Source organism: Streptomyces sp. NPDC090025 (assembly GCF_044748125.1).
Classification (GTDB): domain Bacteria; phylum Actinomycetota; class Actinomycetes; order Streptomycetales; family Streptomycetaceae; genus Streptomyces.
In genome coordinates, this window is the sequence record NZ_JBIVFL010000001.1 from 531993 (window position 1) to 626521 (window position 94529).

The following is a 94529-nucleotide window of genomic DNA, read 5'->3' on the forward strand; positions in this document are numbered from 1 at the left end:
CTCACGTGTTTTTTGGGGGGGGGGGGGTTTGGGGGGGGGGGGGGTGGCGGGGGGGGGGGGGGGGGGGGGGGGGCGGGCGCCCCCCCCCCCCCAGGGGGGTGGATCAGACGGTCGCGGAGTACTGGTCGTCCTTCATCAGGAAGGACGCCAGCGGCTTGCCGTCACCGTTCGACATCGCCGAGAAGGTGATGCCGAGCTGGGACGCCGCCTTGCGGTTGAGCTTGATGTCGTCCGTGGCGGTCACCTGGCCGCGCGGGATGATGAAGCGGTAGGTGACGGCGGTGGTGCCACCGGCCTTGACGTCGGTGAACTCCAGGCCGAGGGCGCGGACGTCCGCGAACGGGCGCTCCGCGATCTCGTACTTGTAGGTGCCCGTCGCCGGAGCGGCGTCGGCCTCGACCTTGCCGCCACCCATGAAGAACGGCAGCGTGTCCTCGTTGAACTGGAGCATCGAGAACTTCAGCGACAGGTCACGGGCCGAGTAGATGTAGTGGACCGGGGAGACCGACTGCCACGAGTCGATGGCCTCCAGCTTGTCCTTCTTCGAGAAGGTGACACCGTCGCCGGTGGTGAAGCCGAGGTTCGTCCAGGACGCCCAGTCGGTGGCCGCGTCGGCACCGAAGCCCGGGGCGGCGGTGCCGACCTTGGCGACGTAGAGCTTGCCACTGCCGGCGACGCGGATCTCGGCGGAGTTGTTTCCAGCCATGGTGGTGTTTCTCCTTGGATACAGAGGGGGTGGGGGCGCCGCCCCGGCGACCGGGGGAATCCGGTTCCGGGTACGGCAAAGGCCCCGCTGGAGGGTCCGGCGGGGCCTGGTCTGTGGGGAGCGGCCTCGGGGGCGCGCTCGGGGGCGGAAGTCCGGGGGACCGGTGCGGTCCTAGAGGACGTCCAGGGCGAGGCGGATCACGCAGAGGTAGCGGTTCGCGCCCCGGTAGAGGTAGTCGGGCATCCAGCGCGGCCCGTCCTGCTCCTCCACGTCGCTGACGTAGGTCGAGCCGAGCTGCTTGCCGATCGTGGCGAGCAGCGCCCGGCGGGCCGCGTTGGCGGTGACGTGGGCGACCGTCTTGTCCGGGCCGTACACCTCGAACTCGATGAGCGGCTTGTCGACGTGCAGGTCGCCGATCCAGGCACCGCCGCGGCGGTTGACCAGGACGGCCTTCTGCGTGCCGTCGAAACCGGCGGGCGCCTGGGCGGCGATGGTGACACCGGCGAGCGCCGGGTCGGCCTTGAGGACGTCGACGACCAGCTTCTCGACGTCCGGGAACGCACTCGGGGGAGTGGTCATGACGGTTTCTCCTCGGAGGGGAAGGGGTGGGTTGGAGCGGTGGAGCGGTGGTGCGCGGGGGGCCGCCCGGGGCGCTCGACGCGGGGAAGGGGGCGGGGGCGCGGAGCGCTCCCGGACGGCGAACGGCGGAGGCTGCTGCCCGTTCTGCGGGCGCAGCTCCGCCGCTGCACCAACTGTGACAGAGAGCGTGCGCGCACGCAACTAGTTCGGTGATCGATTCTGGATCGCCCCCGAAAGACACGGCCTAGATTGGGCGGACGGCTGCGGCCGCGACCGCGACGACAAGGGAGGGGACGGACCATGAGCTGGTACGTCTTGATGGAGACGACGGTGACCGCGAGCGGCGACGACCGCTGGGAACTCGTCGACAAGGTCGCCGTCGACGGCGGCAAGGAAGCGGCCGTGGCCAGGGCCGTGGAGACGACCCGCACCTATGCGGCCGGCGGGTCCACCGAGTACGGCCGGCAGGTCTTCCGGACGTCCCCGACCAGCTGGATCGTCGAGCTGAGCCGGTCGTACTGGGACGACGGCCGGGAGCGCACCAGCACCCGCCACCTGCACATCACCGTCGCCGAGCTGGAATTCGCCCAGGAGGCGCCGCCCGCGGAGCGCCCCAAGCGCCGCTGGTCGCGCGGCTGACCCGGGCGGTGGGCCGGATCCCCGGCCCCGCCGGTAACTTGGCGGCACCCGACCCCGCAGGAGCCCCCGTGAGCGCCGCCCGCCCCGCCCGCCCCTCCCTCCTCCACGTCACCGACCTCGCCTATCCCGCCCGCGGCCGCCGCTACTGCGACGAGGACATCGCCCTCACCGCCCGCCTCCGCGAGGACTTCGACCTGGCGCTCTGCCACCCGCGGGACGCCGCCGCCCTGATGGACGGCTTCGACGCCGTCGTCGTCCGCAACAGCGGGCCCGTCCTGCACTACCAGGACGCCTACGACGACTTCCGGGCCGCCGCCCTCGCCCGCGGCACCCGGGTCTACAACCCGCTGCACGGACGCGGCGACATGGCGGGCAAGCAGTACCTGCTCGACCTCACCGCCGCCGGGCTCCCCGTCATCCCCACCGTCGACCGCGCCGCCGACCTCGAACGGCTGCCCGCCGCCGGGAGCTACGCGGTCAAGCCCAAGGCCGGCGCGGACTCCATAGGACTGCGCTTCCTGCCGTACGAGGAACTCGCCGGACTCCCGTACGGCGAAGGGCTCCTGGTCCAGCCCCGGATCGAGTTCCGCTACGAGGTGTCCTTCTACTTCGTCGACGACCGCTTCCAGTACGCCCTGTACGCCCCCGACCCGGAGCGCCGCTGGGTCCTCGAGCCGTACGACGCCACCGACGAGGACCTCCGCTTCGCCCGCGCCTTCGTCGACTGGAACACCCTCGACCACGGCATCCAGCGCGTCGACGCCTGCCGCACCCCCGAGGGCGGGCTGCTCCTGGTCGAGCTGGAGGACCTCAACCCGTACCTCTCCCTCGACCTGGTGCCGGACCAGGTGAGGGAACGATTCGTCACGGCGTTGAAGGAGTCGCTCACCGACTTCCTGCGCCGGGCCTGACGAACGCCGGGCCTGACGAACGCCGGGCATGACGAAGCGCCCCCGTCCCGGACCGGGACGGGGGCGCTTCTCGTACACGAAGACATCAGGCGTCAGGCCGTACGCGGCCTCCGCCGCGTCGCCCGCTCCGCCGCGAACACGTCCTCCAGGCGGAACAGCTGCGCGCGGCCCGCCTTTCCGGCCGCCCGCAGGTGGCCCAGCTGGACCCACTTGCGGATGGTCGCCGGGGCCACCCCGGCCTCCTCGGCGGCCAGCGGGCCCGGGATCAGGGCCGGCAGGGACAGCGGCAGTGCGGTCGAGCTCAGCATGAGGTCTCCTTCGTGTCGTCCATCGCCGCTTCGATCTCGTCGGTACGGGCCCCCGACGCGTCCGCCAGTTCCGCCCACTCCGCCTCCGGCCACAGGTGCCGGTAGGCCGGGTCGTCCTGGCAGCCGCACGCCTGGTCCGTGCAGACGCAGGCCGGGTTGACGCAGAGCACCGCGCGCCGGTCGGGGAAGGCCCGCAGCGACACCGAGTCGCACCACGGGCAGCGGCCCGCGACCCGCACCACCGTCTCCGCGTCGCCCAGCGTGCGGGCGCAGCGGCGGGCCATCCGGCGGATCTCGTCGCGGACGTGCCGGGCCAGCACCGGGTGGCCCGCGATCACGTCGAGCAGGCCCACCACCCGGCGCAGCCGCTCGACCACCCCGGCCCGGCGCGGGCGCGGCAGGCCGAGCCGGGCGCAGACCGCCTCCTCCAGCTCCACCACGCCGTCGGTGATGTCGCGGATGGCGTCCGAGATGTGCAGCCGGATCGGCGCGGCGCCGTGGCCGGGGACGGCGAGGCCGTGCCGCTGTTCGTTGAGCAGCGCCTCGCGCCGCTCGGTGCGGATGAGTTCGTCACGTCCGGCGTGCGCGGCGCGCGGGGCGGTGCCCGCGGGGGCCCGGCGGCCGGGGGCCAGCTCCTCGGCGAGCTCGGGGAACTGCCGTACGAGCGAGGCGGCCCAGAGCACCACGTCACGCAGCACCCGCTCGTCGGCGCCGCCGGCCGGCGCCGGATCGGCCGGTGTCACGCCGGTCTGCGACCGGTCGGCCGACGTCACTTCGGTCTGCTGCTCGGGCTCAGTCACGGGAACCTCCGGCGGCGATCAGGGCCGGGGCGGGAGCGGGCGCGGCGGTGAGGGCGAGCGCGGCGGCGTCAAGCGCCGCGGCGTCCGACGGGGCCTGCCCGGCCGCCTGGCCCGGGCGGCGGCGCGGCTTCACCGGGCGGCCGTTGCGCCACAGGCGCCCGGCGCAGACGCCGTCGAACCAGTTCTCGGCGGGGGCGACCGCGGCCTCGCACTCGCTGCGCACCGGGCAGACGGCGCAGGCCCGCAGGGCCGGGGCCGCCTCCTTGCCGCGGCGGGAGAAGACGACGGACGGGGAGAGGCCGGCGCATGCGGCGGCGGCCTGCCAGGGGGTGGGTTCGGGCGTGTGCAAGGAAGTTCTCCACGGTCCGGGCATCAGGGACCCACGGGACCGATGGGGCCCGTGGGACTCGTGAGGCCGACGAGTGCGGCGCGATGGACCATAGACATGTTGCGTGCGAGCTCGCAACTATCTTCATGGGGAGCCCTTGAAGTCCCCTTCACCGATTCGACACGGTTGCGTGCCCGAAAGCACGTAATTCCGTGCGCGCAAGCACGCTAAGGTGTGTGGACCGAAAGGTGGGGGAGTAAAAGGGAGCGGTACAACATGAGCACTCAAGGGCTCGACGAGTTCGCCGGCTGGGTCGAGGGTCTGATGCGCGCGCGCGGCTACGACATCGACAGTCCCCGCGGCGGGGGCAAGTCCCGGATCGCGGACGAGGCGGGCGTGCACCGCGCGGCCGTCACCCGGCTGCTGCAGCGGCAGAGCATGCCCGATCTGGAGACCATGCGGAGGATCGCCCCGCTCCTCGGGGTCTCCGTCCGCGACATGCTGATCAGGTCCGGCCGGGTCACCCCGGAGGAGCTGCCGATCGCGGCGGATCTGCTGCCGCCCAACGACTGGCAGCCGACCATGGAGGACTTCGCGCGCTGGCTGGGGGTCCCGGACGAACGGATGGACGTCTTCGTGAAGGTCGTCCACCAGTTCCTGGACCCCGAGGCCGAGGGCGGTGAGTCCCGTCCCGCCGCCGAATCCCGGCGGGCCGCCCAGGACTGACGTCCGGGACCGACACCCCGGACCGACACCCGGGACCGATACCCGGGACCGGCATCCGGGACCGACGTCCGGATCGGCGTGGCCCTTCGTGGGTCCGCGCGGATCCGTGCGGCGCCGTCCGGGACCTCGCGCCAGGCTCCCCGTGCCCCGCGCGCTGTCACACGGCGTCACTCGGCGTCATGCGGTGTCACCGACCGCTGCCGGTTCAGGTCCGGCAACGGGTCCACCCCCGCGTTCCGGCCGTCCGGCGGCCTCGGCGCGGCCGTGTTCCGGCCGTCCCGAGGTCGCCGGGCGGCCTGCGCGTGGGCATTTGTTTTGACCGGAGTCCATGCGATAGGTACGCTCATGCCTTGTGCCTGGGGTGTGCCCGGAGCCGTGTGCGTGTCCTCAACCGCACGTCGGATCCAGCATCGGCCACCGTAATCCGCGCCTCTTTCCGTCTTCGGCTGAGGACCGCGCGATTCGACACACCCGACCGCGTGGGTCGGTGAACGTTCCAGGTTAGTTTGACGAACGGCACACAGAAACCGGAGAAGTAGTGCCTACGATCCAGCAGCTGGTCCGTAAGGGCCGGCAGGACAAGGTCGAGAAGAACAAGACGCCCGCGCTCGAGGGTTCCCCTCAGCGCCGCGGCGTCTGCACGCGTGTGTTCACGACCACCCCGAAGAAGCCGAACTCGGCCCTCCGTAAGGTCGCGCGTGTGCGTCTGACCAGCGGCATCGAGGTCACGGCCTACATTCCGGGTGAGGGACACAACCTGCAGGAGCACTCCATCGTGCTCGTGCGTGGTGGCCGTGTGAAGGACCTGCCGGGTGTTCGCTACAAGATCATCCGCGGTTCGCTTGACACCCAGGGTGTCAAGAACCGCAAGCAGGCTCGCAGCCGCTACGGCGCCAAGAAGGAGAAGTAAGAATGCCTCGTAAGGGCCCCGCCCCGAAGCGCCCGGTCATCATCGACCCGGTCTACAACTCTCCTCTGGTCACCTCGCTGATCAACAAGATCCTGCTGGACGGCAAGCGCTCCACCGCCGAGCGCATCGTCTACGGCGCCATGGAGGGCCTCCGCGAGAAGACCGGTGCTGACCCGGTCGTCACGCTGAAGCGCGCGCTGGAGAACGTCAAGCCGTCTCTCGAGGTCAAGTCCCGCCGTGTCGGTGGCGCCACCTACCAGGTGCCGATCGAGGTCAAGCCCGGTCGTGCCTCCACCCTCGCGCTGCGCTGGCTGGTCGGGTACTCCCGCGCCCGCCGCGAGAAGACCATGACCGAGCGCCTCATGAACGAGCTCCTCGACGCCTCGAACGGCCTCGGTGCTTCGGTCAAGAAGCGCGAGGACACGCACAAGATGGCCGAGTCCAACAAGGCCTTCGCGCACTACCGCTGGTAGTCGCAACCCACATCGAGACCGAGAGAAGACTGAAGCCTTATGGCTACCACTTCGCTTGACCTGGCCAAGGTGCGCAACATCGGCATCATGGCCCACATCGACGCGGGCAAGACGACCACCACCGAGCGGATCCTGTTCTACACCGGCGTCTCGTACAAGATCGGTGAGGTCCACGACGGCGCTGCCACGATGGACTGGATGGAGCAGGAGCAGGAGCGCGGCATCACGATCACGTCTGCCGCGACGACCTGCCACTGGCCGCTCGAGAACGTCGACCACACCATCAACATCATCGACACCCCGGGTCACGTGGACTTCACGGTCGAGGTGGAGCGTTCGCTCCGCGTCCTCGACGGTGCCGTCACCGTGTTCGACGGTGTGGCGGGTGTGGAGCCGCAGTCCGAGACGGTCTGGCGCCAGGCCGACCGTTACGGCGTGCCCCGTATCTGCTTCGTGAACAAGCTCGACCGCACGGGCGCCGAGTTCCACCGTTGCGTGGACATGATCAAGGACCGCCTGGGCGCGGTTCCGATCGTGATGCAGCTCCCCATCGGTGCCGAGGCCGACTTCCAGGGTGTCGTCGACCTCGTCACGATGAAGGCGTTCGTCTGGTCCGCCGAGGCGACCAAGGGCGAGATGTACGACATCGTCGACATCCCGGCCACCCACGCCGAGGCCGCTGAAGAGTGGCGCGGCAAGCTCCTCGAGGCCGTCGCGGAGAACGACGACGAGATCATGGAGCTGTACCTGGGCGGCGAAGAGCCGACCGTGGAGCAGCTGCACGCCGCCGTCCGTCGCATCATCCTGCAGTCGGGCAAGGGTGGCGGCACGACCGTCACCGCGGTGTTCTGTGGCACGGCGTTCAAGAACAAGGGCGTTCAGCCCCTGCTCGACGCCGTCGTCCGCTACCTCCCCTCGCCCCTGGACATCGAGGCCATCGAGGGCCACGACGTCAAGGACGCCGAGGTCGTCGTGAAGCGCAAGCCGTCCGACGAGGAGCCCCTCGCGGCGCTGGCGTTCAAGATCATGAGCGACCCGCACCTCGGCAAGCTCACCTTCGTCCGGGTCTACTCGGGCCGCCTGGAGGCCGGCACCTCGGTGCTGAACTCCGTCAAGGGCAAGAAGGAGCGCATCGGCAAGATCTACCGTATGCACGCGAACAAGCGTGAGGAGATCGACTCGGTGGGCGCCGGCGACATCGTCGCCGTCATGGGCCTGAAGCAGACCACCACCGGTGAGACGCTGTGCGACGAGAAGAGCCCGGTCATCCTGGAGTCCATGGACTTCCCGGCCCCGGTCATCCAGGTCGCCATCGAGCCCAAGTCCAAGGGTGACCAGGAGAAGCTGGGTGTCGCCATCCAGCGTCTCGCGGAGGAGGACCCCTCCTTCCACGTTCACTCGGACGAGGAGACCGGCCAGACCATCCTCGGCGGTATGGGCGAGCTGCACCTCGAGGTGCTGGTCGACCGTATGAAGCGCGAGTTCAAGGTCGAGGCCAACGTCGGCAAGCCGCAGGTCGCGTACCGCGAGACGATCCGCAAGGCCGTCGAGCGCATCGACTTCACCCACAAGAAGCAGACCGGTGGTACCGGTCAGTTCGCCAAGGTGCAGATCGCGATCGAGCCCATCACGGACGCCGACGGTCCGTCGTACGAGTTCGTGAACAAGGTCACCGGTGGCCGCATCCCGAAGGAGTACATCCCTTCGGTCGACGCGGGTGCGCAGGAGGCCATGCAGTTCGGCATCCTGGCGGGCTACGAGATGACCGGCGTCCGCGTCATCCTGCTCGACGGTGGCTACCACGAGGTCGACTCCTCCGAGCTCGCCTTCAAGATCGCCGGTTCGCAGGCGTTCAAGGAGGGTGCGCGCAAGGCCAGCCCCGTGCTGCTCGAGCCGATGATGGCCGTCGAGGTCACCACGCCCGAGGACTACATGGGCGAGGTCATCGGAGACATCAACTCCCGCCGTGGCCAGATCCAGGCCATGGAGGAGCGTCACGGCGCTCGCGTCGTGAAGGGCCTCGTGCCGCTTTCGGAGATGTTCGGCTACGTCGGAGACCTCCGCAGCAAGACCTCGGGTCGCGCAAGCTACTCGATGCAGTTCGACTCCTACGCCGAGGTTCCGCGGAACGTCGCCGAGGAGATCATCGCGAAGGCCAAGGGCGAGTAACCCACCGCGTTTAACGCATGGCGTTCACACGCTTTAGGCTTGACACCGACCGCGGGGGGTCGACCCGCAAGGGAAGACCCCCGGCGGACGGCACCCCAGCAAAGATCACCTGGCGCCGATGAGTAAGGCGTACCAGAACCACTCTCAGGAGGACCCCAGTGGCGAAGGCGAAGTTCGAGCGGACTAAGCCGCACGTCAACATCGGCACCATCGGTCACATCGACCACGGTAAGACGACCCTCACGGCCGCCATTACCAAGGTGCTGCACGACGCGTACCCGGACCTGAACGAGGCCTCGGCCTTCGACCAGATCGACAAGGCTCCTGAGGAGCGCCAGCGCGGTATCACCATCTCGATCGCGCACGTCGAGTACCAGACTGAGCAGCGTCACTACGCTCACGTCGACTGCCCCGGTCACGCTGACTACATCAAGAACATGATCACCGGTGCGGCGCAGATGGACGGCGCCATCCTCGTGGTCGCCGCCACCGACGGCCCGATGCCGCAGACCAAGGAGCACGTCCTCCTTGCTCGCCAGGTCGGCGTTCCGTACATCGTCGTCGCCCTGAACAAGGCCGACATGGTGGACGACGAGGAGATCCTGGAGCTCGTCGAGCTCGAGGTCCGTGAGCTCCTCTCCGAGTACGAGTTCCCGGGCGACGACCTTCCGGTCGTCCGCGTCTCCGCGCTCAAGGCCCTCGAGGGCGACGCCGAGTGGGGTGCCAAGCTCCTCGACCTGATGAAGGCCGTGGACGAGTCCATCCCGCAGCCCGAGCGTGACGTCGACAAGCCGTTCCTGATGCCGATCGAGGACGTCTTCACGATCACCGGTCGTGGCACCGTCGTCACCGGTCGTATCGAGCGTGGTGTCCTCAAGGTCAACGAGACCGTCGACATCATCGGCATCAAGACCGAGAAGACCACCACCACGGTCACCGGCATCGAGATGTTCCGCAAGCTGCTCGACGAGGGCCAGGCCGGTGAGAACGTCGGTCTGCTCCTCCGTGGCATCAAGCGCGAGGACGTCGAGCGCGGCCAGGTCATCATCAAGCCGGGTTCGGTCACGCCGCACACCGACTTCGAGGCCCAGGCCTACATCCTGTCGAAGGACGAGGGTGGCCGTCACACCCCGTTCTTCAACAACTACCGCCCGCAGTTCTACTTCCGTACCACGGACGTGACCGGCGTCGTGACCCTCCCCGAGGGCACCGAGATGGTCATGCCGGGCGACAACACCTCCATGACCGTTGAGCTGATCCAGCCCATCGCCATGGAGGAGGGCCTCAAGTTCGCCATCCGTGAGGGTGGCCGGACCGTCGGCGCCGGCCAGGTCGTCAAGATCACCAAGTAAGTTCCCCGGAACTTCGGTGGTTTGACCTGGTAGCTCCTGGAGCTGCTGTGAGGGCCCCGCACCACTTCGGTGGTGCGGGGCCCTCCGCTTTTCCCACCCCTGCGCCGGCCCGCTCGGAACGATCACGTAGCATGCGGCCGGTCAGCCGTGTCATGACCAACCAGGGGTGGAGACAACTTGAAATCGGGACGTCGAGCACGTCACGCGCCGGCGCGGCGCATAGGCCGTACGGCACTGGGCGCGGCGCTCGCCGCGGCGGCGGTGCTGGGAGTGCAGGCGACGGCCAACGGCGCCTCGCCCGGGGCGGAGGCCGTCGCGGGGGCGGCCGGGACCGACCCGTCCGGCCCGTACGGCGCGGACAGCGGCCGGGGACCGGCCGGGCCGAGCGAGATCCACAAGCTGGGTCTCACCGACCAGGGCAAGGGCGAGGCGGTCCTCACCCGGCGCGACACCCAGCCGTTCGGGCTGCTCGGTGTCTCCTGGACGGACCCCAAGGCGGAGATCAAGGGCCGGATCGAGGCCCGCACCCGCAGCATCGCGACCGGTGAGTGGTCCGCCTGGATCGAGCTGGAAGCGCACCCGGTCGGCATGGACGGCGTCCGCCCCGGCGCGCCCGGCTCCACCGAGCCGGTCTGGGTCGGCGCCTCCGACGGCGCCGAGGTCCGGATCAGCGACGGCTCGGCCACGAGCACCCTCCCGGCGGGCCTGAAGCTCAACATGGTCGACCCGGGCAGCAGCGGCGCCGAGGCGAAGAAGAGCGGCGAGCTGAACGCCGCGCCCGCCGCCTTCGTCGCCGCGGACCCGCCGACCACCCCGCCGACCACGCCGGGACCGTCGTCGAGCGCACCGCGCCCGACCGTCGTCCCGCGCGCCCAGTGGGGCGGCCAGGCGATCGAGGACAAGACGCCCGAGCCGCCGCAGTACCTCCCGGGCGGTGCCATCAAGGCCGCGTTCATCCACCACACGACCAGCGCGGACTACTCCTGCGCCCAGTCGGCCAGCGTGGTCCGCGGCATCCTCGACTACCACGTGGACGTCGAGAAGTGGCGGGACATCGGCTACAACTTCCTCGTCGACAAGTGCGGCACGGTCTTCGAGGGCCGCAAGGGCGGTGTCGACCAGCCCGTCTACGGCGCCCACACCTACGGCTGGAACGCCGAGTCGACGAGCGTCGCGATCCTCGGCGACTTCACCAAGCAGGCCGCGCCGGACGCCGCGCTCGCCGCGGCCGGCCAGGTCGCCGCGTACAAGCTCGGCCAGTACGGCGTCTCGCCGACCGGCAAGGCGACGCTGACCGCCGGTGCCACCCAGAAGAACTTCTTCGGGGACTCCTTCACGGTCGGCCAGACCTACGCGTTCGACGCCATCTCCGGACACCGCAACGGCTTCAACACCGAGTGCCCGGGCACCATGCTCTTCCCGCAGCTGCCGAAGATCCGGACGTACGCCACCGGCGCCCTCTCCGGCCTGAAGATCCAGTCCCTCGGCGGCGGCGCGGTGAGCAGCGGCAGCGGGTACGAGACCTCCGGCCCGGCCACCGTGAACTGGTCCACCAGCACGGCGAGCGCGCTCATCGACCGGTTCGACGTGCTCGTCGACGGCACCCCCGCCGCCACGGCGGCCGGGACCGCCCGGAGCGCCGCGGTCGACGTGGCCGGGGTGGGCGACCACAAGGTCGTCGTCCGCGCCACGTACAAGACCGGCAGCACCACGCTGTCCGCGCCGGTCACCGTCACCGTGCCGGGCCCGAAGACCTTCAAGCCCCTCACGCCCACCCGCCTGATGGACACCCGGGCCGGGCTCGGCGTCGCGAAGGCGAAGGTCGGCCCCGGCGGCGAGGTCGTGCTCCAGGTCGCGGGCAAGGGCGGGGTCCCGGAGACGGGCGTCGGCGCCGTCGTCCTGAACGTGACGGCGACCAACCCGACCGCGGCGAGCTTCGTCTCGGTCTACCCGAACGGCACCGTCCGCACCAGCGCGTCGAACCTGAACTTCACGGCCGGGAAGACCATTCCGAACCTGGTCACCGTGCCCGTCGTCGACGGCAAGGTGCGCTTCTACAACCTCGCCGGGACCGTCGACCTGATCGCCGACGTCACCGGCTACTACGTCAAGGACACCAGCGGCTCCACGTACACCGCGCTGGCGCCGAAGCGGCTGATGGACACCCGGGCCGGGCTCGGGGTCGCGAAGGCGAAGGTCGGCGCGGGCGTCACCGTCGACCTGCAGGTCGCGGGCGGCGCGGACGTGCCCGCAGGGGCCACCGCGGTCGTGTTCAACGTGACGGCCACCGGCCCGACCGCGGGCGGTTTCGTCTCGGTCCACCCGACCGGCACGGCCCGCACCAGCGCGTCGAACCTGAACTTCGTCCCGGGCCAGACCATCCCCAACCTGGTGATCGTGCCGATCGGCAAGGACGGCAAGGTCAGCTTCTACAACAAGTCCGGCAACGTGGACCTGATCGCCGACGCCATGGGCTACTTCTCCGCCGACCCGGCGGGCGCCTCGCACGTCAACATCGGCCCGAAGCGCCTCATGGACACCCGCGCCGGACTCGGCGTCCCGAAGGCGAAGGTCGGCAAGGGCGGCGTCGTCTCGCTCGCCGTGGCGGGCACCCAGGGCGTCCCCGCGGGCGCGACGGCCGTCGTCCTCAACGTGACGGCCACCGGTCCGACCTCGGGCGGCTTCGTCTCGGTCTACCCGGGCGGAACCGTGCGCTCCAGCGCGTCGAACCTGAACTTCACCGCCGGGCTCACCATCCCGAACCTGGTGATCGTGCCGGTCGGCAAGGACGGCAAGGTGAACTTCTACAACCACCTCGGCTCCGTCGACCTCCTCGCCGACATCACCGGCTACTTCGTGAAGTAGCGGCGGTCGCGGTACGCGAAGGGCCCGCCACCCCCTCCCGGGGCGGCGGGCCCTTCGCCGTACCGGTCACGTACCGGCCGCGCCGCTCGGCGCCGCTCAGCGCACCGGGCGCCACACCCACGGGCGGGCGTCCGCGCCCATGCCGACCACCGTCGTCGCCCCGTGCAGCGTCGCCGCCGGGCCCGCCGGGACCGTGCCGCGGTCGCGGGTCAGCAGCCGGCCTCCGCTCAGCAGCTGGATCCGGTGGCGGGCGTCGCGGCCCATCAGGACCGGGCCGCGCGGGCCCTCGGCGGCGGCCAGCAGGCCGTAGCCCTCGAAGCGGGGTGCGTCGCCCCGGGTGGAGCGCAGCTCGCCGTCGGCGGGCGCGCGGTAGAAGACCTCCACGCCCACCGGCCCGGGGCCCGGGACCGCGGCCACCGGGTCGCCGGAGATCGGGAGCGGCTCGGCGGGGGAGCCGTCCACCCAGTGCCGTACGTGATCGCGGCCCGGCGCGAGCAGATGCACCCGGCCGGAGTCGCCGAGCAGCGTGGTCAGACCGTCCTGGATCTCGTCGTGGGACCCGTCGCCGGGCAGCGTCCGCCACGGGCCCCAGGCGCCGCCGACGGCCCGTACCCGGGTGGCGACGCCCTTGCCCGCGTCGCGGACGAACAGATGGACCCGGCCGTCGGGCGCGGCCACCGCCACCGGGGCGCCGATCCGGCGGCCGCGGTCGTCGGTGTGCTCCGGGTTGCCGAGGCCCCGCCAGGCCAGGAACGGGCCGCCGGGGGAGCGCTGCTCCAGGAGCACCAGCTCGCGCCGGTTGGGGCCGCCGCGTCCGGCGAGGGCGGCGAACCGCACACCGAACAGCAGCACCCGGCCGTCCGCGAGCGTCACCGAGGACAGCGCGGGGGCCAGCGGGCCGCCGCCGAGGTCCTCGGGCGCCTCGAAGACCCCGGTGCCCTCCTCGCGCTCGCGCCAGCGCACCGCGCGCAGCCCGAGCACCCCGTACGCGACGAGCCGGCCGCCGGACTCCTCGGTGACGGCGGGGCCCGGCGCGGGCCAGCGGTAGTGGGTGGAGCGCACCCAGCCCTTCCAGTTGGTCAGCGGACGGTCGCCGCTGACGCCGTAGTCGCCGCAGCCGGAGGGGTTGCCGCAGTCCCACTCCGGGTCGCCGCCGTACGGGACGAGGTGGGCGGCCTTCTCGGCGAGCACGGCGGGCGGGAGGTTCTTCGGCCAGTGCTTGTTGTAGTAGCCGCGGAAGGAGTTGGTGGTGAACGCGGGCACCGGGCCGCCCGCGGCGGTCGCGTCGGCGACCCGGCGCAGGAGCCCGGCCCAGGTGAAGCAGGCGACGGCGGTGTGGTCGCCGTGGTCCGAGTACCCCGGCTGCTCGCTGGCCCGGGCGCTCTGCGCGGCGCTGCCCTCCTGGATGTCCGGGTCCGGGTCGAGGGTGTGCACGACGGTCGGCCGGTAGGTGGCGAGCAGTCCGGCGATCACCTCGATCAGCCCGGCGTGGTCGTACGTGTCGGCGCGCGGCACCGGCGAGTCGGCGGCCAGCACGGTGGTCAGCCGCAGCTCGCGGCTCTCCCACAGCGCGGGCACGGCCATGTAGTGGCGCGGGTGGTGCATGGGGAGGTTGAGGAAGACCAGCTCGACCCGGCGGCCCTCGTGGACCAGGGTGTCGACCTCGGCCCTGCGCCCCCCGGCGAGGGTGGCGACCCGCTTCTGCCACGGCGTGAACTTGTCGGCGCCGAGCAGCACCGCGTACGCCTGGCGCAGGCCCTGGTGGCGGGCGGCCGAGTAGGCGGGCTTGTCGGGCTTGCGCTCGGGCATGCCCTTGATGGTGTTCTTGCCGTTGTGCTCGCCCGCCGTGACGTACACGGAGACCAGCGGGACCCCGGCGTCCAGCATCCGCTGGGTGTCCGGGTTCATGAAGTACAGGTCGTCGTCGGGGTGCGCGGCGAACTGCATGAGCAGCGCCCGCTCGCCGGTCGACACCGGCCGCCCGGGGGCCGGGTCGGCGGAGTGGGTGGGGCCGGGCGGCTCGGGCACGGAGCAGCCCGCGACGCCCGTGACGCCCGCGGCGAGCGCGACGCCCGCCGCGCCCGCGAGGACGGAACGCCGTCCCACTGTTCTGTATGCGTCCACCGGTGGTGCCGTCCCCCGTGCGTGTGTGCCGCCGTGCCGTGTCCGGCCGTGCACCTGGTCCGGTGCGCCTGGCTAGACGGGATTTCGTACCGGTCGGTTCATCACGAACCGATCAAGGCTGCCTGACCTGCCTTCTGCGCAGGTCGGACGGTATGAGAACGTCCGCATCGCACGATGCGACACCAGGGGTGGGGAATGGACAAGGAATCGGTCTCGGACGAGGAGTGGGCGGCGTTCGTCGCCGCGGCGCAGGAGCAGGGGCTCGGCACCGAGGCGCAGAACCGGGAGCTGCGGAAGGCGAAGGCGCCCAGGGCCCCGAAGCCCCCGAAGGCGCCCAAGCCGCCCAGGCCGTCGAAGCGGCAGGAGCCCGAGGGCTGGCGCACCGGTCCGGCCTGGCGGGAGATGAACGGGCGCGCCGCCCGTGGCCGCAAGGTCAAGGCGACGGTCGGCATCGTCCTGGTGGCGGCGCTCGCGCTGGTCGCCGTCCGTCCGCAGCTGGTGATCGACCGGCTGCCGGACGGGCTCGCGTCGGCGTTCCCCGACAGCTGGAGCGACCGGCCGCAGGACACCACGCCGCTGGCCGCCGAGACCGCGGCCCCGACGGCCGCGCCGGATGAGGTGGACCCGGACCGGCCGACCCTGGCCGAGCCGTTCCGCGGCTCCCCGGCGCTGCGCTGGGCGGACGGGGCGGCGGGGATCGAGCCGCCGGCGGCGAAGGCGATCGGCTGGATGTCGAAGGAGCAGGTCGCCGGGGCCCTGAAGCTGTCGAAGGACTTCCTGGTCGCCGCCAACCTGGACCCGGCGGTGCTCGCGGGCGGCAGCCCGGACAAGGTGCTGAAGCTGATCGACCCGAAGCAGCCGGGGATGCGGCGGGACCTGGAGCAGGCGCTGGCGAAGCCCTCCGAGAAGGACGACCCGACGAACCTCGTCAGCCGCTTCGACCCCAAGGAGGTCCGGGGGGCGGGTCCCGTGGTGAAGGTGCGCGGCCGGATGAGCGTCGAGAAGGGCACCGGCGAGCGGCGCGGCGCGGTCCTGGTGCACACCGACTACACCTTCGTGTTCCCGCTGGTGAAGGCCCGCGCGGGGGCCGAGGAGGTGGCCCGGACGATCGTGCGCCGGGACGTGACCTTCGTCTTCTACGAGCCGGGCCGCTTCGAGGTCACCCGGGGCAAGGTGGGCCTGGACCGCTACAACCGTGAGGCGGGCAACAGCGACTGCCGCCGGAACGACGGCTTCTTCCACCCGCAGTTCGACGAGGACCTGCGCGCCGGCGCCGGTGCCGGGGGCGACACCTCGGAGGGGCCCGCGAGCGACCCGTACGACCGGAGCAAGCCGCTCGACGCCACCCCGCAGGGGCGGCCCGGCGAGTGCGGCACGGCCACCCGGACCTGATGCCTTGCGCCTCGGGGGCGCGTCGCCATCGGCGGCGCGCCCCTGTGTGTGGCTCCACGTGACGTGGGGTACAGTCTTCGACCCCGATTGGCGGCCGGAAGGTCCTGTATGGCAGACTGTCGGGGTTGCTCGGTTGAGTACCGATGCTGCGCGCCTCCCGCCGGGAGGACCGGAAGCGAGTCCCACAGTACTCGTCGCTCCTCTGGGGCGGACGTACGGGAATCTTCCGGGAAGCGCCAGTACGGAACTCGGCCACGCACCTGGTGGTGTTCTGCACCCGCCACGCGGCTCGGCCCGCACCCCCTTGGTTGGGACCTCCTCCGGGAGATCTTCGTAGAGGGAGCGCGACACGCCCGACCGCGTGGGTCGGAGACAGAGCGCTGGACCACCAGGTTCCAGAGCGTACGAGAGACAGGACTACTGAGTAGCCATGGCGGGACAGAAGATCCGCATCCGGCTCAAGGCCTACGACCACGAGGTCATCGACTCCTCGGCGAAGAAGATCGTCGAGACGGTGACCCGCACTGGTGCGTCGGTCGCGGGCCCGGTGCCGCTGCCCACTGAGAAGAACGTGTACTGCGTCATCAAGTCGCCGCACAAGTACAAGGACTCGCGCGAGCACTTCGAGATGCGCACGCACAAGCGCCTCATCGACATCCTCGACCCCACGCCGAAGACGGTCGACTCGCTCATGCGTCTCGACCTGCCGGCCGGCGTCGACATCGAGATCAAGCTCTGAGGTGACGCGCGAGATGGCTAAGAACATCAAGGGCATCCTGGGCGAGAAGCTCGGCATGACGCAGGTCTGGGACGAGAACAACCGGGTCGTCCCGGTGACCGTCGTCAAGGCCGGCCCGAATGTCGTGACCCAGGTGCGTACGAACGACAACGACGGCTACGAGTCGGTCCAGATCGCCTTCGGCGAGATCGACCCGCGCAAGGTGAACAAGCCCCTCAAGGGCCACTTCGCCAAGGCCGACGTCACCCCGCGCCGCCACCTGGTGGAGCTCCGCACCGCTGACGCCTCCGAGTACACGCTCGGCCAGGAGATCACCGCCGAGGTCTTCGAGGCCGGCGTGAAGGTCGACGTCACCGGCAAGAGCAAGGGCAAGGGCTTCGCCGGTGCCATGAAGCGCCACAACTTCCGTGGTGGCAAGGCTTCGCACGGTGCCCACCGCGTGCACCGCAAGCCGGGTTCGATCGGTGGCTGCGCCACCCCGGGCCGCGTCTTCAAGGGCATGCGCATGGCCGGCCGTATGGGCAACGAGCGCGTGACCACCCAGAACCTGACCGTTCACGCCGTTGACGCGGAGAAGGGCCTGCTCCTGATCAAGGGTGCGGTTCCTGGTCCGAACGGCGGCCTCGTCCTGGTCCGCACCGCGGCCAAGGGGGCCTGAGGATATGAGCACCATTGACATTCTGTCGCCCTCCGGCGACAAGACCGGGACCGTCGAGCTCCCGGCCGAGATCTTCGAGGCCAAGATCAGCATCCCGCTGATCCACCAGGTCGTCGTCGCGCAGCTGGCCGCCGCCCGTCAGGGCACGCACAAGGTCAAGACGCGTGGCGAGGTCCGTGGTGGTGGCAAGAAGCCCTACCGCCAGAAGGGCACCGGCCGCGCCCGTCAGGGTTCGACCCGCGCCCCGCAGTTCGCCGGTGGTGGCGTCGTGCACGGTCCCGTGCCGCGTGACTACTCCCAGCGGACCCCGAAGAAGATGAAGGCCGCCGCCCTCCGCGGTGCCCTCTCCGACCGGGCGGTCCACTCCCGCATCCACGTCGTCTCCGGCGTGGTCGAGGGTGGCATCTCCACCAAGGCCGCCAAGACGCTGTTCGGCAAGATCTCGGAGCGCAAGAACCTGCTCCTGGTCGTCGAGCGTGCCGACGAGGCCGCGTGGCTGTCCGCCCGCAACCTGCCCCAGGTGCACATCCTGGAGCCGGGCCAGCTGAACACGTACGACGTGATGCGATCCGACGACGTGGTCTTCACCCAGGCCGCTCTCGAGTCCTTCGTGTCCGGCGCTGCGAAGTCGTCGGCTGCCGACACCGAAGGGAGCGAGGCCTGATGTCCGAGGCCACGATCACCAGCAAGACCTTCACGGACCCGCGCGACATCCTCGTCAAGCCGGTTGTCTCCGAGAAGAGCTACGCGCTGCTGGACGAGAACAAGTACACGTTCATCGTCGCGCCCGGCGCCAACAAGACCCAGATCAAGCAGGCCGTCGAGGCGGTCTTCTCGGTCAAGGTCACCGGGGTCAACACGATCAACCGCCAGGGCAAGCGCAAGCGCACCCGCACCGGTTTCGGCAAGCGCGCCAACACCAAGCGCGCCATCGTGACCCTTGCCGAGGGCAACCGCATCGACATCTTCGGCGGCCCGACCGCCTGACGGCGGTCGGAGACGTCCAGAAGTCGGATATCTTCCGAGGACTGAGAAATGGGAATCCGCAAGTACAAGCCGACTACGCCGGGCCGTCGTGGCTCCTCCGTAGCCGACTTCGTCGAGATCACGCGGTCCACGCCGGAGAAGTCGCTGGTCCGTCCCCTGCACAGCAAGGGCGGCCGTAACAACACCGGTCGGATCACCGTCCGCCACCAGGGTGGCGGCCACAAGCGCGCCTACCGCGTGATCGACTTCCGTCGTCACGACAAGGACGGCGTGCCGGCGAAGGTCGCTCACATCGAGTACGACCCGAACCGCACCGCTCGCATCGCGCTGCTGCACTACGCGGACGGCGAGAAGCGCTACATCATCGCCCCGCGCGGTCTCTCGCAGGGCGACCGGGTTGAGAACGGCCCCACGGCCGACATCAAGCCCGGCAACAACCTGGCTCTCCGCAACATCCCGGTCGGTACCACGATCCACGCGATCGAGCTCCGTCCCGGTGGTGGCGCCAAGTTCGCCCGCTCCGCCGGTGCCTCCGTGCAGCTGCTGGCGAAGGAGGGCACGATGGCCCACCTTCGTATGCCGTCCGGTGAGATCCGTCTCGTCGACGCGCGCTGCCGCGCCACGATCGGCGAGGTCGGCAACGCCGAGCAGTCGAACATCAACTGGGGCAAGGCCGGCCGTAAGCGCTGGCTGGGCGTTCGCCCGACCGTCCGCGGTGTGGCGATGAACCCGGTTGACCACCCGCACGGTGGTGGTGAGGGCAAGACCTCCGGTGGTCGCCACCCGGTCTCCCCGTGGGGTCAGAAGGAGGGTCGTACTCGTTCGCCGAAGAAGGCTTCGAACAAGTACATCGTCCGCCGCCGCAAGACGAACAAGAAGCGCTAGGAGCGGGTTTAGATGCCGCGCAGTCTCAAGAAGGGACCCTTCGTCGACGACCACCTCATCAAGAAGGTGGACGCCCAGAACGAAGCCGGTACCAAGAACGTCATCAAGACCTGGTCCCGTCGCTCCATGATCGTGCCGGCCATGCTCGGCCACACGCTCGCGGTGCACAACGGCAAGACCCACATCCCGGTGTTCGTCACCGAGTCGATGGTCGGTCACAAGCTCGGCGAGTTCTCGCCGACTCGCACCTTCCGGGGTCACGTCAAGGATGACCGGAAGTCGAAGCGCCGCTAGTAGCGGATCGCATTCAGACACGTAAGTAACTGAGAGGGACAACCATGGAAGCCAGGGCCCAGGCGCGGTACATCCGCGTCACGCCCATGAAGGCCCGCCGCGTGGTGGACCTGATCCGTGGCATGGACGCCACGGAGGCTCAGGCTGTTCTGCGATTCGCTCCGCAGGCAGCCTCCGTGCCGGTCGGCAAGGTGCTCGACAGCGCCATTGCCAACGCCGCGCACAACTACGACCACTCGGACGCCTCTTCGCTGTTCATCAGCGAGGCGTTCGTCGACGAGGGTCCGACCCTGAAGCGGTTCCGTCCGCGTGCCCAGGGCCGTGCCTACCGGATCCGCAAGCGGACCAGCCACATCACCGTGGTCGTCAGCAGCAAGGAAGGAACCCGGTAATGGGCCAGAAGGTAAACCCGCACGGGTTCCGGCTCGGCATCACCACCGACTTCAAGTCGCGTTGGTACGCCGACAAGCTGTACAAGGACTACGTCAAGGAAGACGTCGCCATCCGACGGATGCTGACGTCCGGCATGGAGCGCGCCGGCATCTCGAAGGTTGAGATCGAGCGCACCCGTGACCGTGTCCGCGTGGACATCCACACCGCTCGCCCGGGCATTGTCATCGGTCGCCGTGGCGCCGAGGCCGACAAGATCCGCGGCCAGCTGGAGAAGCTGACCGGCAAGCAGGTCCAGCTGAACATCCTCGAGGTCAAGAACCCCGAGGTCGACGCTCAGCTGGTGGCCCAGGCCGTCGCCGAGCAGCTGTCCTCCCGCGTCTCCTTCCGTCGGGCCATGCGCAAGAGCATGCAGTCCGCCATGAAGGCCGGCGCCAAGGGCATCAAGATCCAGTGCGGTGGCCGTCTCGGCGGCGCCGAGATGTCCCGCTCGGAGTTCTACCGCGAGGGTCGTGTGCCGCTGCACACGCTGCGCGCGAACGTCGAGTACGGCTTCTTCGAGGCCAAGACCACCTTCGGCCGCATCGGCGTGAAGGTCTGGATCTACAAGGGCGACGTCAAGAACATCGCCGAGGTCCGCGCCGAGAACGCTGCTGCCCGTGCGGGCAACCGCCCGGCCCGTGGCGGCGCTGACCGCCCGGCCGGCCGCGGTGGCCGCGGTGGCGGCGAGCGTGGCGGTCGCGGTCGCAAGCCGCAGCAGGCTCAGGCTGCCGAGGCCCCCAAGGCCGACGCTCCCGCCGCCGCTCCGGCTGCTGAGAGCACCGGAACGGAGGCCTGACCGAAATGCTGATCCCCCGTAGGGTCAAGCACCGCAAGCAGCACCACCCGAAGCGCAGCGGTATGTCCAAGGGTGGCACGCAGGTTGCGTTCGGCGAGTACGGCATTCAGGCCCTCACCCCGGCCTACGTGACCAACCGCCAGATCGAGGCCGCGCGTATCGCGATGACCCGCCACATCAAGCGTGGCGGCAAGGTCTGGATCAACATTTACCCGGACCGCCCGCTGACGAAGAAGCCCGCCGAGACCCGCATGGGTTCCGGTAAGGGTTCGCCGGAGTGGTGGATCGCGAACGTCAAGCCCGGTCGGGTGATGTTCGAGCTGTCCTACCCGAACGAGAAGATCGCGCGTGAGGCTCTGACTCGTGCGGCTCACAAGCTGCCGATGAAGTGCAAGATCGTTAAGCGCGAGGCAGGTGAGCTGTGATGTCGGCCGGTACCAAGGCGTCCGAGCTGCGCGAGCTGGGCAACGAGGAGCTTGTTGGCAAGCTCCGCGAGGCCAAGGAAGAGCTGTTCAACCTCCGCTTCCAGGCGGCGACGGGCCAGCTCGAGAACCACGGCCGTCTCAAGGCGGTCCGTAAGGACATCGCCCGGATCTACACCCTCATGCGTGAGCGTGAGCTCGGCATTGAGACGGTGGAGAACGCCTGATGAGCGAGAACAACGTGACTGAGCAGAAGACCGAGCGCAACGCTCGCAAGGTCCGCGAGGGCCTCGTCGTCAGCGACAAGATGGACAAGACCGTCGTCGTCGCCGTCGAGGACCGCGTCAAGCACGCGCTGTACGGCAAGGTCATCCGTCGTACGAACAAGCTCAAGGCTCACGACGAGCAGAACCAGGCCGGCGTCGGCGACCGTGTCCTCCTCATGGAGACCCGGAAGCTCTCGGCGTCGAAGCACTGGCGCGTCATCGAGATCCTCGAGAAGGCCAAGTAATTATCTGAGGCCCCAATACCTCGTATTGGGGGCCCCTCGGATTCGTTCCGCCAGGCTCGGTCGGGGCGCTTCGGCGCCCCGGCCGGGAACCGGCAGACAAATCAGGAGATAGACGTGATCCAGCAGGAGTCGCGACTTCGGGTCGCCGACAACACTGGTGCCAAGGAGATCCTTTGCATCCGTGTTCTCGGTGGCTCGGGTCGCCGCTACGCGGGCATCGGTGACGTCATCGTCGCCACCGTCAAGGACGCGATCCCCGGTGGCAACGTGAAGAAGGGTGACGTCGTCAAGGCGGTCATCGTTCGCACCGTCAAGGAGCGCCGCCGCCAGGACGGCTCGTACATCCGCTTTGACGAGAACGCCGCCGTCATTCTGAAGAACGACGGCGACCCTCGCGGCACCCGTATCTTCGGCCCGGTGGGCCGTGAGCTGCGCGAGAAGAAGTTCATGAAGATCATCTCGCTCGCGCCGGAGGTGCTGTAAGCATGAAGATCAAGAAGGGCGACCTGGTCCAGGTCATCACCGGTAAGGACAAGGGCAAGCAGGGCAAGGTCATCGTGGCCATGCCCAGCGAGAACCGCGTCCTGGTCGAGGGTGTCAACCGGGTCAAGAAGCACACGAAGGCCGGCCCGAACCAGGCCGGCGGCATCGTGACCACCGAGGCCCCGGTCCACGTGAGCAACGTTCAGCTCGTCGTGGAGAAGGACGGCAAGAAGGTCGTCACCCGCGTCGGTTACCGCTTCGACGACAACGGCAACAAGATTCGCGTTGCCAAGCGCACGGGTGAGGACATCTGATGGCTACCACTCCGCGTCTGAAGACGAAGTACCGCGAGGAGATCGCGGGCAAGCTGCGTGAAGAGTTCACTTACGAGAACGTCATGCAGATCCCCGGTCTCGTGAAGATCGTGGTCAACATGGGTGTCGGCGACGCCGCCCGTGACTCGAAGCTGATCGAGGGCGCCATCCGCGACCTCACCACGATCACCGGTCAGAAGCCGGCCGTCACCAAGGCCCGCAAGTCCATCGCGCAGTTCAAGCTGCGTGAGGGTCAGCCGATCGGTGCTCACGTCACCCTCCGTGGCGACCGCATGTGGGAGTTCCTGGACCGCACCCTGTCGCTCGCGCTGCCGCGCATCCGCGACTTCCGCGGCCTGTCCCCGAAGCAGTTCGACGGCCGTGGCAACTACACCTTCGGTCTCACGGAGCAGGTCATGTTCCACGAGATCGACCAGGACAAGATCGACCGCGTCCGGGGTATGGACATCACCGTGGTCACCACGGCGACCAACGACGACGAGGGCCGTGCCCTTCTGCGTCACCTCGGCTTCCCGTTCAAGGAGGCGTAAGCGAGATGGCGAAGAAGGCCCTTATCGCGAAGGCTGCCCGCAAGCCCAAGTTCGGTGTGCGTGCGTACACCCGCTGCCAGCGCTGCGGCCGCCCTCACTCCGTGTACCGCAAGTTCGGCCTCTGCCGCGTGTGCCTTCGTGAGATGGCTCACCGTGGCGAGCTGCCGGGCGTGACCAAGAGCTCCTGGTAATTCCCCGACGCCCCTAGGGCGTTGGCGAACCACAGGAGTCTCTCGGTAAGCAATGGGTTGGCGGCTGCCCACCCCCGCATGGCTTAGGCTGGTGGGGTTGGGCGTCCGCCGCCCGTACGACTTACTACGCCGTAGGTCCACCGCACCGCACCCGCCCCGTCTCGGATCGGGGAGAGGGATGGTGCACCAGGAAACCCCGGCGAGAGAGGCCGAAGGCCAATTCATGACCATGACTGATCCGATCGCAGACATGCTCACGCGTCTGCGTAACGCGAACTCGGCGTACCACGACACCGTGACGATGCCGCACAGCAAGATCAAGTCGCACATCGCGGAAATCCTCCAGCAGGAGGGCTTCATCACCGGCTGGAAGGTCGAGGACGCCGAGGTCGGCAAGAGCCTCGTTCTCGACCTCAAGTTCGGTCCGAACCGTGAGCGCTCCATCGCGGGCATCAAGCGGATCTCGAAGCCGGGCCTCCGGGTTTACGCGAAGTCCACCAACCTGCCGAAGGTCCTCGGCGGCCTGGGCGTGGCGATCATCTCCACGTCCTACGGTCTCCTGACCGGCCAGCAGGCGCAGAAGAAGGGCGTGGGTGGGGAAGTCCTCGCCTACGTCTGGTAGTCGGGAACGGAGGAAAAGCTATGTCTCGCATTGGCAAGCTCCCCATCCCGGTTCCCGCCGGCGTGGACGTCACCATCGAGGGCCGCACGGTCACGGTGAAGGGTTCCAAGGGCACCCTGACCCACATCGTCGCCGCTCCCATCGAGATCGTGAAGGGTGAGGACGGCGTTCTCAACGTCACCCGCCCGAACGACGAGCGTCAGAACAAGGCCCTCCACGGCCTGTCCCGCACGCTGGTGGCCAACATGATCACCGGTGTGACCCAGGGGTACACGAAGGCGCTCGAGATCAGCGGTGTCGGTTACCGCGTGGCCGCGAAGGGCTCCAACCTGGAGTTCCAGCTCGGCTACAGCCACCCGATCCTGGTGGAGGCGCCCGAGGGCATCTCCTTCAAGGTCGAGTCGCCGACCAAGTTCTCGGTCGAGGGCATCGACAAGCAGAAGGTCGGCGAGGTCGCCGCCAACATCCGCAAGCTGCGGAAGCCCGACCCGTACAAGGCCAAGGGTGTCAAGTACGCGGGCGAGGTCATCCGCCGCAAGGTCGGAAAGGCTGGTAAGTAAGCCATGGCATACGGTGTCAAGATCGCCAAGGGCGACGCTTACAAGCGCGCTGCCAAGGCGCGTCGTCACCTGCGCATCCGCAAGAACGTGTCGGGTACGTCGGAGCGTCCGCGCCTCGTCGTGACGCGCTCGAACCGCGGCATCACCGCGCAGGTCATCGACGACCTCAAGGGTCACACTGTCGCGTCGGCGTCCCACCTGGACGCGTCGATCCGCGGTGGCGAGGGCTCCAAGTCCTCGCAGGCCCAGCAGGTCGGCGCCCTGGTCGCCGAGCGCGCCAAGGCCGCCGGTGTCGAGGCCGTCGTGTTCGACCGTGGTGGCAACAGGTACGCCGGGCGCATTGCCGCTCTGGCTGACGCCGCCCGCGAAGCCGGGCTGAAGTTCTAAGCCCCGGTTCCGGGACTAACGGACGTAACAGAGAGAGGTAATCCAATGGCTGGACCCCAGCGCCGCGGCAGCGGTGCCGGTGGCGGCGAGCGGCGGGACCGGAAGGGCCGTGACGGCGGCGCAGCTGCCGCCGAGAAGACCGCTTACGTTGAGCGCGTTGTCGCGATCAACCGTGTCGCCAAGGTTGTGAAGGGTGGTCGTCGCTTCAGCTTCACCGCGCTGGTCGTGGTGGGCGATGGTGACGGTACCGTCGGTGTCGGTTACGGCAAGGCCAAGGAGGTGCCGGCCGCCATCGCCAAGGGTGTTGAGGAGGCCAAGAAGCACTTCTTCAAGGTCCCCCGTATCCAGGGCACCATCCCGCACCCGATCCAGGGCGAGAAGGCTGCGGGCGTCGTCCTGCTCAAGCCTGCTTCCCCCGGTACCGGTGTGATCGCCGGTGGCCCGGTGCGCGCCGTGCTCGAGTGCGCGGGCGTGCACGACATCCTGTCGAAGTCGCTCGGCTCCGACAACGCGATCAACATCGTGCACGCGACCGTGGCGGCCCTCAAGGGCCTGCAGCGTCCCGAGGAGATCGCGGCTCGCCGTGGTCTGCCCCTCGAGGACGTCGCTCCCGCGGCTCTGCTCCGTGCGCGTGCCGGGGCGGGTGCGTAATGGCTCGCCTCAAGATCACGCAGACGAAGTCGTACATCGGCAGCAAGCAGAACCACCGCGACACCCTTCGTTCGCTCGGGCTCAAGCGCCTGAACGACGTGGTCGTCAAGGAGGACCGCCCCGAGTTCCGCGGCATGGTGCACACCGTCCGCCACCTCGTGACGGTTGAGGAGGTCGACTGATCATGGCGGAGAACAACCCGCTCAAGATCCACAACCTCCGTCCCGCCCCGGGCGCCAAGACCGCGAAGACCCGTGTGGGTCGTGGTGAGGCGTCCAAGGGTAAGACGGCCGGTCGTGGTACCAAGGGCACCAAGGCCCGCTACCAGGTTCCGGAGCGCTTCGAGGGTGGGCAGATGCCCCTCCACATGCGTCTCCCGAAGCTCAAGGGCTTCAAGAACCCGTTCCGCACCGAGTTCCAGGTCGTGAACCTGGACAAGCTGGCCGCGCTCTACCCGCAGGGTGGCGAGGTCACGGTGGCCGATCTGGTCGCCAAGGGTGCGGTTCGTAAGAACCAGCTCGTCAAGGTCCTGGGCCAGGGCGAGATCTCCGTGGCGCTGCAGGTGACGGTCGACGCCGTCTCCGGCTCCGCCAAGGAGAAGATCACCGCCGCCGGCGGTACCGTCACCGAGCTCGTCTGAGACGACTCGATGGCCTGAACATCCGACCGGGGATGCCTCCCAAAAGGGGCATCCCCGGTTGGTCGTTCCTAGGGGGCCATAGTCGCCGGTAAGGTGGCGTCCACTGTCTAGAGTGCGAGCGGTATGCCCGTGGGCTCTTTGGACCGATCACTATCCAGTCGAACCTCAAGACCGTCACCTCTGACGCACGTGCGCGGGGGTCGCAGGAGGCACCGTGCTCACCGCGTTCGCCCGGGCGTTCAAGACGCCCGACCTGCGCAAGAAGCTGCTCTTCACGCTCGGGATCATCGTGCTGTACCGGCTCGGGGCGCACATCCCCGTGCCCGGCGTCAGCTACGAGGCCGTCCAGCAGTGTGTCGACCAGGCGAAGCAGGGCAACAACAGCCTGTTCGGCCTGGTCAACATGTTCAGTGGCGGGGCGCTGCTGCAGATCACCATCTTCGCGCTCGGCATCATGCCGTACATCACGGCGAGCATCATCCTGCAGCTGCTGACCGTCGTGATCCCCCGTCTGGAAGCCCTCAAGAAGGAGGGTCAGTCCGGCACCGCCAAGATCACGCAGTACACGCGTTATCTGACGGTCGCGCTCGCGATCCTCCAGGGCACCGGCCTCGTCGCCACCGCTCGTACCGGCGCCCTGTTCAGCGGCTGCTCGGTCGCCGGCCAGGTGGTCCCGGACCAGTCGATCTTCACCACCGCCACCATGGTCATCACGATGACCGCCGGTACCTGTGTCGTGATGTGGCTCGGTGAGCTCATCACCGACCGCGGCATCGGCAACGGCATGTCCATCCTGATGTTCATCTCGATCGCCGCCGGCTTCCCGGGTGCCCTCTGGGCCATCAAGGAGAGCGGCAAGCTCGCCAAGGGCTGGATCGAGTTCGGCACCGTGATCGTCATCGGCTTCGTGATGGTGGCCCTCGTCGTCTTCGTCGAGCAGGCCCAGCGCCGGATCCCGGTCCAGTACGCGAAGCGCATGATCGGCCGCCGTTCGTACGGCGGAACGTCCACGTACATCCCGCTCAAGGTGAACCAGGCAGGTGTGATTCCTGTCATCTTCGCCTCGTCGCTGCTCTACATCCCGGCGCTCGTGGCGCAGTTCTCGAACTCCACCGCCGGCTGGAAGACCTGGATCGAAGCCCACTTCGTCAAGGGTGACCACCCGTACTACATCGCCGCCTACTTCCTCCTGATCGTGTTCTTCGCCTTCTTCTACGTGGCGATCTCGTTCAACCCCGAGGAAGTCGCGGACAACATGAAGAAGTATGGTGGCTTCATCCCGGGTATCCGGGCTGGTCGTCCTACTGCCGAGTATCTGAGCTACGTGCTCAACAGGATCACTTGGCCGGGCTCGCTGTACCTGGGTCTGATCGCTCTTGTGCCGACACTGGCGTTGGCAGGCTTCGGCGGTGCGAATGCCAACTTCCCGTTCGGCGGCACCAGCATCCTGATCATCGTGGGTGTCGGTCTCGAGACCGTGAAGCAGATCGAGAGCCAGCTCCAGCAGCGCAATTACGAAGGGTTCCTCCGCTGATGCGAATCGTCCTCGTCGGACCGCCCGGGGCCGGTAAGGGTACGCAGGCCGCGTTCCTTGCCAAGAACCTGGACATCCCGCACATCTCCACGGGTGACCTGTTCCGTGCCAACATCTCGCAGGGCACGGAGCTGGGGCTCAAGGCGAAGGCGTACATGGACGCCGGTGACCTCGTCCCGGACGAGGTGACCATCGGGATGGCCAAGGACCGGATGGAGCAGGCGGACGCCGTGAACGGCTTCCTGCTCGACGGGTTCCCGCGGAACGTGGCCCAGGCCGAGGCGCTGGATGTGGTCCTCAAGGCCGAGGACATGCAGCTGGACGCGGTGCTGGACCTCGAGGTCCCCGAGGACGAGGTCGTGAAGCGGATCGCGGGTCGCCGCATCTGCCGTAACGACTCCTCGCACGTCTTCCACGTGACGTACAACGCCCCGGAGACCGAGGGTGTCTGCGACGTCTGTGGCGGCGAGCTGTTCCAGCGCGACGACGACTCCGAGGAGACCGTCCGTCGGCGCCTGGAGGTCTACCACACGCAGACCGAGCCGATCATCGACTACTTCCGGGCGCAGAACCTGGTGAAGACGATCTCGGCGCTCGGCAAGGTGGACGAGGTGACGGCGCGGTCGATGGCCGCGCTGAACAAGCAGGACGAGAAGTAACCCAAGATCGCTGCGGTACGGCCGCGGTGCCCCTGGTGGGCGCCGCGGCCGTATCGTTGTTTCCGAGCTTCAGCGGAATCCCCGAAGAACCTCCGAAGAACCTCCGAAGAATCCCCGAAGAGTCCCCGAAGGAAAGGCCGCGGCCAGATGGTGCAGATCAAGACCCCGGAGCAGATCGCGAAGATGCGTGAGGCGGGGCTGGTCGTCGCCGCCATCCACGCGGCCACCCGGGAGGCGGCGGTGCCGGGCGCGACGACGCGGGACCTGGACGAGGTCGCCCGCAAGGTGATCGCCGACCACGGCGCGAAGTCGAACTTCCTCGGGTACGGGGGTTTCCCCGCGACGATCTGCACCTCGGTGAACGAGGTCGTCGTGCACGGCATCCCGGACGAGAAGACCGTCCTCAAGGACGGCGACATCATCTCGATCGACGCGGGCGCGATCGTGGACGGCTGGCACGGCGACGCCGCGTACACCGCGTTCGTGGGCACCGGTCACGCGCCGGAGCTGGTCGAGCTCTCCCGGGTGACCGAGGAGTCGATGTGGGCCGGGATCGCGGCGATGCGGGTGGGCGCGCGGCTCGTCGACATCTCGAAGGCGATCGAGACGTACATCAAGCGGCAGCCGCGGCCGGCCGTGGGCGACCACAGCCTGGGCCGCTACGGGATCATCGAGGACTACGGCGGCCACGGCATCGGCACCGAGATGCACATGGACCCGCACCTGCTGAACTACGTCTCCCGCAAGCGCGGCAAGGGCCCGAAGCTGGTCCCCGGCTTCTGCCTGGCGATCGAGCCGATGGTCTCGCTCGGCACCCCGCAGACCGAGGTCCTGGCCGACGACTGGACGGTCATCACCACGGACGGCACCTGGTCCTCGCACTGGGAGCACAGCGTCGCCCTGACCGAGGAGGGCCCGCTGGTCCTGACGGCGGTCGACGGCGGCAAGGCGAAGCTGGCGGAGCTGGGCGTGACGGCGGCGCCGGACCCGCTGGCGTAGTAGCCCTGGTGCGGGGCGCCGGGCCCGGCCCCGGCCCGGCGCGTTGCGAAATGCGGGGTTGTTGATCTTCTACGGTGGGCAAACTCCACGGATTCGTCTTTTCGTGGGCCCTGACGTAGACTGATGCGTCGGCTCTCGTGTACCCGTGTGTCCTCACCCGGATCGAGAGTCGATCAAGGTAGCCGATTCGAAGGGCGAAGCGTGGCCAAGAAGCAAGGTGCCATCGAAATCGAGGGCACCGTGATCGAGTCCCTGCCGAACGCCATGTTCAAGGTGGAGCTCCAGAACGGTCACAAGGTCCTCGCGCACATCTCCGGCAAGATGCGGATGCACTACATCCGAATCCTTCCGGACGACCGGGTCGTCGTGGAGCTGTCTCCGTACGACCTGACGCGTGGCCGGATCGTCTACCGCTACAAGTAGATCTTGCTCGCCGTCCCGCCTTCGCGCGGGGGGTGGCACTGACCCGGAGAACCTCACATCCCATGAAGGTCAAGCCGAGCGTCAAGAAGATCTGCGACAAGTGCAAGGTGATCCGCCGTCACGGTCGGGTCATGGTCATCTGCGACAACCTGCGCCACAAGCAGCGCCAGGGCTGACGCACGCCGACCGACCTGCATTTCGCAGTTCTTCGCGCGACGCATAGCAATACGTACATACGCAGAACCCGCCCAGCCCGGTTCCCGGGCCGGCGACACCTCCGGTGGGGGCCGGAGACCCGATTCGTACCTCGTACGGCGGTCGGGGCCGGTTCTGCGGCAGACCCCCGAACACACAGGAGCCATTGAATGGCACGCGTTTCCGGTGTTGACATCCCGCGTGAAAAGCGTGTGGTGGTCGCACTCACCTACGTCTTCGGTATCGGGCGTACCCGGTCCGAGGAGATTCTCGCCGCGACCGGCGTGAACCCGTCCACCCGTGTCCGTGACCTTGCCGAGGAAGACCTCGTCAAGATCCGTGAGTACGTGGACGCCAACCTCCAGACCGAGGGTGACCTCCGTCGCGAGATCGCCGCCGACATCCGCCGCAAGGTCGAGATCGGCTGCTACCAGGGCCTCCGCCACCGTCGTGGCCTGCCCGTCCGCGGCCAGCGCACCAGCACGAACGCTCGTACCCGCAAGGGCCCGCGTCGCGCCATCGCCGGCAAGAAGAAGCCGGGCAAGAAGTAGTCCTCAGCGGACGCTTGACCAAGCGGTCTTCGCTGTAGGACCGACCACCTCCCGTAGGAGTAAGAGATGCCCCCCAAGGGTCGTCAGGGCGCTGCCAAGAAGGTGCGCCGCAAGGAAAAGAAGAACGTCGCTCACGGCCACGCGCACATCAAGAGCACGTTCAACAACACGATCGTCTCGATCACGGACCCGTCCGGCAACGTGATCTCCTGGGCCTCCGCCGGCCACGTCGGCTTCAAGGGCTCGCGCAAGTCCACCCCCTTCGCCGCGCAGATGGCCGCCGAGTCGGCCGCCCGCCGCGCGCAGGAGCACGGCATGCGCAAGGTCGACGTCTTCGTCAAGGGTCCCGGCTCCGGCCGTGAGACCGCGATCCGCTCCCTCCAGGCCACCGGCCTCGAGGTCGGCTCGATCCAGGACGTCACCCCCACCCCGCACAACGGCTGCCGTCCGCCGAAGCGCCGCCGCGTCTGACCCTTCGGGTCGCGTAGCGGACGCGCTTGTGCGTCTTTGAGTGTCCGGGCGGTACGGATCCCTTCGTGGGGGACGTGCCGCCCGTACCCTTGTAGTCCGTGGCCCTCGGGCCACACCCGTCGGGCGTCAAATAGTGGGCGTCCACGAATGAAGGAAACGCAGACATGCTTATCGCTCAGCGTCCCTCGCTGACCGAAGAGGTCGTCGACGAGTTCCGCTCCCGGTTCGTCATCGAGCCGCTGGAGCCGGGCTTCGGCTACACCCTCGGCAACTCCCTCCGCCGTACCCTCCTGTCCTCGATCCCGGGCGCCGCTGTCACCAGCATCCGGATCGACGGTGTCCTGCACGAGTTCACCACCGTGCCGGGCGTCAAGGAGGACGTGACCGACCTCATCCTCAACATCAAGCAGCTGGTCGTCTCCTCGGAGCACGACGAGCCGGTCGTGATGTACCTGCGCAAGCAGGGTCCGGGTGTCGTCACCGCCGCCGACATCGCGCCCCCGGCCGGTGTCGAGGTGCACAACCCCGACCTGGTCCTCGCCACGCTCAACGGCAAGGGCAAGCTGGAGATGGAGCTGACCGTCGAGCGCGGTCGCGGCTACGTCTCCGCCGTGCAGAACAAGCAGGTCGGCCAGGAGATCGGCCGTATCCCGGTCGACTCCATCTACAGCCCCGTGCTGAAGGTCACCTACAAGGTCGAGGCGACCCGAGTCGAGCAGCGCACCGACTTCGACAAGCTCATCGTCGACGTCGAGACCAAGCAGGCCATGCGTCCGCGTGACGCCATGGCGTCGGCCGGCAAGACCCTGGTCGAGCTGTTCGGTCTGGCCCGCGAGCTCAACATCGACGCCGAGGGCATCGACATGGGCCCGTCCCCCACGGACGCCGCCCTGGCCGCCGACCTGGCGCTGCCGATCGAGGAGCTGGAGCTCACCGTTCGGTCGTACAACTGCCTCAAGCGCGAGGGCATCCACTCCGTGGGTGAGCTCGTCGCCCGCTCGGAGGCCGACCTGCTCGACATCCGCAACTTCGGTGCGAAGTCGATCGACGAGGTCAAGGCGAAGCTGGCCGGCATGGGCCTGGCCCTCAAGGACAGCCCGCCCGGATTCGACCCGACCGCCGCCGCCGACGCCTTCGGCGCCGACGACGACGCGGACGCCGGTTTCGTCGAGACCGAGCAGTACTGAGCACACTTTCCGGAGGCGCCCCCGACCGGGGCGCCGCCCGGATCTCCGACAGGCGACCGCCTGCTCGGATACTGACCCCGGTACCTCACACGGCCGGGGCAGACACCTAGGAGAAACACCATGCCGCGTCCCGCGAAGGGTGCCCGCCTCGGCGGTTCCGCCGCTCACGAGAAGCTGCTCCTCGCCAACCTGGCGAAGTCGCTGTTCGAGCACGGCCGCATCACGACGACCGAGGCCAAGGCCCGCCGTCTGCGTCCGGTCGCCGAGCGCCTGATCACCAAGGCGAAGAAGGGCGACATCCACAACCGTCGCCTGGTGCTGCAGACGATCACCGACAAGGGCATCGTCCACACCCTCTTCACCGAGATCGCCCCGCGCTACAGCGAGCGTCCGGGTGGTTACACCCGGATCACGAAGATCGGCAACCGTCGTGGCGACAACGCCCCGATGGCCGTGATCGAGCTCGTCGAGGGCGAGATCGCCAAGAAGGCGACCGTCGCCGAGGCCGAGGCCGCCACCGTGCGCGCCGTCAAGGAGGCCGACGAGGCCGCCGCGGTCGAGACGAAGAAGGACGAGCAGGACGCCTGAGCGTTCTGAACGGTCTTGTGCGCGGGCCCGCACCCCTCGGGGTGCGGGCCCGTTCCGTATGTTCAGGCTTTGAGAGGATGGGTCGCGTGAGCGACGACGTGCAGCCCGGTTTCGTACGGGTACGGCTGGACCTTTCGTACGACGGCAGGGACTTCTCCGGCTGGGCCAAGCAGGCCCGCGGGCAGCGCACCGTCCAGGGCGAGATCGAGGCCGCCCTGAAGACCGTGACCAGGTCGGCCGACACGTACGAGCTGACCGTGGCCGGCCGGACCGACGCCGGGGTGCACGCGCGCGGCCAGGTCGCGCACGTGGACCTGCCGGTCGGGCTGTGGCAGGAGCACCGCGAGAAGCTGCTCAGGCGGCTCGCCGGGCGGCTCGCGCACGACGTCCGGATCTGGCGGGTCGAGGAGGCCCCCGCGGGCTTCAACGCCCGCTTCTCGGCGATCTGGCGCCGGTACGCCTACCGCGTCACCGACCACCCCGGCGGCGTCGACCCGCTGCTGCGCGGGCACGTGCTGTGGCACGACTGGACGCTCGACATGGACGCCATGAACGCCGCCGCCGAGCGGCTGGTCGGCGAGCACGACTTCGCCGCGTACTGCAAGAAGCGCGAGGGCGCGACCACCATCCGCACCCTGCAGGAGCTGCGCTGGGAGCGCCGCCCCGACGGGATCCTGGAGGCCACGGTCAAGGCCGACGCCTTCTGCCACAACATGGTGCGCTCGCTGATGGGCGCGCTGCTGTTCGTCGGCGACGGGCACCGGCCGGTGGACTGGCCCGGCAAGGTGCTCGCCGCCGGGGTGCGGGACTCGGCCGTGCACGTCGTACGGCCGCACGGCCTCACCCTGGAAGAGGTCGGCTACCCGGCCGACGACCAGCTCGCCGCGCGCAGCAAGGAGGCCCGCAACAAGCGGTCACTGCCCGGCGCGGGGAGCTCCGGCTGCTGCTGACGCCTGGGTGCGGCCGCGGGCGTAGATCTGGTTGAAGGTGAAGGTGCCCACGTCGTCGGAGGTCTGGAAGACCCCCTTGTCGCCCGTGGTCACCTTCCGGCCGTTCTGGAACCCGGCCTGGGTGAGGTACACGTACCGGCCGATCGCGTTGGTGCGGCGCAGACAGACGGTGGCGTGGCAGAAGTCCTTCACGCCCGCGCCGGTGAGCGGGGCGATGCCGCCGGACGCCTGCTTCTTGGCCTTCAGGGCCTGCTCGTCGGTCGGGAAGACGGCGACGCCGACGGTGACCGCGACGCCGTCGCGCACATAGGTGGCGCGGATCACGCGGGTGCAGCCGTTGTTCTTCAGGACGGTGCCGAGGCCGCCCTGGGTGACCGAGGCGCAGTTCGTGGTGGTGGACGTGGCGCCCTTGTCGTACGGGCGCTTGTTCACGGTCAGCTTCCGGCCGGGGAACAGGCCGTCGGCGCTCAGCGGCGCCTTGTCCTTGGCGGCGTCCGAGATGTAGTCCATCGGGTTCGGCGGGGGCAGCGGGGCGACCGAGGAGAAGGTCGGGGCCGGGCTGGCCGTGTCGGTGGGGGCGACCGAGCCGGTGGGGGTGGGGTCGCCGTTCTTCGCCTGGTCGTTGTTCTTGTTGGTGCTGACGATGGCGGTGGCCACCACCGCGCCGACGGCGAGCGCCGCGACCGCGCCGCCGCCGATGAGCAGCCAGCGCTTGCGCCGGCCGCGGTGCGCGGAGGCGTCGGCGAGGGCGCCCCAGTCGGGGGTGCCGGTGGCCTGTGCGCCAGGGAACGGGTTGTGCGGCTGCTGGGGCTGCTGCGGCGCCTGCTGCCCGTACGGCGACGGCTGCTGCTGCGGGTACCCGTATCCGTACGGCTGCTGCGGCTGCTGCTGCGGGTGCTGTTGCGGCGGCGGATATCCGTAGCCGTACCCCTGCTGCCCCTGGCCCTGCTGCTCCCCGCCCGGCGGCGGTCCCCCAAAGCTCATGTCGCGCATCTTAGGCCGTGGGCCTGCCCCCGCTGCTAAACCGGTTGGGATCACGGGGCCGCGGCGGCGACAATGCCCACCATGGGACATGTCGAGGCCGCACACCTGGAGTACTACCTTCCGGACGGGAGGGTCCTGCTCGGGGACGCCTCGTTCCGGGTGGGCGAAGGGGCCGTGGTCGCCCTGGTCGGCGCGAACGGCGCGGGCAAGACCACTCTGCTCCGGATGATCTCCGGGGAGCTCCAGCCGCACGGCGGCACCGTCACCGTGAGCGGCGGGCTCGGTGTGATGCCGCAGTTCGTGGGCTCCGTGCGGGACGAGTCGACCGTCCGTGACCTGCTGGTCTCGGTCGCGCCCGGGCGGATCCGGGAGGCCGCGAAGGCCGTCGACGCCGCCGAGGAGCGGATCATGACGGTCGACGACGAGGCCGCGCAGATGGCGTACGCGCAGGCGCTCAGCGACTGGGCCGAGGTGCAGGGCTACGAGTTCGAGACCCTGTGGGACATGTGCACGATGGCCGCCATGGGCGTGCCGTACGACAAGGCGCAGTTCCGTCAGGTCAGCACGCTCAGCGGCGGCGAGCAGAAGCGGCTGGTCCTGGAGTACCTGCTGCGCGGCGCCGACGAGGTGCTGCTGCTCGACGAGCCGGACAACTATCTGGACGTGCCGGGCAAGCGCTGGCTGGAGGAGCGGCTGCGGGAGACCCGTAAGACCGTGCTCTTCATCTCCCACGACCGGGAGCTGCTGTCCCGGGCCGCGCAGAAGATCATCGCGGTGGAGCCGGGTCCCGCCGGGTCGGACGTGTGGGTGCACGGCGGCGGCTTCGACACCTTCCACGACGCCCGGCGCGAGCGGTTCGCCCGCTTCGAGGAGCTGAAGCGGCGCTGGGAGGAGAAGCACGCCCAGCTGAAGAAGCTGGTGGTCACGCTGCGGCAGGCGGCCGCGGTCAGCCATGAGCTGGCCTCGCGCTACGCGGCGGCGCAGACCCGGCTGCGGAAGTTCGAGGAGGCGGGCCCGCCGCCGGAGCCGCCGCGCGAGCAGGACATCCGGATGCGGCTGCGCGGCGGCCGGACCGGGGTGCGGGCGGTGACCGTGGAGAACCTGGAGCTCACCGGCCTGATGAAGCCGTTCTCGCTGGAGATCTTCTACGGGGAGCGGGTCGCCGTCCTCGGGTCGAACGGCTCCGGCAAGTCGCACTTCCTGCGGCTGCTCGCGGGCGATGCGTCGGTGGCCCACACCGGCGCCTGGAAGCTGGGCGCCCGGGTGGTCCCCGGCCACTTCGCGCAGACCCACGCCCACCCGGAGCTCTTCGGGCGCTCGCTGGTGGACATCCTGTGGACCGAGCACGCCAAGGACCGCGGCGGCGCGATGTCGGTGCTGCGCCGCTACGAGCTGGAGCAGCAGGGCGACCAGGCGTTCGAGAAGCTGTCCGGCGGCCAGCAGGCCCGGTTCCAGATCCTGCTCCTGGAGCTGGCGGGGACGACGGCGCTGCTGCTCGACGAGCCGACGGACAACCTGGACCTGGAGTCGGCGGAGGCCCTGCAGGACGGTCTTGAGTCGTACGAGGGCACGGTGCTCGCGGTCACCCACGACCGCTGGTTCGCGCGCTCCTTCGACCGGTATCTGGTGTTCGGCTCGGACGGTGTCGTACGGGAGACGGCGGAGCCGGTGTGGGACGAGCGGCGGGTCGAGCGCGCCCGCTAGGGCGTGTCCGGTGGGATCAGGGTCGGGCAGGCCCCAGGACTCTTCGGCGGCGTGGGGGCGGGGCGTGGGGCGCGGGGGCCCGCTGGGGCCCCCGGCGCCGACGCGTTTTGACCCGCTCGGGGGAGCCCGGGTACGCTTCTGCTTTGTTATGCGTATTGGCTCCGCCGCTCTCACGCGGTCGAGGCTTTTGCGCAGGTTCCCTGGAGCAGTTACCAGTGGCTCGCATACGGGCGGAGTTCCCGGCAGTGCAGGCCCCAGCTGCATGATCGCTTCAGGTGTGTCTGGACTCCATCCACTGAAGAAGCGAAGGCTACGAAGTGCGTACGTACAGCCCCAAGCCCGGCGATGTCTCTCGCCAGTGGCACATCATCGACGCGCAGGACATCGTCCTGGGTCGTCTGGCGACGACGGCCGCGAACCTCCTGCGAGGCAAGCACAAGCCGGTCTACGCCCCCCACATGGACATGGGCGACTTCGTCATCATCATCAATGCTGACAAGGTCCACCTGTCCGGCAACAAGAAGACCCAGAAGATGGCCTACCGCCACTCCGGCTACCCGGGTGGTCTGCGCTCCGTCCGTTACGACGAGCTCATGGCCAAGAACCCCGAGAAGGCCGTCGAGAAGGCCATCAAGGGCATGATCCCCAAGAACACCCTGGGCCGTCAGATGCTCTCGAAGCTGAAGGTCTACGCGGGCGAGAACCACCCGCACGCTGCTCAGCAGCCGGTCCCGTTCGAGATCACCCAGGTCGCGCAGTAGTTCCGGCCACACCCCCTAAGAACGAAAGAAATCTGAGGAGCATCGTGGCCGAGACCACCCCCGAGACCCCCGTCGACGAGTTCGAGGGCGTCGAGGAGTACACCACCGAGACCGAGAACGTCGAGGGTGACTACACCTCCGAGTCCCTCGCGTCCCGCTTCGGCGACCCGCAGCCGGCCGCCGGCCTGGGCCGTCGCAAGAACGCCATCGCCCGCGTCCGGATCGTCCCGGGCACCGGCAAGTGGAAGATCAACGGGCGGACGCTCGAGGACTACTTCCCGAACAAGGTCCACCAGCAGGAAGTCAACGAGCCCTTCAAGGTGCTCGAGCTCGACAACCGCTACGACGTCATCGCCCGCATCGCGGGTGGCGGTGTCTCCGGTCAGGCCGGCGCCCTGCGCCTCGGCGTGGCCCGCGCCCTGAACGAGGCGGACGTGGAGAACAACCGCGGTCCGCTGAAGAAGGCCGGCTTCCTCTCCCGCGACGACCGTGCGGTCGAGCGCAAGAAGGCCGGTCTCAAGAAGGCCCGTAAGGCTCCGCAGTACAGCAAGCGCTAATCGCCTGCTCGGACTGCAATCCGTTCGCCCCGGCGGCACTCTCGTGCTGCCGGGGCGTTCGGCTTTTCGCACCCTGCTTTCATAATCTTGGGCAACACCATCTCGGGCACAACCCTGGGCGTCTCCTCATGGCACGTCGTGGCACGCCGCCGGGAACGGGCGGCAGCCGGCCAGGGGATCGCATTTCGGAGCATTTTCGGAGGACAGCTGTGGGACGACTCTTCGGCACGGACGGGGTGCGCGGCGAGGCGAACGCCGATCTGACGGCGGAGCTCGCGCTCGGCCTCTCGGTCGCGGCCGCGCACGTACTCGCCGAGGCGGGCACGTTTGAGGGCCATCGGCCGACCGCCGTGGTGGGGCGCGACCCGCGTGCCTCGGGGGAGTTCCTGGAGGCCGCGGTCTGCGCGGGCCTGGCGAGTGCGGGCGTCGACGTGCTGCGGGTCGGCGTGCTGCCGACGCCGGCCGTCGCCTACCTGACCGGCGTGCTCGGCGCCGACCTCGGCGTGATGCTGTCCGCCTCGCACAACGCGATGCCCGACAACGGGATCAAGTTCTTCGCGCGCGGCGGCCACAAGCTCGCCGACGAGCTGGAGGACCGGATCGAGTCCGTCTACGAGGAGCACCGCACCGGCGCGCCCTGGGACCGTCCGACCGGCGCGGGCGTCGGCCGGGTCCGTGACTACGACGAGGGCTTCGACAAGTACGTCGCCCATCTGATCGCGGTGCTGCCGAACCGGCTCGACGGCCTGAAGATCGTCCTCGACGAGGCGCACGGCGCCGCCGCCCGGGTCTCGCCCGAGGCGTTCTCGCGGGCCGGTGCGACGGTCGTCACCATCGGCGCCGAGCCGGACGGCCTCAACATCAACGACGGCTGCGGCTCCACCCACCTCGACCTGCTGAAGGGCGCGGTCGTCGAGCACGGCGCCGACTTCGGCATCGCGCACGACGGCGACGCCGACCGCTGCCTGGCCGTGGACCACCAGGGCAACGAGATCGACGGCGACCAGATCCTGGCGATCCTGGCGCTCGCCATGCGCGAGGCGGGCACGCTGCGCGGTGACACGGTGGTCGGCACGGTCATGTCGAACCTGGGCTTCAAGCTGGCGATGGAGCGCGAGGGGCTGACCCTGGTGCAGACGGCGGTCGGCGACCGCTACGTCCTGGAGTCGATGAAGGAGCACGGCTACGCGCTGGGCGGCGAGCAGTCCGGCCACGTCATCGTGCTCGACCACGCCACCACCGGCGACGGCACCCTGACCGGTCTGATGCTGGCGGCCCGGGTGGCGGCCACCGGCCGTTCGCTGGCCGACCTCGCCGGGGTGATGGAGCGGCTGCCGCAGGTCCTGGTCAACGTGCCGGACGTGGACAAGTCCCGGGTCGGCACCTCGGCCGAGCTGGCGAACGCGGTCTCCGCCGCGGAGCGCGAGCTGGGCTCGACCGGCCGGGTGCTGCTTCGCCCCTCGGGCACCGAGCCGCTGGTACGGGTCATGGTCGAGGCGGCGGACATCGAGCAGGCGCAGTCGGTCGCGGGGCGGCTCGCGGACGTGGTGAAGTCCGCGCTGGGCTAGGCCGTTCGAGCCGTTCGAGCCGTTCGAGCCTTGCGAGTCTTTCGATCCTTTCGAGGTGTACGTGTCGGCCCCCGCGCCCGGTGATCGCTCCGGGTGCGGGGGCCGTGGCATGTTCGGGCGGTGCGCTCCGCCGACGGGTGCTCAGGCAGCCGCGTTCTTGCGGCGCTTGCGGGTCCACCGGCCGCGGTGGGTGCGCCACAGCAGGACCTGGCCGTACAGCGTGAGGGTGCCCGCGAGGACGATGCCGAGCAGGTTGAGCAGCAACTGCTCGACGGAGCCCCACATCTGGCCGTACTGCCCGTAGGAGAGGGCGACGGCGGCGTTGGCGGCGGCGGGCACGGTGGTGACGGAGATCGCGACGCCGATCAGGGCGCCGGACTTGGTCGAGGTGAGCGAGAGGGTGCCGGCGGCGCCCGCGAGCAGCGCGACGACGAAGGAGAACGGGTCCGGCTGCCAGATGAAGCTGGTGTTGGGTCGCTTGCCGTCCAACTGGTCGACGCTGAACAGGTCGAGACCGTCCATCAGCAGGCTGAACAGGGTGGTCGCGACGATCGCCGCGGCGAAGCCGACGAGCAGCGCGATCAGCGAGCGCAGCAACAGCCGGGGCGAGCGGCGCACGATGCCGGTGCAGATCCCGGCGAGCGGGCCGAACTCGGGGCCGACGGCCATGGCGCCCACGATCAGGATGGCGTTGTCGAGGACGACACCGCAGGCGGCGATCATCGTCGCCAGGATCATGAAGGCGCTGTAGGTGATGGTGAGCGTCGACTCCTCGTGGGTGGCGTCGGTCAGCTGCTCCCAGATCACCGCGTCGGCGCCCTCGCCGGGGGCCTCCTCCTCGGCGGCGGTGGCCCGGTTCGAGAGCGACAGGTCGATGTTCTCGACGGCGATCGAGCCGTCCTGGTCGATCTTCAACTCGCGCAGCGCGCGGATGAGTTCCTGACCCGCCTCGCGGGCCACGTCGCACAGCACCACGTCCCCGGCCGGGTCGCGGGCGGCGCCCCTGAGCACGACCAGATGGGTGGTGCCGACGGTCCGCTCGATGAGGTCGACGGCCGTGTCGGTGCGGTCGGCGGGGACGATGAGTCGCAGGTGCAGCATTCCCCAGAGCTTACGGAGCCCGGGTCGCGACGGGGTCTCAGAGCTTGCGCAGGCTGAGCCGCTGCACCTTGTGGTCGGGCCCCTTGCGGACGACGAGGGTGGCCCGGCCCCGGGTCGGGGCCACGTTCTCCAGGAGGTTGACCTTGTTGACGGTGCGCCAGACGGTACGGGCGTACTCGACGGCCTCCTCCTCGGAGACCTGCGTCCAGCGCTGGAAGTACGAGGACGGGTTCTGGAACGCGGTCTCGCGGAGCTTGCGGAAGCGGTTGAGGTACCAGGTCTCGATGTCCTCGGCGCGGGCGTCCACGTACACCGAGAAGTCGAAGTAGTCGGCGAGCCCGACCCGGGTGCGGCCGTCCTGGCCGGGCAGCGCGGGCTGGAGGACGTTGAGGCCCTCGACGATCAGGATGTCGGGGCGGCGCACCACGAGCCGCTCGCCGGGGACCCGGTCGTAGATGAGGTGGGAGTAGACGGGGGCGGTGACCTCGTCCTTGCCCGCCTTGATGTCGGCGACGAACCGGGTCAGGGCGCGCCGGTCGTACGACTCGGGGAAGCCCTTGCGGGAGACGAGCCCGCGCTCCTTGAGCTCGGCCATCGGGTAGAGGAACCCGTCGGTGGTGATCCGCTCCACCCGGGGGTGCTCGGGCCAGCGGGCGAGCAGCGCCTGGAGCAGCCGGGCGACGGTCGACTTGCCCACGGCGACGGATCCGGCGACCCCTATGACGAAGGGCGTGCCGCGCTGCTCGGCCTTCTCGCCGAGGAAGGTGTTGAGCGCGCCGCGCAGCTCGCTGGTGGCCCGCACGTACAGGTTGAGCAGCCGGGACAGCGGCAGATAGATGTCGCGCACCTCGTCGAGGTCGATGACGTCGCCGAGGCCCTGGAGCCGCTCGACCTCCTCGGCGGTGAGGGGCAGCGGCGTCTTGTCCCGCAGCGCGCTCCACTGGGCCCGCGTGAGATCGACATACGGCGTCGTGGCCTCGGCGCCCCGCTTCGGACCACCACTGTTCCCGTTCCCGTTGATCACCCCGCCATTGTCGTGGCTGCGGGGCGGTGGTGGGGGACCGGGGGGTGGTGGCGAGAGTCACGTGGCGCGGGCGGGGTGCGAGAGCCGCGGCACTCGACGCGGCCTAGCCGCCGGACGGACCGCCAGGGCCCGGGGTCTCACCAGATGCCATTCCGGTGAGACCCCTCCATAGGCTCTGAACGAGTCGTGGCGACCGCCAGAGGGTGAGGAGACCTAGTCCGCTACTCGCTCCTGGCGTGTATCAGAATGTCGATGGCCCGGCGTAGGGAAGCCTTCAGGGTCTCTCGCTCGTTACGCACACGGTCGACCTTCTTTCCAGACGTCTGGTATGCGGCCTCGAAGGAGATCCAGGCCTCGTAGGCCGTAAGCAATGCTTCAGAAGAGGCAGTGCTCGGCTCGGACTAAGGAGTTTACGATTCATCATCCGCATAGTCACCAATTGCCACATCAAAGAGAATTGAACGCCAAAACCCTGGATCGTCCTGTAGGGTCAACGGATCGATCTCCCCGAGTGACCTTCCCAGCAGATCGGCAAGCTCTTCCAGGATTTCCGGATCGTCTTCGCCTGCGGATCGAGCGGTTTCAACCTCAAATACGTTCAAGCATTCAGACAGCTTCTGCGGTGATGAACTCACAGAAAATAGAGACGGATCACCGCTGCCACGGTAGAGCACCTCTCCCGTTTCGCAGTCAACGCAGTACGCGTCATCGCCATCCCCGCCAGATCCCAATTTCAGAAGGTCGCGACCCTCAGTGTTCTCGGTGCCGCCACCACCAGCGGCTTCCGAAGCAGAAAAAAGGACATGCTCGACAGGTAGCCCGACCGAAGAGAGGTACTCGCGCGCAGCGGAGTTCCTCACGCGTGCGACATATTCGATTGAATAGTGATGGTTAGCCATCGACGCCCGTCTCCATTCTCATAGTTACGCGGTTGGCCCGCCGCCCAGATGGGCGACGGGCCAACCACAGTATTGGAACTACCTTACCAGTTTCCCGATAGGGCATCCCTGAACATCGAAGTCACCGCTTTACCCTTGGCAGACCTTGCGGCAGCGCCCTCGGCTGAGGTGGTCCAACCCCAAGTCCAAGTCGTTGGTATGCCAGCCTCGGCTAGCCTACTGCGGCACTTATTCGTCCCAGTGCACGGCTGGAATTCTGAATAGGCTTCAGTGATCGAGTCCCCGTACTCTCTGAGCAATTTACGCTCTGCATGGTTGCCCAGGCCCTTCGAGGAGACTGCGACCGCAATCTGTGAAACTCCGTCTGCGTCGGTATACCTCACCGCCGCAAAGTTATTGGACTTGTTGCCCGTCTTCAGTCGTTCCTGTATGACGGCCTGGCTGAGTTCATTGCCACCGTATTCCACCTGGCCGCCACAATTGTGGACCAGGACCGGCGCGGTGCCTGCCAGCACATAGTACGTATGGAATTCCGCCACCGTGAGGTTGCGCACGCTCGCCGGCTGCGTCCACGCCCGAACCGCGGTGATCTGTACGTGGGTGCCCGCGCTCGTGCGGAGCCACTGGCCTGGGCGCAGGTGCTTCGCGTCGACCCACTTGCGGAGGGCGGGAACCCAGAAGGGGTGGCCGTCGGTGGCCGTGATGGGGGCCGTGCGGTCGCCCTTGGGGCCGTCCGTGTCGACGGTGATCCTGACGAGGTGCTTTTCGCCCTCACCGATGATCGTCGCGGCGACGTCCTTGGCGGCCGTCTCGCCCGTCTTCTCGTTCGTGGCCAGGACCTTGTCCCCGGGCTTCAGGTCCTTGATCTCCTTGGCCGAGCCATCGGCGAGGAGGACCTTCGTGTCAGGGGTGAAGCTGTTCCTGGTCGGGCAGCTCGGTGCGTCCCCGCCGCTTCCGTCGGCTTTCTTGGCGGCGTCGGCCGCCGCCTCGTCCGCCTTCTTCGCGGCGGCCTTGGCCGCGTCCGCCTCCTTCTTCCAGGCGGCCATGTCGTCGGCGTACTTCGCCATGGCCTTGGCGTCGTCGTCCGCCCGGCGGAGCATCCGGGTGGCCCACCGGACCTCGCCCTCCCAGCGGTGGTACATCTTCCACGCGGTCTTCAGGGCCTTGAACGCCTTCTTGGCCTTGCCCGCGAACGGCATGGCCGCGTCCAGGGCGATGGAGCCGCATGCCCACAGATCACCGCCGATGCAGTCCTTGATGTCGTTGAAGCCGCTCATGTCCTTGGCGACCTCGATCGCGATCTCGAGGATGATGTCGACCTTGGACTTCTGCTTGATCAGCCTGGCCCGCTTGACGTCGTCCTCGCTGACGCTCGAAACGGGCGGCGCGGGCGGCTCGTCCACATTGCCGGGCTGCCTCTTGGGGGGAACCCCGATCTGAGCGCTGGTCTTGCCTTGTGTCTGGACCGTCCTGGAGCAGCCCTCGTCCTCGCAGAAGGCCCGACCGGACGGGTCCGCCGAGGTGATCGGGCTGTTGTTCCCGTACGCGTACGGGTTCATCGTCTGGGACTCGGTGATGTCCATCTGCGGGTCCACCGAGATGAAACGCCCCAGCGACGGGTCGTACTCGCGTGCCCCCAGATGCGTCAGACCGATGGACTCGTCCTTGGTGCCGCCGAGGTAGCCCTGCTCCGACGGCCACATCGTGGGCGCCTGGCCGCGTTCCTCGCCGAAGGGGGTGAACTTGCGACGGGTGACCGCCTTGGTGGCCGCGTCGACCGAGGTCGTGGCCGTGCCGTTGCGGTCGGACAGCAGGTACGAGGTCGTGATCGTGCCGCCTTGCGCCACCTTGACCATGCTCGGGCCGGCCGGATGCCCGTAGAAGCGGGTGGTCTTGAGGACCTTGCCGTCCTTGCCGACCTTCAACTCGGTCCCCGGCAGGTACAGCGTGGTGCCGCTGGGCTCCCGTTTGATCAGCCGGTTGCCACCGGCGTCGTACACGAACGCGGTCTCGTTCGTGCCCGCGGTGACCTTCTCCAGGTGACCTTCGATGTCCCAATCCAGGCTCTGGGTGTTGCCCTGGATCGTCCGAGAGGTGGTGTTGCCCACCTCGTCGTACTCGTAGGACTCGTCGCGCGAGCCCTGCGGCCCGGTCGTCACGACCTTGGCCAGACGGCTCTTCGTGGGCAGGCCCGTGGCGTAGGAGTACGCCCGGGTGATGTCCTTCGCCGGGTCGCCCGCCGCGTCGTGCTTGGTCTCGGTGCGGCGATTGCCCACGGCGTCGAAGGTGTACGAGCTCCAGTACGGGTCCGGCCCGCCGACTCGGGGTGCCGACCCCGGGCCGGTCGAACCGGGGCGACTCGTGCACGCGTCGTTCGACGTCCAGGCGTCGGTCATGCGGCGCAGGTGATCGTAGGCGAAGCACTGCACATCGGTGGTGGCGGGAGTCGGGTTGTCGCCGGTCTCCTCCGTGATCCGGGTGACATTGCCGACGGCGTCGTAGTCGGTGGAGGTGTCGCTGAGCTGCGTCGTGCCGACGGCGCCGACCTCTTGGTGGTAAGTGGCCCGAGTGACGCGCCGGGTCTGCTCGTCGAAGCGGTAGCTGGAGATCAACTGCTGGCCGATCGAGTCGACCCTGGTCCGCACCACGTCGCCGAGGGAGGTGTACTCGGTGGCCGCGACGAACGTCTTGCCCGCCACCGACATGGTGGAGATGGCGTCGAGCGCGTTGTACCCGACCGACACCCGCTCCGAGGGCAGGCCGCCCACCGCCGGGTGGGTGGTGGTCTGCGGCAGTCCGGTCCGTGCGGTGTACGAGCTCGAGAACGTGTACGTTCCGGCGAGTCCCGTCTCCGCCGCGGGGATCGTGATCGAGGTGCCCTTGGCCCGGTACTCGCTGTCGTACGCCGTGACGGCCTGCGTGTACGCGGCGCCGTCCACGTAGCGGGTCGAGGCCACGGGGAGGCCGAGGGCGCCGGGCAGGGTGTCGTACGTCTGGGCGGTGAGCTTGGGCCCGGTGAGGGATCCGTCGTGCGTCGCCGTCAGCCGCCCGAGGTCGTCGTAGGCCATGGCGACGGTCCGGGCCGGCTTGGCGCCGTCCGTGACGGAGACGATCCGGTCGCCCTTGTCGTACTCGACGCTGCTCGCGCCCTTGTCGGGGTCGGTGCTGGTCTTGACCCGGCCGCGGATGTCGTACGTCCGTGTCCACTGGTTCCCGACCTGGTCGGCGACCTTCTCCAGCCTCCCCTTCCGGTCGTAGTGGTAGGTGATGCTGTCGTAGTCGTCACCGTTCGGTCCTGCGCCCTTGTACTGGCGCAGTTCCGTCTTGCGGCCGAGGGCGTCCACGAGCGCCATGGTCGGGGTCTCACCGGCGGGCGGATCGACGGCCGTCCAGTCGCCGCCGTACGACGTCGTCGTGCGCCATGTCTCGATGGCGAACTTGCGGGCGATGGTGGCGATGACCCGGCTCAGCCCGTCGTACGTGGTCACGGTGGACGACGGCACGCCGTTGTCGGCGGCGGGGTACATGTCGTTGACCGCGATCTTGGAACTGGTGAAGTAGCCCGAGTTCTCCTTCCACACGCGGCCGAGGCTGTCGTAGAACGTGTCGGTCACGGTCTGGCCGCCGCCCCAGGCAGGGTTCTGGGTCTGCCGCAGCCGGAGCGCGCCGTCGTAGAAGTCGTAGCTGACCCGGTAGGTGCCGTCCTCCAGCAGACGCTTGTTGGTGATGACGACGGGACCGTCGGAGCGGACGTTGTACGCGAACTCGGCGTCCGGGGTGGTGGTCAGCGCGTCACGGTCGGGCGACCAGACCTTGATCAGCCGGCCGAGCGGGTCGTACTGCATCACGCTCTTGCGCCCGTTGGCGTCGATCTGGGCGACGGGCAGACCACGCCCGGGATCCACCTCAGTGGCCGCGGTGTGGCCGAGGGGGTTGGTGGTCAGTGTCTTGGTGACGACGGCGCCGGAGGCCGGCGTGTACGCCATGCGCGTGACCTTGCCGTACACGTCGGTCATGGAGGTGGGGCGCCCGTACTCGTCGAAGGTGGACGAGCCGCCGGGCTGGTACTGCGGTGTGGAACCGGCGTAGCCCTTGAGCGACTCCGTCGTCACGACGTTTCCGGAGGAGTCGTACCCCACCTTCGCGTCGGAGACGACGTCCTCGGGGCGGGTGAGGGTGTTGTCGTCGCACGCCTTCGCCAGCGTCTCGGTGCGGGTCTGCTGCGACTTGAACCACTTGGCGGTGTTGTCGAGGTACTCGTACCGGACACAGCTGTCGTCGGAGGGGTCGGCGATGTCGCCGCGATTCGTCGTCTCGGTGATCCGGCCCTCGGTGTCGTAGGCGTGCTCCACCGCGGTCCGGCGCTGACCGCGATTGCCGGACAGGACCGTGCGGGACGTCGTCGAGGCAAGCCCCTGTATCCACGCCTCCAGCTTGACGGCACCGGTCGCGCTCCGGTTCCGGCTCGCCGTGGGACCGGCCAGCCGCGGCGTGCTGACCGTGGCGGAATGCAGTGCGCCACCTTCACCGTCGTAGTACAAGGTCTCCCTGACCTGCCCCGCGAGCAAGGGGTGGTCCGCGACCTGCTTGCCTTCGGAGTCCGTCACCGAGACCGAACGCCGTGATCCATCGGCCGCGCGGTCGCCGTCGAGGCCACGGAAGTAGAGCGTTTCGGTCTGCGACCGTCGGTCGGGCGCGACACCGGTGAGTACCCGTACCTTCGCGTACCCGCGGTAGAGCGACCAGGTCCGCGCGGGCTCATTGGTGAGTTCGCTCGTGTCGTCGAACGCCCAGGCAGGAGTTCCGACGTACTGGAAGTTGCTCTCGCGGGCGGGCGAGGTGCCGTTGATGTCCTCGTCGCGGACCTGGTCCACCCGGTGCTTGTGGAACCAGTCCGTCGAGTAGACCTTCTTCATCCCGGTGGGATCGTTGCGGTCGTTGGTCTCCTTGACCACGGGGAAGCAGCGGAGCGTGTTGGCCGCCGGGGAGGCGGGCAGCTTGACGCTGCCGGGCATGGTGGAGCACTCGGTGGGCGCGTACTTGACGACCGTCCGAGCTCCCGTTTCCGTCTGGATCGTCTCGATCCGCCAGCGCTTGTACGGCGGGTCGCCGTCGTCGTCGTTGTCGACGCGGTTGTCGAGCTGCTTGCCCCCGAACGTCACCGGCGGCAGGTCGAGCCTGCCGCCGTTGAGGCCGGTGTGCCGGATGCTCTTCAGCCAGAGCGGGTACTCGCCCTTGACCACGCCGTCACCGGTGGGAAGGAATTCCTGCTCCAGGGTCCAGCTGTCGACGGGAGTCGGCGTGCCGCCCTTCAGCACCCGGGTCGTCACGGTCGTCAGCCGCTTGCGGGTGAAGAACGTCGGCGAGTAGCGGTCGGTGCAGGTCTCCGCGGCGGCACAGATCTGATCGGCGGGTACGTCGGGCCATTGCTTGGTGATGTCGTACGGGGCCGTGGGCGTGAGCTTGGATTCCGCGCAGTCGAAGACGTTGGGAACGACGATGCAGCGCTCGGACACCCCGAAGACCACCTCGGCGGGGGCCGGCGCGAACACATCGTCGGAGCGCAGCCCGTAGGCGGCGCGATTGAGCCAACCACCGCGGTCGTACGGCCGGGCCGTGGAGGTGCCCGTGGTGGTGACGTTGGAGCCGTAGTGGTTGCGCTCCTTGGTGTACCAGTACGTCAGGGCGTTCCCGCGCGGGTCGACGACGTAGTCGAGGTTCCAGCGGTAGGCCTGGTCGCAGACCGATCCGGCGAAGGTGCCCGCGCGGCAGTCCTCGCCCGGGTGATTGCCGTAGACGGGCACGGTGAAGGCGGAGTTGGTCTCGGGCTTGCCGTTCGTCCAGCCCGGCAGCCGGTTGCGGCCGAAGTGGAACTCGACCCCCTCGGTGTTGGTGACGACCCAGTACTCGTTCTCATGGTCACCGTTGACGGTGTCGGTGCGCACCTCGACCTTCGACCCGTCGTCGTGTGCCGGGGTCCATTTCTTCGTGGTGTCGTCCAGGACCAGCGCGGTCGACGAGCCGTTGAGCGACATCGTGACCATCGGAGGTCCCTGGCACAGATCGCCCGTCGGGTGTGTGGTGGGGTTGTTGAACTGGCTGCCCGGTTTGCGGTCCTCGGCGCACGGCACGTAGGTGCGTTCGATGAAGTTGTCGCCCATGTCCCAGCCGTCGCCGATCCAGGACGGCTGTTGCGAGGTCGCGAGCGTGCGGCCGTCCACGGAGCCGGAGGAATAGCCCAGCGCGACCGAGGGGCCGGGGCCACCCAGTGACGCCGGGATCTCCATGGGGTACGACCACGAGAAGTCCCCCGCCGAGCCGCCGCCCGACCAGGAGCCCGTGGGGCTGAGCGAGGTCGCCTTGTACGTACCGGTGGGGCCGGAAGGAGCTCCGCTGACGGCAAGGACGACACCCTCGGCGGCGGAAGCGGCGGAAGCGGCGGAAGCGGCGGAAGCGGCGGGACGTGCGGCGACGGTGCCGGTCAGCGTGCCGGCCGCGGCGTCGTTGAGGCTCGGTACCGGTGTGCTCGCACGGCAGCCGGGCTTCTGCGGCGTCGTCAGCGCGCAGGCGGGGAGCGCGGCGAACCGGAGCCTGGATCCCCAGCCGCCACCGTAGGCGTGCGCGAAGGCCCGGTAGTCGAGTTCCACGGAGAGGGGCGCGGGTTCGCCGCTCCGGTCCGTGCGCCGCACGGTGAGCAGAAGACCGCGCACCCCGGCTCTGCGAGCGGCCTCGGTGCCGAGGACGGACACCTGGGCCGCCACCGCCGGAGCGTCGACGGCCGGGGTCCGGGTGCCCCTGACCGCAGCGGGGTTCCCTGCGGCGATGCGGACAGGGAGTCGGCCGGCCCGGGCTGCCGCCCCGAGGGGTGCGGCCACCTCCAGCCGGGCCGCCGCGTCCTGGGCCCGGGTTCGGGCGACGATGCCCGAGGTCGGCTTCGGGACCGTGACCTGAGCGGTCCCGGGCTGCGGCCAGGACACGGACGGCGCGCCCCGCAGAGCGGCTTGGCTGCTCTCGGGCACCGCGGGCGCGGCGGGCGACTTCGCCCTGGGCTCGGGGGGAACGTCCGTGACCTTCTGGAGCTCGGGCAGTGGCCTTCCCGAGGTGGCCGCCTGGGCGAGCGGTGGAAGCTGTCCGCCCGTCGTCAGGATTGCTGCCAGCAGCGCCGTGAGTCCCACTCGCCGTATCACCGAGCGGCGTCTGAGCTGATTTTGTGCACGCCGAAATGTCACGTAGACCCCCACCCCTGGAATTCATTGATCACGCGATGGAAGTACCGTACGCAAGAGCCCGCAGCTCGATCCGTCGATCTGTGGATCCGGCGCACGACTCCGTCAAGTCGCCGATTTTCCAGTCGTGTTGTGTCAGCGGCATCTGCTAGAAAATGCTCGGATCCGGTGCGGCCAATTCGGACGGACCGGATTTCCGGTGCACGGCGTTCAGGGGGGCTTGTTCGTCGCCTAGGCGGTATTCGGCCGTGTCATCGGACATCTGACAGCTGGAAACCGATAGTGGGGACGGAATTCACTCCCATGACAAACAGGCCAAGAATGTCCGATCCCGGGGGGACCGTACGGAGGGGGCTCTCGGCGCTGGCCGTGCTCGCCATGACGGTCGGCCTCATGTCCTTCGCACCGGCGGCCCCGGCCGCCGGTCCTTCAGCTCCGGCCGATGACGGCACATCCGTGTCCCGGACGGAGCGCGAGGCGCGGGAGACGGCGCAGGCGTTGCAAGCGGCGCGGAGCACCGGCAGACCCGTCGAGATCGTCGCTCGCCGCACGGAGACCGACGAGGTGTATGCGAACCCGGACGGCACCTACCGGGTGGACCGGTCGATCCTGCCCGTACGTGTCCGCCGCGACGCCCAGCTCGTACCGGTGGATCCCCGGCTCGTCGAGCAGTCCGACGGGCGCCTCGCACCCAGGGCGTCCGCGATGGGCGTCACGTTCTCCGGAGGCGGGGACAACGCCTTCGTCACCATGTTCCGTGACGGTCGGGCACTCACTCTCACCTGGCCGCGCGGGCCGCTGCCGAGACCGAAGGTCGACGACCGGACCGCCACCTATCCCGAGGTGCTGCCGGGCGTCGATCTGACGGCCACGGCCGACCGGGCGGGCTTCTCCCACGCGCTCGTCATCAAGACCGCGGCGGCGGCGAAGAACCCCGAGCTGGCCGAGGTCGAGTTCGGGCTGAAGACTCAGGGTGTCGAGGTCGCCAGGGGCGACGCCGGAACGATAGTGGTCCGGACGCCCGCCCGGAACGCCCTCTTCAGCGCCCCGAGACCGCGCATGTGGGACTCCGGTGGATCCGAGTCGGCCACCGCCGTCGATCCCCGAACACCCAAGTCCGCGAAACCCGTCAGAAGATCGCTGCAGGACACCCTCGAAGGCGCGGCGGAAGGCGGCCGCCAGTCGGCGCTCGGCGTGCGGGTCGACTCCGACCGGCTGACGCTGATTCCGGACCGCGTCCTGCTGGACGACCCGAAGACGGTGTATCCGGTCGTGGTCGACCCGGTGTGGGCTCCCGACGCCTGGAAGAACGCCTGGTCGATCGCGTACAAGCACACGGCGTACCCCGGTACCGCCGACACGGTGTACTGGAACGGCGGGACCATCTCCGACTACGCCCGAGTGGGTGCCGCGAACGACACCCAGGTCGGTGGGACGGTCCGGGCGAACACGTACTTCAGGGTCTCGACGGCGAACACCTGGGGCAGGCAGATCATCAGGTCGACCCTGCGGATCAAGCAGACGCACGCCGGTTCCTGGTCCTGCAAGTCCGGTGACATCCAGGTCCGTGACGTCGGCAGCAGGCTGCCGACGGACATCACGTACAACCGTCAGCCCTCCTGGGGCGCGGTCGTCGACTCCTCGGGGGAGTCGTTCGGAGGCCGGAACTGTCCGGCGGACTCCGCGGGTCTCGTCGAGTTCGACGTCACCACGGCGATCGCCAAGGCAGCGTCCTCCAAGTGGAGCACCTGGGCCTTCGTGCTGACCTCGAAGACGAACACGATCGACGTCTCCTGGCGGAAGTTCGACCCCGACACGGCGCGGGTCTCGACCTACCTCAACACCCCGCCGGCCAGGCCGGTCGCGACCGTCGATCCGCTGGTCCCTTGTGCGGGGGGCACGATCGGCACGACCGACCACATCACCTTGCGCGCGAAGGTGAAGGACGCCGACGACAACGGGCTCAAGGCGGAGTTCCGGTTCGGCTCGACGACGGCGAGCGGATATACGTCGAGGATCGTCGATGTGAGCAGCGGTTCCACGGCTGCTTGGCGCATTCCGGCGGGCACGGCGCTGAAGTCGGGGAGTTACTGGTACGACGTGATCGTACGGGACGGTGTGGCCAGCAGTCCCTGGGCGGGCCGTTGTGAGTTCACGTACGACTGGAGCCGTCCCTCGAAGGTGCCCGCCGTGTCCTCGAAGGAGTTCCCGGAGGACGTGGCGGCGCCCTGTCCCAGCGCGGACGGCAAGCCCTGCACGAACAAGGCGAGAACCGACGGGGTCTTCGAGTTCTCGGCGAACGGCGTGGGTGACGTCACCAAGTTCGTCTGGTGGACCGACGACGACCTGCGCGAACGGTCCGTAGCGGCGAACAAGCCGGGCGGTTCGGCGAGCGTCACGTTCCGGCCGCCCAGGGCAGGGCCTCAGTTCCTGTATGTACGTAGTCAGGACGCCGCCGACAACCGCTCGGACACCAGGACGTACCAGCTGATCCCCACGCGGAATGCCGAGCGGGACCGGCCTGGCGACATGAACGGCGACGGGAACGTCGACCTCGTCAACGTCGACCCGGGCACGGGACAGCTCTGGACCTACCCCGGTCACCGGGACGGGACCTTCGGGACCGGTCAGGTCGCCTCGAGCCGGTCGTTCCAGGACGCGGTGATCACGAGTGGCGGCAGTTGGGACGACAACGAGCAGTACGAGGACCTCATCGCCCTGAGGCCGGCCGCCGACAACGCGGCCGTGCGCGAACTGTGGGCCTATCGAGGAGCTGGTGACGGCACCCTGGACGAAAGCGTGGACGGCTTGCGTCGGCTGACGGTGCTCGATGAGGAGTCGGCGCCCGAGGGGGAGAACCTGGCGCACTGGCGCCAAGGTGCGGAGATCGTCTCCGTCCCCAGCTTCAACGACGACAACGGGGACGGTGCGCTCTCCGACGTCGACGACCCGGACCTCCTGGTCAAGGAAGGGGGAGTCCTCTGGCTCTACCTGGGCAAGCGGGGATCGGACTTCCTGGACGAGACAGGCGCTCCGATCGCACTGGGCAACGCGGACTGGCAGGACATGACGGTCATGTCACCCGGTGACCTCAACAAGGACGGACTGCCTGAACTCTGGGCCCGCGACCGGGGCAAGGGCACCATTCACCAGTACTCGAGCCGCCGATCGACGGCGTCGGGCGGGACGACGATGGCTGACCTCACCGTCTACGGGGAGTCGGCCGCGCGCGTGGAGTCGATCGGCCGTGGTTTCACCGGGGCGGCCTATCCGCACCTCGCGACGAGCGGCGACTTCGAGGGCGACGGATACTCCGACCTGTGGTCCAGGGACGGGGAGGGCGTGACGGTCGAATTCCCCGGCCGGGCGCTGAGCGGCGGGTCGGCGTTCGGCGCCGCCCGGAGGCTCGTCACCACGGGAACGTCCTGGGCCACCTGCGAGAAGTTCCCGGCCGTGGCGGGGGGCGAGAGCGAGATCTGCGGCCCGGTCCTCGCCAAGTTCAAGGCGCTCGGCGGTACGGCCGCGTTCGGCAGGCCGACCTCCGGTCTCACGGCGGTGGCCGATGGCGGCCGCTACGTCAACTTCGCCAGGCCAGGAACCACCACCACGGACCGCACCATCTCCTGGAGCAAGTTCACCGGGACCTGGGCCGTGCAGGGCGGCATCTACACCAAGTGGAACAGCCTCGGCCGCGAAGGCGGCCTGCTGGGGTATCCGACCTCCGACGAACGGCCGACCAACGTACTCGGCGGCTCCTTCTCGACGTTCAGCAGGGGCGGGCTCGCGGGCGCCGTCTACTGGAGTCAGGGAACCGGCGGGCATGAGATGCACGGCGCCATCTACGCCAAGTATCTGGCGCTCGGCGGGGTCGCCGCCTACGGGTACCCGGTCTCGGACGAGATGGCGACCGACTCCAAGCCCGGCTCGTATCAGAACTTCAGGCATGGGGTGACCGCGGGAGACAACCTGTCCTTCTACTGGAGTTCCCAGACAGGCGCCTGGCCGGTGGGCGGCGCCATCCGAGGACTCTGGAAGAGTGTCGGCGGCCACGCGGGCAGTCTCGGCTTCCCGACTGCCGCCGAGTACCCGGTGCTCGGCGGCCGCCGCTCGGACTTCCAGACCGCCTACGTGCGCTGGAACGCCGAGGGGGGCCACGTGGCCCAGTACGCGTGGCAGGACCGTACCGCTCAACTGAGGACCGACCTCGGGGGAGACTTCGACGGTGACGGCCGCACGGACGTCATCACCGCCTACGACTACCAGCGGGACGCCACCGGACTGTTCGTGGCCAGGGCCAACGACGAGGGCGGCCACAATCCCCCGCTCGAGGTGTGGTCGTCGACCGGTTTCACCCACGCGAGAACCAAGTGGACCGCCGGCGACTTCAACGGTGACGGCCGTGACGATGTGGCGGGTGTCTACGGCTACGCCGACAACAGCGTCGCTTTCTGGTCCTTCCTGTCCCAGCCGAACGGGGAGGCGAGGCCGGTGCGCGGCGCGGTGCTCCCGGCGGGTACCTGGAACTGGTCGCTGAGCACGCCCATGACCGGCGATCTGAACGGCGACGGCCGCGACGACCTCGTCCTCGTCTACAACTACGGTGGCGGCGCCACCAGCATCTTCAAGGCCCTGGCCCGCACCGACGGCACCTTCGACGTCCCCGTCGTCGCGTTCAAGTCGAACCCGGGCGACTGGTACTCGGAGAACGTGCGGTACGCGGTGGGAGACACGAACGGTGACGGCCGCGACGACGTCCTCGGCTTCTACGGGTACGCGAGCGGGGCGTCCGCCCTCTTCACGTTCACCGCGAAGGCGGACGGCACCCTGAATCCCGGCCTCAAGTCCTGGACCGTCGCGACGGGGTGGGAGTGGGAGCGCGTCAGACCTGTCGCGGCCGACTTCGACCTGGACGGCCGGGAGGACTTCGGCGTGCTGTACGGCTACGACGACGGCCGTAACGAGGTCAGGCTGTTCTCGGCGCGGAGCGACGGCGGGTTCGACGGATTCGTCACCTCGTACGCTTCGGGCGCGGGCAGTTGGTATGCGGTGCGCACGGGCACCCCGGTCGCCGGCGACGTGAACGGTGACCGGCGCCCGGACATCACCGTGTCGTACAACTACGCGGAGGGCCAGACCCGGGTGTTCTCCTTCTACGGGAACGCGTCGGCGGGCGTCGACTCGCCCGTTCCCACGTGGTACGCGGAGGCCGGCACCTGGTGAGTCGCGCCTCGTGACGAGGGGCCGCGCCCGTCCTCGGGCGCGGCCCCTTCGCTGTGCCCGCTCCGAAGGTCAGCGTGCGGTCCGCCGCCGCAGCAGCGCCCGCAAGCGCCGCTCCGCCGGTTTTTCCAGGAACTCGTGGAGCAGCGCGGCCAGCGCCAGGGTGGTGAGCAGGGCCAGGGCGACCGAGAGGGCGTCGGCGCGCAGGCCGGGGCTGGGGCCGAAGCCGAGGTGGCGCAGGACGCGGAGCATCACAAGGTGGCAGATGTAGAAGGCGAAGGACCATTCGCCGAGCTTCACCAGGGGCCGGGTGGTCAGCAGGGAGCGGCGGCCGGCGAGGTCGCGCAGGGCCGCCGTGGTGATCAGGAGGGCGAAGGACGGCATCACCAGGGCGTCCAGGACGCCGGGTTTCGGGGTGAGCGCGGGGATCGCGTCGGGGTGGCGCAGCCAGAGCCAGCCGAGGAACAGTGAGGCGGCGGTCAGGGCGAGCGCGCCGCCGAAGCCGAACGGCGGCCGGTGGCCGTGCCGGACCAGGAGCGCCGCGCAGATGCCGAGGACGAACATCGGCGTCAGGGCCAGCGGCGACGAGGTGATCAGCCGGGCGGTCTCCGGTGCCAGGCCGCTGTGCGCCGCCGTCAGCTGGGTGGCCGCCGTGAGCAGCGGGGTCACCGCGGCGACGGCGAGGAGCGCCCCGGCGGAGCAGCGGGTCAGCAGCCGCAGGAGCAGCGGGAAGAGGAGGTAGAAGAACGCCTCGACGGACAGCGTCCAGGTGACGATGTTCAGGCTGTAGAAGTGGTCGGTGCTCCACGCCTGCGCGAGCGTCACCGTCCACACCACGTCCGCGGTCGAGACCGGCAGGCGCAGCCAGTACTTCTCCAGGACGGCGAACACCAGCGTGGTGACGGCGAGCAGCGGCCAGATGCGGGCGAGGCGGCGCCAGTAGTAGCGGGCCGGGGTGTCCTCGGGCCTGGCCACCCAGGCCATCACGAAACCGGACAGGACGAAGAAGAACACCACGCCCTCGTAGCCCGTCGTCATGAACAGGGTCAGCGCCGGGGCTTCCTTGGCGTACCCGTAGGTGTGGAAGAGGAACACCCCGAACGCGGCGAACCAGCGCAGTCCCGTGAGCGAGTCCATCCGTCCGCGAGGGCCGGCCGTGCGGCTGCCGGTGGCTGTGCCCCCGCCGCTGCGGGTGTCGGTGCCGGTAGTGATGTCCCACCCCTGGGTTCATGGCCTGTCCGAGGCCAGGAGGTCAAAGGGATGAGCGTGCTCGGTGGTCCGGGCGGGTGGCCCAACCCCCGATGGCGCCGAACTGAAGTGCGAGTGTCCGTCAGGTGGTCGGTGTGGAGGATCGCCGGGAGGGCCGTCGGGGCAGCAGGACCCGGCGCAGCAGGCGGTCGGCCGGCTTCTCGACGCATTCGTGCAGCAGGGCGGCGACGACCAGCGCGGCGAGCGCGGCGGTGGTCATCTCCACGGTGTCGCGCACGAGACCGGGGCCGGGGCCGAGGTCGAGCCGGGCGAAGACGTCCAGGACGATCACGTGGCAGAGGTAGTACGCGAAGGACCACTCGCCGAGCTTCACCAGCGGGCGGGACCGCAGCGGGGAACGGGTGCCGCGGAGGTCGCTGAGGGCGGCGGTGGCGATGAGGAGCGCGAAGACCGGCATGAGGACGGCGTCGAAAGAGCCGAACTCGCCCCGCAGGTAGGGGACCGCGTCGGGGTGCCGGGTCCAGAACCAGCAGAGAAGAACCGTTCCTGCGGTGAGGGTCGCGGCGATGCCGACCCCGGCCGGCGGGCGCAGGCCGCGCCGGACCAGCAGGCCCGCGCAGACGCCGAGCACGAACATCGGGGTCAGGGCCAGCGGCGACGCGACCAGCAGGCGCTCGGTCTCCGCCGGGTGGTGGAGGAGGCCGACGGCCACCCGGGTCGCCGCGGTGAGGCCGACGCAGACCACGCCGAGCAGGGCGAGGGTGGCGGCGGAGCGGCGCAGCAGGATCGGCAGGATCAGCGGAAAGGCGAGGTAGAAGAACGCCTCGACGGACAGCGTCCAGGTGACGACGTTCATCGTCATGAAATGGCCGGTGGTCCACGCCTGGCTGAAGGTGAGGGTCCAGACGATGTCCTGACCGGAGACCGGGGTGTGCCACCACAGTTTCATCAGCAGCACCGTCCCCACCGTCGTGACGGCGAGCAGCGGCCAGATCCGGGCGAAACGCCGCAGGTAGTAATTCTTGGCGGTGTCCGAAGGGCGCGCCACCCAGGTCATGACGAATCCGGACAGAATGAAGAAGAAGGGGACGCCCTCATATCCGATGGTGGCGAATGCCTCGGCCCAGGGGATCTCGCGGAAGTAGTCCCTGGCGTGGAAGAGGAACACCCCGAAAGCGGCGAACCAGCGCAGTCCGGTGAGTGAGTCGACGCGGGTTCCGCCGACCGGCAGGTCCCAAGGGGCGTCCTGGGACCACCGGGTGGCGGGCGGGCGGGCGGACATGGACGCGGCGGGGCCGGTGGATATGCCGGCCGTGGCGGCGTGTTGTGTCGTCGTGGAAATGGCGGTCCACTCCTGGGGAATGCTGACGTCCGGCGAAGCTGAATCGGACACTCCGGTCTAATGTCGGAAGTGGCACTATTTCGCCGCATCTGTTGACGGTCGAATTGCGACGCAAGGCTGAGGAAACTACCACGGGCCCTCGCACGGTCATGGGGCCTCGGTCCACCATCGACATGCGGATGAAACGGCCCAATCTCGTCGATTCGCCGGGGCCGGGGTTGCGGTTCGATACCGGAGCGCCGGTTTCTGCCGGGCCCTCCCACCTGCGCCCATAGGGTTCGCTCAGTAAAAGCACAGTCAAGAACGTGGTCGAAAGAGAGTTCCACCCCATGAGAGTCCGTGCCCTTCGTCACGCCGGTGCCACCGTCGCCGTCGCCTCCCTCGCCCTCGCGCTCACCGCCTGCGGCGGGGCCGAGGACAAGAAGACCGACGACAGCGGCAAGGCCGACGCGTCGGCGTCCGCCGCCGCCAAGCCCGACGTGAAGGCGCTCTCGGCGGCCGAGCTGGACAAGCTCGTCGTCGGGCCGGCGGACCTCAAGGGCCACCGGGTGGAGAAGGCCAAGCCCGCCGACATCCTGAACCCCGGTGACGTCAGCGCCGACAAGCCCGTCTGCCAGCCGCTCGCCCAGGCGATGTCCTGGGTCGCGCCGGGCACCCCCGGCGCCAGCGTCGTCCGCAAGGTGATCGAGATCCCCACCAAGACGGGCTCCGCCGCGGACGCGATGGGCGCGCTCGGCGCGCCGATCACCTCGGTGACGCTCGGCTCGTACGCGGGCGAGGGCGCCCAGCAGGCGTTCGCCTCGCTCAAGACGGCCGGCACCGACTGCGCGGGCGGCTTCACGCTCAACTCCAGCGGCTCCAAGACCAAGGTCTCCAAGGTCGCCCCGGCCACCCTGACCGCCGGTGACGAGGCCCTGGCCTGGACCGTCACCAGCGACATGGAGGGCGAGCCGTTCGTCACCAACCTGGTCGTCGTCCGCAAGGGCAACAACCTCGCGGGCTTCGCCACCATGAGCCTGGCCGGTGAGGTCAAGGAGCTCCCGAAGGCCGTCGTCGACGCGCAGTCGGCCAAGCTGCGCTGACTCCGGCTCCCGCGCCGGGTTCGGTCGTAGGCTGCGGAGCATGTGCGGAATCGTGGGCTACGTCGGCGGTCAGTCGGCGCTCGAAGTGGTGATCGCAGGGCTCAAGCGGCTGGAGTACCGGGGCTACGACTCGGCGGGGGTCGCCGTGCTCGCCGACGGGGGTCTCGCCGCCGCCAAGAAGGCCGGGAAACTGGTCAATCTGGAGAAGGAACTGGTGGACCGGCCGCTCGCCGGCGGGTCCACCGGCATCGGGCACACCCGGTGGGCCACCCACGGCGGGCCCACCGACGCCAACGCCCACCCGCACCTCGACAACGCGGGCCGGGTCGCCGTCGTCCACAACGGCATCATCGAGAACTTCGCCGCCCTGCGCGCCGAACTCGCCGACCGGGGCCACGACCTGGAGTCCGAGACGGACACCGAGGTCGTGGCCCATCTGCTCGCCGAGGAGTTCTCCTCCGCCGAGGACCTCGCGGAGGCCATGCGGCTGGTCTGCAAGCGCCTCGACGGGGCGTTCACGCTGGTCGCGGTGCACGCCGACCAGCCCGACGTGGTCGTCGGCGCCCGCCGCAACTCGCCGCTCGTGGTCGGCGTCGGCGAGGGCGAGAACTTCCTCGCCTCCGACGTCGCCGCCTTCATCGCGCACACCCGGTCCGCCATCGAACTCGGCCAGGACCAGGTCGTCGAACTCACCCGCGAGGGTGTCACCGTCACCGACTTCGACGGCGCGCCCGCCGACGTACGCGCGTTCCACGTCGACTGGGACGCCTCCGCCGCCGAGAAGGGCGGCTACGCCTCCTTCATGCTCAAGGAGATCGCCGAGCAGCCCAAGGCGGTCGCCGACACCCTGCTCGGCCGGATCGGCGCCGACGGCCGGCTCCGGCTCGACGAGGTGCGCATCCCGGACGCCGTGCTCCGCGAGGCCGACAAGATCGTGATCGTCGCCTGCGGCACCGCCTTCCACGCCGGACTCATCGCCAAGTACGCCATCGAGCACTGGACCCGGATCCCCTGCGAGGTCGAGCTCGCCAGCGAGTTCCGCTACCGCGACCCGATCCTCGGCCAGCGCACCCTCGTCATCGCGATCTCCCAGTCCGGCGAGACCATGGACACCCTGATGGCGCTGCGGCACGCCCGCGAGCAGGGCGCCAAGGTGCTCGCCGTCTGCAACACCAACGGCTCCACGATCCCCCGCGAGTCCGACGCCGTCCTCTACACCCACGCGGGACCCGAGGTCGCCGTCGCCTCCACCAAGGCGTTCCTCACCCAGCTCGTCGCCTGCTACCTGCTCGCGCTCTACCTCGGCCAGGTGCGCGGCACCAAGTGGGGCGACGAGATCCACGCCGTCGTCCGCGAACTCGCCCGCATCGCCGACGAGGTGGAACGGGTCCTGGAGACCATGGAGCCGGTACGGGCCCTGGCCCGCTCCCTCGCCCACAAGAACACCGTGCTCTTCCTCGGCCGCCACGTCGGCTACCCGGTGGCCCTCGAAGGCGCGCTGAAGCTGAAGGAACTCGCGTACATGCACGCCGAGGGCTTCGCGGCGGGCGAGCTGAAGCACGGGCCGATCGCGCTCGTCGAGGACGACCTGCCGGTGGTCGTCATCGTCCCCTCCCCGCGCGGCCGTTCGGTGCTGCACGACAAGATCGTCTCCAACATCCAGGAGATCAGGGCCCGGGGCGCCCGGACGATCGTGATCGCCGAGGAGGGCGACGAGGCGGTCGTCCCGTACGCCGACCACCTCTTCCGGATCCCCGCCACGCCTACCCTGTTGCAGCCGCTGGTCTCCACGGTGCCGCTCCAGGTCTTCGCCTGCGAACTCGCGACGGCCCGGGGCAACGAGGTCGACCAGCCGCGCAACCTGGCCAAATCCGTGACGGTGGAGTGAGTGGACAGATGATCATCGGGGTGGGGATCGACGTGGCGGAGATCGACCGCTTCGCCGCGTCGCTGGAACGGACGCCGGGGCTGCTCCAGCGCCTCTTCGTCGAGCGCGAGCTGCTGCGGCCCGGCGGCGAGCGCCGCGGGGCCGCGTCCCTCGCGGTGCGGTTCGCCGCGAAGGAGGCCCTCGCCAAGGCCCTCGGCGCGCCCGGGAACCTGCACTGGACGGACGCCGAGGTGTACGTCGAGGACAGCGGGCAGCCCCGGCTGCGGGTGCGCGGCACCGTCGCCGCCCGCGCCGCCGAACTCGGCGTGAAGCACTGGCACGTGTCCCTCAGCCACGACGCGGGAGTGGCGTCGGCCGTGGTGATCGCCGAGGGTTGATGCCATGCGAACCGCTCACCGCGTGGAGACCGTACGGGCCGCCGAGGCCGCCCTCATGGCCCGGCTGCCCGACGGCGCCCTGATGCGACGGGCGGCGGCCGGACTCGCCGCCGCCTGCTGCGCACTGCTCGGCCGCGGCCGGGTGTACGGGTCCCGGGTCGTGCTGCTCGTCGGCAGCGGCGACAACGGCGGCGACGCGCTGTACGCGGGCGCCCGGCTGGCCCGGCGCGGCGCCGGGGTCACCGCCGTGCCGCTGGGCACCCGGTGCCACGAGGGCGGCCTCGCCGCGCTGCGGGCGGCGGGCGGCACGGTGGTCGGCGCCCACGACGACCCGTACGAGGCGCTCGCCCGCGCCGACCTGGTGCTCGACGGGATCACCGGCATCGGCGGGCGCGGCGGGCTGCGCCCCGACGCGGTGCCGGTGGCCCGGGCGGCCCGCGGCTCCGACGCCGTCGTGGTCGCCGTCGACCTGCCGAGCGGCGTCGACGCCGACACCGGCGAGGTCACCGGCGAGGCGCTGCGCGCCGACGCCACCGTCACCTTCGGCACCTACAAGCCGGGCCTGCTGATCGACCCGGCGCGGGAGTACGCGGGCGCCCTGCGGCTCGTCGACATCGGCCTGGGTGCCACCCTGCCCTCCGTGCCCGACCTGGAGGCGCTCCAGCACCAGGACGTGGCCCGGCGGCTGCCCGCGCCCGGCGCCGAGAGCGACAAGTACCGGCGCGGGGTCGTCGGCATCCTCGCGGGCTCGCTCCGGTACCGGGGCGCGGCGGTGCTGGCGGTGGCCGGTGCGGTACGGGGCGGGGCGGGCGCGGTCCGGTACGTGGGCCGGGTCGGCGAACAGGTCGTCGCCGCGCACCCGGAGATCCTGGTGCACACCGGGCCCTGGAGCGGCGCGGGCCGGGTGCAGGCGTGGGTCGCCGGGCCCGGACTCGGCGAGGACGCGCCGGTGGCCATGGAGCACCTGCTGACCGCCGACGTGCCGGTCCTGGTCGACGCGGACGGGCTGCGCGAACTCACCCCGGACGCGGTGCGGGCCCGTACCGCCCCCACCCTGCTCACCCCGCACGCGGGCGAGGCGGCGGCGCTGCTCGGCACCACCCGGGCGGAGGTCGAGGCGGGCCGCCTGGCGGCGGTGCGCGAACTGGCCGGCCGCTACGGCGCGACCGTGCTGCTCAAGGGCTCCACCACGCTGGTGGCCGACCCCGACCCGGCGGCCCCGGTACGGGTCAACCCGACCGGCACCCCCTGGCTGGCCACGGCCGGCAGCGGCGACGTCCTCGCGGGCCTCGCGGGCGCGCTCCTCGCGGCGGGCCTGCCCGCCCTGGAGGCCGCATCGGTCGCCGCGTACCTGCACGGCCTCGCGGCCCGCCGCGCGTCGGACGGCGGCACCCGCCCGATCACGGCGGGAGATGTGGCCGAGGCGCTGCCGGGGGCGTGGCGGGACGTACGGGCGTAGCGCGGGGCCGCCACCCGGGCGAAACCGTTGCTCCGCCGGTGGCGCCCCGCAGGCGCGGGCGCGCCGACCGGCATGGGATGAGCGCGTGATCAGACGCAGAATCAGAAACAGAGTCGGAAACAGGATCAGCGACGGAGTCGGCAGCGGGAGCGGCGCCGGAAGCGGAAGCGGAAGCGGAAGCGGGAGCGGAAGCGGAAGCGGTGCGGGTGCGGGTGCGGGCACCCGCCACCCCCGCTTCCGTACCGCCGTCGTCGTGGTCGCCGCGCTGCTGCTCGCGCTGCCCGCCACCGGCCCGGCCGGCGCGGCCGCCGCGCCCGAACCCGAGTCCGCCGACACCGCCCCGGCCGCCGAGGAGCTCGTCCCCGGGGTGCCCGGCGGCGACCGCGGCGAGTACCCGCTGGACACCCCCGACCAGGTGCTGCCGCCCAGCCAGGCCGAGAGCGCGCCGGACGGCGAGGTGCCGCATCCGGTGCCCCGGCGGGAGCAGAGCGACGAGCTCGTCGAGTACCTGCCGCGCGGCGCCGTCGGCGCCTCCTGCACCGGCAAGGCGGGCCCGCACCAGCGGCGGGTCGAGCGGCTGCTGCGGCTGAAGGTGGACGGCAAGCAGTCGAAGGCCGACTGCAGGGCGATCCGCGCCTTCCAGCAGCGCGAGAAGATCAAGCCCGCCAACGGCTACGCGGGCCCCGCCACCTGGGGCCGCGCCGAACTGCTCGGCGCCCGCAAGAACCCCAACGCGGCCGGGAAGTGCCCGGTCCGCTCCTACCCGGTGGCCTGCGTCGACCTCGACCGCGAGCTGATGTGGGTGCAGAAGGGCAGGAAGCTGACCTACGCCGTCGTCAACGTCCGCAGCGGCCGGGCGGGCTACCGGACCCGTACCGGCTGGCACAAGGTCTACTGGCGGCACAAGGACCACTGGTCGACCATCTACGACACGCCGATGCCGTTCTCGCAGTTCTTCGACGGCGGGCAGGCGTTCCACGCGGTGTACGGGCAGATCGCCACCCCCACCGGCAGCCGCGGCTGCGTGAACCTGAGCTACGCGCACGCCAAGAAGCTGTGGGGCGTGCTGCGCAAGGGCGACCGGGTGTACGTGTGGGGCAAGCGCCCCGAGCGCTGACACGCGACCTGGTGACATGGGTGACAGCGGTCGCTACGCGGGGCCCGCACGGACACCTGAGAGACTGGTGCGCGATGACTGAGACACCACTGCCCCGCCGCGCCCACGCCGAGATCGACCTCGGTGCGCTGCGTGCGAACATCCGCACGCTGCGCACCCGGGTCGCGCCGCACGTCCAGGTGATGGCCGTGGTCAAGGCCGACGGCTACGGCCACGGCGCGGTGCGCTGCGCCGAGGCCGCCGTCGACGCGGGCGCGACCTGGATCGGCACGGCGACCCCGCAGGAGGCGCTCGCGCTGCGCGCCGCCGGACTGCGCGAGCCGCGGATCCTGTGCTGGCTGTGGACGCCCGGCGACCCGTGGGCCGAGGGCATCGAGGCCGACCTCGACATGACGGTCAGCGGTCTGTGGGCGCTGCGCGAGGTCACCGAGGCGGCCCGGGACACCGGCCGCAGGGCCAGGATCCAGCTCAAGGCCGACACCGGCCTCGGCCGCAACGGCTGTCAGCCCGCCGACTGGCCCGAGCTGGTCGGCGAGGCGCTGAAGGCCGAGGCCCAGGGCCTGGTCCGGATCACCGGCCTGTGGTCGCACCTCGCGTGCGCCGACGAGCCCGGGCACCCCTCGATCCCGGCGCAGCTCGACGTGTTCCGTTCGATGCTCGACTTCGCGGAGAAGGCGGGCGTCGAGCCCGAGGTCCGGCACATCGCCAACTCGCCCGCGACCCTCACCCTCCCCGAGACCCACTTCGACCTGGTCCGCCCGGGCATCGCCATGTACGGCGTGTCGCCCGACCCGGCCCTCGGCACCTCCGCCGAGCTCGGCCTGCGCCCGGTGATGCGGCTGCGGGCGAGCATCGCCCTGGTCAAGCGGGTGCCGGGCGGGCACGGCGTGTCGTACGGGCACCAGTACGTCACCCCGGACGAGACCACCCTCGGCCTGATCCCGCTCGGCTACGCCGACGGCGTCCCCCGGCACGCCTCGAACCGCGGCCCGGTCCTGGTCGGCGACCGGGTCCGTACCGTCGCCGGACGGATCGCCATGGACCAGTTCGTCGTCGACCTCGACGGCGACCTGCCCGAGCCGGGCGCGCAGGCCGTGCTGTTCGGGCCCGGCGACGGCGGTGAGCCGACGGCCCAGGACTGGGCGGTGGCCGCCGACACCATCGCGTACGAGATCGTCACCCGGATCGGCGCGCGCGTGCCGCGCGTCTACGTCGGCGAGTAGCGGACGCGGTCAGCGGTCAGCGGTCAGCGGGCAGCGGAGAAGCGGACAGCGGAGAAGCGGACAGGAGAGGGACGGCCGTGGGCGACGACACCTGGCGGAAGGCCGGCTGGGCCGGTGCCGCGATAGGCGTGCTCGCGGCGGGCGCCGCGGCCGGAGTGGCGATCGAACGGCTCACGGTGGGCCGTTCGGTACGGGAGAAGGCGCGGCTCGCGCTCGACTCCGAGGGCCCGTACGGCGCGCTGCGCGGCACCCCGGGCCGGGCGGTCGCCGACGACGGCACCGCGCTCTACTACGAGGTCGACGAGGCCGAGGACCCCGCGCCCGCGCCCCGGCGCCGCCGCCTCTTCGGCCGCAGGACCCCGGCGCCGGTCACCGTCGTCTTCAGCCACGGCTACTGCCTCAACCAGGACTCCTGGCACTTCCAGCGGGCCGCCCTGCGCGGGGTGGTCCGCACCGTCCACTGGGACCAGCGCAGCCACGGCCGCTCCGACCGGGGGGTCGCCCAGGCCGGTCCGGACGGCGTGCCGGTCTCCATCGACCAGCTCGGCCGGGACCTGAAGGCCGTCCTCGACGCCGCCGCGCCGGACGGGCCGCTGGTCCTGATCGGGCACTCCATGGGCGGCATGACGATCATGGCGCTCGCCGACCGCCACCCCGAGCTGATCAGGGACCGGGTCGTCGGGGTCGGCTTCGTCGGCACCTCGGCCGGGAAGCTCGCCGAGGTCAGCTACGGCCTTCCGATGGCCGGGGTCAACGCGGTCCGCCGGGTGCTGCCCGGCGTCCTGAAGGCGCTCGGCTCGCAGGCGGAGCTGGTGGAGCGGGGCCGCCGGGCCACTGCCGACCTGTTCGCCGGGCTGATCAAGAAGTACTCGTTCTCGTCGAAGGACGTGGACCCGGCGGTCGTCCGGTTCGCCGAGCGGATGATCGAGTCCACCCCGATCGACGTGGTCGCGGAGTTCTACCCGGCGTTCGCCGAGCACGACAAGGGCGCCGCCCTCGCCGCCTTCCGCGAGCTGCCGGTGCTCGCCCTCGCGGGCGACCGCGACCTGGTGACCCCCAGCTCGCACACCGAGGCCATCGCCGATCTGCTGCCGGACGCGGAGCTGGTCATCGTGCCCGACGCGGGCCACCTGGTGATGCTGGAGCACCCCGAGGCGGTCACCGACCGGATCGCCGACCTGCTCGCCCGGGTCGGCGCGGTCCCGCACCCCGGCCCCGAGCGGCCCGGCCGCGACCCCGAGACGGCGGATTCGCGCACTCCCTGAGCGGGCCGGTCCTGGCGGGCCGATAGGTTGGCGGACATGGACACACCGCACATCCAGGCCACCCTCGCCGTCGACTCCCCGGAGCGGATGCAGGAGCTCGGCCGACGGCTCGCGAAGCTGCTGCGCCCCGGCGACCTCGTGATGCTCACCGGCGAGCTGGGCGCCGGGAAGACCACCCTGACCCGCGGCCTCGGCGAGGGCCTCGGCGTGCGGGGCGCGGTCACCTCGCCGACCTTCGTGATCGCCCGGGTGCACCCGCACCTCGGCGGCGGCCCGGCGCTCGTCCACGTCGACGCGTACCGGCTCGGCGGCGGTCTCGACGAGATGGAGGACCTGGACCTCGACGTCTCGCTGCCGGAGTCGGTGGTGGTCGTGGAGTGGGGCGACGGCAAGGTCGAGGAGCTGACCGACGACCGGCTGCACGTACTGATCCACCGGGTGGTCGGCGACACCGACGACGACCGGCGCACGGTGGTGCTCAACGGGATCGGCGCGCGCTGGGCGGACGCGGACCTCGAACTGATCTGACCGCCCGGGCCGATCGTGGTCCGGCGGCCCGGCCCGGCTGCTCGGTCCGACGGCCCGGTCCGACCGCCGTCCGGAGGCTTCCGCGGCGACTCTCCGACAAGCTGTCGGGAAAATGTTGCGCCGACGCTCCCCGCCGTGATGACATGGAGGGAGGAGCTGGTTAGGTGTACCTAACCTACGGGAGGCGGGCATGGCGGAGCGAGCCGAGCGGGTCGACGCCGAACGGACGGATGCCGAGCGGGTGGACAAGGTCCCGATGAGCGAGCTGCTGGCCGCCTGCGCCGCCGCGAGCGCCGTCTCGACACCGCCGCGCGAGCGCCCGGAGTCCGCCCCGGAGCCGGCGGGGGAGCCGGAGCAGGTGCGGGACGCGGCCGCCTGACGTCACCCGACCGAGGGAGCGCTGGTACGGCCCGAGGGCGCGTACGGTCCTACGCGACGACGATGATCTTCGAGCCGATCGACGCGAAGGTCCACATCGCGTCGCCGTCGGAGCGCTTCATCCGGATGCCGCCGGTCTTCCTCGACGGATCGGGGCTCGGCGTCGAGCCGTCCACCGCCGCGCTGAAGCCGATCGACACGTCCTGCACCGTCGCGAACCGCACCACGTGCTCGATCTGCACGCCGTCCGAACCGCGCACCGAACCCGAGCGCGAGGTCACCGCGTACGCGCCGGGCGGTGGCGACACCGTGCTGGGCATCACCGTGAAGGTCTGGGTGACCTGGTTCTTCTCGTTCACCAGCCACACCCGGCGGTCCTTCAGGGCGTACACCACGCGCTCGCCGGAGCCGGAGGCCACCGGCAGCCGCAGCGGGTCCTTCGCGGGCTTGGGCTTGCCGCTCGGCACCGCCGAGGGCGCCGTGCTCGGCGTCCGGGGCTTGGCCGCGAGCTCGGCGGGGCTGGGGGCGCTGGCCTGGGCCTGGTAGGCCAGGAAGCCGACCGCGGCGACCGCCGCCGCGGTGAGCCCGGCCACGAATCCCGAGCTGCTCCGTGCCACCGCGCGCCCACCTTCTGTCGTACGTACGTATCGGTGCTGACCCGCCTGACCGTAGCACCGCCGCCGCCCCCGTCACGGGCGCCGCACCCCCCGGCCGGGCGCCGTAGGCTGTTCGCGTGCTCTTGCTCGCCATGGATACCGCCACGCCCGCCGTCACCGTCGCCCTGCACGACGGGGAGTCCGTCGTCGCCGCCTCCGGCCAGGTCGACGCCCGCCGTCACGGGGAGCTGCTGCTGCCCGCCGTCGACCGGGTCCTGAAGGAGGCCGGGCTGACGCTCGACGCGGTGACCGGCCTGGTCGTCGGCGTCGGCCCCGGCCCGTACACCGGCCTGCGGGTCGGCCTGGTCACCGCCGCCACCTTCGGCTCCGCGCTCGGGGTGCCGGTGCACGGTCTGTGCACCCTCGACGGCCTCGCGTACGCCTCCGGCCTCGACGAGCCCTTCGCCGTCGCCACCGACGCGCGGCGCAAGGAGGTCTACTGGGCGCGGTACGACAACTCCCGCACCCGGGTGACCGACGCGTCCGTCGACCGGCCCGCCGACATCGCTGAGGGCCTGGCCGGGCTGCCGGTGGTCGGCGCCGGGGCGCGGCTCTACCCGGACGCCTTCCCGGACGCCCGCGACCCCGAGCACCAGTCGGCCGCCGCGCTCGCCGCCCTCGCGGCCGAGAAGCTGGCGGCGGGCGAGGCGGGCGGCTTCCTGGAGCCGCTGCCGATGTATCTGCGCCGCCCCGACGCGCAGGTGCCGAAGAACTACAAGGTGGTCACACCGACGTGAGCGGCGACGCGCGTCCGGTGTCCGCCACCCCGCCCAGGACCGGGACCGGGACCGGGAACCGGACCAGGACCGAGTCGGCGGCGGTGCTGAGGGCGATGCGCTGGTGGGACATCGCGCCGGTGCTCACCCTTGAGGACCAGCTGTTCCCCGAGGACGCCTGGTCCGAGGGGATGTTCTGGTCCGAGCTCGCGCACGCCCGCGGCCCCCGCGCGACCCGCCACTACGTGGTCGCCGAGGACCCGGCCGACGGGCGGCTCGTCGGCTACGCGGGCCTGGCCGCCGCCGGCGGCCTCGGCGACGTGCAGACCATCGCCGTCGCCGCCGACCAGTGGGGCACCGGCCTCGGCGCCCGGCTGCTCACCGACCTCCTCCAGGCCGCCACCGCCTTCGAGTGCGACGAGGTGCTCCTCGAAGTGCGCGTGGACAACACCCGGGCCCAGAAGCTCTACGAGCGCTTCGGCTTCGAGCCCATCGGCTTCCGCCGGGGCTACTACCAGCCCGGCAACGTGGACGCGCTCGTGATGCGACTGACCGTTCAAGGAACAGAGACTGACTGATGGCTGCTGACGAACCGCTGGTGCTCGGCATCGAGACCTCCTGCGACGAGACCGGCGTCGGCATCGTGCACGGCACCACGCTGCTCGCCGACGCCGTCGCCTCCAGCGTCGACACCCACGCCAGGTTCGGCGGGGTCGTGCCCGAGATCGCCTCCCGGGCGCATCTGGAGGCCATGGTCCCGACGATCGAACGTGCCCTGAAGCAGGCCGGGGTGTCGGCGAAGGACCTCGACGGCATCGCCGTCACCGCGGGCCCCGGCCTGGCGGGCGCGCTGCTCGTCGGGGTGTCGGCGGCGAAGGCGTACGCGTACGCGCTCGGCAAGCCGCTGTACGGCGTGAACCACCTGGCCTCGCACATCTGCGTCGACCAGCTGGAGCACGGCAGGCTGCCGGAGCCGACGATGGCGCTGCTGGTCTCCGGCGGGCACTCCTCGCTGCTGCTGTCCTCGGACATCACCTCGGACGTGCGTCCGCTGGGCGCGACGATCGACGACGCGGCGGGCGAGGCGTTCGACAAGATCGCCCGGGTGCTCGACCTCGGCTTCCCGGGCGGTCCGGTGATCGACCGGCTGGCCCGCGAGGGCGACCCGAAGGCGATCGCCTTCCCGCGGGGTCTTTCGGGCGCGAAGGACCCGGCGTACGACTTCTCCTTCTCCGGTCTGAAGACGGCAGTGGCCCGCTGGATCGAGGCCAAGCGGAACGCGGGCGAGGAGGTGCCGGTACGGGACGTCGCCGCGTCCTTCCAGGAGGCGGTCGTCGACGTGCTCACCCGGAAGGCGGTACGGGCCTGCCAGGACGAGGGCGTCGACCATCTGATGATCGGCGGCGGCGTGGCCGCGAACTCGCGGCTGCGGGCGCTGGCCGAGGAGCGCTGCGGGCGGGCCGGGATCCGGCTGCGGGTGCCGCGGCCGGGCCTGTGCACCGACAACGGGGCGATGGTGGCGGCGCTCGGCGCCGAGATGGTGGCGCGCAACCGGGTGCCGTCGGACCTGGAGCTCTCGGCGGACTCCTCGCTGCCGGTGACGGAGTCGCACGTGCCGGGCGACAGCCACGGCCACGCGCATGACCACGCGCACGCGCACGACCACGATCATGTGCACGAGATCAGCAAGGAGAACCTGTACGGATGAGGGTCACGCTGATGTGGGAGGCGCGGGCGGCCGAGGGCCGGGGCGACGAGCTGCTGGCCTGGGCGCGCGCCCAGGAACTGCCGGGCGGCACGGCGGGCCCGCTGCGGCGTGAGACCTTCACCGCGCCGCAGGACCGGGTCCTTGTCCTCACCTGGTGGGAGACGGCCGAAGGGCTCGACGCGGAGCTGCCCGAACTGCCGGAGCCGGAGGCGGCGCTGCTGACGCGCCCGGTGCACCGCTGGCGCTTCGCGTCGGTCGAATCCGTCGAATCCGTCGAATCCCCGTAGGTCGAGCAACCTTTCGAGTGATTCGCGCATCCCACAGCGCGTGAAGAAGACCCTCGCGCTGTGGGCGGCGCTGACCGCCGTGGCCCTGTTCGCCACCGGCTGCACCGCGGCGGCCGACGCCGACTCCCCGGCCGCCTCGGGCCCGGGCACCCCGAAGGCCGGTCCCGCGACCTCCTCGGCCGGTGCCGCGGCCCCCGACTCGGCGGCGGAGCAGCGCGCGGCGGCGTACCGCAAGTGGGGCCTGAAGCCCCTCGCCGAGCCGCCGGCCCCGCCCGCGAAGAAGCCGGTGACGCGGGCGGCGGGCGGCCAGGTGCCGGTGGTCAGCGACATCCCCACGAAGGACAAGGTCGTCTTCATCACGATCGACGACGGGGCCGAGAAGGACCCCGAGTTCATCGCGATGATGAAGGACCTCAAGATCCCGGTGACGATGTTCCTCACCGACGCGGCGATACGGGCCGACTACGGCTACTTCAAGCCGCTGGTCGAGCAGGGCCACGGCGTCGCCAACCACACCCTGACCCACCCCAACCTCCGCACCCTCTCCCAGGACGCCCAGCGCCGGGAGATCTGCGGCCAGCAGGACAAGCTGACCGCCGAGTACGGCAAGCGCCCCCGCCTCTTCCGCCCGCCCTACGGCAACTGGAACGAGGGCACCAGGGCGGCCGCGAAGAGCTGCGGGGCGGACGCGATCGTGCTGTGGCGCGAGTCCATGCAGATCCAGAACATGCAGTACCAGCGCGGCGACAGGAAGCTCCACCCGGGCGACATCATCCTGGCCCACTTCCGCGGCCCGTCCGAGCTCAAGGGCCGCACGATGACCCAGATGACGGCCAACATGCTCCGCCACATCCAGGAACAGGGCTTCACGGTGGCGCGCCTGGAGGACTACCTCTAGGCCCCGTCCGAAACTTTTTCCGGCGGGGTGTCGATACGGGCGGGGCCCGATCGACGTATGAGTGGAAGGCGGGGAACGGCCCCGTCGTCGCAGCCACTCCGAGGAGTCACCATGCCCCGCTACCTCTCCCTCGTGCGCATCGAGGAGAACTCCATCGACATGTCGACCGCCGACCCCGGCTTCGAGCAGCGCATGGGTGCGCTGTTCGAGGAGATCACCAAGGCCGGGGTGATGCTGGACACCGCCGGGCTGCGGCCGACCAGCGAGTCGACCCGGATCACCTGGCAGGACGGGAAGCTGTCGTACACCGACGGCCCGTTCACCGAGACCAAGGAGGTCGTTGGCGGGTACGCGCTGCTCCAGTGCAAGGACCGGGCCGAGGCGATCGAGTGGGCGAAGCGGTTCCTGGAGGTGCACCCGAAGAACTGGGTGGTCGGCCTCGAGGTCCGTGAGGTGGACGAGAACCCCGGCGCCTGAGGCGGCCGGAGGGCGGGCGGCGGCCGCGGGGCGTTGTCGGTGCGGTGTGCTGTGATGTGAAGCGTGACGGCACACCGTGAGGTCTCCGCCGAGGCCACCCTGGAGACGGTCTTCCGGATGGAGTCCGCCCGGATCGTCGCCACCGTGGCCCGCATCGTCCGCGACCTCGGCATCGCCGAGGAGATCGCCCAGGACGCGCTGGTCGCCGCCCTGGAGCAGTGGCCGGTCTCCGGCGTCCCCGACCGCCCGGGGGCCTGGCTGACGGCCACCGCCAAGCATCGCGCCGTCGACCTCGTCCGCCGCCGCGAGACGTACGCGCGCAAGCTCGCCGAGGCGGGCCGCGAGCTGACCGAGGAGACGTACGACCCCGAGCCCTCGGGACCCGGCGACATCGACGACGACGTGCTGCGGCTCGTCTTCACCACCTGCCACCCGGTGCTCTCCGCCGAGGCCCGCACCGCGCTCACCCTCCGCCTGGTCGGCGGACTGCGCACGGACGAGATCGCCCGCGCCTTCCTCGTGCCCGAGCCGACCGTCGCCCAGCGGATCGTCCGGGCGAAGCGGACCCTCGCCACGGCGGGCGTCGCCTTCGAGGTGCCGTACGGGGCGGACCGGGCCGCCCGGCTCGGCTCCGTCCTGGAAGTCATCTACCTGATATTCAACGAGGGGTACGCCGCCACCGCGGGCGACGACCTGCTGCGCCCCGCCCTGTGCGAGGACGCCCTCCGGCTCGCCCGGCTGCTCGCCGCGCTGATGCCCGAGGAGGGCGAGGCGCACGGGCTCGCCGCGCTCCTGGAGTTCCAGGCGTCCAGGACCCGGGCGCGGACCGGGCCCGACGGGGCGCCGGTGCTGCTCGCCGCGCAGAACCGCACGCTGTGGGACCGGCTCCTGGCCCGGCGCGGCCTGGCCGCCCTGGAGCGCGCGGTGGCGGTCGGCGGGGCGTCGGGGCCGTACGCGCTGCAGGCCGCCATCGCCGCCTGTCACGCGCGGGCGGCGGCGTACGAGGACACCGACTGGGCCACCATCGCCGCGCTGTACGGGCGGCTCGCCGCCGTCGCGCCCTCGCCGGTCGTCGAGCTGAACCGGGCGGTCGCCGTCTCCCGCGCCGAGGGCCCGGCGGCGGGCCTCGCCCTGGTCGACGCCCTCGCGGCGGCGCCCGGGCTGGCCCGCTACCACCTGCTGCCGAGCGTCCGCGGCGACCTGCTGGCCCGCCTCGGCCGCACGGCGGAGGCCCGCGCGGAGTTCGCGCGCGCGGCCGGACTCACCCGCAACGAGCGGGAGCGGGCGCTGCTGCGGGAGCGGGCGAGGGAGCCGGACGGGCCGGACGGCGGGCCCGGGTCCGGAGCCGGTTGACGGCGGGGCTCCGGCGCCCGACCGGCCCTGAACGCCCGTTCGTTAGGCTCGCCCCCATGCCGTCCCACCCCGCCGTCCCGCCCGCTCCGCCCGTCCCCCCGCGCCGCGCCGATCTGCCGCCGCCCCCGCCGCCCGCCGGGTTCGCCGTCTGGCCGGACCGGGCGGCGCGGCTCGCCGACCGGGCGGCGGCCCTGGACGAGCTGGCGCGGCGGCTGCTCGGTCCTGGCCGGATGGCGCTGTTCCTGGCCTGGCTGCTGCTCCTGGAGACCGGCTGGGGCCTGATCGGGCTGGGTTTCGCGGGCGTCGGCGGCGGAGGCGTCGCCGACCCGTTCGAGATGCTCGTCGGAATCTTCGCCGGCGCCGTCGGGATCGCCGTCCTGGTGCCCGCGGTCTGGCTGACCCTGCGCGGCCTGGGCCGGGACCGGACCGCGCGCGAGCGGCTGCTCCAGTGGGCCGCCCTCGACCGGGACCCGGTGGCCGACGCCCGGCTGCGCGCGCCGGGGGCGAGCGTCCGCTGGCTGCTGCTCTCGTTCGCGCTGTGCGCGGTGGGCCTGTGGGCGTCGTTCGCGGCCCCGGCCCGCGCCACCCCGGGCAACGGCGGCTATCCGCTCGTCGTGTACGGGATCGGTGCCGGGCTCATCCTCTGGGTGACGGGTCTGACCGGCCTCGCCAAGGCCGTCGGCCACTACCGTCTGGCGGTCCGGCTGACGGCCCGCCCGGCCGCGCCCGCGCCCGCCGCGGAGGCGGGTCCGGTCACCGTCCCGCCGGCTGCCCGATCAGCATCGTCGGAGCCCCCGCGACCCGAGTGAGCAGCACCGTCGCCGCGTTGGGGCCCTTGAGCTTCACCCGCCGCCGGATCTCCTCGGGTTCGACCGCCGAGCCGCGCTTCTTCACGGTCAGCGTGCCGATCTCCCGCTCCCGGAGCAGTGCCTTCAAGTGCTTGAGGTTGAAGGGGAGTTCGTCGGTGATCTCGTAGGCGGCGGCGTACGGCGTCGGGCGCAGTTCGTCGGCGGTGACGTACGCGATGGTCTCGTCGATCAGCCCGCCGTCGAGTTGCTCGGCGACCTCGGCCACCAGGTGCGCCCGGATGACCGCGCCGTCGGGCTCGTACAGGTAGCGGCCGACCGGGCGGACCCGGGGGTCGGGCAGGGTGCCGCCGGTCAGACTGGCGCCGCCGGGCAGCAGGGTGGCGCGGCGGGCGCCGGGTTCGGTGCCGAACCAGAGCACGGCCTCCTTGACGTCCCCGCCGTCGGAGATCCACTCGGCCTCGGCCTCGTCGGGCACGGCCTCGTGCGGGATGCCGGGCGCGATCTTCAGGGCCGCGTGCGGCGCCTTGCGGGCCGCCTCGACGGCCCAGGACAGCGGCGGCGAGTACGCCTCGGGGTCGAAGATCCTGCCCCGGCCGCCGCGCCGGGCCGGGTCCACGAACACGGCGTCGTACGGGCTGGTGTCGATCTCGGTGACATCGGCGCAGCGCACCTCGATCAGGTCCGCGAGGCCGAGCGCGGCGGCGTTGGCGCGGGCGGCCTCGGCGGTCAGCGGGTCGCGGTCGACGGCGAGCACCGAGATCCCGGCGCGGGCGAGCGCGAGCGCGTCGCCGCCGATGCCGGAGCACAGGTCGGCGACGCTGCGCACGCCGAGCGCCGTGAGCCGGGCCGCCCGGTGGCTGCCGACGGTGGCGCGGGTGGACTGCTCGACGCCGTTGGGCGTGAAGTACATCCGGTACGCGTCCTCGGCGCCGAACTTCGCCACCGCCCGCTGCCGCAGCCGGGCCTGGCCGAGCACCGCCGACACCAGTTCGGCGGGGTGGTCGCGGCGCAGCCGGGACGCGACCGCCAGTTCCTTGGCGGGTTCGTAGTCGCGCACGGCGGCGAGCAGGTCCTGCCCTTCGGGGGTGAACAGGGCGGTGAAGGCGGCGAGGTCGGTCACCCGTCCCATTGTGCTGGTCGGCGGCGGTGTGGGCCGCCCGGGGGACGGCGGCGGGCGTGCCGGTGGTGTCGGGGCCGTGGAGGGGCGTGGCGCTGACAGGATGCGGCGCCATGCAGCTAGTACGACAAACAGAACAAAAGGGGCGCCTTGTGAGGCGCTGGCGGATGGCCGGAGCGGCCCTGCTCGTCGCCGCGCTCGGCTCCGCCTGCGCGGGCGGCTCGGGCGACGAGGGCGCCGGAAGGCCCGTACCGGCGAAACCGGCCCAGCCCGCCGCCGGACAGCAGCCGCGCGCGGAAGGCGCGGCGGGCGCGCTCGGCGCGTACGTCGACAAGGTCCGTCAGCAGCGCGCCGCGCGGGTCGCCGCCGCGAAGAAGTGGGGGCTCGCGCTGCCCCCGCTCGACCCGCCGGAGCCGCCCGCCGTCAAGCCGAGGATCACCACCCGCAAGGGCTTCGAGACCGACGGCAGCGGGCTGCCGCCGGTCTTCACCACCGTGCCCACCAAGCAGAGGATCGTGTTCCTCACCATCGACGACGGCGCGGAGAAGGACCCCGAGCTGCTGCGGATGATGAGCGAGCTGAAGATCCCGTACAGCGCCTTCCTCAGCAACTACCTGGTGAAGGAGGACTACGGCTACTTCAGGAAGATGCAGGCAGGCGGGGTGTCGCTGCACAACCACACGCTGACCCACCCCTACCTGCCCGGTCTCGACTACGACGACCAGAAGCGTCAGATCTGCGGGATGCAGGACATCATCCAGAAGCAGTTCGGCAAGCGGCCGCCGCTGTTCCGCCCGCCGTACGGCAACTACAACGAGGACACCCTGCGCGCCGCGAAGTCCTGCGGCGTCAAGGCGGTCCCGCTGTGGGCGTCCGAGGCGTTCCCCGACCACATGGAGTGGCGCGAGTGGGACCGGGACCTGCACCCGGGCGACATCATCCTCACCCACTTCCGGGGCAAGGAGGACTGGAAGGGCAGCATGCCGGACATGATCCGGAAGGTGATGAAGACGGTCACGGCCAAGGGGTACGCGGTGGCGAGGCTCGAGGACTACGTATGAGCCGGGCGCGCCGGCTGACCGCCGCCCTGGCCCTGACCGGCGCGCTGCTCGCCCTTCCGGCCTGCGCGTCCTCGGTCGACCCGATCGAGCGGCTCGGCCGGAAGGCGGCGGAGAAGGTTTCACCCCGTCCGCACCCGCCGAAGGCCCGGGCGGCGCTGCCGAAGGCGCGTACGGAGCCCGTGGTGCCCGTGGTGCCGGTGGTGCCCGTGGAGCCCGCGGCACCGTCCGCCGCGGCGGGGTCCGCGGCGGGGTCCGGGCCGCCCGCGTCCGGCGGGGCCGGGGCCGAGGGGTCCGGAACCGTCGGATCCGGCCGCGCGTTGCCCCTGATGAGGGGCCGGGACGTGCCGGCGGAGCAGCCCTGAGGTCGGTCCGAGGACGTCCTGAGGTCACGCCACAGGGTCGTGAATTGGCACTCCGCTTGACCGAGTGCTAATCCCGGTCATAGTCTCGGCTCTGGCACTCCCCGCAGGAGAGTGCCAACACAGCGACGGGCAGGTCCGGCACCCGCGACGACGGATCCACCTGGTCGCCACCTCAGACAGTTAACCCCGTGAGATCTCCGAAGGGGGAGGTCGGATCGTGACGACCGCCAGCTCCAAGGTTGCCATCAAGCCGCTTGAGGACCGCATTGTGGTCCAGCCGCTCGACGCCGAGCAGACCACGGCCTCCGGCCTGGTCATTCCGGACACCGCGAAGGAGAAGCCCCAGGAGGGCGCCGTCCTCGCCGTGGGCCCGGGCCGCTTCGAGAACGGCGAGCGTCTTCCGCTCGACGTGAAGGTCGGCGACGTCGTGCTCTACAGCAAGTACGGCGGCACCGAGGTCAAGTACAACGGTGACGAGTACCTCGTGCTCTCGGCTCGCGACGTGCTCGCGATCATCGAGAAGTAAGCCACCAAGGCTCCTGTAAGCACCTAAGCACCTGTAAAGATGCTTCGAACTGCGCCCCTGACCCCCCTGGTTTCTCCGTGGGCGTCCAGGGGCGCAGTTTTTTCAACGATTTCCGAGAGGGCTGAACCGCTCCCATGGCGAAGATCCTGAAGTTCGACGAGGACGCCCGTCGCGCCCTTGAGCGCGGCGTCAACAAGCTGGCCGACACGGTGAAGGTGACGATCGGCCCCAAGGGCCGCAACGTCGTCATCGACAAGAAGTTCGGCGCCCCCACCATCACCAACGACGGTGTCACGATCGCCCGCGAGGTCGAGATCGAGGACCCGTACGAGAACCTCGGCGCCCAGCTCGTGAAGGAGGTGGCGACCAAGACCAACGACATCGCGGGTGACGGCACCACCACCGCCACCGTGCTCGCCCAGGCCCTGGTCCGCGAGGGTCTGCGCAACGTCGCCGCCGGTGCCTCCCCGGCCGCCCTGAAGAAGGGCATCGACGCCGCCGTCAAGGCCGTCTCCGAGGAGCTGCTCGCCACCGCGCGCCCGATCGACGACAAGTCGGACATCGCCGCCGTCGCCGCCCTCTCGGCGCAGGACCAGCAGGTCGGCGAGCTCATCGCCGAGGCCATGGACAAGGTCGGCAAGGACGGTGTCATCACCGTCGAGGAGTCCAACACCTTCGGTCTGGAGCTCGACTTCACCGAGGGCATGGCCTTCGACAAGGGCTACCTCTCGCCGTACATGGTCACCGACCAGGAGCGTATGGAGGCCGTCCTCGACGACCCGTACATCCTGATCAACCAGGGCAAGATCTCCTCCATCCAGGACCTGCTGCCGCTCCTGGAGAAGGTCATCCAGGCCGGTGCCTCCAAGCCGCTCCTGATCATCGCCGAGGACGTCGAGGGCGAGGCGCTCTCCACCCTCGTCGTCAACAAGATCCGTGGCACCTTCAACGCCGTCGCCGTCAAGGCGCCCGGCTTCGGTGACCGCCGCAAGGCGATGCTCCAGGACATGGCCACCCTCACCGGTGCCACCGTCATCTCCGAGGAGGTCGGCCTCAAGCTCGACCAGGCCGGTCTTGACGTGCTGGGCACCGCCCGCCGCGTGACCGTCTCCAAGGACGACACCACCATCGTGGAAGGCGCCGGCTCCTCCGCCGACGTCCTCGGCCGGGTCAACCAGATCAAGGCCGAGATCGACGCCACGGACTCCGACTGGGACCGCGAGAAGCTCCAGGAGCGCCTCGCGAAGCTGGCCGGCGGCGTGTGCGTGATCAAGGTCGGCGCCGCCACCGAGGTGGAGCTGAAGGAGAAGAAGCACCGTCTGGAGGACGCCATCTCCGCGACCCGCGCCGCGGTCGAGGAGGGCATCGTCTCCGGTGGTGGCTCCGCGCTCGTCCACGCCGTCAAGGTCCTCGAGGGCAACCTCGACAAGACCGGCGACGAGGCCACCGGTGTCGCGGTCGTCCGCCGCGCCGCCGTCGAGCCGCTGCGCTGGATCGCCGAGAACGCCGGTCTCGAGGGCTACGTCATCACCTCGAAGGTCGCCGAGCTCGAGAAGGGCCAGGGCTTCAACGCCGCCACCGGCGAGTACGGCGACCTGGTGAAGGCCGGCGTCATCGACCCGGTCAAGGTCACCCGCTCCGCCCTGGAGAACGCCGCCTCCATCGCCTCCCTGCTCCTCACCACCGAGACCCTCGTGGTGGAGAAGAAGGAAGAGGAGCCGGCCGACGCGGGTCACGGCCACGGTCACGGCCACTCCCACTGAAACGGCTGACCGGCTGAACAGCTGGAACGGCTGAAGCATCTGACGCCCGCCACTGAAGGCGGGCGTCACGAGGCCCGGTGCTCCCGTCGCGGGAGCACCGGGCCTCGGTGCGTGTCCGGGCAGGTCCGCGCCCGGCGGGGCTCACGCCTCCACGGCGCCGAGCCGGGCCATCAGACCGAGCGCGTCGTAGTGCCACCAGCCCTCGACGATCTTGCCGTCGTCGCGGAAGCGGTGGATCACCGTCCCGGTCATGGCCGCGTCCATGCCGGTCGGCTGGATCCCCATGAAGTCGCCGACGTGCTCGCCCCGCCAGCTCCACCGGGTGCAGACCCGGTCGCCGTCGGCGAGCTGGTCCTCGACCGTGAAGGCGAAGTCGAAGCCGCCGCGCCACATCTCGACCTCGCGGCGCACCGCGTCCATCCCGATCACGTCCTGCTCGTTGCCCGGATCGTGGTCGTGGTAGTTCTCGGCGAGCACCTCGTCGAGCAGCGCCAGCTCGGGCTCGGTCGCGATCATGTCGAGCAGCCGCCGCGCGTTGGCCTTGTACAGCGCCTCGTCGCGCACCACGTCGAGATCGGTGAAGGTCGGCATCTCGTCGCAGAGCGCCACCAGCTCGCGGAAGATCCGGTCGGTCTCCGGCAGCTGCGAGTTGCGCATGGCCACGTCGTACGAGGGGAACTCGACGATCTCCACGATGTGCGAGCCGTCCGAGCGGTCCTTGCCGACGATGCTGTGGGTGGCGGTGCGTCTGCCCTCGGTCTGCTCGACCCACCGGTCCATCAGCCGGTTCAGTTCCTCGATCCGGCTGGTCCTGCAGTCGATGATCTGCACGAAACTCATGACGCCTCCCGGAGACGTCCGGGACGGGCCCGGTGGGAGCTGCCGACCCTCTCAGTCTAGGGCGTGTGACCCCGTCTAGGCCGAGCGGTGCAGGTCGGCGGCGTGGACCGGGTACGCGAAGGGCTCGCCGGCCGCGTAGCGCGCGACCTCCGCGAGCGCCTGGTCGGCCATCCGGTGCAGCTCGTTGCCGAGCGAACCGGCCACGTGCGGGGTGAGCAGCACATTGGGCAGCGTCCAGAGCGGGGAGCCGGGGTCCGGCAGCTCGGGGTCGGTGACGTCGAGGACCGCGTGGAGGCGGCCGCTGACCAGGTGGGGGAGGAGCGCGGCCTCGTCGACCAGGGAGCCGCGCGCGGTGTTGACCAGGGTCGCGCCGTCCGGCATGGCGGCGAGCTGCCGGGCGCCGATCATCCGGTGGGTGGCGGGCAGCTGCGGCGCGTGCACCGACACCACGCTGGCCCGGGCGCACAGCTCGTCGAGCCCGACCCGCTCGACGCCCGGCGGCAGTTCGGCCGCCGAGACGTACGGGTCGTGCAGCAGCACCTCCAGGTCGAAGGGGCGCAGCAGGTCGAGCACCCGACGGCCGATCCGGGAGGCGCCGACGATGCCGACCGTCCTGCGGTAGTTGCCCCAGTCGGCGGACTCGGCGAGCCAGGGCTGCTCGGCGCGGAGCCGGGCGTACTCCTGGGCGGAGCGCAGCACCCGCTTCCCGGCGAACAGGATCGCGGCGAGGGTGTACTCGGCGACCGGCAGCGCGTTCGCGGCGGCGGCCGAGGTGACCTGGATGCCGCGTTCCCAGCAGGCGTCGGTGATGTGGTGCTTGACCGAGCCCGCCGCGTGCACGACGGCCTTGAGGCGGGGTGCGCGGTCGAGGACGTCGGCGGTGAGCGGGGGCGCGCCCCAGCAGGTGAGCAGCAGTTCGGCCGCGGCGAGCGCGCTGTCGGTGGGCGCGGGGCCGGGGTGTCCCGCGGGGGCGGCCGGGAAGGTGTGGGCGACGAAGGCCGGGTCGGTGCGGGTGAGCGCGGCGAGCCGGGTCCGCTGCGCGGTGGTGAACAGCCGGTCGGCGACGCCGGGGCCCATGGCGAGCAGCAGCCGGGGGCGGTTGTCAGTGGCGGGGTTCATGCTGGATCTGTGCTCCTCACGGGGTCGGGCGGGGCCGGTGTCACTTGACGCTGCCCGCGGTCAGGCCGGCCTTCCAGTGGCGTTGGAGCGAGACGAAGGCGACGACGAGGGGGACGACGGCGAGCAGCGATCCGGTGACGACGAGGGGGTAGTAGCCGGGTTCGGCGTGGGCGTTGCTGTTCCACGCGTAGAGGCCGAGGCTCAGCGGGTAGAGCCGCTGGTCGGAGAGCATCACCAGGGGGAGGAAGAAGTTGTTCCAGATGGCGGTGAACTGGAAGAGGAAGACGGTCACGAAGCCGGGCATCACCATGCGCAGGCCGATCGACCAGAAGGTGCGCAGCTCGCCCGCCCCGTCGATACGGGCGGCCTCCAGGGCCTCGTCGGGGATGTAGCCGGTGCTGAACACCCGGGCGAGATAGACGCCGAAGGGGTTGACCAGGACCGGGATCAGCACCGCCCAGACGGTGTTGACCAGGCCGGTCTCGCTGGCGAGCAGATAGAGCGGCAGGGCGAGCGCGGTGGTCGGCACGAGCACGCCGATCAGCACCACGCCGAACAGTTTCTCCTTGCCCCGGAAGGCGTACTTGTCGAAGGCGTAGCCCGCGGCGACGCTGATCAGCGCGCAGGCGAGGGCGCCGACGCCCGCGTACAGGAGGCTGTTGAGGTACCAGCGGAAGTAGACGCCGTCGTCCTGGGCGGCGAGCCGGGAGAGGTTGCCGCCGAGGTCGAAGCCCTCGAAGGAGAGGGCGTTCCCGGCGAGCAGGCCACCGGCGTCCTTGGTGGCGGCGGTGAGCAGCCACAGGAGGGGGAAGAGCATGTAGGCGGAGGCGACGACGAGGACGCCGTTGACGGCGGTACGGGACAGCCAGACGCTCCGGGGGCGGCGGCGGGGGTCTCGGCGGGTGGTCAGGGTGGTCATGCCGTGCGCTCCTTCCGGGCGGTGGCCCGGCGGGTGCCGGTGAGCCGGGTGACGCCGAAGGACAGCAGCGCGGCGGTCAGCGCGAGCAGCACGGAAGCGGCGGCGGCCAGGCCGTAGTCGTTGCGGTCGAAGGCGGCGCTGTACGCGTAGAGGTTGGGCGTCCAGCTGGAGGTGACGGCGGATCCGGTGCCCTTGTTGAGGATCAGCGGCTCGGTGAACAGTTGCAGCGAGCCGATCAGGGTGAACAGCGCCACCATCGCCAAGGAGGGCCTGATCAGCGGGAGTTTGACGGCGAAGGCGATCCGCCAGGCCCCGGCGCCGTCCACGGTGGCGGCCTCCAGGACGGAGCGGTCCACGGCCTGCAGGGCCGCGTAGAAGATCACCATGTTGTAGCCGAGCCATTCCCACAGGGCGATGTTGACGACGGAGGGCAGCGCGCCCCCGGGGGAGAAGAAGTCGAAGCCGATGCCGCCGGCCTCCATGGCCTTGACGACCGGGCTGAGTTGCGGGGTGTAGAGGTAGACCCAGATCAGCGCGGCGATGATGCCGGGCACGGCGTGCGGCAGGAACAGCGCGAGCTGGAAGAGGCGGCGGGCGCGGGCGAGCGCCGAGTCGAGCAGCAGGGCGAGGCCGAGGGCTCCGGCGAGCAGCAGCGGCAGGTAGAGCAGGCAGTAGCCGAGGAGCACGCCGAAGCCTTCGCGGAAGGCCCGGTCACCCAGCGCCGCGGTGTAGTTGTCGAGTCCGGAGAACACGGTCTCGGTGCCGCCGAAGCCGAGTTCCGACTGTTTCTCGGTGAAGAGGCTGAGCCAGACCGCGTAGCCGATCGGCAGCACCGTCACGACGGTGAACAGCAGCAGGAACGGGGTCAGCAGCAGGGCCGCGGCGCGGGTGCGGGCGGTCACCGGGTCAGCCCTCGACCTTCAGTCCGCGCTTGGTGAGTTCGGCGACGGTGGCGTCGTGCCCGGCCTTGACGGCGTCGGTGAGGGTCGGGCCGCCGGGGGTGAGCTTGCCGAACTGGTCCTTGATGGTGGTGTTGGTGGTGCCGGTGGTCGGCCCCCAGGCCCAGTTGCCGCCGATGGAGGCGCCGGCCTGCTCGAAGAGGGCGTAGATGTCCTGGCCGCCGTAGTAGCGCGCGTCGAAGACGGACTTGGCGACCGGGCGGAGCGCGGCGGCGGCCGGGAAGGCGCTGGAGGTGCCGGAGGCGATCCGGGCCTTCACCCCGGCCTCGGTGGTGGACATCCACTCGGCGAACTCGACGGCGGCGGCCTTCTTCGCGCTGCCCTTGGTGACGGCGAAGGAGGTGCCGCCGAGCATGCCGCTGGCCGGGGTGCCCCAGTGCGGCATGGGGGCGACGGCCCACTTGCCGCTCTGCTCGGGCAGGGTGCCCTTGAGGACTCCGGCGCCCCAGGAGGCGCCGAGGTAGCCGAGGGTGGTGCCGTTCTTGAGGGAGCCGGTCCACTCGGGGCTGAACGAGGCGTTCTTGTGGACGAGATCGGCGTCGAGCAGGCCCTGCCAGTAGGCGGCGACCTTGGTGGTGGCGGGGTCGGTGGTGTCGATCTTCCAGGTGTCGTGCTCGGCCTTGAACCACTGGGCCCCGGCCTGCCAGGCCATCGCCTCGAAGGTGGTGGGGTCGTCGGGGAAGAAGGTGGCGATCCTGGCCTTGGCGTCGGCCCGCTTCACCTGGGCGGCCGCCGCCTTGAACTCGTCCCAGGTCTTCGGCACGGTGACGTGGTACTTCGCGAACAGGTCCTTGCGGTAGTAGAACGCCTGCGGCGAGGCGTCGAAGGGGACCGCCCAGTTCTTGCCGCCGAGGGTGGTGAGTTCGACGGCCTGCGGCAGGAGTCCGGCCCGGTCGTCGGCGGTGAACTGGTCGCCGATGTCCTGCAGGGCGCCCGAGGAGACGAACTCGGGGAGCGAGGAGTACTCGATGGAGACCAGGTCGGGGGCGTTCCCGGCCTTCACCGCGTTGGAGATCTTGGCGTAGCCGCCGGCGGTGCCGGAGGGTATCTCCTCGAACGTCACTTTGATGTCGGTGTGGGAGGCGTTGAAGGCGTCGACCACGTCCTTGGAGCCCTTGGCCCAGCCCCAGAAGGTGAGGGTGACGGGGCCCTTGGCGTCGCCCGCCGCGCCGTCGGCGCCGCCACCGCCGCAGGCGGTGAGGACGGCCAGGGCGGCGGCGACTCCGGTGAGGGCACGGGTGGTTCGGGCGCGACTGCTGATCCGACTGAGGCTCACGGCACGGCTCCTGATACGGCGGCCCGGTAGGCACGTGGACGGGGTTGGCCGTGATCCTGTGACCGTTCCTGAACGAAGTCAAGAGCGAAAGATTGATTGATCGAAACTCGATCAGTCGGTGGAGGTGCGGGAAGCGGCCCGCGCCGCCCCGCAGGACGCCCGCACCCGCAGCCGCGGCAGCAGGCTCAGATGCCGTCGTACGGGCTCCTCCCCGGCGTCCTGCGCTGCCTCCGCGCCGCCGCCGAGCCGCTCCACCAGGAGCCGGGCGGCATGGCTGCCCACCTGCCGCTTGGGCGGGGCGACCGCCGTGAGCGGGGTGTCCGCGAGGGCGGCGACCTCGTCGTCGTACGCGATCAGGGCCAGGTCGTCGGGGACCCGTACGCCGAGCTCGGCGAGCCGCTGCACGATCTGGATCGCGTCCACGTCGTTGTGCACCAGGGCCGCGCTCACCCGCCCCTCCGTGACCGCCTCGTGCAGCGTCCGCACCGCCCGCTCGAAGCCCGCCGGATCGCTCTCGGCCGGTACGGACTCGACGACCGCGCCCGGCGCCGTGCGCCCCAGGGTGCCGAGCGCCTCCGCGTACCCGGCGCGCACCGCGAGCGCCGTCGGGCTGTCGCCGCGGGCCACCAGGAGCGGCGTCGGATGACCGAGGTCCAGCAGGTGGCGCAGCGCGAGCAGGACGCCGTGGGAGTGGTCGGAGGAGACCCGGTCGAGCCCGTCGAGCGGGCTGCCCGGATCCGCCCGGCGCTCCAGGAGCACGGCCGGCACCGGGAGCTCGGCCAGCCAGTCGCCGTACGCGCGCCGGTCGTCCGGGCTCCGCCAGCCGGGCGCGACCAGGACGCCCTGCGCGCCCGCCGCGAGCAGCCCCTCGGTGCGCGCCCGGTCCTCCTCGGGCCGGTAGTCGGAGATCCGCAGGATCAGCCGGGCCCCGGCCCGCGCGGCGGCCTCGTGGGCGCCCCGGATCACCTCGGCGAAGTAGTACCCGGCGGAGGGCGCGAGCAGACCGAGCACCAGGCCGCCGGGTGCGGTGCCTTCAGGGGCGCCGGTTCCGGTGCCGGTTCCGGTGCCGGTGCCCGGGCCTTCGGCGGCACCGGTGCGGGGCCAGGAGACCTGCCCGTGCACCCGGTCGAGCAGGCCCCGCGCGGCCAGCGCCTCGGCGTCCCTGCGGGCGGTGACGGCGGAGACCCCGAGCAGGCCCGCCAGGTCGAAGACCCGTACGGTGCCGCGCTCGCGCACCAGGGCGAGCAGTCGGGCGTGACGTTCGGCGGCACTCTCGCGCACGGTGCGGCTCCCCTGGTGGATCGGTCCTGCGGTAGCGGTTCCCCGACTCTAGGACACCGCACGGTGAAATGATCGAACGGCGGGAGTTTCGATCATTCGCTCCATCCGCTCTTGACGATCGATTGAAGCGTGTCCAGGATTCCGGCGACGGCCCGGCCCCACGGATCCCAGGGAGCATCATGCCGACCCCGCCCGAGAGCCGCCCGCCCGAGAGCCGCCCGCCCGAGAGCCGCCCGCCCGAGAGCCGCCCGCCCGAGAGCCGCCCGCCCCAGGACCGCCCGCCCCAGGACCGCCTGCCTGAGGACCGGGCGCTCAGCCCGTACACCGGCTGGACCCGGGACCACTGGGTGGCCGCCGCCGACCGGCTGCTGCGCGCGGTCCGTCCGTACGCCTCGCCCGGCGGCGCGCTCATCGGCCTGCCCGGGCCCCGCCCCAGCTGGTCCGGCGCCCGCTCCGACGGCCTTGAGGGCTTCGCCCGCACCTTCCTGCTCGCCGCGCTGCTCGCGCAGGACCCGGCCGGGACCCACGACCACCACCTCGACCGGTACGCGGCCGGACTCGCCGCCGGGACCGCGACCGGGGCCACGTTCGGCGGTCCCGGCGACCCCGGCGGCCCGGACGCCTGGCCGTCGACGACCGGCACCCGGCAGGCCGTCGTCGAGTCCGCGTCGATCGCGCTCGCCCTGCGCCTCACCCGGCACCGGCTCTGGGACCGGCTCGACGACGGCGTCCGGCAGCGGGTCGCCGACTGGCTGCTGCCCGCGCTCGGGCCCTCCCCGGTCGACAACAACTGGTGGCTCTTCGGCCTCACCGTCGCGGGCTTCCTCCAGGACGCCGGGATCGAGACCGACCGGGCCGCCGCCACCGTCGACCGCGCCCTGGCACGGATCGAGGACTGGTACCTCGGCGACGGCTGGTACAGCGACGGCGACAACCGCGCCTTCGACCACTACAACCCCTGGGCCCTGCACTTCTACCCGGTGCTGCACGCCCACCTGGCGGGCGACCGGGCCCTCCTGGACCGCTACGGCCCCCGGCTGCGCGCCCAGCTCGACGCCCACACGCTGCTCTTCGACACCAACGGGGCGCCGCTCCCGTACGGGCGGTCCCTGATCTACCGGTTCGCCGCGGCCGCCGCGCCCTGGCTCGGCGCGCTCACCGGCCACACCCCGCTCGGCCCCGGCGCCACCCGGCGGCTCGCCTCCGGCGCGCTGCGCCACTTCCTCGACCGGGGCGCCACCGACGAACGCGGACTGCTCACGCTCGGCTGGTACGGCCCCCACCCGCCGCTGGTCCAGCACTACTCGGGCCCCGGCTCCCCCTACTGGGCGGCCAAGGGGTTCCTCGGGCTGCTGCTGCCCGCCGACCACCCGGTGTGGACCGCCACCGAGGAGCCGCTGCCCGCCGAACGCGCCGACACCGTACGGGCCTTCGGCCGCACCGGACTGCTCGTCCAGACCACCGCCGCCGACGGCCTGGTCCGGCTGCACAACCACGGCAGCAACCACGTCCGGCCCGCCGAACTCCCGGACCGGTCCGCCGACGACCCCGGCTACGCGCGCTTCGCCTACTCCACCCGTACGGGACCCACCGCCGACCCCGACCCGGCGGACAACCACTTCGCCCTGCTCACCCCGGAAAGCGCGGCCCCTGAAGGCAGCGGTCCCGACGGCACCGGCCCCGACGGCACCGCCACCCGCCGGGGGCCCGCCGAACCGCTCGGGCAGGGACCCGGCTGGGCCGCCTCGGCGCACCGGCCGCTGCCCGGCGTGCGGGTGGTCTCGGCCACCCTCGCGCACGGCCGCGCCGAGGTCCGCGCCCATCTCGTCCTGGGCGCCCCGGCCGGGCTCACGGTCCGCCAGACCGGCTGGACGGCGGGCGCCGGAGGGCCCGTCTCCCAGCTGCTCCCCGGCCACGGGTACGGCCCCGGGTGCGCCGGACTCCGCACCGGCGCCACCCTCCAGGGCCCGGGCCCGACCGGTACGCCCGCCGTGCACGGCACCACGACCGGCGCCCCTGCCGACCTCTTCGTCGCCCTCGCGTCCCTGACCGCCGACCCCGGGGCCGACCCCGGGGCCGAAGACCTGGCCGCGCTCGCCGACGTCCGGGTCACCGCCCCCACCGCCCTCCGGGTGACCTGGCCGGACGGCACCGCGACCGCGCTCGACCTGCTGGAGCTGAGCGGCCTGGCCGGTCCCGGGGAACTCCGCTACTGAGGGCCGTACTTGCGGCCGGCCCGCGAGGACACCCCGCCGAGCAGCCCGCGCGGGGCCAGCTTCACGACCCCCATCAGCGCCTTGTAGCGCGGGTCGGGGATCGACAGCGTGCGGCCGCGGGCCAGGTCGGTCAGCGCCTCGGCGACCAGCTTGTCGGCGTCCAGCCACATCCAGCCGGGGATGTTGTCGGTGCCCATCCCGGCCCGCTCGTGGAACTCCGTGCGTACGAACCCGGGACACAGCGCCATCAGCCGCACCCCGCTCCCGGCCAGGTCACGGGCCGCGCCCTGGGTGAACTGCACCACCCAGGACTTCGAGGCGCCATAGGTGCCACGCGGCACGAACGCGGCCACCGAGGCGACGTTCACGACCCCGCCGCGCCCGCGCGTCCGCATCGCGTCGGCCGCCGCCGAGGTCAGCCGCAGCACCGCCTCGCAGTGCACCTTCAGCATGGTCAGCTCGTCGGCCATGGACACTTCGAGGAAGCGGCCCTTGTTGCCGAACCCGGCGTTGTTCACCAGGAGATCGACCGGCCGCTTGGCGTCCGAGAGGCGCGCCTCGACCGCCGTGATGCCGTCCTCGGTGGACAGGTCGGCCGGCAGCACCTCGGCCTCGATCCCGTGCCGGTCGTGCAGTTCGGTGGCCTGCTCGCGCAGCCGCTTCGCGTCGCGGGCCACGAGCACCACGTCATGGCCGTCCGCGGCGAGCCGCCGCGCGAAGGCGGCGCCGATGCCGGCGGTGGCCCCCGTAATGAGTGCAGTCGTCATACGCGGCACGTTAACCCGCGCCGGGTGAACGGCGTGTGTGCGAAAAGGTGAGGGAAGGGCCCCGGGCGGGACCCCGTCCCCGGGGGGCCTACTCCCCGTACTTCTCGGTGTACGTCCGGGCCAGCTGCAGCAGCCCCGACTCCATCCACTCGGCCGCCGCGAGGGTCTCCGGGAGCCGTGAGCGGTCGGCGGTCGCCGCGTGGTGCAGCGAGGCCACCGTGACCTGGTGGGCAGGGCGGTGCACGATCTCCACCGGGTCACCGGCCCGCACCTCGCCCGGGACGATCACCCGGAGCAGCGCGCCGGGTCCGGCCGCCGAGGCGTTGAACCGGCGCACCCAGCCCGGCTCCTCGACGAACCCGGCGAAGGTCCGGCAGGGGATCCGGCCGCCGGTGACCTCCAGGACCAGTTCCTCGCCGATCCGCCACCGCTCGCCGATCAGCGCGCCGTTGACGTCGAGGCCGGAGGTGGTGAGGTTCTCGCCGAACGAGCCGGGCACCAGCGCGCGGCCGAGCTCCCGCTCCCAGCTGTCGAGGTCCTCGCGGGCGAAGGCGTACGCGGCGCGGTCGGCGCCGCCGTGGAAGCGCAGGTCGCAGACGGCGTCCCCGGCGACCCCGCTGGCCCCGTCGGGTCCGGGGGCGGCGATCCGTACGGGGCCGCCGACCGGGCGCTTGTCGATGCCGGTCAGGCCCCCGGGCGCGTTGGTGTAGTCGACGGCGGTGGCCCGGCCCACGTTCACGCTGAGTAGTTCCATGGGGGCAACCCTATGAGAGGGAGCCGGGTATGGGGCAGGGTCCCGCCCGTACTCAAAGCTGACCTGCGACATTCGCCGCGATGTCCAAGACTCGCTTATGCTGAGGGGATGATCGAGGCCCGCCACCTCCGCGTCCTGCGCGCCGTCGCCGCGACCGGCTCGTTCTCCGCCGCCGCCCGCGAACTCGGCTGCACCCAGCCCGCGGTGAGCCAGCAGATGAAAGCGCTCGAAGCGTCCGCCGGAACCCCGCTGCTCATCCGTACCGGGCGCGAGATGCGGCTCACCCAGGCCGGTGAGGCCCTGGTCCGGCACGCGTCCGGGATCCTCGCCGGGCTGACCGCCGCCGAGGAGGAGGTCGCCGCGATCGCGGGCCTGCGGGCCGGCCGGGTCCGCCTGGTGTCCTTCCCCAGCGGCAGCTCCGCCCTGGTCCCCACCGCCCTCGCCGCGCTGCGCGCCGCGCACCCCGGCACCCGGGTCTCGCTGGTCGAGGCCGAACCGCCGCGCTCGGTCGAGATGCTGCGCGAGGGCGACTGCGACATCGCGCTCGCCTTCCGCTACGGCGACCGCAACGGCGGCGAAGGGGCGGGCGCGGACGCCTGGGACGACCTGGTGGTCCGCCCGCTGCTCGCCGACCGGCTCGTCGGCCTGGTCCCGGAGGGCCACCGGCTGGCCGGGGCGGGCTCGGTGGCCATCGGCGAACTCGCCGAGGACCCCTGGATCGCGGGCTGCCCGCGCTGCCGCCGCCAACTGGTCGACGTCTGCGAGACCGCGGGCTTCACCCCGCGCATCGACTTCGCCACCGACGACTACCCGGCCGTGGTGGGCCTGGTCGGCGCCGGACTCGGGGTGGCCGTGCTGCCGGAGCTGGCGATCGCGTCGGTCCGCCCGCGCGGCGCCGTCGCGGTGACCGTGGAGCCCGCCGTGGAGCGGGAGATCGTCGCCCTGACCCTGCCCGACCTCGCCCAGGTCCCGGCGGTCGCCGCCACCCTCGACGAACTCACCCGCGCGGCCGGCCGCACCGGGCGTCCGGTCCAGCCCGCGCTCTGACCCGCCGCGCCGCGCCGCTCCCGGGCCGCGCCCGGCACCGGCCGCGCCCCGCCCGGCCCGCACCTGTTCGGCGGGACACGCGGGCAGGGCCGGACGAGTGAGCGCGGAGCGCGTCCGTACGAGTGGTCCCGGCCCCCGCCGTACGGGTGGCGGCCCCCACCGCACCGGCCGAGCGCCCTCACCCGGGCGCGCGCACGCCCCCCGGCCGTCGGGGTGAGCCGACGGGGGCCGGTGGGGTGACGGGCCCCCGGCCGTCCGGGGGACGGGGTCGGGCCGTCCGGGTGAGCCGGGGTGCGGCCGTACGGGTCGGGGCCGGGGCGGGACCCGGCCGTCACTGGGCCGTACGGGCGACGGGTCACCGGCCCGGCCGCCGTTCCGGCGCCGCCGTCCGGGCCGCCGTTCCGGCCGCCGTCGGAGCCGCCTTCGGCTCCGTCGTGGGAGCCGCGTGCCGCGCGCCCCCGGGCCGCGCGCGGTGCGGGCGTCCTGGTGTGCCGCCGGGCTGGTCCGCTCGGCTGTCAGCGGTTGTCCGACTCCTATCGAAGAAACGTTCCTTCAGGCGTGTGTCACGCCGGCCGAACGCGCCACCGAGGCACGTGCCGTCGCGGCGGAGGCGGCCGTCGCGGCCGCGGTCGTGACCAGGCGGTTGCGCGCCCGGCCCATGAGTTCCTCGCGTTCGTCCTCGGTGAGGCCGCCCCAGACGCCGTAAGGCTCCCGCACGGCGAGCGCGTGGGCCGCGCACTCCGCGCGGACCGGGCACCGCATGCAGACCTCTTTCGCCGAGTTCTCGCGCGCACTCCGTGCCGCGCCGCGCTCTCCCTCGGGGTGGAAGAACAGGGAGCTGTCGACTCCGCGGCACGCCGCGAGGAGCTGCCAGTCCCACAGATCGGCGTTGGGTCCGGGAAGGCGGGAGAAATCTGCCATTGCGCTAGTCCCCTTGAAACCGTGTCGAACGGATTGGTGGGCGGGTTGCTGGCTGATCGAACGGGGGTCCTTGGCCGCCCGTAGCTCTCGGGTACCCGCTCTCGCGGGTTCGATCCGACCGTACAACTACTGTCTAAGTAGATGTAAATATGACTCATTGCGAATCTAGCCACAGACACCGCAAAAAGGGAAGAAAACCCGCTAAATGGGGCATAGCTTCGGGTGAAGGACGGATGACCTGCGACGCTCTCCTCCGCACACGGTCCCTCACGTAGAGTGCCGAAGGCGGCCGTCCGACCCGTAACTCTTTCGAGTGACCATCGTTGAGAGTGCGGAGGCGGTTGAAGGAAAAAGCGCTCGGGCAGGTGTCCGAGGGCGTCAATCGCACAGGTGACGATACGTACCAGCCCTGGAGGCTCAAGGTGACGCGCTTCAGCTGCGAGAGTCGCGGAGGTCAGTCATGACATCCGTTCTCGTCTGCGACGACTCCCCGCTTGCCCGAGAGGCTCTTCGCCGCGCGGTCGCGACCGTGCCCGGCGTCGAGCGCGTGACCACCGCGGCCAACGGCGAGGAAGTCCTCCGCCGCTGGGGCGCGGACCGCTCGGACCTGATTCTGATGGACGTACGCATGCCCGGTCTGGGCGGTGTGGAGACCGTCCGCCGACTGCTGTCCGCCGACCCCGGCGCCCGCATCATCATGCTGACCGTCGCCGAGGACCTGGACGGTGTCGCGCTCGCGGTCGCCGCCGGTGCCCGTGGCTATCTGCACAAGGACGCCTCGCGCGCCGAACTGCGGGCCACCGTCACCCAGGCGCTCGCCGACCCGACCTGGCGGCTCGCCCCGCGCCGGCTGCGGTCGGCCGAGATGGGCGCGGCGCCGACCCTCACCGCCCGTGAGATCCAGGTGCTCGAAGGCATGAGCCACGGCCGGTCCAACGCGGAGATCGGGCGTGAGCTCTTCCTCTCCGAGGACACGGTCAAGACCCACGCCCGGCGGCTCTTCAAGAAGCTGGGCGCCTCGGACCGAGCGCACGCCGTCGCGCTCGGCTTCCGCTGGGGCCTGGTCCGCTGACCCGGAGCCGTCGGGACCGGGCCGCCGAGCGCGGTGGCCCGCGGCCGGCGGCAGCCGTACGGAGGGCCGCCGGAAAGCGGTCGTCGGCCTGTGGCCGGAGGCCGTATCCCCGTCCCTGTCCCCGTCCGCCGAGGAGCGGACGGGGCGGGCTTGTGTCACTTCCCCGCGGAATGCCGCATCCTTGAAGGCGTGGAGTTCCTCGGGGACGAGACGGACCAGTCGGCGGACAACGAGCGGAAGGGGAGGGCGCAGGGGATGAGTGCCGGCGCACCTGCTCATAACGCTTCGGTGCACAACTACGGACGCGGTGCCGCGGGCGAGCAGCCGCCAAGGCACCATGGAGCGATGCGCGACGACGAGACCCCGGGGACCCCAGCGCCCACCGGGCAGGGGGAGATCGGTGCCCTGGTCCGTCGTGCCGTCGAGGGCGACGAGCAGGCCACCCATGACCTGCTCGCGCGGGTGCACCCGCTCGCGCTGCGCTATTGCCGCACCCGGCTGAACCGGCTGCCCGGTGATGCCCGTCACTTCGTGGAGGACCTGGCGCAGGAGGTCTGCGTCGCCGTCCTGATGGCGCTGCCGCGCTACAAGGACACCGGCAGGCCCTTCGAGGCGTTCGTCTTCGCGATCGCCGGACACAAGGTGGCCGACCTGCAGCGGGCCGCGATGCGGCACCCCGGTTCGACCGCCGTGCCCTCCGACGAGATGCCCGAGCGGCCGGACGACTCGCTCGGCCCGGAGGAGCGGGCGCTGCTCAGCGACGACGCCGAATGGGCCAAGAAGCTCCTCGCCAACCTTCCGGAGAACCAGCGCGAGCTGCTGGTGCTCCGGGTCGCCGTCGGGCTGACCGCCGAGGAGACCGGGCAGATGCTCGGCATGTCCCCGGGGGCCGTCCGGGTCGCCCAGCACCGGGCGCTCAGCCGACTGCGGGCACTGGCCGAGCAGTAGGGGTCGGACCGCGTGTCATGTCCGTCATGTACACGTGCGAAGCTCCAAAACCGCTCGCTGATCTTGCTCGTGGAATGAGACACCGCCGCGGCCCGTTAGCATGGACATCCGCACCGATCAAGGCCATTGGGGAAGGTGTCATGACGAACATCGACGGAGTGCCCGACAAATTCGCGACACTCGGGCTCACCTACGACGATGTGCTGCTGCTGCCCGGTTCGTCGGACATGGCTCCCGACCAGATCGACACCTCTTCGTACATCTCGAAGAACGTGCGGGTGAACATCCCGCTGCTGTCCGCCGCCATGGACAAGGTCACCGAGTCCCGGATGGCCATCGCCATGGCCCGCCAGGGCGGCGTGGGCGTGCTGCACCGCAATCTCTCCATCGCCGACCAGGCCAACCAGGTCGACCTGGTGAAGCGCTCCGAGTCCGGCATGGTCACCGACCCGATCACCGTGCACCCGGACGCCACCCTCGGCGAGGCCGACGCGATCTGCGCGAAGTTCCGCATCAGCGGCGTCCCGGTCACCGACCCGGCCGGCAAGCTCCTCGGCATCGTCACCAACCGCGACATGGCCTTCGAGTCGGACCGCAGCCGCCAGGTGCGCGAGGTCATGACCCCGATGCCGCTGGTCACCGGCAAGGTCGGCATCTCCGGCGTGGACGCCATGGAGCTGCTGCGCCGCCACAAGATCGAGAAGCTGCCGCTGGTCGACGACGCCGGTCTGCTCAAGGGCCTCATCACCGTCAAGGACTTCGTCAAGGCGGAGAAGTACCCGAACGCGGCGAAGGACGCCAACGGGCGGCTGATCGTCGGCGCGGCCGTCGGTGTCGCGGGCGACTCCTTCGAGCGCGCCCAGGCGCTGATCGAGGCGGGCGTCGACTTCATCGTCGTCGACACCGCGCACGGCCACTCCCGGCTGGTCGGCGACATGATCGCCAAGATCAAGTCCAACTCCTCGGTGGACGTCATCGGCGGCAACGTCGCCACCCGCGACGGCGCCCAGTCCCTGGTCGACGCCGGTGCGGACGGCATCAAGGTCGGCGTGGGCCCCGGCTCCATCTGCACCACCCGGGTGGTCGCCGGCATCGGCGTCCCGCAGGTCACCGCGATCTACGAGGCGTCGCTCGCCGCCAAGGCGGCCGGTGTCCCGGTGATCGGTGACGGCGGCCTGCAGTACTCCGGCGACATCGCCAAGGCGCTCGTCGCGGGCGCCGACACGGTGATGCTCGGCTCGCTGCTCGCGGGCTGCGAGGAGTCCCCGGGCGAGCTGCTGTTCATCAACGGCAAGCAGTTCAAGTCGTACCGCGGCATGGGCTCGCTGGGCGCCATGCAGACCCGCGGCGAGCGCAAGTCCTTCTCCAAGGACCGCTACTTCCAGGAGGGCGTCGCCTCCGACGACCAGCTGATCCCCGAGGGCATCGAGGGCCAGGTGCCGTACCGCGGCCCGCTCGCCTCGGTCGTGCACCAGCTCGTCGGCGGTCTGCGCCAGTCGATGTTCTACGTCGGCGGCCGCACCGTCCCGGAGCTCCAGGACAACGGGCGCTTCGTCCGGATCACCTCGGCGGGCCTCAAGGAGAGCCACCCGCACGACATCCAGATGACGGTCGAGGCGCCGAACTACAGCCGTAAGTAGCCGTGGGCGGCCGTCGTGACCGGCCGTAGGTGACAGAGCGCGACGCGGGGGGGGGGGGGGGGGGGGTGGGGGGCCCCCCCCCCCCCCCCCGCGGGGGGGGGGGGGGGGGGGGCGCGCCCCCGGGGGGGGGGCCCCCCCCCCCCACCAATAGTCTCAGGGGGGCGGC

General features: G+C 70.7%; 95 protein-coding genes. 71 read left to right on the top strand and 24 right to left on the bottom strand.

The window, feature by feature from the left end; genetic code table 11:
- Positions 1 to 103: 103 nt before the first annotated feature.
- Positions 104 to 706: a phage tail protein gene (locus tag ACIPXM_RS02590; protein ID WP_401651114.1), complete on the bottom strand. Its 603-nt coding sequence runs from the start codon at positions 704 to 706 to the stop codon at positions 104 to 106.
- Between the two features lie 171 nt (positions 707 to 877).
- Complete coding sequence (locus ACIPXM_RS02595) at positions 878 to 1285, bottom strand: hypothetical protein (protein ID WP_401651117.1); 408 nt, start codon at positions 1283 to 1285, stop codon at positions 878 to 880.
- A 300-nt stretch (positions 1286 to 1585) separates the two neighbouring features.
- Here ACIPXM_RS02595 and ACIPXM_RS02600 point away from each other — a divergent pair, with 300 nt between their 5' ends.
- Together ACIPXM_RS02600 and ACIPXM_RS02605 are read left to right on the top strand one after the other, a co-directional pair.
- Positions 1586 to 1924: a hypothetical protein gene (locus tag ACIPXM_RS02600; RefSeq protein ID WP_401651118.1), complete on the top strand. Its 339-nt coding sequence runs from the start codon at positions 1586 to 1588 to the stop codon at positions 1922 to 1924.
- A 68-nt stretch (positions 1925 to 1992) separates the two neighbouring features.
- Positions 1993 to 2835 (top strand): hypothetical protein, encoded by an 843-nt coding sequence (locus ACIPXM_RS02605; protein WP_401651121.1) that lies wholly within the window; start codon positions 1993 to 1995, stop codon positions 2833 to 2835.
- A gap of 92 nt (positions 2836 to 2927) precedes the next feature.
- Here the strand turns inward: ACIPXM_RS02605 and ACIPXM_RS02610 are convergent, their stop codons facing one another.
- Genes ACIPXM_RS02610 through ACIPXM_RS02620 form a run of 3 tightly spaced genes read right to left on the bottom strand, consistent with a single transcriptional unit; the run spans position 2928 to position 4292 of the window.
- Positions 2928 to 3143, bottom strand: a complete 216-nt coding sequence (locus ACIPXM_RS02610) for a hypothetical protein (RefSeq protein ID WP_393004808.1) — start codon at positions 3141 to 3143, stop codon at positions 2928 to 2930.
- Positions 3137 to 3886 (bottom strand): hypothetical protein, encoded by a 750-nt coding sequence (locus ACIPXM_RS02615; protein ID WP_401652462.1) that lies wholly within the window; start codon positions 3884 to 3886, stop codon positions 3137 to 3139. The genes ACIPXM_RS02610 and ACIPXM_RS02615 overlap by 7 nt, the downstream gene beginning before the upstream one ends.
- A gap of 49 nt (positions 3887 to 3935) precedes the next feature.
- Positions 3936 to 4292 carry a WhiB family transcriptional regulator gene (locus ACIPXM_RS02620; protein WP_401651123.1) on the bottom strand — a complete coding sequence of 119 codons (357 nt, stop codon included), beginning with the start codon at positions 4290 to 4292 and terminating at the stop codon, positions 3936 to 3938.
- A gap of 255 nt (positions 4293 to 4547) precedes the next feature.
- On the opposite strand from ACIPXM_RS02620, the gene ACIPXM_RS02625 reads away from it, so the two are divergent.
- The 6 genes from ACIPXM_RS02625 to ACIPXM_RS02650 all read left to right on the top strand — a co-directional run bounded on the left by ACIPXM_RS02625 (position 4548) and on the right by ACIPXM_RS02650 (position 12766).
- On the top strand, positions 4548 to 4997 hold the full coding sequence (locus ACIPXM_RS02625; protein WP_401651125.1) for a helix-turn-helix domain-containing protein: 450 nt from the start codon (positions 4548 to 4550) through the stop codon (positions 4995 to 4997).
- 538 nt (positions 4998 to 5535) lie between these two features.
- Positions 5536 to 5907 (top strand): 30S ribosomal protein S12, encoded by a 372-nt coding sequence (gene rpsL / locus ACIPXM_RS02630; RefSeq protein WP_003948652.1) that lies wholly within the window; start codon positions 5536 to 5538, stop codon positions 5905 to 5907.
- 2 nt (positions 5908 to 5909) lie between these two features.
- Entirely contained in the window at positions 5910 to 6380 is a 471-nt protein-coding gene (rpsG, locus tag ACIPXM_RS02635) for a 30S ribosomal protein S7 (RefSeq protein WP_128985143.1), read from the top strand.
- A gap of 39 nt (positions 6381 to 6419) precedes the next feature.
- Positions 6420 to 8549: an elongation factor G gene (fusA, locus tag ACIPXM_RS02640; protein ID WP_401651128.1), complete on the top strand. Its 2130-nt coding sequence runs from the start codon at positions 6420 to 6422 to the stop codon at positions 8547 to 8549.
- Between the two features lie 158 nt (positions 8550 to 8707).
- Positions 8708 to 9901 (top strand): elongation factor Tu, encoded by a 1194-nt coding sequence (tuf, locus tag ACIPXM_RS02645; protein WP_401651130.1) that lies wholly within the window; start codon positions 8708 to 8710, stop codon positions 9899 to 9901.
- A 177-nt stretch (positions 9902 to 10078) separates the two neighbouring features.
- Positions 10079 to 12766 carry an N-acetylmuramoyl-L-alanine amidase gene (locus ACIPXM_RS02650; RefSeq protein ID WP_401651133.1) on the top strand — a complete coding sequence of 896 codons (2688 nt, stop codon included), beginning with the start codon at positions 10079 to 10081 and terminating at the stop codon, positions 12764 to 12766.
- 96 nt (positions 12767 to 12862) lie between these two features.
- Here the strand turns inward: ACIPXM_RS02650 and ACIPXM_RS02655 are convergent, their stop codons facing one another.
- On the bottom strand, positions 12863 to 14872 hold the full coding sequence (locus tag ACIPXM_RS02655; protein ID WP_401651135.1) for a PIG-L family deacetylase: 2010 nt from the start codon (positions 14870 to 14872) through the stop codon (positions 12863 to 12865).
- A 213-nt stretch (positions 14873 to 15085) separates the two neighbouring features.
- Here ACIPXM_RS02655 and ACIPXM_RS02660 point away from each other — a divergent pair, with 213 nt between their 5' ends.
- From ACIPXM_RS02660 to truA, 32 genes are all read left to right on the top strand, one after another.
- A complete protein-coding gene (locus ACIPXM_RS02660; protein WP_401651137.1) occupies positions 15086 to 16282 on the top strand; it encodes a hypothetical protein in 1197 nt (398 codons plus the stop codon).
- Between the two features lie 430 nt (positions 16283 to 16712).
- On the top strand, positions 16713 to 17021 hold the full coding sequence (rpsJ, locus tag ACIPXM_RS02665; RefSeq protein WP_003948644.1) for a 30S ribosomal protein S10: 309 nt from the start codon (positions 16713 to 16715) through the stop codon (positions 17019 to 17021).
- Positions 17022 to 17034: 13 nt separating this feature from the next.
- On the top strand, positions 17035 to 17679 hold the full coding sequence (gene rplC / locus ACIPXM_RS02670) for a 50S ribosomal protein L3 (protein ID WP_401651139.1): 645 nt from the start codon (positions 17035 to 17037) through the stop codon (positions 17677 to 17679).
- 4 nt (positions 17680 to 17683) lie between these two features.
- Entirely contained in the window at positions 17684 to 18343 is a 660-nt protein-coding gene (gene rplD / locus ACIPXM_RS02675) for a 50S ribosomal protein L4 (RefSeq protein ID WP_401651141.1), read from the top strand.
- On the top strand, positions 18343 to 18666 hold the full coding sequence (gene rplW, locus ACIPXM_RS02680) for a 50S ribosomal protein L23 (RefSeq protein WP_352188385.1): 324 nt from the start codon (positions 18343 to 18345) through the stop codon (positions 18664 to 18666). The genes rplD and rplW overlap by 1 nt, the downstream gene beginning before the upstream one ends.
- Positions 18667 to 18714: 48 nt before the next feature.
- Positions 18715 to 19551, top strand: coding sequence for a 50S ribosomal protein L2 (gene rplB / locus ACIPXM_RS02685; protein ID WP_189974768.1), 837 nt, complete (start codon positions 18715 to 18717; stop codon positions 19549 to 19551).
- Between the two features lie 12 nt (positions 19552 to 19563).
- Entirely contained in the window at positions 19564 to 19845 is a 282-nt protein-coding gene (rpsS, locus tag ACIPXM_RS02690; protein WP_003992359.1) for a 30S ribosomal protein S19, read from the top strand.
- Positions 19846 to 19889: 44 nt separating this feature from the next.
- Positions 19890 to 20237 carry a 50S ribosomal protein L22 gene (rplV, locus tag ACIPXM_RS02695; protein WP_135332555.1) on the top strand — a complete coding sequence of 116 codons (348 nt, stop codon included), beginning with the start codon at positions 19890 to 19892 and terminating at the stop codon, positions 20235 to 20237.
- The gene (gene rpsC, locus ACIPXM_RS02700) at positions 20237 to 21073 is read left to right on the top strand and encodes a 30S ribosomal protein S3 (RefSeq protein WP_401651142.1); all 837 of its coding nucleotides are present in this window, start codon (positions 20237 to 20239) and stop codon (positions 21071 to 21073) included. Before rplV ends, rpsC begins: the two co-directional genes overlap by 1 nt.
- A gap of 5 nt (positions 21074 to 21078) precedes the next feature.
- A complete protein-coding gene (gene rplP / locus ACIPXM_RS02705; RefSeq protein ID WP_015035580.1) occupies positions 21079 to 21498 on the top strand; it encodes a 50S ribosomal protein L16 in 420 nt (139 codons plus the stop codon).
- Positions 21498 to 21722 (top strand): 50S ribosomal protein L29, encoded by a 225-nt coding sequence (gene rpmC, locus ACIPXM_RS02710; protein WP_401651144.1) that lies wholly within the window; start codon positions 21498 to 21500, stop codon positions 21720 to 21722. The genes rplP and rpmC overlap by 1 nt, the downstream gene beginning before the upstream one ends.
- Positions 21722 to 22006, top strand: coding sequence for a 30S ribosomal protein S17 (gene rpsQ, locus ACIPXM_RS02715; protein WP_401651146.1), 285 nt, complete (start codon positions 21722 to 21724; stop codon positions 22004 to 22006). The genes rpmC and rpsQ overlap by 1 nt, the downstream gene beginning before the upstream one ends.
- 114 nt (positions 22007 to 22120) lie before the next feature.
- Positions 22121 to 22489 (top strand): 50S ribosomal protein L14, encoded by a 369-nt coding sequence (gene rplN / locus ACIPXM_RS02720; RefSeq protein WP_003956455.1) that lies wholly within the window; start codon positions 22121 to 22123, stop codon positions 22487 to 22489.
- A 2-nt stretch (positions 22490 to 22491) separates the two neighbouring features.
- Positions 22492 to 22803: a 50S ribosomal protein L24 gene (gene rplX / locus ACIPXM_RS02725; RefSeq protein WP_401651148.1), complete on the top strand. Its 312-nt coding sequence runs from the start codon at positions 22492 to 22494 to the stop codon at positions 22801 to 22803.
- Positions 22803 to 23354: a 50S ribosomal protein L5 gene (gene rplE, locus ACIPXM_RS02730; protein ID WP_401651149.1), complete on the top strand. Its 552-nt coding sequence runs from the start codon at positions 22803 to 22805 to the stop codon at positions 23352 to 23354. The genes rplX and rplE overlap by 1 nt, the downstream gene beginning before the upstream one ends.
- 5 nt (positions 23355 to 23359) lie before the next feature.
- Positions 23360 to 23545: a type Z 30S ribosomal protein S14 gene (locus ACIPXM_RS02735; RefSeq protein ID WP_003956452.1), complete on the top strand. Its 186-nt coding sequence runs from the start codon at positions 23360 to 23362 to the stop codon at positions 23543 to 23545.
- 223 nt (positions 23546 to 23768) lie between these two features.
- The gene (gene rpsH, locus ACIPXM_RS02740) at positions 23769 to 24167 is read left to right on the top strand and encodes a 30S ribosomal protein S8 (RefSeq protein ID WP_401651151.1); all 399 of its coding nucleotides are present in this window, start codon (positions 23769 to 23771) and stop codon (positions 24165 to 24167) included.
- 20 nt (positions 24168 to 24187) lie between these two features.
- Positions 24188 to 24727, top strand: coding sequence for a 50S ribosomal protein L6 (gene rplF, locus ACIPXM_RS02745; protein WP_401651153.1), 540 nt, complete (start codon positions 24188 to 24190; stop codon positions 24725 to 24727).
- Positions 24728 to 24730: 3 nt separating this feature from the next.
- On the top strand, positions 24731 to 25114 hold the full coding sequence (gene rplR / locus ACIPXM_RS02750; RefSeq protein WP_401651155.1) for a 50S ribosomal protein L18: 384 nt from the start codon (positions 24731 to 24733) through the stop codon (positions 25112 to 25114).
- A 45-nt stretch (positions 25115 to 25159) separates the two neighbouring features.
- Entirely contained in the window at positions 25160 to 25765 is a 606-nt protein-coding gene (rpsE, locus tag ACIPXM_RS02755) for a 30S ribosomal protein S5 (protein WP_005313527.1), read from the top strand.
- Positions 25765 to 25947, top strand: coding sequence for a 50S ribosomal protein L30 (gene rpmD, locus ACIPXM_RS02760; RefSeq protein ID WP_005313525.1), 183 nt, complete (start codon positions 25765 to 25767; stop codon positions 25945 to 25947). Before rpsE ends, rpmD begins: the two co-directional genes overlap by 1 nt.
- 2 nt (positions 25948 to 25949) lie before the next feature.
- Positions 25950 to 26405 (top strand): 50S ribosomal protein L15, encoded by a 456-nt coding sequence (gene rplO / locus ACIPXM_RS02765; protein WP_401651158.1) that lies wholly within the window; start codon positions 25950 to 25952, stop codon positions 26403 to 26405.
- 214 nt (positions 26406 to 26619) lie between these two features.
- Positions 26620 to 27939, top strand: coding sequence for a preprotein translocase subunit SecY (gene secY / locus ACIPXM_RS02770; protein WP_401651160.1), 1320 nt, complete (start codon positions 26620 to 26622; stop codon positions 27937 to 27939).
- Positions 27939 to 28598 carry an adenylate kinase gene (locus ACIPXM_RS02775; protein ID WP_401651162.1) on the top strand — a complete coding sequence of 220 codons (660 nt, stop codon included), beginning with the start codon at positions 27939 to 27941 and terminating at the stop codon, positions 28596 to 28598. The genes secY and ACIPXM_RS02775 overlap by 1 nt, the downstream gene beginning before the upstream one ends.
- 147 nt (positions 28599 to 28745) lie before the next feature.
- Entirely contained in the window at positions 28746 to 29597 is an 852-nt protein-coding gene (map, locus tag ACIPXM_RS02780) for a type I methionyl aminopeptidase (protein WP_401651166.1), read from the top strand.
- Between the two features lie 201 nt (positions 29598 to 29798).
- Complete coding sequence (infA, locus tag ACIPXM_RS02785; protein WP_003956442.1) at positions 29799 to 30020, top strand: translation initiation factor IF-1; 222 nt, start codon at positions 29799 to 29801, stop codon at positions 30018 to 30020.
- Between the two features lie 62 nt (positions 30021 to 30082).
- On the top strand, positions 30083 to 30196 hold the full coding sequence (gene rpmJ / locus ACIPXM_RS02790; protein ID WP_003956441.1) for a 50S ribosomal protein L36: 114 nt from the start codon (positions 30083 to 30085) through the stop codon (positions 30194 to 30196).
- Positions 30197 to 30385: 189 nt separating this feature from the next.
- Positions 30386 to 30766 carry a 30S ribosomal protein S13 gene (rpsM, locus tag ACIPXM_RS02795; RefSeq protein ID WP_015035595.1) on the top strand — a complete coding sequence of 127 codons (381 nt, stop codon included), beginning with the start codon at positions 30386 to 30388 and terminating at the stop codon, positions 30764 to 30766.
- 66 nt (positions 30767 to 30832) lie between these two features.
- Positions 30833 to 31237, top strand: coding sequence for a 30S ribosomal protein S11 (gene rpsK, locus ACIPXM_RS02800; RefSeq protein WP_003956432.1), 405 nt, complete (start codon positions 30833 to 30835; stop codon positions 31235 to 31237).
- A 164-nt stretch (positions 31238 to 31401) separates the two neighbouring features.
- On the top strand, positions 31402 to 32424 hold the full coding sequence (locus ACIPXM_RS02805; protein WP_265864056.1) for a DNA-directed RNA polymerase subunit alpha: 1023 nt from the start codon (positions 31402 to 31404) through the stop codon (positions 32422 to 32424).
- Positions 32425 to 32544: 120 nt separating this feature from the next.
- Positions 32545 to 33012 carry a 50S ribosomal protein L17 gene (gene rplQ / locus ACIPXM_RS02810; protein WP_401651169.1) on the top strand — a complete coding sequence of 156 codons (468 nt, stop codon included), beginning with the start codon at positions 32545 to 32547 and terminating at the stop codon, positions 33010 to 33012.
- Between the two features lie 86 nt (positions 33013 to 33098).
- On the top strand, positions 33099 to 33962 hold the full coding sequence (gene truA, locus ACIPXM_RS02815) for a tRNA pseudouridine(38-40) synthase TruA (RefSeq protein WP_401651170.1): 864 nt from the start codon (positions 33099 to 33101) through the stop codon (positions 33960 to 33962).
- On the opposite strand, the gene ACIPXM_RS02820 is transcribed toward truA, so the two are convergent.
- Positions 33927 to 34946: a hypothetical protein gene (locus ACIPXM_RS02820; RefSeq protein WP_401651173.1), complete on the bottom strand. Its 1020-nt coding sequence runs from the start codon at positions 34944 to 34946 to the stop codon at positions 33927 to 33929. The two genes, truA and ACIPXM_RS02820, sit on opposite strands and share 36 nt — an antisense overlap.
- A gap of 81 nt (positions 34947 to 35027) precedes the next feature.
- Between ACIPXM_RS02820 and ACIPXM_RS02825 the strand changes: the two genes are divergently transcribed.
- The 4 genes from ACIPXM_RS02825 (at position 35028) to glmM (ending at position 39536) form a co-directional block, all read left to right on the top strand.
- Positions 35028 to 36650 (top strand): ABC-F family ATP-binding cassette domain-containing protein, encoded by a 1623-nt coding sequence (locus ACIPXM_RS02825; protein WP_401651174.1) that lies wholly within the window; start codon positions 35028 to 35030, stop codon positions 36648 to 36650.
- Between the two features lie 317 nt (positions 36651 to 36967).
- Positions 36968 to 37411 (top strand): 50S ribosomal protein L13, encoded by a 444-nt coding sequence (gene rplM, locus ACIPXM_RS02830; protein WP_401651176.1) that lies wholly within the window; start codon positions 36968 to 36970, stop codon positions 37409 to 37411.
- A gap of 44 nt (positions 37412 to 37455) precedes the next feature.
- Positions 37456 to 37968 carry a 30S ribosomal protein S9 gene (gene rpsI / locus ACIPXM_RS02835; RefSeq protein ID WP_401651178.1) on the top strand — a complete coding sequence of 171 codons (513 nt, stop codon included), beginning with the start codon at positions 37456 to 37458 and terminating at the stop codon, positions 37966 to 37968.
- Positions 37969 to 38177: 209 nt separating this feature from the next.
- Complete coding sequence (glmM, locus tag ACIPXM_RS02840; protein WP_401651180.1) at positions 38178 to 39536, top strand: phosphoglucosamine mutase; 1359 nt, start codon at positions 38178 to 38180, stop codon at positions 39534 to 39536.
- A gap of 141 nt (positions 39537 to 39677) precedes the next feature.
- Here glmM and ACIPXM_RS02845 read toward each other — a convergent pair whose 3' ends face one another.
- From ACIPXM_RS02845 to ACIPXM_RS02860, 4 genes are all read right to left on the bottom strand, one after another.
- Positions 39678 to 40637 carry a DUF389 domain-containing protein gene (locus ACIPXM_RS02845; protein ID WP_401651181.1) on the bottom strand — a complete coding sequence of 320 codons (960 nt, stop codon included), beginning with the start codon at positions 40635 to 40637 and terminating at the stop codon, positions 39678 to 39680.
- A 37-nt stretch (positions 40638 to 40674) separates the two neighbouring features.
- On the bottom strand, positions 40675 to 41658 hold the full coding sequence (gene coaA, locus ACIPXM_RS02850; RefSeq protein ID WP_401652464.1) for a type I pantothenate kinase: 984 nt from the start codon (positions 41656 to 41658) through the stop codon (positions 40675 to 40677).
- Positions 41659 to 42071: 413 nt separating this feature from the next.
- Positions 42072 to 42560 (bottom strand): SUKH-4 family immunity protein, encoded by a 489-nt coding sequence (locus ACIPXM_RS02855; RefSeq protein ID WP_401651184.1) that lies wholly within the window; start codon positions 42558 to 42560, stop codon positions 42072 to 42074.
- An 83-nt stretch (positions 42561 to 42643) separates the two neighbouring features.
- Complete coding sequence (locus tag ACIPXM_RS02860) at positions 42644 to 49735, bottom strand: polymorphic toxin-type HINT domain-containing protein (RefSeq protein ID WP_401651187.1); 7092 nt, start codon at positions 49733 to 49735, stop codon at positions 42644 to 42646.
- Between the two features lie 444 nt (positions 49736 to 50179).
- Between ACIPXM_RS02860 and ACIPXM_RS02865 the strand changes: the two genes are divergently transcribed.
- Complete coding sequence (locus tag ACIPXM_RS02865; protein WP_401651190.1) at positions 50180 to 55006, top strand: FG-GAP-like repeat-containing protein; 4827 nt, start codon at positions 50180 to 50182, stop codon at positions 55004 to 55006.
- A 69-nt stretch (positions 55007 to 55075) separates the two neighbouring features.
- Here the strand turns inward: ACIPXM_RS02865 and ACIPXM_RS02870 are convergent, their stop codons facing one another.
- Both ACIPXM_RS02870 and ACIPXM_RS02875 read right to left on the bottom strand, forming a co-directional pair.
- Positions 55076 to 56140 carry an acyltransferase family protein gene (locus tag ACIPXM_RS02870; protein ID WP_401651193.1) on the bottom strand — a complete coding sequence of 355 codons (1065 nt, stop codon included), beginning with the start codon at positions 56138 to 56140 and terminating at the stop codon, positions 55076 to 55078.
- A gap of 193 nt (positions 56141 to 56333) precedes the next feature.
- Positions 56334 to 57605 carry an acyltransferase family protein gene (locus tag ACIPXM_RS02875; protein ID WP_401651196.1) on the bottom strand — a complete coding sequence of 424 codons (1272 nt, stop codon included), beginning with the start codon at positions 57603 to 57605 and terminating at the stop codon, positions 56334 to 56336.
- Between the two features lie 278 nt (positions 57606 to 57883).
- Between ACIPXM_RS02875 and ACIPXM_RS02880 the strand changes: the two genes are divergently transcribed.
- The 9 genes from ACIPXM_RS02880 (at position 57884) to ACIPXM_RS02920 (ending at position 66872) form a co-directional block, all read left to right on the top strand.
- Positions 57884 to 58636 carry a hypothetical protein gene (locus tag ACIPXM_RS02880; RefSeq protein ID WP_401651199.1) on the top strand — a complete coding sequence of 251 codons (753 nt, stop codon included), beginning with the start codon at positions 57884 to 57886 and terminating at the stop codon, positions 58634 to 58636.
- Positions 58637 to 58676: 40 nt separating this feature from the next.
- Positions 58677 to 60524: a glutamine--fructose-6-phosphate transaminase (isomerizing) gene (glmS, locus tag ACIPXM_RS02885; protein ID WP_401651202.1), complete on the top strand. Its 1848-nt coding sequence runs from the start codon at positions 58677 to 58679 to the stop codon at positions 60522 to 60524.
- Between the two features lie 8 nt (positions 60525 to 60532).
- Complete coding sequence (locus ACIPXM_RS02890; RefSeq protein WP_401651205.1) at positions 60533 to 60901, top strand: holo-ACP synthase; 369 nt, start codon at positions 60533 to 60535, stop codon at positions 60899 to 60901.
- A gap of 4 nt (positions 60902 to 60905) precedes the next feature.
- Positions 60906 to 62360: an NAD(P)H-hydrate dehydratase gene (locus ACIPXM_RS02895; RefSeq protein ID WP_401651209.1), complete on the top strand. Its 1455-nt coding sequence runs from the start codon at positions 60906 to 60908 to the stop codon at positions 62358 to 62360.
- Between the two features lie 253 nt (positions 62361 to 62613).
- Complete coding sequence (locus ACIPXM_RS02900) at positions 62614 to 63477, top strand: L,D-transpeptidase family protein (RefSeq protein WP_401651212.1); 864 nt, start codon at positions 62614 to 62616, stop codon at positions 63475 to 63477.
- 74 nt (positions 63478 to 63551) lie between these two features.
- Positions 63552 to 64700, top strand: a complete 1149-nt coding sequence (gene alr, locus ACIPXM_RS02905; RefSeq protein WP_401651214.1) for an alanine racemase — start codon at positions 63552 to 63554, stop codon at positions 64698 to 64700.
- Positions 64701 to 64777: 77 nt separating this feature from the next.
- Positions 64778 to 65965, top strand: a complete 1188-nt coding sequence (locus ACIPXM_RS02910) for an alpha/beta fold hydrolase (protein ID WP_401651217.1) — start codon at positions 64778 to 64780, stop codon at positions 65963 to 65965.
- A gap of 36 nt (positions 65966 to 66001) precedes the next feature.
- A complete protein-coding gene (gene tsaE, locus ACIPXM_RS02915) occupies positions 66002 to 66493 on the top strand; it encodes a tRNA (adenosine(37)-N6)-threonylcarbamoyltransferase complex ATPase subunit type 1 TsaE (protein ID WP_401651221.1) in 492 nt (163 codons plus the stop codon).
- A 190-nt stretch (positions 66494 to 66683) separates the two neighbouring features.
- On the top strand, positions 66684 to 66872 hold the full coding sequence (locus ACIPXM_RS02920) for a hypothetical protein (RefSeq protein ID WP_401651224.1): 189 nt from the start codon (positions 66684 to 66686) through the stop codon (positions 66870 to 66872).
- Positions 66873 to 66921: 49 nt separating this feature from the next.
- Here ACIPXM_RS02920 and ACIPXM_RS02925 read toward each other — a convergent pair whose 3' ends face one another.
- A complete protein-coding gene (locus tag ACIPXM_RS02925) occupies positions 66922 to 67488 on the bottom strand; it encodes a hypothetical protein (RefSeq protein WP_401651227.1) in 567 nt (188 codons plus the stop codon).
- A 116-nt stretch (positions 67489 to 67604) separates the two neighbouring features.
- On the opposite strand from ACIPXM_RS02925, the gene tsaB reads away from it, so the two are divergent.
- The 8 genes from tsaB to ACIPXM_RS02965 all read left to right on the top strand — a co-directional run bounded on the left by tsaB (position 67605) and on the right by ACIPXM_RS02965 (position 73775).
- On the top strand, positions 67605 to 68264 hold the full coding sequence (gene tsaB, locus ACIPXM_RS02930; RefSeq protein WP_401651229.1) for a tRNA (adenosine(37)-N6)-threonylcarbamoyltransferase complex dimerization subunit type 1 TsaB: 660 nt from the start codon (positions 67605 to 67607) through the stop codon (positions 68262 to 68264).
- Positions 68265 to 68359: 95 nt separating this feature from the next.
- Complete coding sequence (gene rimI, locus ACIPXM_RS02935; RefSeq protein ID WP_401652466.1) at positions 68360 to 68821, top strand: ribosomal protein S18-alanine N-acetyltransferase; 462 nt, start codon at positions 68360 to 68362, stop codon at positions 68819 to 68821.
- Positions 68821 to 69951, top strand: a complete 1131-nt coding sequence (gene tsaD / locus ACIPXM_RS02940) for a tRNA (adenosine(37)-N6)-threonylcarbamoyltransferase complex transferase subunit TsaD (RefSeq protein ID WP_401651232.1) — start codon at positions 68821 to 68823, stop codon at positions 69949 to 69951. Before rimI ends, tsaD begins: the two co-directional genes overlap by 1 nt.
- A complete protein-coding gene (locus ACIPXM_RS02945; RefSeq protein ID WP_401651234.1) occupies positions 69948 to 70238 on the top strand; it encodes a hypothetical protein in 291 nt (96 codons plus the stop codon). Before tsaD ends, ACIPXM_RS02945 begins: the two co-directional genes overlap by 4 nt.
- 40 nt (positions 70239 to 70278) lie before the next feature.
- Positions 70279 to 71136, top strand: coding sequence for a polysaccharide deacetylase family protein (locus tag ACIPXM_RS02950; protein ID WP_401651236.1), 858 nt, complete (start codon positions 70279 to 70281; stop codon positions 71134 to 71136).
- A 111-nt stretch (positions 71137 to 71247) separates the two neighbouring features.
- Positions 71248 to 71613, top strand: coding sequence for a YciI family protein (locus ACIPXM_RS02955; RefSeq protein ID WP_401651239.1), 366 nt, complete (start codon positions 71248 to 71250; stop codon positions 71611 to 71613).
- A gap of 117 nt (positions 71614 to 71730) precedes the next feature.
- Entirely contained in the window at positions 71731 to 72966 is a 1236-nt protein-coding gene (locus ACIPXM_RS02960; protein ID WP_401652467.1) for an RNA polymerase sigma factor, read from the top strand.
- Between the two features lie 56 nt (positions 72967 to 73022).
- Positions 73023 to 73775, top strand: a complete 753-nt coding sequence (locus tag ACIPXM_RS02965; protein ID WP_401651242.1) for a hypothetical protein — start codon at positions 73023 to 73025, stop codon at positions 73773 to 73775.
- On the opposite strand, the gene ACIPXM_RS02970 is transcribed toward ACIPXM_RS02965, so the two are convergent.
- Positions 73720 to 74904 carry a methyltransferase domain-containing protein gene (locus tag ACIPXM_RS02970; RefSeq protein ID WP_401651245.1) on the bottom strand — a complete coding sequence of 395 codons (1185 nt, stop codon included), beginning with the start codon at positions 74902 to 74904 and terminating at the stop codon, positions 73720 to 73722. The two genes, ACIPXM_RS02965 and ACIPXM_RS02970, sit on opposite strands and share 56 nt — an antisense overlap.
- Before the next feature lie 101 nt (positions 74905 to 75005).
- On the opposite strand from ACIPXM_RS02970, the gene ACIPXM_RS02975 reads away from it, so the two are divergent.
- The 4 genes from ACIPXM_RS02975 to groL all read left to right on the top strand — a co-directional run bounded on the left by ACIPXM_RS02975 (position 75006) and on the right by groL (position 78604).
- Positions 75006 to 75953, top strand: a complete 948-nt coding sequence (locus ACIPXM_RS02975; protein WP_401651247.1) for a polysaccharide deacetylase family protein — start codon at positions 75006 to 75008, stop codon at positions 75951 to 75953.
- Positions 75950 to 76315, top strand: a complete 366-nt coding sequence (locus ACIPXM_RS02980) for a hypothetical protein (protein ID WP_401651249.1) — start codon at positions 75950 to 75952, stop codon at positions 76313 to 76315. The genes ACIPXM_RS02975 and ACIPXM_RS02980 overlap by 4 nt, the downstream gene beginning before the upstream one ends.
- A gap of 217 nt (positions 76316 to 76532) precedes the next feature.
- Positions 76533 to 76841: a co-chaperone GroES gene (gene groES / locus ACIPXM_RS02985; protein ID WP_004955293.1), complete on the top strand. Its 309-nt coding sequence runs from the start codon at positions 76533 to 76535 to the stop codon at positions 76839 to 76841.
- 134 nt (positions 76842 to 76975) lie between these two features.
- Positions 76976 to 78604, top strand: a complete 1629-nt coding sequence (gene groL / locus ACIPXM_RS02990) for a chaperonin GroEL (RefSeq protein WP_401651252.1) — start codon at positions 76976 to 76978, stop codon at positions 78602 to 78604.
- Between the two features lie 141 nt (positions 78605 to 78745).
- On the opposite strand, the gene ACIPXM_RS02995 is transcribed toward groL, so the two are convergent.
- The 6 genes from ACIPXM_RS02995 to ACIPXM_RS03020 form a co-directional block, all read right to left on the bottom strand.
- Positions 78746 to 79444, bottom strand: a complete 699-nt coding sequence (locus tag ACIPXM_RS02995; protein ID WP_401651254.1) for an ester cyclase — start codon at positions 79442 to 79444, stop codon at positions 78746 to 78748.
- Between the two features lie 75 nt (positions 79445 to 79519).
- On the bottom strand, positions 79520 to 80563 hold the full coding sequence (locus ACIPXM_RS03000; RefSeq protein ID WP_401651257.1) for a hydroxyacid dehydrogenase: 1044 nt from the start codon (positions 80561 to 80563) through the stop codon (positions 79520 to 79522).
- 40 nt (positions 80564 to 80603) lie between these two features.
- Positions 80604 to 81482, bottom strand: coding sequence for a carbohydrate ABC transporter permease (locus ACIPXM_RS03005; RefSeq protein WP_401651260.1), 879 nt, complete (start codon positions 81480 to 81482; stop codon positions 80604 to 80606).
- Entirely contained in the window at positions 81479 to 82384 is a 906-nt protein-coding gene (locus ACIPXM_RS03010) for a carbohydrate ABC transporter permease (protein ID WP_401651263.1), read from the bottom strand. The genes ACIPXM_RS03005 and ACIPXM_RS03010 overlap by 4 nt, the downstream gene beginning before the upstream one ends.
- A gap of 4 nt (positions 82385 to 82388) precedes the next feature.
- On the bottom strand, positions 82389 to 83717 hold the full coding sequence (locus ACIPXM_RS03015) for an ABC transporter substrate-binding protein (RefSeq protein ID WP_401651266.1): 1329 nt from the start codon (positions 83715 to 83717) through the stop codon (positions 82389 to 82391).
- A 111-nt stretch (positions 83718 to 83828) separates the two neighbouring features.
- A complete protein-coding gene (locus tag ACIPXM_RS03020; RefSeq protein ID WP_401651269.1) occupies positions 83829 to 84998 on the bottom strand; it encodes a substrate-binding domain-containing protein in 1170 nt (389 codons plus the stop codon).
- Positions 84999 to 85177: 179 nt separating this feature from the next.
- On the opposite strand from ACIPXM_RS03020, the gene ACIPXM_RS03025 reads away from it, so the two are divergent.
- Positions 85178 to 87214, top strand: a complete 2037-nt coding sequence (locus ACIPXM_RS03025) for a DUF2264 domain-containing protein (protein ID WP_401651272.1) — start codon at positions 85178 to 85180, stop codon at positions 87212 to 87214.
- Here ACIPXM_RS03025 and ACIPXM_RS03030 read toward each other — a convergent pair.
- Together ACIPXM_RS03030 and ACIPXM_RS03035 are read right to left on the bottom strand one after the other, a co-directional pair.
- Complete coding sequence (locus tag ACIPXM_RS03030; RefSeq protein ID WP_401651275.1) at positions 87208 to 87981, bottom strand: SDR family NAD(P)-dependent oxidoreductase; 774 nt, start codon at positions 87979 to 87981, stop codon at positions 87208 to 87210. The two genes, ACIPXM_RS03025 and ACIPXM_RS03030, sit on opposite strands and share 7 nt — an antisense overlap.
- A gap of 88 nt (positions 87982 to 88069) precedes the next feature.
- Positions 88070 to 88735 (bottom strand): MOSC domain-containing protein, encoded by a 666-nt coding sequence (locus ACIPXM_RS03035; RefSeq protein ID WP_401651277.1) that lies wholly within the window; start codon positions 88733 to 88735, stop codon positions 88070 to 88072.
- 108 nt (positions 88736 to 88843) lie between these two features.
- On the opposite strand from ACIPXM_RS03035, the gene ACIPXM_RS03040 reads away from it, so the two are divergent.
- The gene (locus tag ACIPXM_RS03040; RefSeq protein WP_401651280.1) at positions 88844 to 89782 is read left to right on the top strand and encodes a LysR family transcriptional regulator; all 939 of its coding nucleotides are present in this window, start codon (positions 88844 to 88846) and stop codon (positions 89780 to 89782) included.
- A 552-nt stretch (positions 89783 to 90334) separates the two neighbouring features.
- Here the strand turns inward: ACIPXM_RS03040 and ACIPXM_RS03045 are convergent.
- The gene (locus tag ACIPXM_RS03045; protein WP_401651283.1) at positions 90335 to 90703 is read right to left on the bottom strand and encodes a WhiB family transcriptional regulator; all 369 of its coding nucleotides are present in this window, start codon (positions 90701 to 90703) and stop codon (positions 90335 to 90337) included.
- A gap of 460 nt (positions 90704 to 91163) precedes the next feature.
- On the opposite strand from ACIPXM_RS03045, the gene ACIPXM_RS03050 reads away from it, so the two are divergent.
- From ACIPXM_RS03050 to guaB, 3 genes are all read left to right on the top strand, one after another.
- A complete protein-coding gene (locus ACIPXM_RS03050; protein ID WP_003948568.1) occupies positions 91164 to 91775 on the top strand; it encodes a response regulator transcription factor in 612 nt (203 codons plus the stop codon).
- 345 nt (positions 91776 to 92120) lie between these two features.
- Positions 92121 to 92723, top strand: a complete 603-nt coding sequence (locus ACIPXM_RS03055; protein ID WP_401651286.1) for a sigma-70 family RNA polymerase sigma factor — start codon at positions 92121 to 92123, stop codon at positions 92721 to 92723.
- A gap of 140 nt (positions 92724 to 92863) precedes the next feature.
- Positions 92864 to 94363, top strand: a complete 1500-nt coding sequence (gene guaB / locus ACIPXM_RS03060) for an IMP dehydrogenase (RefSeq protein ID WP_401651289.1) — start codon at positions 92864 to 92866, stop codon at positions 94361 to 94363.
- Positions 94364 to 94529 lie beyond the last annotated feature (166 nt).

What these genes read in the sequence shown, in the direction of transcription:
- rimI (WP_401652466.1), top strand. Translation starts at nt 68,360, where the DNA reads ATGCGCTGGTGGGACATCGCGCCGGTGCTCACCCTTGAGGACCAGCTG.
- ACIPXM_RS02870 (WP_401651193.1), bottom strand. Translation starts at nt 56,140, where the DNA reads ATGGACTCGCTCACGGGACTGCGCTGGTTCGCCGCGTTCGGGGTGTTC.
- rpsC (WP_401651142.1), top strand. Translation starts at nt 20,237, where the DNA reads ATGGGCCAGAAGGTAAACCCGCACGGGTTCCGGCTCGGCATCACCACC.
- ACIPXM_RS02600 (WP_401651118.1), top strand. Translation starts at nt 1,586, where the DNA reads ATGAGCTGGTACGTCTTGATGGAGACGACGGTGACCGCGAGCGGCGAC.
- ACIPXM_RS03000 (WP_401651257.1), bottom strand. Translation starts at nt 80,563, where the DNA reads ATGAACCCCGCCACTGACAACCGCCCCCGGCTGCTGCTCGCCATGGGC.
- rplW (WP_352188385.1), top strand. Translation starts at nt 18,343, where the DNA reads ATGTCCGAGGCCACGATCACCAGCAAGACCTTCACGGACCCGCGCGAC.
- rplO (WP_401651158.1), top strand. Translation starts at nt 25,950, where the DNA reads ATGGCGGAGAACAACCCGCTCAAGATCCACAACCTCCGTCCCGCCCCG.
- rpsE (WP_005313527.1), top strand. Translation starts at nt 25,160, where the DNA reads ATGGCTGGACCCCAGCGCCGCGGCAGCGGTGCCGGTGGCGGCGAGCGG.
- rpsQ (WP_401651146.1), top strand. Translation starts at nt 21,722, where the DNA reads ATGAGCGAGAACAACGTGACTGAGCAGAAGACCGAGCGCAACGCTCGC.
- ACIPXM_RS02880 (WP_401651199.1), top strand. Translation starts at nt 57,884, where the DNA reads ATGAGAGTCCGTGCCCTTCGTCACGCCGGTGCCACCGTCGCCGTCGCC.
- ACIPXM_RS03040 (WP_401651280.1), top strand. Translation starts at nt 88,844, where the DNA reads ATGATCGAGGCCCGCCACCTCCGCGTCCTGCGCGCCGTCGCCGCGACC.
- rplB (WP_189974768.1), top strand. Translation starts at nt 18,715, where the DNA reads ATGGGAATCCGCAAGTACAAGCCGACTACGCCGGGCCGTCGTGGCTCC.
- ACIPXM_RS03055 (WP_401651286.1), top strand. Translation starts at nt 92,121, where the DNA reads ATGCGCGACGACGAGACCCCGGGGACCCCAGCGCCCACCGGGCAGGGG.
- ACIPXM_RS02825 (WP_401651174.1), top strand. Translation starts at nt 35,028, where the DNA reads ATGGGACATGTCGAGGCCGCACACCTGGAGTACTACCTTCCGGACGGG.
- ACIPXM_RS02820 (WP_401651173.1), bottom strand. Translation starts at nt 34,946, where the DNA reads ATGAGCTTTGGGGGACCGCCGCCGGGCGGGGAGCAGCAGGGCCAGGGG.
- ACIPXM_RS03030 (WP_401651275.1), bottom strand. Translation starts at nt 87,981, where the DNA reads ATGACGACTGCACTCATTACGGGGGCCACCGCCGGCATCGGCGCCGCC.
- rplV (WP_135332555.1), top strand. Translation starts at nt 19,890, where the DNA reads ATGGAAGCCAGGGCCCAGGCGCGGTACATCCGCGTCACGCCCATGAAG.
- alr (WP_401651214.1), top strand. Translation starts at nt 63,552, where the DNA reads ATGACTGAGACACCACTGCCCCGCCGCGCCCACGCCGAGATCGACCTC.
- tsaE (WP_401651221.1), top strand. Translation starts at nt 66,002, where the DNA reads ATGGACACACCGCACATCCAGGCCACCCTCGCCGTCGACTCCCCGGAG.
- ACIPXM_RS02890 (WP_401651205.1), top strand. Translation starts at nt 60,533, where the DNA reads ATGATCATCGGGGTGGGGATCGACGTGGCGGAGATCGACCGCTTCGCC.
- rplF (WP_401651153.1), top strand. Translation starts at nt 24,188, where the DNA reads ATGTCTCGCATTGGCAAGCTCCCCATCCCGGTTCCCGCCGGCGTGGAC.
- groL (WP_401651252.1), top strand. Translation starts at nt 76,976, where the DNA reads ATGGCGAAGATCCTGAAGTTCGACGAGGACGCCCGTCGCGCCCTTGAG.
- ACIPXM_RS03050 (WP_003948568.1), top strand. Translation starts at nt 91,164, where the DNA reads ATGACATCCGTTCTCGTCTGCGACGACTCCCCGCTTGCCCGAGAGGCT.
- rplQ (WP_401651169.1), top strand. Translation starts at nt 32,545, where the DNA reads ATGCCGCGTCCCGCGAAGGGTGCCCGCCTCGGCGGTTCCGCCGCTCAC.
- rplE (WP_401651149.1), top strand. Translation starts at nt 22,803, where the DNA reads ATGGCTACCACTCCGCGTCTGAAGACGAAGTACCGCGAGGAGATCGCG.
- ACIPXM_RS03025 (WP_401651272.1), top strand. Translation starts at nt 85,178, where the DNA reads ATGCCGACCCCGCCCGAGAGCCGCCCGCCCGAGAGCCGCCCGCCCGAG.
- ACIPXM_RS03005 (WP_401651260.1), bottom strand. Translation starts at nt 81,482, where the DNA reads ATGACCACCCTGACCACCCGCCGAGACCCCCGCCGCCGCCCCCGGAGC.
- ACIPXM_RS02975 (WP_401651247.1), top strand. Translation starts at nt 75,006, where the DNA reads ATGCAGCTAGTACGACAAACAGAACAAAAGGGGCGCCTTGTGAGGCGC.
- ACIPXM_RS02775 (WP_401651162.1), top strand. Translation starts at nt 27,939, where the DNA reads ATGCGAATCGTCCTCGTCGGACCGCCCGGGGCCGGTAAGGGTACGCAG.
- rpmD (WP_005313525.1), top strand. Translation starts at nt 25,765, where the DNA reads ATGGCTCGCCTCAAGATCACGCAGACGAAGTCGTACATCGGCAGCAAG.
- ACIPXM_RS02660 (WP_401651137.1), top strand. Translation starts at nt 15,086, where the DNA reads ATGGACAAGGAATCGGTCTCGGACGAGGAGTGGGCGGCGTTCGTCGCC.
- ACIPXM_RS03045 (WP_401651283.1), bottom strand. Translation starts at nt 90,703, where the DNA reads ATGGCAGATTTCTCCCGCCTTCCCGGACCCAACGCCGATCTGTGGGAC.
- rplX (WP_401651148.1), top strand. Translation starts at nt 22,492, where the DNA reads ATGAAGATCAAGAAGGGCGACCTGGTCCAGGTCATCACCGGTAAGGAC.
- ACIPXM_RS02610 (WP_393004808.1), bottom strand. Translation starts at nt 3,143, where the DNA reads ATGCTGAGCTCGACCGCACTGCCGCTGTCCCTGCCGGCCCTGATCCCG.
- rplC (WP_401651139.1), top strand. Translation starts at nt 17,035, where the DNA reads ATGGCTAAGAACATCAAGGGCATCCTGGGCGAGAAGCTCGGCATGACG.
- ACIPXM_RS02970 (WP_401651245.1), bottom strand. Translation starts at nt 74,904, where the DNA reads ATGGGACGGGTGACCGACCTCGCCGCCTTCACCGCCCTGTTCACCCCC.
- ACIPXM_RS02590 (WP_401651114.1), bottom strand. Translation starts at nt 706, where the DNA reads ATGGCTGGAAACAACTCCGCCGAGATCCGCGTCGCCGGCAGTGGCAAG.
- rpsJ (WP_003948644.1), top strand. Translation starts at nt 16,713, where the DNA reads ATGGCGGGACAGAAGATCCGCATCCGGCTCAAGGCCTACGACCACGAG.
- ACIPXM_RS02845 (WP_401651181.1), bottom strand. Translation starts at nt 40,637, where the DNA reads ATGCTGCACCTGCGACTCATCGTCCCCGCCGACCGCACCGACACGGCC.
- rpsS (WP_003992359.1), top strand. Translation starts at nt 19,564, where the DNA reads ATGCCGCGCAGTCTCAAGAAGGGACCCTTCGTCGACGACCACCTCATC.
- glmS (WP_401651202.1), top strand. Translation starts at nt 58,677, where the DNA reads ATGTGCGGAATCGTGGGCTACGTCGGCGGTCAGTCGGCGCTCGAAGTG.
- ACIPXM_RS02855 (WP_401651184.1), bottom strand. Translation starts at nt 42,560, where the DNA reads ATGGCTAACCATCACTATTCAATCGAATATGTCGCACGCGTGAGGAAC.
- ACIPXM_RS02995 (WP_401651254.1), bottom strand. Translation starts at nt 79,444, where the DNA reads ATGAGTTTCGTGCAGATCATCGACTGCAGGACCAGCCGGATCGAGGAA.
- rplR (WP_401651155.1), top strand. Translation starts at nt 24,731, where the DNA reads ATGGCATACGGTGTCAAGATCGCCAAGGGCGACGCTTACAAGCGCGCT.
- ACIPXM_RS03035 (WP_401651277.1), bottom strand. Translation starts at nt 88,735, where the DNA reads ATGGAACTACTCAGCGTGAACGTGGGCCGGGCCACCGCCGTCGACTAC.
- guaB (WP_401651289.1), top strand. Translation starts at nt 92,864, where the DNA reads ATGACGAACATCGACGGAGTGCCCGACAAATTCGCGACACTCGGGCTC.
- ACIPXM_RS02595 (WP_401651117.1), bottom strand. Translation starts at nt 1,285, where the DNA reads ATGACCACTCCCCCGAGTGCGTTCCCGGACGTCGAGAAGCTGGTCGTC.
- ACIPXM_RS02965 (WP_401651242.1), top strand. Translation starts at nt 73,023, where the DNA reads ATGCCGTCCCACCCCGCCGTCCCGCCCGCTCCGCCCGTCCCCCCGCGC.
- ACIPXM_RS02805 (WP_265864056.1), top strand. Translation starts at nt 31,402, where the DNA reads ATGCTTATCGCTCAGCGTCCCTCGCTGACCGAAGAGGTCGTCGACGAG.
- rpmC (WP_401651144.1), top strand. Translation starts at nt 21,498, where the DNA reads ATGTCGGCCGGTACCAAGGCGTCCGAGCTGCGCGAGCTGGGCAACGAG.
- map (WP_401651166.1), top strand. Translation starts at nt 28,746, where the DNA reads ATGGTGCAGATCAAGACCCCGGAGCAGATCGCGAAGATGCGTGAGGCG.
- rpsG (WP_128985143.1), top strand. Translation starts at nt 5,910, where the DNA reads ATGCCTCGTAAGGGCCCCGCCCCGAAGCGCCCGGTCATCATCGACCCG.
- ACIPXM_RS02980 (WP_401651249.1), top strand. Translation starts at nt 75,950, where the DNA reads ATGAGCCGGGCGCGCCGGCTGACCGCCGCCCTGGCCCTGACCGGCGCG.
- ACIPXM_RS02625 (WP_401651125.1), top strand. Translation starts at nt 4,548, where the DNA reads ATGAGCACTCAAGGGCTCGACGAGTTCGCCGGCTGGGTCGAGGGTCTG.
- rplP (WP_015035580.1), top strand. Translation starts at nt 21,079, where the DNA reads ATGCTGATCCCCCGTAGGGTCAAGCACCGCAAGCAGCACCACCCGAAG.
- ACIPXM_RS02920 (WP_401651224.1), top strand. Translation starts at nt 66,684, where the DNA reads ATGGCGGAGCGAGCCGAGCGGGTCGACGCCGAACGGACGGATGCCGAG.
- rpsK (WP_003956432.1), top strand. Translation starts at nt 30,833, where the DNA reads ATGCCCCCCAAGGGTCGTCAGGGCGCTGCCAAGAAGGTGCGCCGCAAG.
- ACIPXM_RS02955 (WP_401651239.1), top strand. Translation starts at nt 71,248, where the DNA reads ATGCCCCGCTACCTCTCCCTCGTGCGCATCGAGGAGAACTCCATCGAC.
- rpmJ (WP_003956441.1), top strand. Translation starts at nt 30,083, where the DNA reads ATGAAGGTCAAGCCGAGCGTCAAGAAGATCTGCGACAAGTGCAAGGTG.
- ACIPXM_RS02895 (WP_401651209.1), top strand. Translation starts at nt 60,906, where the DNA reads ATGCGAACCGCTCACCGCGTGGAGACCGTACGGGCCGCCGAGGCCGCC.
- ACIPXM_RS02945 (WP_401651234.1), top strand. Translation starts at nt 69,948, where the DNA reads ATGAGGGTCACGCTGATGTGGGAGGCGCGGGCGGCCGAGGGCCGGGGC.
- tsaD (WP_401651232.1), top strand. Translation starts at nt 68,821, where the DNA reads ATGGCTGCTGACGAACCGCTGGTGCTCGGCATCGAGACCTCCTGCGAC.
- fusA (WP_401651128.1), top strand. Translation starts at nt 6,420, where the DNA reads ATGGCTACCACTTCGCTTGACCTGGCCAAGGTGCGCAACATCGGCATC.
- rpsM (WP_015035595.1), top strand. Translation starts at nt 30,386, where the DNA reads ATGGCACGCGTTTCCGGTGTTGACATCCCGCGTGAAAAGCGTGTGGTG.
- ACIPXM_RS02960 (WP_401652467.1), top strand. Translation starts at nt 71,731, where the DNA reads ATGGAGTCCGCCCGGATCGTCGCCACCGTGGCCCGCATCGTCCGCGAC.
- ACIPXM_RS02865 (WP_401651190.1), top strand. Translation starts at nt 50,180, where the DNA reads ATGTCCTTCGCACCGGCGGCCCCGGCCGCCGGTCCTTCAGCTCCGGCC.
- rpsH (WP_401651151.1), top strand. Translation starts at nt 23,769, where the DNA reads ATGACCATGACTGATCCGATCGCAGACATGCTCACGCGTCTGCGTAAC.
- ACIPXM_RS02735 (WP_003956452.1), top strand. Translation starts at nt 23,360, where the DNA reads ATGGCGAAGAAGGCCCTTATCGCGAAGGCTGCCCGCAAGCCCAAGTTC.
- rplD (WP_401651141.1), top strand. Translation starts at nt 17,684, where the DNA reads ATGAGCACCATTGACATTCTGTCGCCCTCCGGCGACAAGACCGGGACC.